Genomic DNA, 111,656 nt, shown 5'->3' with positions numbered 1-111,656 from the left:
GAAGGCGCGGACGCGGTGATGCTGTCGGCGGAATCGGCGGCCGGCGACTATCCCGAAGAGTCCGTCTCGATGATGAACCGCATCATCGAGCGGGTGGAGCGCGACCCGCGCTGGCCCGAGCTTATGCAGGCCGAGCAGGACCATGACGACGACAACGACGCCGACGTCTTGGTCGTCGCCGCCGCCGGCGCGGCCAAGGCGGGCTCGACCAAGTGCCTCGTGGCGTTCACGACCACTGGCGCCACCGCCCGCCGTCTGTCGCGCGAGCGCCCGCTGCAGCCCGTGCTCGCCCTGTCGCCCGAGATCAACGCCGTGCGTCGCCTGACCCTTGTCTGGGGCGTCGAGCCGCGCGTCAGCGCCCAGCCCGACAGCCTGGAGGTCGTCACGACCAACGCCTCAAGCAAGGCTCTGGAGCTGGGCCTTGTGGCGCCGGGCGAGCGTCTTCTGGTCGTGGCCGGCACGCCGTTCGGTGCGCCGGGCGCGGCCAACCTTCTGCGTCTGGCCCACGCCCCGGCGCCGGCTCGTCGGCGGTAGGCCGCGTCAGAAACCCATCAGTCGCGCATAGCGGTCGCGATGGAAGCTGGCGCCGCCAAAGAGCGCTTCGGTGACGCGCGCGCGCTTCATGTAGAGGCCGGCGTCGTGGGCGTCGGTCATGCCGATGCCGCCGTGCATCTGGACCATTTCGTTGCTGGCCAGGTGTACGAGCTCGCAGGCCTTGGCCTTGGCCAGTGAGGCGAGGGCGCGGGTGTCGGCGCCCGCATCGAACGCTTCCAGCGCCGCCTCGACGCACGAGCGGGTCGTCTCCAGATCGGTGAACCACTTGGCGGCGCGGTGTTGCAGCGCCTGGAACGAGCCGATCACCTGACCAAACTGGGTGCGGGTCTTCAGGTAGTCCAAAGTGATGTCGAAGGCCGCGCTGGCGCTGCCCAGCATCTCGGCGGCCAGGCCGGCATAGGCGCGGTCCAGCGTCGGCTCCAGCACCGCCCAGCCTTTGTCGACCTCGCCCAGGACGGCGTCGGCCGCGACCTCGACGGCGTCGAAGGCGATCTGGGTCGCCCCGCGGGAGTCGATCAAGGCTAGATGCCTGCGCTCTACGCCCGGCGCGTCGCTGGGAACCAGAAACAGGGTGAGGCCGTCGGTTTGGCCCGCCACGCCGCCCGTGCGGGCGACGACGATCAGCAGGTCGGCGGCCTCGCCGTCCAGTACGAAGCTCTTGGTCCCGTTCAGAGCGTAACCCGAACCGCTCCTGGTGGCGGTCAGCGCCGTGCGGGCTGGCGCGTGGTGCGAGCCTTCGTCGATGGCCAGTGTGGCGACGATCTCGCCGCTGGCGATGCGCGGCAGCCAGGCCTGCTTCTGCTCGTCGGAGCCGGCCAGTTGCAGGGCCGAAGCAGCGATCATGGCCGTGGAGAGCAGGGGCGAGGCCGCCAGGGTGCGCCCGGTCTCCTCCAGGATCAGGCCAAGGCCCAGATGGCCGAAGGCCGAGCCGTCATAGGCCTCGGGCACGATCACCCCGGCCCAACCCATCTGGCCCATCTCCGCCCAGGCGGCGGGATCGAAGCTGTAGCCGGTCTTGCCATCGCGCAGTTTGCGCAGGGCGCCGACGGGGGCGCTTTCGCTGGCCCAGCCCTTGGCGGCGTCGCGCAGCATCGTCTGTTCTTCGGTCAGGACGGCCATGTTCAGGCTCCTAGAAAGGTCTTGGTCTTGTCGCGCCGTGCGGACGGCGCGCGCGGCTTGCGGCGCGGAGGGCTATTGGTGGTCCAGCAGGCCTAGGACGCGCTTGGCGACGACGTTGAGGTTCACCTCGCTGGTGCCGCCCTCGATCGAGTTGCCCTTGGCGCGCAGCATGGCGCGCGGCGCGGCCAGCGCCTCGGCGCTGAAGCCTTCGCCCTCCCAGCCCAGGCCTTGGAGACCCAGCGCCTCGACCAGAAGCTCGGTGCGCTCCTGGTTCATCTTGGCGGCGGCGTACTTGATGATCGAGACGGCGGCGCTGGGGCCCGAGCCCTGCTTGGACTCCGCCTCGGCCCGGCGCACGGTCAGCATGAAGGCGTGGGCGTCCATTGAATGGGCCGCGAGGCGCGCGCGGAAGTCGCCGTCGGCGATCCGGCCCTCGGCGTCGACGCCGAGCTCCGCCTTGGCCGCCTCGACGGGCGACAGACCACCGCCGCCGCCGAAACCCGAGGCGCTGATGTTCTGACGCTCGTACTGGAGCAGGCGCTTGGCGATGTCCCAGCCGCCGTTAAGCTTGCCGACCAGCTGTTCCTTGGGGACCTTCACATTGTCGAAGAAGGTCTCGCAGAAGGGCGAGGAGCCGCTGATTAGCTTGATTGGGCGGGCCTCGACGCCGGGAGAGGTCATGTCGAACAGCACGAACGAGATGCCCTCGTGCTTCTTGGTCGTGTCCGTGCGAACCAGGCAGAAAATCCAGTCGGCCTGGTCGGCATAGCTGGTCCAGACCTTCTGGCCGTTGATCAGATAGTGGTCGCCCTTATCTTCGCACTTGGTCTGAAGGGAGGCCAGGTCCGAGCCCGCGCCGGGCTCGCTGTAGCCCTGGCACCAGCGGATTTCGCCGCGCACGATCTGGGGCAGGAAGCGCTGCTTCTGTTCCTCGGTTGCGTATTCGAGAAGGACCGGGCCCAGCATCCAGACGCCGAAGCTCATCAGGGCCGGGCGAGCCTTGAGGCGACGCAGCTCTTGCTCCAGCACCTTGTTCTGGGTCTTGGAGAGCCCGCCGCCGCCATATTCCCTGGGCCACATGGGCGCGGTCCAGCCGCGCTCGGCCATGCGCTCCAGCCAAAGCTTGGCGTCGGGGTTCTGCCAGACCATCTTGCGGCCGCCCCACGGCGCCTCGTCCTCGGCCATCGGCGCGCTCAGGGACTTGGGATAGTTGGCTTCCAGCCAGGCGCGGGTCTCGGCGCGGAAGGCGTCGAGTTCGGTTCCCCGAAATCGGCCATCGTCTCATCTCCCTAAGCGAACATTCTTCGTCGGGCGCGTCTCGTGGCGCGCCACCACCCACACTACGCCTCGCTTCGGCTTGGGCAAGTCGATTCAAACGTTCGTTCGCTTCAAGAGCCACGACCGCTTCAAACTTGCAGGCTATATGAGGACACTGCTGGATCCCGTCAGGGATTCGTCCTTCCGGGATCTGGATGTCCTCGACAGTTTTCAGGCCCGCGGCCCTGGCGATCGCCCCCACCCTGGCGGCGATCCTGACCGCGTCGGCCGGGGTCATGCTTCTGGCCTCGGGGGCCACGCCTTCCGAGCCTACCCGCTTTCTGCTGCTTCTCGCCTTCGCGCCTGACCTGCTGATTGAGATCAGCCACTTCTTTTCTTCGATCCTGGGGTTGGTGCTGCTGCTTCTGGCCTTCGGCCTGCGCTCACGCCTGGGCGCGGCGTGGTGGGCGGCCCTGATCGTGCTGGCCTCGGCAGCGGTGCTTGCGATCTTCAAGGGGCTGAACTGGGAAGAGACGGCGATGCTGCTGCTGTGCTTCCTGGCCATCCTGCCGTTCCGAGAGGCTTTCCCGCGGAAGGCGGCGCTGTCCAAGATGGAGATCACCCCCGGGTGGCTTCTCTCGGCCGCCGCGGCGATCGGAGGAGCGGGGCTGCTGGGCTGGTGGTCGTTCCAGCATACGGAGTTCGCCGACAAGTCCTGGATCCGCATCCTTCAGGACCACAATGAGGCCGCCCGCGCCATCCGCTCGTCGGTGGCCGCCGCCATCGTGCTCCTGGCGGTGGGGATCTGGCGGTTGATCTCGACCGCCGCGACGCCCGCCGTGGTCGATGACACCGATCCGGAGTTCGATCGGGTGCGGGCTATCCTCGCCAAGGCCGAGGATGCCGAGCCCAGCGCAAATCTCGCTCTGCTGGGCGACAAGCGTTTCTTATTCTCAGCGTCGGGCGAAAGCTTCCTGATGTTCGGCGTGCGCGGGCGTTCGTGGATCGCGCTGGGCGCGCCGGTGGGCAAGAGCGACGAACGGATGGAGCTCTTCTGGCGCTTCCGTGAGTTGGCTGACGCCCACGCCGCGCGGGCGGGCTTCTACGGCCTGGGGCCTGACGATTTGCCCGACACCGTGGACCTTGGCCTCGCCATCCAGAAGACTGGCGAGAGCGCTGCCGTGCCGCTGGAGGCGTTCAGCCTGGTCGGCCGCCGTCGCGAGGTCCTGCGCCGCAACTGGCGCAAGGCCGGGGAGGGCGGCGCCGCCTTCGAGGTCCTGCCGGTGGGCGCGGCCAATGCGATCATGGATGAGCTGAAGGCGATCTCCGACTCCTGGCTGGGGCATCACGCCGGCGGCGAGAAGAGCTTCTCGATGGGCGGGTTCGACCCGCGCTATGTCGCCGAGTTCCCCGTGGCCGTGGTGCGTGGTGAGGAAGGCAAGATCGTCGCCTTCGCCACCTTGTGGCTGACGGCCTCGAAGACCGCCTTCTCGATGGACCTGATGCGCTATTCCGACGAAGCGCCCAAGAACGTCATGGACTACCTGTTCGTCGAGTTGCTTCAGTGGGGCAAGGACGAGGGCTATCAGGCGTTCGAGTTCGGCGTGGCGCCGCTAGCCGGGCTGGAGGACCGCCGCTTGGCGCCGATCATGTCCCGGGTCGGCCGGCTGCTCTACGAGCGCGGCGAGGAAATCTACAATTTCCAGGGTGTTCGACGGTACAAAGATAAATATGACCCTGTCTGGCAGCCGCGTTACATTGCCGCGCCCCAGAAATGGGCCATCCCATTCCTGCTCGCCGATATCGGTTTGCTGTCGTCCGGAGGGGTCTCGGGCCTGACAAAGCGCCCGAAGAAGGCCGCGACCTAGTAGCGCGGTGGGTTACCGGTCTGGAACCCCAGAAGGTTGGCCAGATGCACCAACATCAGCATCAGGGCGACGACGCAGATCATCATCAGCGGCCGCCAGGGGATCAGGCGCGGGCCCTTTAGAATATTGATCGGACGCGCGCCGCGCCAGCCGCAGACGATGGCGAGGACAAGGAAGAGGGCACAGGCCACAAGGGTCAGGGTCAGGTCCATGGCGGCTTCTAGGCCTGCGACAATATGCCTGGCAAATGGTTAAGTCGCGTTAACCCTCTTGCTTTTGAACCACGCTACAGAACTACGGACCCGTGTCCCGATTCCTCCACAGTGAATTCTTGGCACGCTATATCTAGCGTTTAGGTCGCGTTTACACTCTAGGAATCGCTGACTAGCGTTTTCCCCAGATGCGGGGAGATAGATTCGCATGACGGCGGCTTCGCCATGGAGCGTTAAGGGGATAGACCCCAAGGCACGGGAGGTCGCAAAGGACCTCGCGCGTCGCTCCGGCATGACCTTGGGCGAATGGCTGAACCGGATGATCATCGAGGGCGATGGTCAGGCCGACTATCGCGCTGCCCAAGACGATGCGCACAGCCGCGATCATCTGGAAGTCGTTCGGGACGGGCCGTCGCGCGCCGAGATCGCCGAACAGACCGATCAAGTCGGCCGCGTCGCCGTGGCGCTGGACCGCCTGACCCGCCGGATCGAAGTGGCCGAGGGGCGTAGCGCCGCCGCCATCTCTGGCATCGACCATTCCGTCCGTGACGCCATCGCGCGCCTTGGCCGCACCGAGCGCGAGCACATCGCTGTCGCCGCCCGCTTCGAAGGCGCGGTGGACGACCTTAAGACCGAACAGCTTCGCACCGCCGAGCGCGTGCGTCGGATCGAGGCCGAGGCGGCGGGGCCGCGCTCGGTAGAAGCCCTGCGCGCGCTGGAAGGCGCCTTGGGCAAGGTCGCGGGCCACCTCTATGACGGCGAGGCCCGCACCCGCGAAGCCATCGCCGCCCTCGAGGCTCGACTGGACGCCCAGGCCGCGCCGCAACCGCAAGACCCAAACGAGCTGGTCGAGGCCGTCGTGGCCCGGCTGGGCGAGCGGCTCGAGGCCGCCGAGACCCGCACGAGTGAAGCCCTGCGTGAACTCAGCACGTCGTTCGCCACGCTGGACGAGCGACTGGGCGTCGTCGAGAACGCCAACCCGGCCGCTGGCATGCAAGAGCGCCTGGACAGCCTGGCCGCCACACTCAGCGAAAAGATGGACGCCGCGCGCCTGGAGATGGCCGAAAGGCTGCGCGATAGCGCCGACGGCCGCTTTGACCGGATGGAGCGCAAGCTGGGCGAGATGGCCGCCCACGTCGAGGCCGCCGAGCAGCGCTCGGCTCAGGCGATCGAGCGCATGGGGCGTGAAGTCGTCAACGTCGCCGACGCCTTCAACCGCCGCGTCCAGACTGCGGAAAGCCGCAGCGCCGCCGCGATCGAGCAGGTCGGCGGCGAAGTCGCTCGCATCGCCGCCAGCGTCGAGACCCGCCTGAACCGCGCCGACAGCGTTCAGGGTCAAGCGCTTGAAAAGCTTGGCGCGGAGATCGCGCGCATCACCGAACGGCTGACTGAACGCATTGGCAGCGCAGAGCGCCGGAACGCCTTGGCGATCGACGATGTCGGCGAACAGGTCGCGCGAGTCACCGAGCGCCTGAACCAGCGTCACGAGCGCTCCAGCCAGGAGCTCCTCGACCGCATCCGTCAAAGCGAAGAGCGCACGCTTCGCATGCTGGAGGAAGCGCGCGACAAGATCGACAATCGCCTGCTGGAGGCCCAGCGCAAGCAGGAGCCCGTCGCGCCGCCGCCGCCGGGACCCGAGCCAGAACCCGTCACCGAGTTCACGCCCCCGCCCGCCGCGCCCTTCGAAGATGACATGGTCCTTGGCGAGGCCTCGCCCTTCACCGGTGACGACGTCTTCGACGCACCGCCGCCGGCCGACCGCGACATCGACGCGGCGGAGTTCCCCCTCGACGAGCCTGAGGACGATGGGTTCGACAAACAGGACTTCGCCTTTGAGGAGGCGATAGACGACGAGGACGAGCTGGCCGAGGCTTCCATAGCCGCGCCGGTCGAGCCGGAGCGTCCGCTGTCGACCCGCGAGATCATCGAGCAAGCCCGCGCGGCCGCCCGCGCCGCCGCCGCAGAGGACGCCAAGGGTCTTGGCGCTGGCCGCAAGGCCAAGAGCGAGAAGACCGGCGGCGGGTCGCTTTTTGGCGGCTTTGGCGCCTTCTCGGCCAACAAGCCCAAGCGCCGCATCGGGACGACGGTCGCCAGCGTGGCGGTCGCGATCGGCAGCGCCGCCGTCGTCGGCGCTTGCGTCGGCGGCCTGCTGCTGCTGGGCGATCAGAACGCTAGCGCCAGCGCCAGCGAGATCCGCGCCGCGAAAGCCCTCGTGACCGAAAAGTCGGTCCAGGCCGGCGCTCCGCACAGCAGCTCGCGCGCCTCGGTGGCCCTAACGGCCACCCCCGCCGCGCCGGCCCTTTCTGAGATCGCTGCGACCCCGTCGGACGACTCCAAGGCGTTGTTCGCCGAATCCATCCGTAAGATCGAGACGGGCGATCGGAGCGGCCTTGAAGGTCTCAAGCGGGCCGCGAACGATGGCTATCCGCCCGCGCAATTCTATCTGTCCAAGCTGCTCGAAAGCGGCAAGGGCGGCCTCAAGCGCGATATGGTCGAGGCCCGTCGCTGGAGCGAGCGAGCGGCCAACGGCGGCGATCCCCGCGCCATGCACAACCTGGCGCTCTACTATTTCAAGGGCGAGGGCGGCTCGCGCAATTCCACCCAGGCGGCCCTTTGGTTCCGTAAGGCCGCAGAGACTGGTCTCGTCGACAGCCAGTTTAATCTGGCCCAGCTCTACGAGAGCGGTCTTGGCGTCAGCCAGAACGCGGCCGAGGCCTACAAGTGGTACGTGATCGCAGGCCGGGCCGGCGACTCGACGGCTCGCAGCCGCTCCAACGCTTTGCGCCCGCAACTGACCGCCGAAGCCCTCCAGACGGCGGATCGCTCGGCTCAGGCCTTCCGCGCCCAATCGCCTATTCAGACTGCGGCCCTGGCTAAGCCGGCCAGTGTGGCCCGCGACGGTCTCGTGACGGCGCAGCAGGCCCTGTCGAAGCTTGGCTACTATCAGGGTCCTCGGGACGGCCTGGCGTCGCCCGCGCTGCGGATGGCGATCGCCGCCTACCAGCGCGACCAGGGGCTTCTGGCCTCCGGCGAGGTCGAGGGTGAAACCCTGAGCCGCCTGGCGACCGCCGCCCACTAATTGGCGGCGCCCTTTGCCCCCTGACCGTGCGCGCGCCGCGTTCTTTCCCCAAAGATCGTCCGTGGACCTATCGCTTCGTGTCGGTAATAGTCGCGCCGGGGCAGGGAAGGCGGCTTCGCTTGCCTTCCGAAGGAGCAGATCATGAACGAGTCCGTGGGCGGGCGGACGCCGGTTCCTCCGGCGGTATGGGTCTTTGGTTTATCGACCCTCATCCCATTCTTCGTCTCGTCGGCCTTTTTCTGCTACGGCCCAGCCGACGCCAAGGGCCCCGCGCTCGTAGCGCTTCTGGCCTATTCGACCGCGATGGTGTCCTATTTTGGCGGCGTGCGGACGGGCCTGGAGATCGAAAATCCCAGTCCCCGCTGGTCGGTCCTTGGCCTCTCGCTGCTCTTCCCGCTGGCCGGCTTCGGCCTTCTGCTGGGTGAGTTGAGATTCGAGCCGGCCTGGCAGCTTTCGGGCTTCCTGCTGGTCCTGCTGCTGCAATGGGTTTGGGACGTGACCAATCACGAGGGCCCGACCTGGCGTCCCCGCATGCGAACCCTGCTGACCGCCGGCGCGGCCGTCTCGCTGGCCTTCTCCCTGGAGCAGGCGCTTCACATGTAGCGCCTACGGCCTAGTCAGGCCGCAGGGACTTCATCCCCACCGCGTGGACCCGCTTGGGGCCCAACGCGCCAGCCAGCATCGGTCCGCCGAACAGGTTGGAGAACGCTTCGTCCAGGATGTTCAGTCCGCCCGTGAAGGCGCCGAACGCGGGCAGCACCAGCCGCTGGCCGTCCGTGACGAAGCACCGCCGCCGAACCGTTGCGCGGCCGCTGGAAACCTTGGCCGCCGGGTGCAGGTGGCCGGCCACTTCGCCTAATTGTACGCCAGGCTGAGGCTCGTGACGTAGGGTGAGGCCCATCAAGGCCGCTTCGTCGATGACGTCGCCTGGCAAGGCCTTCGGGCCATCGGCGTCGTGGTTGCCGACCGCCCAGACGAGCTCGCGGCCCAGCGCCAAACCTTCCAGCCGTCGATAGTCGTCCGCCGCCAAACGCGCTTCGCCAGCGCCGTCGTGGAAGCTGTCGCCCAGGAAGATCAGGCGCTCGGGCGAGAGAAGGGCGATCTCGCGGTCCAGTCGGTCCAAGGTTTCGCGCGTGTCGTAGGGCGGCAGCATCTGGCCAAAGCGCGCGGCGTAGCTGCTGCCCTTCTCGAAGTGCAGATCGGCGACCACCAGGGTGCGCTCGGTCTCCAGCCACAAGGCGCCCGACCAGCGCAGCATGACCTCGACGTTGGAAAGCGCGATCCGCAGGCCGCCGCAGGGGGAGGGGGAAAAGCGCGTCACGACATGGCCTCGGCGATCAGGTCTTCCTCGGCCTCGGCCAGGATCGCCTCTCCGGCGGCGTCGCCCGGCGCGCGCTCGCGGCCGATCTCCAGCATGATCGGCACGGCGAAGGGCGAGACGCGGTCCAGCGCCATGTGACGGATCTTGCCCTTCACGCGCGAGAGCATGTCGCCCAGCCGAGCGATGTCCAGCATGCCGGTGGCCGCGTCGTGGCGGGCGCAGCGCAGCATCAGGTGGTCGGGTTGGTGTTTGCGTAGCACGTCGTAGATCAGGTCGGTCGAGAAGGTCACTTGGCGCCCGGACTTCTCCGCGCCCGGGTGGCGGCGCTCAATCAGGCCAGCGATCAGGGCGCAGTGTTTGAAGGCCCGCTTCATCATGAAGCTCTCGTCCAGCCAAGCCTCCAGATCGTCGCCCAGCATGTCCTGAGCGAACAGCGCGTCGAGGTCGAGGCCGTCCATCGGCCGCAGGGACCAGATGTTCAAAGCGTAGTCGTTGCAGACAAAGCCCAGCGGTCCGACGTCCAGCCGGTCCAGCCGCCGGGTCAGCAGCATGGCCAAGGTGGTGTGAGCCAGGCGCCCATCGAACGGATAGCAGACAAGATGGTGACGCTTCCCGCGCGGGAAGGTCTCCAGCAGCATCTCGCCCTCGCCCGGGATTGCCGAGCGAATCTTCTGCCAGGCCAGCCACTCCTGGACGTCGCCGGGCAGGGCGGTCCACTCGGCCTCGTCGTGCATCATCTGGCGAACGCGGCTGGCCAGATAGGTCGACAGCGGAAACTTCGAGCCGCCCCAGCTGGGCATCTTCGGGTCGTCGTTCGGGGCGGGCGTGACGAAGGCGTCGGCCCCGACCAGGCTGTTGTAGCGCCAGACCTGTCCCGCGAAGACGAATGTGTCGCCGGGCGTCAGCTGTTCGAAATAGCCTTCCTCGGCCTCGCCGATCTTGCGCCCGCCGCGCGCGCGGTCAGCAAAAGTGGAAGCCGGTTTTGCGGCTGATTGCGCGCCACTATGAGTAGGCGCGCCTCCCAGGCGCGACGGACGACGCCCGCCGCCGATGCGGATGTTGATCATGCCCGGCGAGATGATCGCGCCGACGTTCATCCGGTGCTGCTGCCGGGCCTGGGCGTTGCGTGCGGTCCAGAGGCCGTCGGCGTTCTTCACGATCCGCCGGAACTTGTCGTAGGTGCGAAGCGCGTAGCCGCCGGTCGAGACGAAGTCGACGACGGTCTCGAAGTCTTCCCAGGTGAGCTCCGCGTAGGGGCCGGCCGAGCGAACCTCCTCGTAGAGCGCGGTCATCGCGAAGGGCTCGGAGCACGCGCAGCCCATGATGTGCTGGGCCAGGGTGTCCAGCGTGCCAATCCGAGGCGGATCGCCGTCCAGATGGTTCTCCAGAATGGCGTCGGCGGCGGCGCGGCATTCTAGCATCTCGAAGCGGCTGGCGGGCACGAACAGAGCCCGGCTGGGCTCGTCCAGGCGGTGGTTGGCGCGGCCGATCCGCTGGACCATCCGCGAGGCCCCCTTGGGCGCGGCCAGCTGGATGACGAGGTCGACGTCGCCCCAGTCGATGCCCATGTCCAGCGTCGAGGTGCAGACCACGGCCCGCAGCGCGCCGCGCGCCATGGCGGCTTCCACCTTGCGGCGCTGCTCGGCCGAAAGGCTGCCGTGGTGTAGCGCTATCGGCAGGTCGTCCTCGTTCAGCTCCCACAGGCGCTGGAACGCGAACTCGGCCTGGAAGCGGGTGTTGACGAAGACCAGCGCCGTCTTCGACGCCTTGATGATCTCGTAGACCTCGGCCATCGCGTGCTCGGCCGTGTGGCCGGCCCAGGGTACCTGGCCGCCGGAGATGAGCACTTCCACCACCGGCTGCGCGCCGCCCGAGCCGAGGACGAGGTCTATATTCGAGCCCCTTCCTCCTTGCGGGGAAGGGGTTGGGGATGGGGGTGTTTTCTCCGAGGCGGCGGTGCTGACACCTCCACCCCCTGCCCCCTCCCCGCAAGGGGGAGGGGAGTTCCATCCCAGCCACCGCCTTACCAAGTCCGGATCGTCGACCGTCGCCGACAGACCCACGCGCCGCATGCGCGGCGCGAACTGCTGCAGGCGCGCCAGACCCAGCGCCAGGAGGTCGCCCCGCTTGGACGGCCAGATCGCGTGGGCCTCGTCGATGATCACGCAGGAGAGGTCGGCGAAATACTCCCGCGCGCCCTCCCAGGCGCAGAATAGGGCCAGCTGCTCGGGCGTGGTCAGCAGGATGTCCGGCGGACGGACGCGCTGGCGCGCCTTGCGGCTCTCGCCGGTGTCACCGGTACGGCTCTCGGCCACGATCGGCAGGCCCATCTCGCGGATGGGAGTAAGCAGGTTGCGCTCGACGTCCACGGCCAGCGCCTTCAGCGGCGAGATGTAGAGGGTGTGGACGCCGGCGGGCGTGTTGCGCGGCGGGCGCTCCGTCAGGTCGATCAGGCTAGGCAGGAAGCCGGCCAGGGTCTTGCCCCCGCCCGTCGGCGCGATCAGCAGGGCGCCGCGCCCCTGCCGCGCCTTCTCCAGCATGGCCAACTGGTGGGCGCGCGGGCTCCAGCCGCGATCGGCGAACCATTGCTGGAAGCGAGGGGGGAGGGAAGTCTCCGCGGACATTGACACGGCTATAACATGTTCCCCTTCTGTTTCATTCAGAATCCGACGCATCCTATGGCCTCGCGCAGCTTGGTCGTGGGGAGGAGGCGGCCTATGGTCCGGCCGCCTGACTTGGAGTCGTTATGTCCGTTCGCGCCGCCCTGCTGTTCACCGCCGCCCTCGCCATGCCCGCCCTTGCTTGGGCGCAGGGACCGTCCGTCGATCCGGCGCGGCTGTCCGAGATCACCCGCGTGCTGGCTTCGGACGAATTCCAGGGGCGCGCGCCCGGCGGCCCGGCCGAACAGAAGACCACCGACTACATCGCCGACCAGTTCAAGGCCCTGGGCTTGCAGCCGGCCGGCGACAACGGCGGCTGGACCCAGACCGTCAACCTGATCCGCACGCGGGTGACGGGAACGCCCGTGCTGGGCTTCTCCACGTCGGCCGGCGCCCTGCCACTGCGCCAGGGCGAGGACGTTCAGGTGATGACCCTGCGCCCGGTTAGCGAGGCCAGGATCGCCGCCGCGCCGGTGGTGTTCGTCGGCTATGGCGTCCATGCGCCCGAGCGCGGCTGGGACGACTTCAAGGGCGTCGACTTGAAGGGAAAGGTCGCGGTCTTCTTGATCGGCGATCCGGACCTGGAGGCAAAGCCTGGCGAGCCGGCCTATGGCAAGTTCGGGGGCGCGGCGGCGACCTACTACGCCCGCTGGACCTACAAGTACGAGGAAGCCGCCAAGCGCGGCGCGATCGCGGCGCTGATCGTTCACGAGACCCTCGGGGCCGGCTATGGCTGGTCGACGGTCAAGGCCTCGAACGGCGAGGGTTACGACATCGTCCGCGCCGATCCGGCCAAGGACAAGCTTCTGGTGCAGGGCTGGATGCAACGTCCCGTCGCCGAGGACCTGTTTCGCCGGGCGGGTCTCGACTTCGAGATTCTGAAGACCGCCGCCCGCTCGCCAGCCTTCAAGCCCGTCGCGCTGAAGGACACGCGGTTCGACGCTCAGTACGGCTTGCAGACTGAACGCCTGGTCAGCCGCAACGTGGTCGCCCGCCTGCCGGGCGCGACCCATCCGGACGAGTCGATCCTCTACGCCGCCCACTGGGACGCCTATGGTGTGGGCGCGCCCGACGCCCAAGGGCGGACGATCCGCGCGGGCGCGGCCGACGACGCGATCGGCGTCGCCGCCGTGATCGAGGCTGCCCGTGTCTTCAAGGCCGGCCCGCCGCCCGCGCGCTCGATCCTGTTCGCCGCCTGGACCGCTGAGGAGCGCGGCCTTCTGGGCTCGGAGGCCTATGCAGAGGCCGCCGGTCCGGAAAAGCTGGGCAAGATGGTCGCCAACTTCACCTTCGACGTTCTGCAGACCAAGGGACCGTCACGCGACATCGTGCTGGTCGGCTCGGGACAGAACGAATTGGAAGACGCCCTGGCGGCGGCTGCGGCCAAGTACGGCCGCGTCGTGACGCCCGACGCCAAGCCCGAGCGGGCGCTGTTTTATCGCGCAGACCACTTCTCCCTGGCCAAGCGCGGCGTGCCCGTCATGCTGCTGATGGGCCTGGGCGGCGGCGCCGATCTCGTGGATGGAGGCCGCGCTGCGGGCGAGGCCTGGGTCGCCGACTACACCGCCCGCTGTTACCACCAGCCTTGCGACGCCTGGCGCTCGGACTGGGACCTGCGCGGCGCGGCCGCCGACGTCGCCCTGACGGTCGAGATCGGAAGCGATCTCGCCAACAGCCGCGCCTGGCCGGACTGGAAGGCCAGCTCGGAGTTCAAGCCGATCAGGGCCCGCACCGCCGGAGCCCGCGAACACCCGTGAGCGCGTCCCCGCAGACCCTGGACCTAGCTCCGGCTCTGGTCGTCCTGCCCGGACCCCGCGCTGGCGTGGCCGATGGTAGCGGTGAGGGACGGATGCTACGCGCGCCTGACGCTCGCGAGCTGTTCGAACATGGGCCGATCCTGGTCGCGCATGGGGCGATGACCGCCCGGCGACTGAATCTGTCACCGCCGCCGCGATCGCCGCGACTGTTCGACGTGCTGGAGCTTCACGCCTTCGTCCGCCCCGGCGCCTTCTGCGCGCCGTCGGCGGTTGGCTTGGCCATGGCGCTCGGCTTGGCTGAACCGCATGGCGCGGCCCAGCAGGCCCAAAGCCTGCGCGAAAGCGCCGACGCTCTGCTGCGCGAACTGGCGCTGACGCCGACGCCCTCGCGGGAGGAGGCTCTGGCGGTCGCCGAGACCCTGGCCAAGGCCGGCTGGTCGTGGGGAGCGGCGGTCATTGGGGCGCTGCGTTCGGTCCCGGTTGGCAATCAGTTCCGGGGCTCGGGTCTCGACGTCTGGGCGCGGCTTGCCGAGTGGGAGGACCAGGCCCCGCCGGGCGAGGCCGGATCGCGACCGATCGACCCCGAACGCGTCGGCCAACGCCTGACCGAACTGTTGCAACGCTCTGGCCTGACGGAGATCCGTGAGGCGCAGGCGACCTTCGCCAAGGAGGCGTCCTACGCCTTCCAGCCGCGCGAGCGGGAAGGCGAGCCGCGCATGATGCTGGCCGAGGCCGGCACGGGCGTCGGCAAGACCTTGGGCTATCTGGCGCCGGCTTCGCTGTGGGCCGAGGCCAACGGGCCGTCCGTCTGGGTCAGCACATACACCCGCGCCCTGCAGCGCCAGATCGAGCGCGAGAGCCGCTCGATCTATCCCGATCCCAAGGAGCGGGCGAAGAAGGCGGTGGTCCGCAAGGGTCGTGAAAACTACCTGTGCCTGCTGAACTTTCAGGAGCAGATCAACGGCGCCCAGCTGGGCAATGGCGACCTCATCGGCCTGGCCTTGACCGCGCGCTGGGCGCGGGCGACGCGCGACGGCGACATGACCGGCGGCGACTTTCCCGCCTGGCTGCCCACCCTATCGGCCGTGCCGCCCTCCGCCCAGGCCAGCCCCGCCAACCTGGTCGACCGCCGCGGCGAGTGCATCCACGCCGGCTGCCAGCACTATCGCATCTGCTTCATCGAAAAGGCTGTACGGGCCTCCAAGCGCGCCGACATCGTTATCGCCAACCACGCCCTGGTCCTGACCCAAGCCGCCTTTGATGGCGCGCGGACGGCGCGGGGCCTGAAGGGCGACAATGAGACCACCAGCCTCAAGCGCATCGTCTTCGACGAGGGGCACCACCTGTTTGAGGCCGCCGACAGCGCCTTTTCGGCCGCCCTGTCGGGCGCCGAGGCGGCCGAACTGCGACGCTGGATCCGAGGGCCGGAGGGGCGCGGCCGGCGGGGCAGGGGGCTGGAGGCCCGTCTGCTCGATATCCTGGGCGACCGCGAGGGCGCGCGGCAGGCGATGAGCCAGGCCATCCATGCCGCCGCGGCCTTGCCGGGCGAAGGTTGGTCCGGGCGGGTCGCGCCCCCCGATGGCCAGATCAACCCGATCGGGCCGATCGAGAACTTCCTGGTCGCGGTGATCGAGCAGCTACGCGCCCGCACCAGCGAGCGGGGCGGCGCCGATCTTGGGCTGCAGTGCGATGCTCGCCCGCCCATCGACCTCGTTCGCGAGCGCGCGCCGGAAGCCGCTAAGGCCCTGGCCTCGATCGAGGCGCCGCTGCTGGCGCTGGCCCGCGCGCTGGAGGACGTGCTCGACGAGGAGGCCGAGCATCTGGCCCCGTCCGAACGCGCCCGCATCGAGGGCGCGCTGCGGGGCCTTGATCGCCGCGCCCGCATGACCTTGCCGGCTTGGCGCTCGATCCTGAAGGCGCTTGAGGAGGACGACGTCGACCCCAGCGAAACGGACCCCGACTTCGTCGACTGGTTCGAGGCCACCTTCCTGTACGGCCGCGTGGTCGACGCCGCCTGTCGCCGCCACTGGGTGGACCCGACCGAGCCGCTGCGCGCGGCGGTGCTGTCACCGGCCCATGGCGTGCTGGTGACCAGCGCCACCCTGGTCGACCCCGCTCTGGAGGACCCGTTCGCCCTGGCCGAGATGCGCACGGGCGCGGCGCGGCTGCCATCCGCGCCCAAGGTGCTGCGGCTGGTCTCGCCGTTCGACTATGCCAACAACGCCAAGGCCTTCGTGGTCACCGACGTCAACAAGGAGGACCCGCGCCAGGTCTCGGCGGCTATGCGGGAACTTTTCCTGGCGGCTGGTGGCGGGGGGCTTGGCCTGTTCACAGCCATCCGCCGCCTGAAGGCCGTGCACGAGCGGATCGCTGCGCCGCTGGCTGACCAGGGCCTGGCGCTCTACGCCCAGCATGTCGATCCGCTGGAGGTCGGGGCGCTGGTCGACATCTTCCGGGCAGAGGAGGACGCGTGCCTGCTCGGCACCGACGCCATCCGCGACGGCGTGGATGTGCCGGGACGGTCGTTGCGCCTGCTGGTCTTCGATCGGGTGCCCTGGCCGCGTCCCGACGTGCTGCACAAGGCGCGACGCCTGCGTTTCGGGGGCAAGGGCTATGACGACGCCGTGGCGCGCGCCCGGATCAGCCAGGCCTTCGGGCGCCTGATCCGGCGAGCCGACGACCGCGGGGTCTTCGTGATGCTGGACGCCGCCGCGCCGACGCGCCTCTTCTCCAGCCTGCCGGAGGGCGTCCAGATCGAACGGCTCGGGCTGGTCGAGGCCATCGAAGCGACCACCGCCTTTCTCGCCAAACCGGATCGTGGCGGGCCCGTCGGTGATTCGGCGGCTTCCTGACTCAAAGCCGTCCAATTTCTGCAATGGGGATGTCCTAGAAGTCCGCCATGGGGGAGGGCCAGTTCAGGAGCGTACCCATGACCCGACATGCCGACCCCGCGATCGACGAAGCCGCGACCCCCGCCCGGGCCCGTTCTGCGCGCGCCCTGGTTCAGGCTGTCCGATGGCGCACCGGACTCTCGCAAGCCGATTTCGCGGCTGTGTTCCACATCGACCTCAGTCTGCTGCAGGACCTGGAGCACGGCGAAGCGCGGCTGGATCCAGCGCTGGCGGCCTACCTGCGCGTCATCGACCATGCCCCTGACGTCGTCCGCGCCGCTCTGGGGCGTGCCTCCTAGCTGAGCGGATCGCCACCCATCCGTTCCTCCGGTCAGAACGTATCGCTCCGGAAGTGGAGTGGCTTAATGCGCCGTTTAGTCTCATTTGTCCTGGCGATCTGGGCCATCTCGGCCTTCGGCGCCAACGCGTTCGACCTGACGCCGAAGGCCAGTGCGGCGCTCAAGCGCGGTGAAGCGTATGCGGAGGTCACGCCCGACGCCGATGGCGTCTCCGGCCACGTGAAGGCGGTCATCGACATCGACGCCCCCATCCAGCGTGTCTGGCGCACCATGACCGACTGCGCGGCCGCCAAGGCCATGATCTCAACCTTGACCGGCTGCCGGGTGGTGGAGGGCGATCAGGCGCGGGGCTGGGACATCCGCGAGCACATCACCCGTCGGAACTTGGTTTTCCCCGGCATGCGGATCGTATTCCGCTCCGACTACGAGCCCTACGGCCTGATCCGGTTCCGGCTGGTCGAAGGCGACCTGAAAGTCCAGCAGGGCGAATGGCGATTGCAGGCCCTGGATGGCGGTCGTCGCACCCGTGTGTTCTACGAGAACCGGCTGGCCGTGGACTGGCCCGTCCCGAAGGCCCTGATGCGAGAAGCGCTTCGCCGCGATACGCCGAAGGTCCTGATGAACCTTCGGCGCGTCTGCCAGTAGAAGCCGCTTGCGATTGGCGTAAGCCGCTCCGGCCGAGCAACGCCTGATCGCCTAGGCCAGCAGGGCGTCCACGTATTTGATCAGCGTCGCCATGTTGGCGATGAAGTCGCCTGTCGAAATGCCGATCTTGGGGTTCGGATCAGGGTAGGGCGAGGTGTCGGTTTTGTCTCCGACCTTGGTCTCAGAGAAGTCGCCCGGCGCGGGGGTGGGCGAGCCGTCGCCCGCGTACGGGTTGCTGGTCGTTGTCAGAGGCGTCGGCCACCAGCCTTCGGCGTTCAGTTCGGCGGTCAGCTTGGCGACCCTGGCCGGATCGGCGGTGACACCCTGGGGCGCGGAGCTGCTGAGATCGCCGCCGACGCTCAGGTCCTCGACCGAGAGATCCTTGACCATGAAGTACTTGGGCAGCGCGCGGCGCCCCTTCAGAGGCGAATGCTTGCTGGCCTCCTCGGGCGAGGTCGCTTTCAGCTTCTCGTAGCGGGCCCGCAGGCCGGCGACATTGATGTTCCGGAACGACGAGTAGTGGGTGACCGTGTTGTTGGGGTTCTCGTCGGTGAAGTAGCGGCCGTTGACCACGTTGGAGCCCGTGCGATGCACGAACAGCGCCTTGCCGGAGCCCACCTCGATGAACGTCGGGTAGCGCGGCTTTCCAGGGGCCACGGTGTCGGGCAGGCGAACCGAGTCCAGCCACTCCAGAGCCTCGGGGACCCGCGCCAGATACTTCGGATCGCCTGTCAGTTGGTAGAAGGTCATCAGCTGCGAAAGGCAGCTGGCGGTCGCGTGGGTGGCGAAGGCCTTGGGCTCGTAGGTGCGCGCGGCCGCGGGTTTGAGGTCGCCCACGGTGTGCTGCAGTCCCCAGGCCGGCTGCGGCTGGGGTTGCTGGCAGGCGACATAGCAGTTCATGGCGCGGCGGATCGGCTCCAGCACGCTTTCGTCACCCAGGGCCTGGTAGACCATGATCAGGAACTCGACGTTCTCGCCGACCACGTCGTCATTGAAGGTGATGTAGCTGGTGTAGTCGGCATTGCCGTGGTGGTGGAACTCGTCCTTCAGCGGATAGCGCTGGGGCCAGCCGCCGACCGGGTACTGGCTGTCGAGGACGAACTTCAGCGCCTTCTCGAAGGCGGCCTTGTACTTGGGGTCCTTCTTCTCGACATACATGCGCAGCATGAACTTGCAGCACTCGGCAGTGCCTTCGTCGTCGAAGGTGGCGTTGCCGTAGTAGTGCTGGAATTCCTCCAGCCGCCAGCCGTTCTTGCCGATGGTGTCGTACCACCGCTTCAGCGACGCCTCGCCGGCCAGGTCGCCCAGATAGTTCCAGCCGCCGGCCGGGTTCTGGATGGCGATCAGGGCGTCGGCGGCCTTGCAGGCCGCGTCGTAGTAATAGGTGTCGCCGGTGGCGTGATAGGCGTCCAGGAACAGGTGGCCCACCGTGCCGGTGCCGGGGGGCTGCACCCAGATCATGGTCGGGAACGCTTCCATCTCGCCCCATCGGCGCGAGAAGTCGGGCAGGTAGCTCCAGACATAGCCGCCCTTATAGGCGACCTTCTCGACCATGAACCGCGTGGCCTTCTTCATGGTGTCCAGCGCCTGAGCCTTGGTCGGCGCGGCCAGGGCTTTCAGCGGCGCCAGCGCGCCGGCGGCGGCGAAGGCGGCGGCCGAGTTGGCCATCAGGCGGCGGCGGGAAATAGGGCTGAGCGGCATGCGGAACTCCAGATGAAGGCAAGCCGCGCACGACGGAAGGCGATCCCTTGAGGGTCGCGGTTTCCTCCCGGCCGTAGGCTGGCCCGCCGCCTTATGGTGACGACTTCAGGTCATTTTGCTACCGGTGTCATGAATTGACCATCCCTTTTTCCGTCAGGACTTCACCCAAGCGCCTTATGCCGCGACAGCAGGTCGCGTCAGGCGGCTTTTCTTTTTAAAGACAATGGCTTGATGGGCGTGGTGGGGCGCGCGCGGGACGACTGCGACAGGGCGACGCGTTGCTGCCCATCGCTATTCGGGCCAATACCGCCGTAGTCTTGAGGCGAGACCGCGCCCGGAGCGGCGGCGATCGACGCCGTCCTGTTGGGGAACAGGACGACGCCCCCGGGTCCCTTGGATCTGGGGGCGTTTTCATGTCCGGCTCATCGCGTTGACGTCTAGCCCGATCGCCGCGCCTCCCTTCAGCAATCCCCCATTTTGGGGCGCCTGAGCACGATCCCGGGTCTCCCGCGCGGGCGGCGTCGTAGTGATGGCGGCAGAACGGTGTTATGACAACCTATGGCTTTATCGCCATAAAAAACCACAAAAAGGTGTGTCATGAGCGACGCCACTCTCACAGAGAAGACCACGATCACATACAATGACATCTTGGCACCGGGCGACTTCGTCACCGGCGTGCGTCAGGCGAGCGGAGCGAACAATCCCGTCGTCCTGACCGGCAATCATCCCGACAAGAACGGGGCCTTGCAGGCGCTCACCTATCAGGGGCCTCTGTTCCCCTCTTCGAATGATGGCTACGCCTTCCTGACGCCCGTGTTCGCTGGGCAGACTGTCACGACCTCGACGTTCTATGGACCGAACACGCCACTGTTCAATCCGGACATCGGCAAGAACAACATCCGCGCCGTCGGCAGCTACAAATACGCCGAGGCCTCGAACCCCCAAGCAGACCACGGCATGATGTATGAGGGCGCGCTGGACGGCGCCGGGGCCTGGACCGTCCTGGACGTTCCGAAGGACGTCGCCGGCGGCGCTGTGTTCTCGACCATTCCGCACAGCACGATGGGCGACCTGGTGGTCGGAAACTTCGATCTTTCCGACGATCCGGGCTCGGCCAGCGCCTTCATCTACGACCTGCGCACCCAGAAGTTCACCAAGCTCAGCCTGGGGCCGCTCACGACCGCCTACGGCATCTGGCAGAATGGCGGGGACGGCAGCGAGGCCTATACCATCGTGGGCGGCTATCTGGGGCAGGGGGCGATCAATGTCGGCTTTATGCTCGACTACGACGCGGCGACGCAGGCGATCACCAACGTCACCCCCTACAACTACAACGGCGACCCGAAAACGATCACGCACTTCGAAGGGGTCAGCGCCATCCCGAACGGCTATAGCCTGGCGGCCACCACCGAGGCGGGCGCGGCCTACGCCGTTGTCGAGCGGTCTCCCAAGGGCGGCTTCGGGTCGGCCAAATGGGTTCCCGTCCTGTACCCCGGCGCTACGGGCCCCTGCACTGGCAATACCGTCATCGACAATAACCTGATGGGCATCGTGGCCAGCAAGGGCGGCGTTCAGGCCTATCTGGCGACCATCGACTGACGCGATCCGGATCCGAAACCCGGATGACGCCCTTGGGTCCGCTCAAAGACCCGAGGGCGTCTCTTCCTGGCCCAGGCAGACCGCCACGCAACGCCGAGCCAGCGCTTCGGTGGCGTCCAGGAATGGAACCGACAGGTCGTCAGCGGACAAAACGAGCGGTACTTCCGTGCAGCCGGCCACCACGCTCTGAGCGCCCTTGCCGACTAGGCGATGGGCCAGCGCGGCCATGGTCTCGCGCGAGGCTGTACCGACATCGCCGTGTTTGATGCGATAGAGCAGCGCCATGAACTCGACCTGCTCGTGGTCGTCCAGCGTGACGACCTCCAAGCCCATGGGGAAGAGTCGGTCGCGATAGAGACCCAAGGCCAGGCTGGTGCCCAAAACGCCGACCGTGGTCGCGCCTTGCGCCCTTGCGGCCAAGCCAGCCGTCTCCAGCATGTCGACCAAGGGCAGGCCGCTGGAGCGCACCGCATCGGCATAGGCGTGGGCGGTGTTACAGGCGATCGCCAGGACCTGCGCGCCCGCGTCTCTCAGGCCCGTCGCCATGGCGGCCAAGACAGGGCCGGGATCGGAGTCGTTCAGGTTCCGGTCGGGGACCTTGGGGTTGATGTCGACCAAGACCCGCAGGTGATCCTGTTCGCGCTGGACCGGCGTGGCCGCCTGCAGTTTGGCGAGGAAATCCAGGGTGGCGGCGGGACCCATGCCGCCCAGGACGCCGAGCACCTTGCTCATCCGATAGCTCCCTAGGCCAGCGCCGGCTCCAGCACGCTCTGATAGCCGAACAGGCCCTGCGCGCCGCCGGTGTGTAGGAAGACGACGCGCTCACCCTTGAACGCGCCCTTGCGCGCCTGGTCGATCAGGCCCTTCATCGCCTTGCCGGAATAGACGGGGTCCAGCAGCAGGCCCTCGGTGCGCGCCGCCAGCGTCAGAGCGTCGATCACGCCCTGGTCGACCAGGCCATAGCCTTCGCCGACATAGTCGCAATCAGCCACGACGGCCTCGCGCCTGACCCGGCCCGCCGCGCCGATCGTCTCGGCGGTGGCGACGGCGAGGTTGAAGACATTCTCTTCCTGCTTGGGCTTCGGCGCGCGGACGCCGAAGCCCAGGATCGGGATATCCACCGAAAGGGCCGTGAAGCCCGCGACTAGGCCGGCATGGGTGCCGGCGCTGCCGGTGGCCGTGACCAACCGGTCGATCTTGAGATCCATCTGGTCGGCCTGGACGATCAGCTCGCGCGCGCAATCGACGTAGCCGAGCGCCCCGATCGTGTTCGAGCCGCCGCCCGGAATGACGTACGGCTTGCCGCCGCGCTGGCGGACGCTCTCGGCCGTCGCCTCTAGCTCGGCGATCATGTCGCTGCCGCCGGGAACGAAACGGATCGCCGCGCCCATCAGCTTGTCGAGCAGAACATTGCCATTGCCGACATAGTCGTCGGCCTTGGAGCCGGTGCGCTCTTCCAAGATCACCTCGGTCTTGAGGCCAAAGCGCGCGCCCGCCGCGATGGTCTGGCGGACGTGGTTGGACTGGACCGCGCCCTGGGTGACCAAGGTGTCGGCGCCCTGCGCCAGCGCTTCGCCCAGCAGGAACTCCAGCTTGCGGGTCTTGTTGCCGCCGCCCGCAAGGCCCGTGCAATCGTCACGCTTGACCCAGAGGTCGATACCGAGCGCCGCGCTCAGACGGGGCAGGGGCTCGAGGGGCGTCGGCAGGTGAGCGAAACGCGCACGGGGAAAACGGGCGAGATGCATGGGGCGCGGTTCCTTTTGGGGCTCTTCGTCTCTGCTAGCATGCTTGACGCCAAGGGCGCGCTAGGGCCTTGGATCCTTAATCTCCCGCGGAGCGCGGGGCTGAGCGGCTTTGCGGGCGTATTGCTCCTGTATAGCCGTGATCAGCTCGGTGGGAGGGATCGTCTCAGCGGGGCCTTCCCGGTAGCCCACCGCAGCCTGAAACCTGTACCAACCCGCCAGCGTGGAGCATTCAAAGCGCTGGATACGAGATCCGGTTGGCTTGCGCAGAAGGCATATCGTTCGATTGGGTTCGCGCTTGAGCAGATCGTTCAGTTGGGCCGTGATTTCGTCGGTTGTCGGGATTCTTCGGCCCTCGATGATCAGCGGATCGACGACATTCGCGTCGGTGGCCGGCGAGGCGTCTTGGGCTCCCAGGAGTGCTGTGAGGGCGAAGAGCAAAATCACGACATTCTCCCGAGATCGTCCGATCGTGAACGCAGGCTCGGGTTTCTGCAATCTGGGATTTTGAAGGCCGCGATCACTATTCTCAAGCTGTGAGAGCTTGGGCTGGCAAGGCGGAGAAAGGCGACGGATTTGGACCTGGTCTTACTCGCGCGCCCGGCGACTGGTGCGACGATAAGGTGCGGCCTAAAGGCGCCTTTGGTGGTATCATCGGCCTTGAGAACCGGCGCTCCAACGACCGGCTCCCATGGAGGAAGACATGACCCGGATGATCCCGTTCATCGCGCTGGGCGCGGCGGCTTTCCTGTTTGCCGGCGCGGCCGGCGCCTCGACGATCGTCATAGGCGGAGCCTCGGCCAACGAATGCTCCGATGCGGCCCTCAAAGGACGCTCCGACGACCGCGCCGTGCTGGCCTGCACCACGGCTCTCGAACTTGAGAACCTTAACTTCCGCGATCGCGCGAAGACCTATGTAAACCGAGGCGTTCTGCAGATGCGCCAGCATCAATTCGAGGCCGCGCGCGCCGATTTCGATCAGGCTTCGAGTCTGGATCCCAACCTCGGCGAAGCCTATGTGAATCGTGGGGCGACCCTGGTCGGCCAGGCGCGTTACCACGAAGGCGTGGCCCAGATCGACAAGGGCCTCTCGATGGGCGTCAAGGATCCCGAACGCGCGCTATATAACCGCGCCCTGGCCCATGAGGGTCTCGGCGACCTGCGCGCGGCCTATCTGGACTACGCCAAGGCCGCAGAGCTTAACCCCGACTGGACGGCGCCGAAGACCGAGCTCGCGCGTTTCACCGTCAAGCGGCCCTGATCCTCGCCTGACCGGCGCGGCGGGCTGTCCAACCAGGAGCGGCCCGTCGCATGCGCAAGGCCCTTTGCATATCGGTTTGTCTCGCGGCTCTGGGCGGCAATGTCCATGCCCAGAGCCTGCGCGAGATCGAGGCCCGCAACGCCGCCGCCCATGCGCTGGAGGATACCCGGCGCGATCTGCTGTCCAGCCAGATCGAAGCCTCCAACGCCCAGGAGCGCGCCAGGACCGACGGCTTGCTGCGCGGTCTTGAGCAACAGAGGACGGGCGCCGTCCTGGCCCCGCCATCTATGACCGTTCCGCCCGCGCGGGTCTTAGACGATCCGTCGCGCCGCGAGGTCGAACGTGTCAACGCCATGAGCCGGATCGACCAGCTGACCCAAGAGGCTCTGACGCGCAGCAACGCCCGCATGCGGGCGATCCGCCCGGCGAGCGAACCGAAACGCTGATCGTCGGCATGCGGCGCCTTCTCAGCCGCGAACCGTTGATCTCTATCAACGCGCGATCATCGCGCGGGTGAGAGGCTTCAACCATGTCCATGACCTTCACAGGCGAAGACCGCATTCTGCTGGACCGCTATATCGAGAGCGTCCTGCTGCGCTTTGGCGATGGCCGTTATAGCCTGCATGACGCCACCCAGGCGCTGGCCGAGACCTTCACCCAGGTTGGGCGAGGCCTACCGGACGTCCTGACGCATCTGCGCGGCGTGGTCGAGGCTGGCGACGACGCCTGACAGGCTTGACCGGCATCAACGCTTGACCTCCGCGTCAGCGGGCCTAGTTTCGGACCCTTGTTCACCGGGGGGCCGCGCGCGCGGCTGAGATTGGGCTTTGGCCCTGACCCGTAGAACCTGATCCGGGTCATGCCGGCGAAGGGAGGGAACGCGGACGTAGCTTCTTGGCGTCCGTCAGACCGACTCAAGCACGCACGTCCGGGTCTCCTTGGAAGCTTGAGGAGCGCCCGAAATGAACATCCAGACGACCATCAAGGCCGTGGCCGAGACAATCTCGACCGGCCCGATCCCCGGCTCGCGCAAGGTCTATCAGGCCGGCGAGCTGTTCCCCGATCTGCGCGTGCCGTTCCGCGAGGTGGCCGTCCACCCGTCGGCCAACGAGCCACCGGTCACGGTCTACGACCCTTCGGGCCCCTATACCGATCCCACGGTGGCGATCGACATCGAAAAGGGCCTGCCGCGTTCGCGCGAGGCCATTGTCGTGGCGCGCGGCGACGTCGAGGTCGTCACCGATCCCCGCCAGGTCAAGCCCGAGGACAACGGCTTCGCCCAGGGCAAGCACCTGGCCCCCGAGTTCCCGAACCAAGGCCGCAAGATCTACCGGGCCAAGCCGGGCAAGCTGGTCACCCAGCTGGAATACGCCCGCGCCGGGATCATCACGGCCGAGATGGAATATGTCGCCATCCGCGAGAACCTGCGCCGCGAGCAGAACGGCCCGTGCGTGCGCGACGGCGACGATTTCGGCGCCTCGATCCCCGACTTCGTGACGCCCGAGTTCGTGCGCCAGGAAATCGCCCGCGGCCGCGCCATCATCCCGGCCAACATCAACCACGGCGAGCTGGAGCCGATGGCGATCGGCCGCAACTTCCTAGTCAAGATCAACGCCAACATCGGCAATTCCGCGGTGCTCAGCACCGTCGCCGACGAGGTCGACAAGCTGGTCTGGGCCACCCGCTGGGGCGCCGACACGGTCATGGACCTGTCGACCGGCCGCAACATCCACAACATCCGCGACTGGATCATCCGCAATTCCAGCGTGCCGATCGGCACGGTGCCGATCTATCAGGCGCTGGAGAAGGTCAACGGCGTCGCCGAGGACCTGAATTGGGAGGTCTTCCGTGACACCCTGATCGAGCAGTGCGAGCAGGGCGTCGACTACTTCACGATCCACGCCGGCGTGCGCCTGCCGTTCGTGCCGCTGACCGCCAAGCGTGTCACCGGCATCGTTTCGCGCGGCGGCTCGATCATGGCCAAGTGGTGCCTGGCGCACCACAAGGAGAACTTCCTCTACGAGCGCTTCGAAGACATCTGCGAGATCATGCGCGCCTACGACGTGTCGTTCTCGCTGGGCGATGGCCTGCGTCCGGGCTCGACCGCCGACGCCAATGACGAGGCCCAGTTCGCCGAGCTGCGCACCCTGGGCGAGCTGACCAAGGTGGCGTGGAAGCACGGCGTTCAGGTGATGATCGAAGGGCCGGGCCACGTGGCCATGCACAAGATCAAGGCCAACATGGATGAGCAGCTCAAGCACTGCCACGAGGCCCCCTTCTACACCTTGGGCCCGTTGACCACGGACATCGCGCCTGGCTACGACCACATCACCTCGGCCATCGGGGCGGCGATGATCGGCTGGTTCGGCACGGCGATGCTCTGCTACGTCACGCCCAAGGAGCACCTGGGTCTGCCGGACCGCGACGACGTCAAGACCGGCGTCATCACCTACAAGCTGGCCGCCCACGCCGCCGACCTCGCCAAGGGCCATCCGGGCGCTGCGATGTGGGACGACGCCATCAGCCGCGCGCGGTTCGAGTTCCGCTGGGAGGACCAGTTCAACCTGGCGCTCGATCCGGAAACCGCCCGCAAGTTCCACGACGAGACCCTGCCCAAGGAGGCGCACAAGACCGCCCACTTCTGCTCGATGTGCGGTCCCAAGTTCTGCTCGATGAAGATTAGCCAGGAAGTCCGTGAATTCGCGGCCGCCCAGGCCCCGAACGAAGCCGAACTCGGCATGGCCGCCATGAGCGAGAAGTTCAAGGAACAGGGCTCGGAGATCTACCTGAAGTCCGAGTAGGGCCTCAGTTGCGGTGATTTCACTGGCGCGGCGGCGGGGAGCCCTTCACCGTCGCGCCATGAAACGTCTGAGTCTCCTGGCTGCGGCTGCTGTTCTGACCTTGGCAGTTCCTGCCTTAGCGGAAAGTCCCTTCTGGCCGGTGCAGGCCAAGGGCGCCGTCGCTTCGGAACTGAGGGGCGCCTGGAAATCCCGGGGCTATGGCTGGATCGTCGAGTTTGGTCCCGATGGCGGCAAGCTGTTCCAGACGGCCGGCGGCGCCTGCTATGCCGACCCCCGCAGGGAGCCCGACCCGGACAGGATCATGGCCGTCTGGCGCGCGGAGGGGCAGGGTGCGATCACGCTCGCGGGCGACCCCGCCAGCGCGCGCTATCTGTTCGACCGCCTTCCCAGCCTGCCAGCCGTTTGCGCTTCGACGGCGCCCTGGACGCCTGACCGGACCACGGCCTTCGTCGCCGACACCTTCGCCGAGGTCTATCCGCGCTCGGCTGAGCGTGGCTTGGACTGGTCCGCGCGGAAAGCCGCCGCCCAAGCCAAGCTGAGTCCTCAAGCCACGGATGCACAGCTCTGGGCGGCTCTCTCGGACATGCTCGCTGGCGTGGATGATCCCCATGTCGAGCTGCACGGCGTCGTCGGCGGCGATCAGCGCGATCTGGAGCCGGGCGTGTCACCGACCCTCGCGCGCGTTTACGCCGCCGATCCCGAAGGCGGCGAAAAGGCCTGGCTGCAGGCCTATCGGGAAGGAATCTTGACCCGGGTTCTGGCGGGCAAAGGGCGTCAGGCCGCCAACAACCGGATCTTCTGGGGGCGGGCCGACGACATCGGCTACCTGAACATCGTGACCATGGGCGCCTTCGCCCGCAACGCCGCGCCCGATGATCCGCGTCCGCTGGACGCTGTGCTGGACGAGGCCTTGAGCGCCTTCGCTGGAGCCAAGGCCGTGGTCGTTGACGTCAGCAACAATCGCGGCGGCTATGACACGATCAGCCGCGTGATCGCCGCCCGCTTCACCGACCAGCCGCGTCAGGCCTATTCCAAGGTCGCGGTCGGCGCCAAGGCGGCGTCGCAGGCGGTGACGGTGGAGCCGGCGAACGGCCCGCGCTTCACTGGCCCGGTCTATCTGGTCACAAGCGACATCACCGTCAGCGCGGGAGAGACCTTCGGCCTGATGATGAAGGCGCTTCCGAACGTCAAGCACGTCGGCGGCGTCACGCGCGGCGCCTATTCCGATCAGCTGCTCAAACCGCTACCGAACGGCTGGGCCTTTGCGCTTCCGGCCGAGCTCTACAAGGCGCCGGACGGCGGCGATCAGGAGGGTAGGGGGCTGGCGCCGGATACGCCCATGGTCATCTTCCCGTCGCAGGACCTCTCCGGAGGGCACGCCAAGGCGATCGAGGACCTGATGGTCGAGATTCGGCGAAGCGTCCGCTGAGGTAGGCGCGGTCCTTTCAGTCTGTAATTTGTTTCTATCCTGAAACATCATTGCTGAGGCTGAGGGTTGTCCGCTGGGAATGTGACCGGGTTTCAAAGCTTCACCCGAAGGGAGGCGCGCCAAGGACACACTGGTGCGCGCTTTATCACACATACTCCCTTCATAACGCTGGGCGGCGTTGCGACGCGGGACGCTGGCCCGTAAGCAGCGGCAACCCAAGTCTCTTCTTGCTTTCACCCTATGTTCCGTGGGCCGAATGACCCTTTCCGTACTTCTCTACGGGCTGGCCGCCGCCGCGCTCGATCCCGCTAACGCCGCCGCGACAGCTCCGTTGTCTTCCGCGTCGCCGGTGATCGAGCAGCAGAAGCAATCCGCCGCCAAAGACGACGCTCCAAACGAGGTCGAAGGACTGGTCATCCAGGCCGATCCTCGGGGCAAGGTCGAAGGCGACATCAAGCCGGACCTCGAGCTGAACGAGGAGGAGATCCAAAGCTTCGGCGCGACCAGCATCAGCGAGTTGCTGAGCCTGCTCTCGGCGCAAACCACGAGCACGCGCGGTCGCGACTCCAGCAGCGGTCCCGTGCTGCTGGTGAATGGGCGACGCATCTCAGGCATGCAAGAGATTCAGGGCGTACCGCCGGAAGCCATCGAGCGCTTCCAGATCCTGCCCGAAGAGGTCGCGCTCAGCTACGGCTACAAGGCCGATCAGCGGGTCGTGAACATCATCCTCAAGAAGAACTACAACGCGCTGCAGACCCAAGTCTCGGCCACCGTGGCCACCGATGGCGGCCGGACTGTTCCCAGCGCGGGCGGCAACCGGGTCCATATCGACGGCGACAAGCGCTGGAACGTGGACGTCCAGCTCTCCCACGAGCCCTATCTGCTTGAGACCGACCGGAACATTGTCCGCGCGGCCAACGGTCAGCCCTATGATCTGACGGGCAATATCGCGGGCGTGAACGGCGCCAGCATCGCCGACCTGTCCGGGCTGACGGGAAGCGCGGTGACCTATGCCGGCGTTCCAAGTTCGGCCCTGATCGGAAAGGCGAGCCTCTCGGACTACGCCCGCCTGGCCAACAGCTACAACACCGGCGACCTTACCCGCGACCGGTCGCTGATCTCGCAGTCCGACAAGGCCACGCTGCGCGGCTCCTATAGCCGGGACATCAATAAGCAGACCCAGCTGACCATCAGCGGCAATCTGGAAGACACAAGCAGCCACGCGCTGCTGGGCCTGCCGGGGGTGACGTTCACCCTGCCGGCGGGCAGTCCGTTCTCGCCGTTCTCGCAGGCCGTGACGGGCTATCGCTATATCGACGCGCCGGGGTCCCTGGCCCGCGACGTCGACACCTTGCGCACCCAGATCAGCGCGGCCGCCAACGGCCGGGTGAAGGACTGGCGCTGGGCCTTCACAGGCGACTTCGACCGTACCGCGACGGACACGACCACGGGACGGGGTCTGGACGCCTCGGCTTTCCAGGCGGCGGTCGCGGCCGGCGATCCGACCGTCAATCCGTTCGGCGTGATCCCCACCAACCTCTACAAGACGCTGGCGGCCGATACCGCAAAATCGGTCTCGACCTCGGCAAGCGCTGACCTAGTTCTGAATGGCAACCTGTTCCAACTGCCCGCTGGCCCCTTGCAGACGACGCTGAAGGTGGGGGTCAACAGCAAGGGGCTGGACTCCAAGACCGTGCGATCAGGCGTGACGACGACGCGGGACATCACCCGCACCACCGAGAGCTTCCAAAGCAGTTTCAATCTGCCGCTGACCAGCACCCGCCAGGACTTTCTGGCCAAGGCCGGGGACCTCTCGGTGAACTTCAATCTTGGTTATGACGACCTGTCTGATCTTGGAGGCCTGACGACGCTGGGTGGCGGCCTGAACTGGTCGCCGATCAAGAAGATCAGCTTCATCGCCAGCTACACCGACGAACAGGGCGCGCCGACCACCAACCAGATCAACGATCCGGTGGTCGTGACCCCGAATGTCTCGGTTTTCGACTTCACGACCGGTCAGACGGTTTTGGTCACCCGAACCGATGGCGGCAACGCCAGTCTGCGCAATGACAATCGGCAGGTGCAGCGGCTGGCCGTGAACTTCAAGCCGTTCGACAAGACCGAGCTGACGTTCAACGCGACCTATACCCGCGCCGAGACCAAGAACATGATCGCCTCGTTCCCGGCCATCACGCCGGATCTGGAGGCCGCGTTCCCGGAGCGCTTCACGCGCGACGCGACGGGGACGCTCGTGGCGATCGACGCGCGACCGGTGAACTTCGCCAGCGCCGAGAGCGAGAACGTCCGGTGGGGCTTCAACCTCTTCAAGCCGATCGGTCAGCCGACCGGCGGTGCGGCGGGTGGTCCTGGGGGCTTCGGCGGCCCGGGAGGCGGTGGGATGCGGATGGGCGGTCCTCCCGGCGGTGGTCCTGGTGGTGGCCCAGGCGGTCCTGGCGGCGGGTTTGGCCCGCCCGCGGGCATGATGCGCCCCGGTCAGGGCATGTTCCAGCTGTCCGTCTATCACACGTGGCGCCTCACCGATGAGGTCACGATCCGCGATGGTTTGCCCGCATTGGACCAGTTGAATGGTTCGGCCATCACGTCGCGAACCGGCCAGGCGCGGCACGAGGTCCAGGTGCAGGGCGGCTACTTCAGGAACGGCCTGGGTATGCGCTTCAATGGGACCTGGAAGGACTCGACCTGGGTCGACGGCGGCGCCACCGGCGGACAGACGCTGTACTTCTCGGACATCGCCACGGTGGGCGTGAACTTCTTCGCCAACTTCAGCGTCCCGGCGCGGAAGAAGGCCGTGGACCGCTTCCCGATCCTGAAGGGCGCGCAGGTGTCGTTGAACTTCGACAACATCCTGGACGCCAAGCAGACGGTGCGAGACCAGGACGGCAAAACGCCGCAGGCCTACCAGCGCGATTACTTGGATCCGCTGGGCCGCACGGTGCGTATCGGCTTCCGAAAACTGCTCTAGAGGCCGTGTACGATAGATCAGCGGGCTCTCAACACGTCCTTAAGCTGTCTGTCGTACGCTGTTTTCCTAGGCAGCCAATTTGGCTGGGTCGGAGGTCGTCATGTCGATCATGACATCCGGTACGCGTCGCGCAGGCGACCACTTCGAACCTACGGACACGGACCCGCAGGTTCAGCGCCGCATGCGCGGCTATCTCGAACAGATCGACTACACCGCCTTCGCTTCGAACAAGGCGGTTCTGTCCGTTAGTCTCCCTCGTGTGGAGGGGGACCAGTTCCAGCATCTGGCCGTCGCGGCCTCGACCGCGCGGGCGCGCTGGGTGACGGAAGCGGTGGCGATGGCCGACGCCGGGCACTCGCTGTCCGAGGCTCAGGTGGCCAGGTTGCGGCATTTGCGCTCCACCTACGAGGAGCTGACCTCGGTTTACGAGGCCATGCGCCGCATGGTCGAGCGCGGCTACATCGCCTATCGCCCCATCTCGGCGTAATTTATCCCGGATAATATTGACTCGGATTATCGTCCGGGTAAAAATGCGTCCAGGAGGCGATCATGTCCGGACGCAAGGCGCTGTTGCGCGCATACAAGGAACGAAAAGTGGAGGCGGGAGTCTACGCCGTCCGCTGTCAGGCGAGCGGCGAGGTGTGGGTCGGCTCGACCCCGGACCTCTCCACGCGACAAAGCGGTGTATGGTTCACTCTGCGACTGGGCTCGCATCGCGAGCCGAGCTTGCAGGCGGCCTGGAATGCCTATGGCGCTGACGCCTTCGTCTTCGAGCCGGTCGAAACCATCGACGCCGAGGGGCTGGACGCCTTTGGCCGCGCGAGCCGTCTGAAGGACCGCCGTGATCACTGGGTCGGCACGCTGAACGCGCGGGGGCTGAATTGATGGAAGAGCGCTATGTCGTCTTCCACGGCCACGACCGCGTTGCCGTTGGAACACACTTGGAGGTGGCTCTCGCCACCCGGGCGCTGGCCTCGCAGGCGGGCGTGCTCGTCTTCGGGCCAGATGGTCGCGTCATCGACCTCGATCTGAGCGGAAGCCCCGAGGATATCGCCGCGCGTCTGACGCCAGCCCAGTCTGCGCGTGGGCGAGGGCGTCCGAAGCTCGGCGTCGTCGCTCGCGAGGTGACCCTGCTCCCGCGTCATTGGGATTGGCTGGCCAGTCAGCCCGGCGGGGCGTCGGTGGCGCTACGCAAGCTGGTCGAGGCGGCAAGCCGCGCCGCCGAGGGGCCAGATCGCATCCGCTCCGCTCGCGAGGCGGCGTATCGGTTCGCTTCAGCCATAGGCGGAGACCTGCCGGGCTTCGAGGAGGCGATGCGCGCCCTGTTCGCGGGTCACGATGCGGCGTTCGAGGCGCGGATCGAAGCCTGGCCGACCGATATCGCCGCGCAAATGCGAACCTATGCGGCGGAGGCGTTCGGGTTCGATCAGGGCGCGGACTTGGCCAGCACGTCGGCCAGCAGCGCCGAATAGGCCGCCTCGAACGGCGCGCGGTCGCTTTCGGGCTTGGTCGGCCAGAGCGGGCGCAGCGCCGCCGTGCGCGCCGCCGCGTCCAGGAGCCACGTGGGGTCGGCCTTGACGAGGCGGGCGGTCCGTTGCTCCACCTCCGCCGTCGGGCGTCCGCTGTAGGCGAGCAGAGAGCGCAGGGCCCAGGCCGCCTGTTCCTGGGGATTGGGCTTCGCCGCGCCCGGCAAGCGGCCCGCGCTCCAGCGCACGGCGTCGACGATCTGCCGACGATAGCGCGGATCATCCCAGGTGCTCGGGGTGTGACCCAGGTTAGTGTAGAACAGCCGGCCCTTGCCGATCTGGCGGGTCCAGGTGACGGGCACGAACCAGGGCCGTTTCAGCGCCATGTCGCCGAAATCCAGCGCCTGCAGCACGCGGACGCGGGTCGGATCATAGTCCTCGTACTGGTAGATCTCTTCGGCATAGGCGAAGCGGCGCGGCCAGGCCTGGTTCATCGGCTCGCCGGGGCTGCCCAGCGCCTGCACGCTGATCGGCGTGCCTTGCGTCCAGGGATGACCCGCGAACTTGCCATTGATGAAGGCGGTATAGGTCTCGCCGGGGCCGTCATAGGGCCAGCCAGTGTCGGTGGCGCTGTGCAGACCGACGAAACCGCCCCGGCCGCTCTTGATCCAGTCCTGGATGGCGGCCCAGGTCGCGGGCGCGATCGGCAGGGCGCCGGTGGTGTAGAAGACCAGGACGTCGATCTCCTTCAGCGTTTCCGGCGTGATCGTGCGGGCGTCGCGGGTCGAGCGGACGCTGAAGGCGCCCGAGCGCGCGCCGATCTCGGCCATGGCGATCTCCGACAAGGTCGGGCCGTTGCTGGCTTTTGGAGGCGCGACGGGCGCATGCACCCAGCCCACCGACTGGTCGAGATAGAGAACGCGGACCTGATCTGTCTTGGGCGCGGCCGTGGTGGGGACCGCGAGTGCGAGGAATGTCGCGACGAGAATGAGCAGGCGCGTCATGGCGGTCTTTAAGCCCCGGGCTGGAGAAGGTCCCAACGGTTTCCGTAGAGATCCTCGAACACCGCCACCGCACCGTAGGCTTCGTGGCGAGGTTCTTCCAAGAACTTCACACTGGCGGCGCTCATCCGCGCATGGTCGCCAGCGAAGTCGTCCGTATGCAGGAACAGCCACACCCGGCCGCCGCCTTGGCGGCCGATCGCCTCGGCCTGATCGCCGCTGGCCCGGGCGAGTAGGAAGTTCGTTCCGTCGGTTCCAGGCGACACGACGACCCAGCGTTTGCCGCCGCCCATGTCGGTGTCCTCGACCAGGTCGAAACCCAGCTTGCCGACATAGAAGGCGATCGCCTCGTCATAGTCGGCGACAAGCAGGGAGACGAGGGCGACGCGGCGGGCCATTTGCGGTTCCTTGGACTGGCCCATTGCATATCACGCGTCGGCGGCCTGTCAGGGGGGGCGTCCGCAGACTTTGTTTCCTTCGGGCGGCTGGCGCCGTTAGGGTTCGGGCGTCCGCTTTCTCGGAGATCGTCATGAGCTCACATGTCCTCTGCGCCCTGGCCCTGGCTCTAGCGGCCTTCGCCGAAACCAAGGTCACGCCCGTCGCCGCCAAGGATCTTCCAGTCGCCGTGGTCGCGGCCATCAAGGCCGTCGCGCCGGCCATGGTCATTCAGGAAGCCGAGCTGAAAGAGCGGGAAGGGCGCCGCTACTACGACGTCGAGGGCGTCATGCCGGACGGCTCGGAGATTGAGTTTGACCTGCTGGAGGAGAACAGCCGCTGGCGGATTGTCGAGACCCAACGCGACATCGCCTGGCGTGACGCCCCCAAGCCCGTGCGCGACGCGGCGGCGGCGTCCGGCAAGGCGATAACGCCGGTGCGGGTGATCGAGAGCACCCAGTCGGACGGCATGGTGATCTACGAGCTGTTCGCGGCCGGCAAGCCCAAAGAACCGTCGATGGAGGTCAGCCTCAAGGACGGCCGCGCCAAGGTGTTGGCCGAGGTCTGGCCCCACTAGAGCGGCCAATCCCAATCCGCGTGTTCTTAAGTCGCCGCCAAATACGGGTTGCTGGGCGACGGGGCATGGGCCACTTTGCGCGCCTTCTTTGAAATCGGTGACTCTCCATGCCGCGCGACGCGGCCGGAACGGCGCTTCTTCCGGAGCGGCCGCGCGGCCCCATCCTCACTGACCTGATCGAGCTGCTCCGTCTGGCGGGGCCGGTCGTGCTGTCGCGTCTGGGTATCATGGTCATGGGCCTGACCGACGCGATCGTGGTCGGCCACTACTCGGCCCAGCAACTGGGCTTCCACGCCATGGCCTGGGCGCCGTCCTCGATCTTCGTGACCATGAACGTTGGCTTGCTGGTCGGGGTGCAGGTGATGACCGCGCGCGCGATCGGCGCTGGCAAGCGGCACGAAACCGGCGCGGTGCTGCGCCGGGGGCTGACCTATAGTCTCTGGCTGGGGCTGGGCGGCATGGCGCTGCAGGCGCTACTGGGACCGTTGTTCCTGCACAGTCTGGGCTTGAAGGATGGCCTGGCCGAAGGCGCGACCTCGCCGCTCATTGTGTTCGCGCTATCCCTGCCGATCTATTCGGTTTCGGTCGTCCTGACCTTCTGGCTGGAGGGGCTGGCGCGGCCGACGCCGGGCGCGGTGATGATGTGGCTGGCCAATCTGGTGAACCTGGCGGCCAACCTGCTCCTGGTTCCTGGAACCTTCGGCCTGCCGGCGCTGGGCGCTACGGGCGGGGCTTGGTCGACCTTCGCCGCGCGTGTGGCGCTGGTCGTCGCCCTGGCGATCTATGTGCTGCGCATGAAAGAGGCCCGCGAACTGGGCGTCTTCGACAAGCCCGCCCGAGATCGGCCGGCCGAGATCGAGCAGCGCCGGATCGGCTATGGCGCCGGCGCGTCGAACTTCTTCGAGGTGTCGGCCTTCGCCGGCATGAACCTCGTCGCGGGCTGGATCGGCGCCTTGGCGGTCGCGGCCTGGGCGGTGGTGCTGAACGTGGCGGCGATCATCTTCATGATCCCTCTGGGCGTGGCTTCGGCGACGGCGGTGCAGGTCGGGCGGGCCTATGGCGCGCGCGACCCGGCGGGCATGACCCGCGCCGGCTGGATCGCCTTCGCGGTGATCGCGGTCATCGGCGTGGTCGCGGCCCTGATCCTCTATCCGACGAAGCACTGGGTGGCCCTGGCCTATACGACCGATCCGGCCGCGCTGCAGCTGATCCTGCCAGCCCTGGTCCTGACCTGCTTCTTCCTGGCGCCGGACGCCGTTCAGGTGGTCGCGGCCCAGGCGCTGCGGGCGCGGGGCGAGGTCTGGGTCCCGACCATCACCCACCTGATCAGCTATGCGCTGGTCATGGGGCCTCTGGCCTGGTGGCTGGCGATCCCGCGCGGCATGGGCCTCAACGGCGTGGTGCTGTCGGTGATCGCCACCAGTTTCCTGTCGGCGGGCTTCCTGCTGGCGCGGTTCAGGATTCTGGACTTGCGGGACAAGCGTCTGTCATCCCGGCCGTAGCGAAGCGGAGAGCCGGGACCTCGGCAGACTCTTGAGTTTCCGTCGGTCCCGGCTCGGCGCGCTGCGCGCTTGGCCGGGATGACAGTTCACTAGGCCCCCAGGATCCAGCCTTCCTCGGTCTCGGCGACCTCCAGGGCGTCCTCGTCCAGGCCCTTGGGCGCGGCGAAGGCGGCGGCCAGCTTGCCGGCTTCGTCCAGCTTGGCGAAGTGTTCGGCCAGCTCGCGCACCTGCGCCAGGTCCTTGACCTCGCCAGGCGCTGGGACGACCTTCAGCAGCGACGGATAGACCTCGGCCGCGACGACGGCGACGCCCTCGAGATCGGCCTCGGTCAGGGTCTTGAAGCCCGTCTCGAACGGCCAGATGCGGACGGCCTCGCCGCGCGCGTCCTTCAGGCGGCGCACCGCCGGGATGCCGACGATCGCCTGACCGCCGACCGAGCCGTTGTAATAGAGCTTCCAGATCGAATGCGCGCCTTTCGCGGCCTTATCGGCCTGGCGGAACTCGGGAAGGTCGTCGGGACCGTGCTCACGGACGCGCTTGGGCTGCAGCGTCGTCAGGGCGTCCTTGGGCGGGCACCCCCAGAACGGGAAGGGCCCGCCGGTCAGGCGTCGGTTGATCTCCGAGCCGACGCCGAAGCGATTGTTGGTGTTGTCGACCTTGTCCTTGACCATCTTGGCCAGCTGGTCCCAGACCGCGCGCCAGGGCTTTTCGCCGGGCAGGGCCAGGGCCTTGGCCAGGCCGCGCGGGAAGCCCAGCGGGAAGTCAAAGCCCACCAGGGCCCGCTCGCCGCGCTTCTTCAGGTCGTCGAGGATGGCGGCCAGACGGGTCTCGGCCTCGGCCCGGGTCGCGGGATTATAGCTTTCGAACGTCAGGCGAAAGCGCACGTCGCGCTTGAGCACGCCGATCCAGATGGAGTCCGCGCCCGTGCTCGGCTTGGCCGCAGCGCTCCAATCTACGATCACATAGGCGCTGAACAGACGCGACACGGGCCAGGGCTCCGAAAGAGAAACGAAGTGGCGCTTCTACTCTTCCGAGAGCCTCGCGGCCAGATCATCAAAGCGCTTGACGCGCCGATATCAGGCCGCGTCGCGGATCTTGGTGGTCGGGCCGATCGGCCGGCCGTTGCGGGCGAACCAGCGGATCGGCGGCTCGCACGACGGGCCCAAGGCGGCGCGGACGATCGCCGGGGGACGGCGCTCTTCCGGGGTCATGAACAGGCCGTTCGTCTTCAGCTTCAGGCCTGCGACCTTGTGAGCGCCCAGCATGGTCAGCGGCACGGCCAGAACCAGGCCCAGCAGGATCGGCGCGGTCGAGGTGAAAAGGTCCGGCGTGAACCAGAAAGCGCTGGCCAGGACGAGGCCGGCGGCGCTGATCCAGCCCATGGCGGCCGAGGCCTCCTTGAAGCTGACCTTGTCGGCGTCGCGGCGCTGAGTGGCCCAGCCGCCGACCTTGCCGGCCAGGATTTCGACGATGGCGCGGGTCTGGGTGAACATCAGCATCGGCGCGACGAGAGCCGACAGCAGCATCTCGACGGCCAGGCCAGCGGCCATGCGCCGCTTGCCGCCGAAGCCCTTGACCTCGGCCTTGCGGCTGAGAACCAGGATCGCGCCCAGGATCTTGGGTCCAAACAGCAGCACGAAGGTGATGATCATCGCCCAGGCTGTGGCCTGGATCTCGCGCCAGTCGATCAGGGCGTGGGCCGCAGCCTGCAGATCGGCCATGGTGAAGGCCGCCTTCTTCAGCTCGGGCATCAGGGCGCGCGAGGTGATGCCGGCCGTCAGGGCGATGAACCACAGCGGCGAAAGGGCGTAGCTCAGCACGCCGATAATGAGGTGCAGGCGGCTCATCCAGTGCAGGCCCGGTAGGCCAACCAGCGGCACGTGCTGGATGTTGCCCCGGCACCAGCGGCGGTCGCGGGTGGCGAAGTCCAGCAGGTTCGACGGGCTCTCCTCGTAAGAGCCCTCCAGATATGGGGCCAGGTGCACGCTCCAGCCGCCGCGGCGCAGCAGGGCGCTTTCCAGGGCGTCGTGGCTCATCACTTCGCCGCCGAAGGGCTTGGGCCCGTTGAGGTGCGGCAGGCCGCAGGTCTCGGCGAAGGCGCGAGTGCGGACGATGGCGTTATGGCCCCAGAACGAGCTCTCCGCGCCCGACCACCAGGCCAGGCCCGTCCAGGCGACGCGGCCATACAGGCGCGTGGCGAATTGTAGGGTGCGGGCGAAGATCGTCTGGCCGTTGATGATCATCGGCATGGTCTGGATCAGGCCAGCGCCCGGATGACGCTCCATGGCGTCGGCGAGGCGGACCATGGCGTCGCCCGTCATCAGGCTGTCGGCGTCCAGGACCAGCATGTGCTCATAGGCGCCGCCCCAGCGGCTGACCCAGTCGGCGATGTTGCCGGCCTTGCGGCCCGTATTTTCCTTGCGGACGCGGTAGTAGACGTTGCTATGGGCCTCGCGCCGGAAGCGGGCGAAGCAGGCCTGTTCGGCCAGCGCCACCTGCGCGTCGCGGGTGTCGCTGAGCACGAAGATGTCGAACTGGCGGCTCAGGCCCGTCTCGGCCAGCGAGGCGTCCATGGCGCGCAGGCGAGCGAAGACGGCGGCGGCGTCCTCGTTGTGCACCGGCATCAGGATGGCGGTGCGGGTGTGCAGCTTGGGTGTCGGCTTTTCGCTGTCGATGCCGAGCGGATCCTTGGGCTTGCCCAGCAGAATCACGAAGCCGGCCACGGCCGTGCAGAACCAAAGCGACAGGGCCAGGAACAACGGGGCCAGAAGAGTCAGGACGATGGCTTCCAGCCGGGTCACGCCGCCCAGCGCGATTGTGTCGAACGTAGCTTTCCAGCCGGCCACGCCCATCACGAGGGTCGCCAGCGCGACGAGCCACCGGCGCATCGTCATGCTCGCGACGATCGCGGCGGCGCGGCGCGGGCCGCCTTGCCAGAAGCCCAGCGGCTGGACTGGCATGGCCAGCGGCGCCTCGGCGGGGATCTCGACGGTGTCCCGCCGCTGCACGACCTGATCGAGGGACACGCTCGTGGAGGTGCGCACGTCGAAGAGGGCGGAACGATCGCTCATATCGTCAGATCTCGGACTTTCTTCCGGCGAACCGGGCTCTCTCCGCGTGTTTCGCCGTCTCGGGCCCTTTCCGCGTCGTCTCGGGTTCGCTAGGGAACCGTGCGGGCGCGCGTGATGGATGCATGACGGCGAAAACCGGCGTGGAGAAGCACCGGCGACGCACACAGTAAAACCTCGATCACAAATTCGCTACCAGAAATCACGCTTGTTTCGCAGTTGCGAGAAAATACACCAGCCGCGCGCCAGGCGAGCAAAGCTCGCCTTCTGATGGAATTTAGCTAACATGATGAATTTCCGGCGTTTCTTCATTTTGGCCGGCGTTCTGGCGCTTACGGCCTGCGGCGATGCGTCCAAGATATCGCGCACTCAGCCCGCTTCGGTTGAGGCCGTCGCCTCGACCGAAGCGCTGCCGACCTATGAGGCGCGGGGCGTGATCTCCAGCTTGGAGGGGCAGATTCTCACGCTCGATCACGACGGCGCGAGCGGTGCCGGACTGAAGGCCGGGCGCGACACTTTCAAGGTCTATGCCGACGTGCTGGCCGAGGCGCCGCTTGCGCCTGGGGCCCGCGTGAAGTTTCAGTTCAAGAAGACGCCGACAGGGCTCGAACTGTCGAAGCTCGAGCCCCGTGACTAGGTCCTAGCTCAGCTTCACCAGCATCTTGCCCAGGTTCTCGCCGGTGAAGAGCTTCACGAACGCGTCGGGGGCGCGCTCGACGCCATTCTCTACCGTCTCCTTCCAGGTGACTTTCCCGGCCTTGATCCACTCGGCCATGTCCTTGGCGAATTGCGGGAACATGTCGACGTGGTTCGAGACGATAAAGCCTTCCAACCGCAGGCTCTTGCCAACGGCCTGGATGATGTTCGACGGGCCTTCGGGCTTACCGGTCTCGTTGTACTGCGAGATCATTCCGCATAGGGCGAAGCGGGCGAACGGACGGGCCGAGTTGATCGCGGCCTCCAGGTGCACGCCGCCGACATTCTCGAAATAGACGTCGATCCCCTTGGGGGCGACCTTGGCTAGCTCGGCGACGACGTCGGGCGTGGCCTTGTAGTCAATCACGTGATCAACGCCGATCGACTTCAGGAAGGCGACCTTCTCGGGACCGCCGGCCGAGCCGATCACGGTGTGGCCCTTCAGCTTGGCGATCTGGCAGACGACCGAGCCCACGGCGCCGGCGGCGGCCGAGACGAAGACGACGTCGCCGTCCTTCAGAGCCGCCACGCGCAGCAGGCCGACATAGGCGGTCAGGCCGGGCATGCCGACCACGCCCAGGAAGGCCTGGGGCGGGATGCCGTGGGTGTCTAGCTTGGTGATAGCGCCCAGGCCGCCGGCCGCCAGCGCCTTGGGCGAGGCGTTGTAGGCCTCGCGCCAGCCGAACATCGAGCTGACGATGTCGCCCGGCTTGAAGTCAGGATCGTTTGAGGCGACGACCTCGCCGACCGCGCCGCCTTGCAGCGGCTCGCCGATCTGGAAGGGCGGCACATAGCTGGGGCGGTCGTACATGCGGCCGCGCATATAGGGGTCGACCGACATCCACAGGTTCCGCACCTGGATCTCGCCGGCGCCCGGCGCGGGCAGATCGACCGTGGCCAGGTCGAAGTCCGAAGCCTTGGGCAGGCCGACGGGACGGCTCTTCAGGCGGATCTCGCGGGACGTGATCATGATCTTCCTCCCCTTGGCCGAGCCAAGTGTTGTGAATTTAAACGACTGTTTATCGCGTCCGTGACGAAGGCTCCAGTGCTTCTATGCGGTCGCGAAGCGGAGTAGAGAGCGCGCCATGACCCAGACTCTGAAAGCGGGCGTCGTCGGCGCCGGTGTGTTCGGCGGCTATCACGCCAAGAAGTACGCGGAACTGCCGGATGTGGTTCTGGCGGCCGTGTTCGATGTCGACCTGGCGCGCGCCAAGGCGCTGGCCGAACCGCTCGGAGCGCGGGCCTTCGACGACATGGACGCCTTCCTGGCCGCCGTCGATGTGGTCACCGTGGCCACGCCGGCCGTGCATCACGCCGGCGCGGCGCTGGCGGCGCTGAAGGCGGGCAAGCCGGTCTATTCGGAAAAGCCCCTGGCCGTGTCACCGGAGGACGCTGACAAGATGGTCGCCGCGGCCGCCAAGGCCGGCGTGCCGCTGGCCTGCGGCCACCAGGAGCGGGTCGTGTTCCTGGCCATGGGCCTGCTGGACATCCCTGAACAGCCGCTGCGGTTGGAAGCCGTGCGGCGCGGCACGCCCTCGGACCGAAACCTCGACGTCTCGGTGGTGCTGGACCTGATGATCCACGACATCGACCTGGCCCTGGCGCTCTGCGACGGTGAGCCCGTGGCGGTGGACGGCGAGGGCGCGATTACCCGCTCGACCTCCCTTGATTGGGTCAAGACCGAAGCCACCTTCGACAACGGCTTCACCGCCGTGTTCGACAGCTCCCGCGTCGCCGAGGCGCGCGAGCGGACCATGAAGGTGGTCTACCCCTCCGGTGAGGTCGAGATCGACTTCCTGACCCGGGCCTTCCGTAACACCACGCCTTACCCATTGATCGAGAACTTCACCGAGACGCCGGCCGGCAAGGACCCTCTGGGCCTGTCGGTCGCTGGCTTTCTGGCCGCCGTGCGCGGCGAGGCGCCGCGTCCGGTCGTGACCGGCGTCGAGGCCGCCCGGGCGCTGGACCTGGCGCTGGCGGTCGAGCAGGCGGTCGGCGGTTAGTCGTCCAGATCGAACGGAAGCTCGTTCTGGTCGCTGGGCGTCTCGCGGCGCGCCTTAGAGACCGGCTTGAAGATCGGCTCTGGCGGCGGAGGCGGCGGATCGTCGTCCCACGGCGGATCATCGAACATGTCCGGCTCGGCTGAACGGGCTGGTGGGGCGGCGGGGCGCGCCACTTGGTCGAAGGTCGAGTGGCGGGACGTCGCCGACGCCACGGGCGCTGGCGGAGGTGGATCGAACATCGCCTCGTCGTCCTCGTAGGGGGCGTCCTCATACGGATCGTCGTCGAACGGTTCTGGCGGCGGCGCGACAGGCCTTGTCGGCGCGGCTTGCCGAGGCGACGGGGGGGAGGCGGCTGCGATGGAGCCTCGACGGTCACCGGCGCGGCCTTTTCCGGTCTGGGCGGCAGCGGACGGCGGACGATCGCCTCGCAGCGCGCCAGCCAGCGATTGGCCTCCTGCACCAGTTCGCCGGCGGAGCGGCTTTCGCGGCGCTGCTCGTCGCCCGGCGCCCAGAGGTCCAGCGTGAAGTCCGGATGACGCGGGTCGTCGAAGACCAGGCGCAGGGTGACGTTGTCGGCCTGGGGTGACATGTGGTCGATCGCGCGGCGGCCTTCGCCGCGGAAGACGCGGCCCATGACCTGGTTGTCGACCAGAAGCTCGGCGCCGGTCAGCTCATCCAGGCGATAGACCAGGCACCAGCCGCCACGATCCCAGGCGACGGCCAACAGATTGGTGGAGAAGGAGAAACCCGCGCCCCGGCCGCGACCGCGCGCGACGATCACGCCCTCGGGCTCGCTCTTGAGCACGTTGCGCAAGGCCCGGCGGATGCGCCGGTCCTCGTCGCCGTACCAGATGGCGAAGCTTCCCATGAACGTCACCGCCGTGCCGGCGATGGCCACGAACAGCAAAAGACGCGCGAGTTCGCTCATGGGGCGCAGACTAGCGGCGCTTGCGATTCCCGCCCAGAGGGGCGGCCAAAGGGGCGAGCGGTCGCATCAGATCCGGAAATGACCGACGACCGGGACGTGGTCGGACGGCTTTTCCTTGTCGCGCTCGTCGCGGTGGATGACCACGGTCTCCAGGCGGTCGGCGGCCTGCGGCGAGAGCAGAAGGTGGTCGATCCGGATGCCCAGGTTCCGCTGCCAGGCGCCAGCCTGGTAGTCCCAGAAGGTGTAGCCGCCCGGCGCGCCGTCGGCCTGCATATAGGCGTCGGTGAGGCCCAGGTTCTTCAGGGCGCGGAAGGCGGCGCGGCTTTCGGGGCGGAACAGGGCGTCGCCCAGCCAGGCTTCGGGGTTGGCCACGTCCTGAGCTTCGGGAATGACATTGTAGTCGCCGGCGATGACCAGCGGTTCCTCGAAGGCCAGCAGGCCCTGGGCGTGGGCGTGCAGACGGCGCATCCAGGAAAGCTTGTAGTCGAACTTCTCGGTCCCGATCGGATTGCCGTTGGGCAGGTAGATGCCGACCACGCGGAACGGCGTCGGCGCGCCGATCACCGCCTCGACATAGCGGGCCTGCTCGTCGACCTCGTCCTCGGCCAGGAAGGGCAGGCCCTTGCGGACGTCCTCGACCGGGAACTTCGAGAGCAGGGCGACGCCGTTATAGGTCTTCTGGCCGTGGACGACGACGTTGTACCCCAGGCGCTCGAAGGCCTCGCTGGGGAACTTCTCGTCGACGCACTTGATCTCCTGCAGCACCGCGACGTCGGGCGCCTCGGTCTCGAACCACTCCAGGACGCGTTCGAGGCGGGCGTTGACCGAATTGACGTTCCAGGTGGCGATGCGCATCGAGGACTCCAGACTTGGGTGCGGAAGCTAGGGCCCAAGGCGGAGCGGCTCAAGCCGCTGTATCGCGGTTAGATCGAGAAGCTGACGCCGCAGCCGCAGCTGGACTTGGCGTTCGGGTTGCGGACGCGGAACTCCGCCCCGGCCAGTTCGTCGACGAAGTCGATCTCCGAGCCTTTCAGCAGGGCCAGGGAGACCACGTCCACGAGCGCCGCGGCGCCGTCGCGCTCGATCTTCAGGTCGTCGTCCTCGACGGAATCGACCAAGTCGAAGCGGTACTGGAAGCCCGAGCAGCCGCCGCCGTCCACCGCGACGCGCAGCATCAGCGGGCGGCCCTCGCTGGCGGCGATGGCCTTGATCCGGCGGGCGGCGTTTTCGGAAAGCGTTAAGTCTGTTTGGGTCATGGCTGTGGAAAAGTTACCTTCGCCCTATATGAGGGTGTCGCGGCCTCTTCGGAAGGGGCCAAATGACCAACGCGATAAAGGCGGTTTATGTCTCAGGCTCCGTACTTCGTCCCGCGCGCGCCCTACGCCGAAGATCCGTTCAAGTCGAAGGGCCGTCGATTCAAGGAAGACGAGAGTCGCACCCGGACGCCGTTCGCCCGCGATCGCGACCGCATCATCCACACCTCGGCTTTCCGCCGCCTGAAGGAAAAGACCCAGGTCTTCGTGGCGCACGAGGGCGACAATTTCCGCACGCGCCTGACGCACTCTCTGGAAGTCGCGCAGGTGGCGCGCTCGCTGGCGACGGCTCTGGGTCTCGACAGCGACCTGGCCGAGACGATCGCCCTGGGCCACGATCTGGGCCATCCGCCGTTCGGTCACGCCGGCGAGGACGAGCTCGAAATCCAGATGCGCGATTACGGCGGCTTCGACCACAACGTCCAGACGTTCCGGGTCGTGACCGAGCTGGAGCACCGCTATCCGGACTTTTTGGGCCTGAACCTGACCTGGGAAACCCTGGAAGGCATCATCAAGCACAACGGCCCGGTCACCAATAAGCTGGGCAAGCCGTCCTGGAAGGCCATCTCCAAATACGACAACGAGTACGAGCTGGGCCTGGACAGCTGGGCCTCGGCCGAGGCCCAGGTCGCGGCCCTGGCCGACGACATCGCCTACAACAACCACGACGTGGACGATGGCGTCACCGCCGGCCTGTTCACGCTGGACGAACTGATGGACGTGCCGCTGATCGGCCCGATCCTGTTTGCGGTGAAGAGCGAGCGCCCGGACCTCGACCCGCGCCTGACCCATCTGGAAGCCATCCGTCGCATGATCGGCGCCATGATCGACGACGTGATGGGCGAGACCCTGCAGCGCGCCGCCGCCACTGGCGTTCAGTCGGCCGATGACGTGCGTGGGCTGGACCACGCCCTGGTCGCCTTCTCGCCGGACATGGCCGAGGACTTGGCCCGCCTGCGCTCGTTTCTCTACGAGCGGATGTATCGCCACTGGCGCGTCAATCGCACGCGCAGCCAGGCTCGCCGTATTCTCGGCGAAATGTTCGCGCTATTCCTGAAGGAGCCGGAGGTCCTTCCGACCTACTGGTTCGCCAAGTCGCAGAACCGCGACGAAGCGGGCAGGGCGCGCGTGGTGTGCGACTACATCGCGGGCATGACCGACCGTTTCGCGATAGAAGAGCATCGCAAGCTGTTTCATCTCGACGTCTGGAACTAGGCTTCCGAGCGCCGGGGCGAAGCGGCTAGGACGTGTGAGGCACGTCCGCCGTCTTAGCGGCGCGAATGCTTCTGGGACGGCGCGGGCTTGGGGTAACCTGAAACCGGCGCGTCCGATTCGAGGCTTTCGATCCGCGCCCCGAGTTTTTGGAGCTTAGCTTAAGATGTCCGATCCGCACCGCGGGGCCTATACGCCGCCCACCGACGCGCCTCTGTCGTTCGACGCGCGTCAGCCCGTGCGCGGCGCCCGCCCGCTGCCCATGACCTTGATCATCAGCGCGGTGGTGCTGGTCACGCTGGTTGTCGGCGTGGCGCTGGTCTATCGCGGCGGCATCCGCGATCCCAACGCGCCGCCGCCCGCCGTGGGCAATCAGGTCGCCGAGATGAAGGCGCCGCCGCCGGCGGGCAGCCAGCCCCAGGATCCGGCCTCCGGTCTGCAAATCTATCATAGCGAGGAGCCGCAGCCGTCGGCGACCTTCGCCGCGCCGCCCGAGACGCCGCAGCCGCGTCCGGCCGTTCCGCTGCCCACGGCTCCGGTGCAGACCGCCGCCCTGCCGCCGGCCAAGCCCGCCGCCGCGCCGACCATCGAGTCCCTGGCCACCGACGCCGTGGCCCCCAAGCCCGCGCCGAAGCCGGTTCAAGTCGCCGCCGCGACGCCGCCAGCGCCCAAGCCCGCCGCTGCGGCTCCGGCGCCGGCCGCCGCCGCGCCCAAGCCTGTCGCGACCGCCACTGGTCCCGCGTCGGTGCAGATCGGCGCGCTGTCCTCGCCCGCCCTAGCCGACAAGGCCTGGACCGAGGCCGTGCGTCTGGCTCCCGGCCTTGCCGCCGGCAAGGGCAAGAAGGTCGAGGCTGTCGATCGGAACGGAACCACCCTCTACCGCACCTCGGTCACCGGCTTCCCGACCCGTGAAGCGGCCAAGGCCTTCTGCGAGGCGATCGCCGCCTCGGGCAAGTCCTGCTTCGTCAAATGAGCCTGCTGATGGGCGCCTCTTCCGCCGCCATCCTGGGCTGCGCCGGGACCACGCTGACGGCGGAAGAAGCCGCCTTCTTTAAGGATGTGAAGCCCTGGGGCTTCATCCTGTTCAAGCGCAACATCGCCGACCCCAACCAGGTGCGCGCCTTGACCGCCGCCCTGCGCGAGACGGTCGGGCGTCCCGACGCGCCGATCCTGATCGACCAGGAGGGCGGCCGCGTCGCCCGTCTGCAGCCGCCACACTGGCGGACCTATCCCCCGGGCCGGGCCTATGGCGAGCTGGTCGCCAATGATCCGCTGGTCGCCCGCGAGATCACGCGCCTAGGCGCGCGGCTGATCGCCCACGACCTTCATTCGCTGGGGATCAACGTCGACTGCGTGCCGGTGCTGGACGTGCCGGACCCGCAAGGCCACGAGATCATCGGCGACCGCGCCTATGGCGACACGCCCGAGCAGGTGGCGACCCTGGGCCGCGCGGCGGCCGAGGGTCTGCTGGCCGGCGGCGTTCTGCCGATCATCAAGCATATCCCCGGCCACGGCCGCGCCATGGCCGACAGCCACCTGGAGCTGCCGGTTGTCAAGGCCAAGCTGGCCGAGCTGGACGCCCGCGACTTCGCGCCGTTCCGGGTGCTGTCCGACATGCCGATGGCGATGACCGCCCACGTCGTCTACACGGCCATTGACCGCAAGAACCCGGCGACCACCTCGAAGAAGCTGATCAAGAAAATCATCCGCGAATCCATGGGCTTCGACGGGCTTCTGATGAGCGATGATCTGTCGATGAAGGCGCTGAGCGGCGACTTCAAGCAGCGCGCCAAGGACAGTCTGTCGGCCGGCTGCGACGTCGTCCTGCACTGCAACGGCGATATGGCCGAGATGAAGGCCGTGATGTCGGGCGTCGGTCGGATGTCCAAAGAGGCCCGCCGCCGCGCCCAGGCGGTGATGAACCGGCTGGTCAAGGTTCCCGAGCCCCTCGATGTCGCCGAGGCCCGCGCCCGCTTCGACGCGGCGTTTGACGGAAAGTACGCTTGAGCACGGGCTTTCAGCCCACATTCGACTTCGAGGCCGCTCAGGAAGCGGCCGAAGACGGCGCCGCGCTCGTCATCGACATCGACGGCTACGAAGGCCCGCTGCACGTTCTGCTGGCGCTGGCCCGTAGCCAGAAGGTCGACCTGCTGCAGCTGTCGATCACGCGGCTGGCCGAGCAGTACCTGGCCTTCGTGCAGCAGGCCCGCCGCGTGCGCTTCTCCCTGGCGGCCGACTATCTCGTCATGGCCGCGTGGCTGGCCTATCTGAAGTCCCGCCTGCTGCTGCCAAAGCCCGAACAGCCCAAGGCCGAGGAGCCGCCGGCCGAGGAAATGGCCGCGCAACTGGCTTTCCGCCTCGCCAAGCTGGACGTCATGCGCAAGGCCGTCGAGGCCCTGAAGGAGCGGCCGATCCTGGGGCAAGAGGTCTTCATGCGCGGCGACCCGGAGGCCGTGAAGATCGTCTCCTCGACGCGGCTGGAAGGCGACCTCTATAGCCTGATGAGCGCCTATATCGAGCAGCGCAAACGCGAGCACAGCCGCCACTACGCCCCACGTCCGCCGACCGCCTATCCGCTGGAAGACGCCCGCGACCGCCTCCGCAGCCTGTTGCCGAAAATGGAGGACTGGACGGTCCTGTCCTCCGTCGCGCCAATCGAGCGGGCGCTGGAGGATGACGACGGGCCCACGCCCGCCTCGTATCTGGCCTCAACGCTCTCGGCGTCACTGGAGCTCGTCAAGGAAGGCGTGCTGGAGGCGCGGCAGCTGGAGGCCTTCCAAGACATCTACTTGCGGACCAGGGCGGAGCCGCTGGAGGTTGAGGCGTGAGATCGTTCTCATCTCCGACCTCCCCGGCGAATGCCGGGGCCCAGATCGAGCGCGTTGTCGTCCGACGAACCGACAGAGCGCTTTTCGCATCACCCCAAACCGCTCAGACTGAAACTGGGCCCCGGCATTCGCCGGGGAAATCGGCTATGGGGTGGGCATGACCACCGAGCTGGATCCTCTCTTCGTCGAGCGCTGCATCGAGGCGCTGCTGTTCGCGGCCGCCGAGCCGCTGAGCGACGTCGACCTGGCCAAGCGCCTGCCGGAAGGGGCCGACATCGCCGCCGCGATCGCTAGCCTGCGGGCGCGCTATGCGGGCAGGGGAATCGAACTGGTCGAGGTGGCGGGGCGTTGGCGATTCCAGACGGCCCATGATCTGGCTTTCCTGATGACCGAGGAGCGCGAGGAGCCGCGCCGTCTGTCCAAGGCCGCCCAGGAGACCCTGGCCATCGTCGCCTATCACCAGCCGGTGACCCGCGCCGAGATCGAAGCGGTGCGTGGCGTGCAGGCCAGCCGGGGCACGTTGGACGTGCTGCTGGAGCTGGGGCTGATCCGGATGCGAGGTCGCCGCCGCACGCCGGGCCGGCCGGTGACCTTCGGCACCACCGACGCCTTCCTGGAGCACTATGGTCTGGCTTCTCTGGCTGATCTGCCAGGGATCGCCGAGATGAAGGCCGCAGGCCTGCTGGAGATGAATCTGCCGCCGGGCTTCAACGTGCCGGATCCCTTGGGCCTGCGCGCTGCGGGCGACGAGGAGGACCCGCTGGACCTGGAGGACGGCGAGACGCCCGAGTTCGCGCAAGACTTTTTGGGCGAACCCGAGAAGGCCTGACCCGCTGGCGGGGCCTCATTATCGCGGCCGGGCTGTTGCGCTTGGCTCAGCGCCACGCGAACGCCTATATTGATACAGAGATTGTAACGGCGCGGCTCACGGTCTAAAGCGCCGCTGTCGCAAGGAGCACCGACGCTATGGGTAGCATGAGTTGGATTCACTGGGTGATCGTCATCGGGATCGTCGCCCTGTTGTTTGGTGGTCGCGGCAAGCTCTCGAGCGTCATGGGTGACGCTGCCAAGGGCATCCGGGCGTTCAAGGACGGCCTGAAAGACGACACCAGCAGCGAAGCCGCCGACAACAAGGCCAAGGGCGCGCTGCCGCGCACCGAGGCCGAGGCGGAAGAGCTTCGCAAGTCGTAAGATTTAAGGCGCGCGGAGACGGTCTTCGCGCGTTTTGGTCCACTCTTCCCTCGGGGGGTCTTAAAGCCCCGCCGTTCTAAGGCGCGTCCATGCTTCCTGATATCGGCGGCACAGAACTCCTCGTCATCGCCGCCGTCGCCCTGATCGTGGTGGGTCCCAAGGATCTACCCGCGCTGCTGCGAAAGCTTGGCCAGTTCGTCGGCAAGATGCGAGGCATGGCCTCGGAATTCCGGGCCAGCTTCGACGAGATGGCTCGTCAATCCGAGCTCGACGAGCTGCGTCGCGAGGTCCAGGCCATGCGCACAGGTCAGTTCACCAATCCCGTGCAAGCCGCCGCCGACGCGGTGCGCGAGGGCGGGGCCGATCAGGTGTTCGCCGAGATCGACGCCTCGCTCAGCAGTGGCGCGACCTCGATGCATCCGTACGCGGGGGGGCAGGCGCACGATCCCGCGCCGGCGACCGATCACTCCATCCTGCCGCCGCCAACCGCCGAGATCGTCGAAAAGCCCAAGCGCGCCTCGCGCAAGAAGGCGGACGCCGAGCCCGTGATCGTCGAGCCGGCCAAGGCCCCTCGCAAGCGCGCGGCCGCCAAGAGCGACGCCACCCTCGAGGTTCCAAAGGCCGCTTCCGCGCCGCGTAAGCGTTCGGCCAAGGCCGGCGGCTCCAAAGCTTCGGACATCGTCTCGTGAACGACAAAGCCATCGGAAACGACCACGAGGACGACATCGAGGCCTCGCGCGCGCCTCTGCTGGATCACTTGATCGAGCTGCGCATGCGGCTGATCATCTGCGTGGCCTCGATCGCCGTGGCGTTCGGGGTCTGCTTCGCCTTCGTCAAGCCGATCTTCCTGTTCCTGGTCAGGCCGTTCACGGTGGCCGAGGGGCTGAAAGCCATGGAGGATGCGGGCGGCAAGCATGGGTCGTTCGACCTGCTGCTGGCCCTGGTGGGCCTGAAGACCGTTCCGGCCAGCGCCATGGCGGGGATCACCCTGCAGGCGACCGCGCCGCTGGAGCAGTTCTTCACCAACATCAAGCTTTCGGCGTTCGGGGCGATCATCATCGCGTTTCCGATCATCGCCTGGCAGCTGTATCGCTTCGTCGCGCCGGGTCTCTATAAGAAGGAGCGCAATGCGTTCCTGCCGTTCCTGATCGCCTCGCCGGTTCTGTTTCTGGTCGGCGCGTCGCTGGTCTACTACGTGATGCTGCCGTTCGTGCTGTGGTTCTCGCTAAGCCAGCAGATCGTCGGCGACGGCGTGAAGGTCGTGCTGCAGACGCGGGTCTCTGAGTACCTGACCCTGGTCACCACCCTGCTTCTGGCGTTCGGTCTCAGCTTCCAGCTTCCGGTGGTGCTGTCTCTGGCGGGGCTCGCCGGATTGATCAATTCAGAGATGCTGCGGACAGGGCGTCGCTACGCCATCGTCGCGGTTTTCGTTCTCGCGGCGATCGTCACCCCGCCCGACCCCATCAGCCAGATCACCTTGGCCGTGCCCTTGTGCCTGCTTTACGAGGTCTCGATCTGGTGCGTGTGGCTGATCGAGCGGCGCCGCAAGCGCGAAGACGAAGAGGCCGAAGGCGCCTCGACTTAAGATCGCTTCTCGTCCCCCTGATGGGGATGGGGCAAAGAAAAAGGCCCCGCGACCGAAGTCGCGGGGCCTCTTCATATCGTCTGTCTTGTGTACAGGCTTAGGCGGCGACGCCGGCGCGGGCCTGTTGTTCCGGCTTCGCGATGCGCGCTTGCAGCTGGGCCTTGGCCGAGCGGACGGTGTCGCTGACGCAGGTTTGGTACGACACGACGCTGAAGTTCGGCTGAGCCTTGCACACCGTCTGAGCGGCGGTGCGGATTTCGGCGTGCAGTTGGTCGCGGGTCTTGCCCTTCAGCGAGATACGGACGACCGAGACGCTTTCAGAGGCTTGGGTCTTGCCGGCTTCGCGAGCGCGCAGGATCGAGGCCAGTTGGCGGTTAGCGCTGATGACGGCGCCTTCGATGCAGTCGTCGATTTGCGACTTGGCGGCGGTCGAGCAGACGGTGGCGGCGGCGGTCTTGATTTCGGTTTCCAGTTGGACCGAAGTCTTGTTGCTGACCGAGACGCGAACTTCGTTGGTGGCGGCGCTGGCCGGAGCGGCGACGGCGGCGGCGATGGCGAGGGCGGCGAAAGCGGCGAAGGTCTTCATGGTTCAAAATCCTCTGAATGATCGAGATGGCCGGGGAGGGCCGTAAAGGTCAAAAACGCGTACTGAATTGGTCGCGGCTTTTCGGCGATTGCGATTAAGTCTGGGTGTGGAAGGACGCCTAATTCCCGTTAACAGGTAGGAATTAGGTGCGACGTGCGGTCGCAGGCCCTTTAGGCCTCCCGCTTTCGGAGAGTGCATCGTCTTGAGCCCATAGGGGCGTCGCGGCGCTTGGCGCCCCCGCCGACGCGCCTTAGAGAGGGCGTTTCTCCTACCTCTCCCGAGCTAGCGTTCGATGCACGACATCAAGGCCATCCGCGAAAACACCGAAGCCTTCGAAGCCGCCTGGTCGGCCAAGGGGCGGTCAGGCGCGGCCGCCGAGGCCGTGAAGCTCGACGCCCAGCTGCGCGCGGCCCAGACCACGCTGCAAGAGGCTCAGGCCAAGCGTAACGAAAGCTCCAAGCTGATCGGCATGGCCAAGGCCAAGAAGGACGAGGCCGAGGCCCAGCGCCTGATGGCCGAGGTCGAGACGCTGAAGGGCGTCATGGCCACCGCGGCGGAAGAAGAGGCGAAGGTCGGCGGCCAGTTGAAGGACCTCCTGGCGTCCTTGCCCAACATCCCCGCGCCCGAGGTTCCGGTCGGCGAGGACGAGGCGGGTAACAAGGAGCAGCGCCGCTGGGGCGACGCGTCCAAGCTGCCGGCCGGCAAGCTGAACAAGCCCAAGGACCACGTCGACCTGGGCGCGGCCCTCGGCGGCATGGACTTCGAGGCCGCGGCCCGCATGAGCGGCGCGCGCTTCGTGGTGCTGAAGAAGGAGATCGCCCGCCTGGAGCGTGCGATCGGCCAGTTCATGCTGGACCTGCAGACGGTCGAGCACGGCTACACCGAGGTCAGCCCGCCGCTTCTGGTGAAGGACCATGCTCTATACGGCACGGGTCAGTTGCCCAAGTTCAAGGATGACCTCTTCCGGATTGGGACAGACTGGAATGAAGTAGCGGAGTTGATCGCTGATCACCCCGTTGATGTTCCGAGAACCGCTTTTCCCGATCCTCCAACCTCTCTGGAGCATATGCTCTTAGTCGGCCGACTGGGCGGTGAAGGTCACCACTGGCTGATCCCGACCGCAGAAGTCTCCCTCACCAACATCGTCCGCGAGCAGCTCGTCGCCGAGGAAGAGCTGCCGATGCGGCTGACGGCCCTGACGCCGTCGTTCCGCGCCGAAGCGGGCTCGGCCGGTCGCGACACGCGCGGCATGATCCGTCAGCACCAGTTCTACAAGGTCGAGCTGGTCTCGATCACCACGCCCGACCAGTCCGAGGCCGAGCACCAGCGCATGGTCGAATGCGCCGAGACGGTGCTCAAGAAGCTGGAGCTGCCGTTCCGCACCATGCTGCTCTGCACCGGCGACATGGGTTTTGGCGCCAAGAAGACCTACGACCTCGAGGTCTGGCTGCCGTCGCAGGACATGTACCGCGAGATCAGCTCGTGCTCGAACTGCGGCGACTTCCAGGCCCGCCGCATGGACGCCCGCTATCGCAAGACCGGCGAAAAGGGCGGCCACTTCGTCCATACCCTGAACGGCTCGGGCCTGGCCGTGGGCCGCACGTTGGTGGCGGTGATGGAGAACTACCAGGACGAGGGCGGTCGCATCCATATCCCGGCCGTGCTGCAGCCCTATATGGGCGGGATCACGCACATCGGGGGCGCGGCGTGAGGATTCTCCTCACCAACGATGACGGTATCCACGCGCCGGGCCTGACGGCGCTTGAGACCATCGCCCGCGCACTCAGCGACGATGTCTGGATCTGCGCGCCCGAATACGAGCAGTCGGGCGCCAGCCGTGCGCTGACCCTGGCGGACCCGCTGCGCGTCCGCCGGTTGGACCCGCGCCGCTTCGCCGTCGAGGGCACGCCGACCGACTGCGTGATGATGGGCGTGCAGGAACTGGTCGAGGGGCAAAAGCCCGATCTGGTGCTGTCGGGCGTTAATCGCGGCCAGAACCTCGCCGAGGACGTCACCTTGTCGGGCACCGTGGCCGGCGCGATCGAGGGCATGGCCCTGGGCATCCCGTCGATCGCCCTGTCGCAGTCGATGACCTATTTCCACGACGAGATTGTCGCCCATTGGGAGACGGCCGAAACCTTCGGCCCTGGCATCGTCCAGCGTCTGCTGGAGGTGGGCTGGCCGTCGGACGTGGTGATGAACGTCAACTTCCCGGCCTTGCCGCCAGAGAAGGTCACGACGGTCGAGGTGACTCGCCAGGGCTTCCGCGACGGCCACCTGCGCCATATGGAAAAGCGCACCGATCCGCGCGGCCGCGACTACTACTGGATGGGTTTTACGGCCAAGGCCTCCAGCCCGGCCGAGGGCACCGACCTGCGCGCGGTCTATGATGGCCGAATCTCCGTGACCCCGCTGCACATCGACCTGACGCACTACGAGACCGCTCACGCGCTGAAGGGCGTGCTGGGCGGGGCTCCGCCCAAGCTGAAGGTGGCGGAATGAGCGGACGGACGACCAAGGCGGCCGAAAACGCCAAGGCCGACCTGCCGCGCCTGATGCAGGCCCTGCGCGACCAGGGGGTCACCGACCCCCAGGTGTTGAAGGCTATCGAAACGACGCCGCGCGACCTGTTTACGCCGGACCTGTTCAAGGACCGTTCGTGGGAGGACTCGGCCCTGCCGATCGCCTGCGGCCAGACGATCAGCCAGCCGTTTATCGTGGGCCTGATGACCCAGGCGCTCACGGTCGAGCCGCGCGCAAGAGTGCTGGAGATTGGCACTGGCTCAGGCTACCAGACCACGATCCTCAGCAAGGTCTCGCGCCTCGTCTACACGATCGAGCGCTACCGGACCCTGATGAAGGAAGCCGAGGGCCGCTTCCAGAAGCTGGGCCTGACCAATGTCATCACCAAGTTTGGCGATGGCGGCGAGGGATGGGCCGAACAGGCGCCGTTTGACCGCATTATGGTCACGGCTGCGGCCGAAGATGATCCCAAGAGGCTGCTTTCGCAGCTGAAACCCAATGGCGTGCTGGTCGCGCCGGTGGGGAAGGGGCCTGTTCAGAGCCTTCGCCGCTATGCGGGCGACGGCAAGGGCGGTTTCCGGGTCGAAATCCTGTGCGACGTGCGGTTCGTGCCGCTGCTGGCCGGCGTCGCCAAGGATCAGTGAGTTTGGGGCGTCGGGCGAGGTCCGGCGGCCTTGGTGTTAAGACTTGATTCACCCTGGCGGCGCCTTTTGAAGGCCCGACGGGAAAGGAGACGTCATGAGGCAGTTGTGGACGCAAGCGGCGGTGATCGCCCTGTCGGCTGGAACGCTCTCCGCCTGTGCGACCGCCCCGCAGTATTCAACGCGCGAGGGCCAGGCCCCCGCGTCCGCGATGCGGATGCCCACGCCGAACTTCCCGATCACCCAGCCGCCCGCAAGCGCGCCTCAAGCGGCTGCGCCCCAGGCCGCCGCGCCAGAGACGGGCGCCGAAAGCGACGCCGTGGCGACAGCGCCGATGGTGGCCGCCGCGCCGGCTCCCGCGCCGGTCCAGTCCCAGCCGCTGGCGCCGGTGACCCAGTCCGAACTGCCGCCGCCCGCGCCGGCTCGCGCCGCGCCGCAGCCGGCTCTGCGCGCCATTCCGCCCAAGACCGTCGTCACCACCTCGGTCACCGGCCCCGTGGTCGAGGTCGACGGTAAGGCCCAAGTCCACGTCGTGAAGTCGGGCGACACCCTGACCTCGATCGCCAAGAAGTTCGGCGTCAACGTCAACGACCTGGCCAAGGACAACGACATCAAGAAGGGCCAGACTCTGCGTCTTGGCCAGAAGATCAACGGCCCGGCCAGCGAGCAGAAGGCCTATGTCGTCCAGACGGGCGACACGATGTTCGCGATCGCCAAGCGCTTCAGCGTCACCGCCTCGGCCCTGGCCGAGGAGAATGACCTGTCCACGGGCGCCTCGATCCGGAAGGGGCAGAGGCTCAAGCTGCCCGACGGCTACAAGGACAAGGGCCCGATCAAGACGACCTCGGTGGTTCCGGGAACCGCCGCTGCTCAGACCGAAGTCGCCGAGGAAGAGGCCGCCCCGACCCCGGCGTCGACCCGCGCCAATGCCTCCGCGCGACCTTCGCGCCAATCCGCCGTCGAGCCCACGACCGTCAGCACGACCTCGCTGAGCGTCACCGGCGCCGTGGTCGAGGTGGCCGGCAAGCGCCAGGTCCACACGGTGAAGTCGGGCGACACCCTGACCTCGATCGCCAAGAAGTTCGACGTCAACGTCAACGACCTGGCCGAGGACAACAAGATCAAGAAGGGCCAGACCCTGCGTCTGGGCCAGAAGATCAAGGGGCCGGCCAGCGAGCAGAAGGCCTATGTCGCCCAGTCCGGCGACACCCTGGCCGAGATCGGCAAGCGTTTTGGCGTCACCGCCAGGGCCCTGGCCGCCGAGAACGGCCTGCGGGCTGCCGCCACGATCAAGAAGGGTCAGAAGATCCGACTGCCGGACGGCTTCCGGGACAAGGGGCCGTTGAAGACCACGACCACGGTCGCCAAGCCGTCGCCGACGGAGTCTTCGAACACCTACAACCGCGTGGAGACCCCGACGCCGTCGGCTCCGGCTCCCTACACGCCCAGCGCTCCGCGCCCCAGCGCGCCGGTCGCCGCCCAACCGATCACGCCGCCGGCCTCGTCGCGTCCGATCATCGAGAGCAGCGCCGCCCCGACCGAGGCCGAGATCATCGCCTCGGGGAAGGGCAAGTTCGACTGGCCGTTGCGCGGCGAGGTCATCTCCGACTTCGGCGTGAAGGGCACGGGCCAGCGCAACGATGGCCTGAACATCCGCGCCCCGCAGGGAACGCCGGTCCTGTCCGCCGCCGACGGCGAGATCGCCTATGCCGGCAACCAGGTCCCGACCTTTGGCAACTTGGTGCTGGTCAAACACGCCGACGGCTGGGTGACGGCCTACGCCCATCTCTCCAGCACTGCGGTCAAGATGCGTCAGCAGGTCAAGCAGGGCGAGCAGATTGGCGCGGTCGGCGCCACCGGCGGGGTCAACGAGCCCCAGCTGCACTTCGAGATGCGCTATGCGCCGACGGTCAAGGACAAGGCCAAGCCGGTTGATCCGGCGCTGCTGCTGCCGCGCTAAAAAGAAAGGCCCGCTTCGAAAGAGGCGGGCCTTTTGCTTTTCCGGGCGGCTAGAGGCCTCGCGTCATGAAGACGCTGTTGGGATCGGGCTTGTAGTCGCCAAAAGGCTCGCAGGGTTGGAACCCGTTGCGGGCGTACATGGCGTGCGCGGGAACGAAGAAATCGCTGGCCCCGGTTTCCAGGCTCAAGCGCTGGAGCCCCAGGGCGCGCGCATGGGTCATCAGGTGGTTGAGCACCGCCTGGCCAACGCCCTGGCCTCGGAAGGCCGCCGCCGTATGCATCGACTTGATCTCGCCGTGGGTGGCGTCCAGCCGCTTGAGCGCGCCCACGCCGGCCAGCGTCTCGCCCTCCCAGGCGGCGAAGAAGTCGAGATCGGCCGCGCGCATGGCGTCCAGCGGCATGACGTGGCAGCTCTCCTCCGGGGCGGTGGAGCGCATGGCGGCGAAGTGGTGCGCCAGGAGAGCGATGACCTGGGCGTCCTCGAAGTCTCCGGCGACGATGTGAAGATGCGGCATGACGAGTGTCCTAGATCGCCGTGGTGTTGATGATGAGGTAGCGGGCGACCGACGCGCCGGGATTGCCGATCCGCCGGGCGTCGACGCCGTGGTGGCGCAGGCAGTCGCCCGGAGCCAGGCGATAGGTCTCGGCCTCGATGTCCAGGCTCAGCTCGCCCTCGATCACATAGAAGAACTGTTCGCGGCCGGACGGCGCGTAGCCGTCGCGTCTTGGCCGGTCCAGTTCGTAGCGAATCTCGGCGCCAGGAGGTAGTTCGCCCAACGCCAGCTCGGTGGCGTAGCCCTCGGTGGGCGGAGCGATCAGAGCGCGCACGAAGCCGCTCTCGGGATCGCGCCAGCGCGCGGCCTCGCCTCCGCGTAGCAGTCGGGGCGCATGGGTCTCGACCGCCGCCAGCAGCCGCGACATCGTCAGGCCGTAGGCATTGCAGAGCCGCCCCAGGGCGTTCGCGGTCGGGCTGGTCTCGCCGCGCTCGATCCTGGAAATCGTCGCGCGGCTGAGACCCGTCAAGGCCGCCGCTGCGTCCAGCGACAGGTCGCGCTCGCGGCGAAGGGCCTCCAGACGCGCGGCCAGAGCCTGATCGGCGGTAGTCTCGGGATCGGACGGTGGCACGAAGGAAGCAGGCCTCGACTGGGGTTCTCTAAAACGAGAGAATTTCCCAAATTCGATCGAATTGCAATCGCGCTGTCGCCGCGCGCTTAGCTGGGCAGATTCACGCCAAGCTCGCCCGCCAGGTCGCGCACGAACTGCCAGGCCACGCGGCCTGAGCGGCCGCCGCGTTGGGTCGACCACTGCAAGGCGCGGCGATCCAGGTCGGGCGTCTCCAGGCCGAACCGGTCGCAATAGGCGTGGATGGCGGCCAGATAGGTGTCTTGGTCCATCGGCGGGAAGCCGATCCACAGGCCAAAGCGGTCGGAGACGCTCATCTCCTCCTCGGCGTTCTCGGCGGCGGCGATGGCGCCTTGGCTCTCGACGTGATCGCGCGGCATCAGGTGGCGGCGGTTGGAGGTCGCCACGAACAGCACGTTCTCCGGTGGGCCCGAGACGCCGCCCTCCAGCGCCGACTTCAGGGCCTTGGCGGCCGCCGCGCCGTCCTCGAACGAAAGATCGTCGCACAGGACCACGAAGCGCTCGGACCGGGCGCGCAGCAGATCAAACAGCGGTGGCAGGGCGACGACCTCGTCGCGATCCACCTCGATCAGCTTCAGATCCGGATAGGTGTCGGCCAGGGCCACGAAGGCGGCCTTGGTCACTGAGCTCTTGCCCGTGCCCCGCACGCCCCAGAGCAACACGTGGTTGCTGGGCAGCCCCACAGCGAAGCGGCGCAGATTCTCGACGAACCGCGCCTTTTGTCGGTCGATGCCGACCAGCAGGTCCAGCGACAGCGGATAGTCCGGCGCGGGGACGAAGGCGCCATTGGCGGGCTCATGTCGGAACAGACGCGCGCCCGAGAAGTCCGGCTTGGCCGGAAGGGGCGGGGCCAGGCGCTCCAAGGCGTCGGCGATGCGGGCGAGCAGGGGCGTGGCCGGGTCAGTCATGGTCCGTTCCATACCCTCGCCGGCTCGCATTGCAAAAGGGAAGGCGAACGCATAGCTTCCGCCGACTTGGCGCGACCCTATGTAAGGCGGCGCGCCTTATCGGATTTATTTGGAGTCTCCATGAACAGCCTGAACGCCCAAATCCTGCAGCTCGCCCCCATCCTTCTGATGGTCGTGCTGTTCTATTTCATGCTGATCCGTCCGCAGCAAAAGCGCGCCAAGGAGCATCAGAACATGCTCGCCAACCTGAAGCGCGGCGACAGCGTCGTCCTGTCTTCGGGTGTGCTGGGCAAGATCGTGCGCGTCGAAGACAAGGAAGTGGGCGTCGAGATCGCCCAGGGCGTCACCGTGAAGGTCGTTAAGGGCATGATCACGGAAGTCCGCGCCAAGGGCGAGCCGGCTGCCGCCAACGACGCCAAGACCTGATCCAAGCGGTCTTGTCGCAAGAGGGTCTCTCGGTTCGGAACGATCACCGGCCGAGGGGCTCCGACTACCGATTTGAAGCCTCGCGTCATGCAAGTTTCGCTGATGCGGGCTCCAGCGCCAAACTCCGGGCGTCGAAAGGCGTCGTTCCGAGCTCGTATCCATGCTGACACTGTCCCGCTGGAAGATTGTCCTGGTCACCTTGTCGGTGATCTTCGGCATTCTGTTCACCCTGCCCAATCTCTTGCCGCAGAAGACGCTGGACGGCTTTCCGGGCTGGCTTCCCAAGCAGAAGCTGAACCTGGGTCTCGACCTGCAGGGCGGCTCGTACCTGATGTACGAGGTCGACACGACGGCGCTGCGCCAGGAACGGCTGAAGAATCTGGTCGAGGACGTCCGCACGGTTCTGCGGGGCGAGCAGATCGCCTTCGCCGAACTGGCCGAGGTCGATGGGACGGTTCGCCTGCGGATCACTGACGCGGGCAGGGTGGATGACGCCGCGAACCTTCTGCGCCGTTCGGTCGGCTCGCCGTTCGCCGGCTCGGTGAGCGGACGCGACGTGTCCGTCGCCAAGCGCGACGATCAGCGTCTGGAAGTCTCTTTCGTCCCCGAAGCGGCCGCCAATGACGCGGCCATGGCCGTCGAGCAGAGCATCGAGACCATCCGCCGCCGGATCGACAGCCTGGGCACCAAGGAACCGAACATCACCCGTCAGGGGACCGACCGCATCGTCATCCAGGCGGCGGGCGAGAGCGATCCAGAACGTCTGAAGGCGGTCGTCGGCAAGACCGCCAAGCTGACCTTCCAGATGGTCGATGACAGCGTTACGCCCGGGGATATCGCGGCTGGCCGGATTCCTCCGGGCTCCGAGGTGCTGCCTGGCGACGACTTGCAGCCCGTCTATGTCGTGCGGAAGCGGGCGCTGGTCTCGGGTGACGAACTGGTTGATTCTCGTCAGAGCTTCGACGAGCGGGGCGCTCCGGCCGTCTCGTTCAAGTTCAATGGCTCTGGATCGCGCAAGTTCGGCGACGCCACGGCTCGCAACGTCGGCAAGCGCTTCGCGATCGTTCTGGACGGTCGCGTGATCTCGGCGCCGGTGATCAACGGCGCTATCCCTGGCGGCTCGGGCATCATCACCGGATCCTTCACGGTTCAGAGCGCGTCCGACCTTGCGCTGTTGCTGCGCTCGGGCGCGCTTCCCGCGCCGCTTAAGGTGGAGCAACAGAACACCGTCGGCGCCGAGCTGGGCGCGGACGCCGTGCGCGCTGGTGCCGTCTCCACGCTCGTCGCCTTCATCACCATCGTCGTTTTCATGATCCTCAGCTACGGGCTGCTGTTCGGCGGGATTTCGGTCATCGCGCTGGTGATCAACGGCATGCTGATCGTGGCGGCGATGTCGCTGACCCAGGCGACCCTTACGCTGCCGGGTATCGCCGGTCTGATCCTGACCCTCGCCGTGGCCGTCGACGCCAACGTCCTGATCTATGAGCGGATGCGCGACGAGGCCCGAGCCGGCAAATCGCCGATCATGGCGGCCGATGCGGGTTTCTCGCGCGCCATGACCACGATCGTCGACGCCAACATCACCACTCTGGTGGCGGCGGGCATCATGTTCGCGTTCGGCGCCGGTCCTGTTCGGGGCTTTGCCTGGACCCTGTCGATCGGCGTGTTCACCTCGGTGTTCACCGCCGTGCTGGTCAGCCAGCTTCTCATCGGCTGGTGGTTCCGCGCCGCCCGCCCCAAAAAACTTCCGATCTGAGTGAGCGCACCTATGGCCTGGCCCCTAATCAAGCTGCTCCCGCAGAAGACCAACCTCACCTTCGTCAAGTTCGCCCGCGTCATGGCGGTGATCAGCGCTACCCTGGTGGTCGCTTCGCTGATCGGCGTGTTCAAGCCTGGGCTGAACCTCGGCATCGACTTCAAGGGCGGCTCCGTCATGGAAGTCTCGACCGCCCCGCGCGCGGTCGATCTGGCCAAGGTTCGCACTACGCTCGAAGCTCAAGGTCTGGGTGATGTGCAGGTGCAAGCCTTCGGCGGCCCTGATCGCGCCCTTGTGCGGTTCCAGACGCCTGCCGGCGGCGACCCTGGCGTCACCCTGACGAACGTCAAGAACGCCCTGAAGCAGTCCCTGGGCGACCCCGTGCAGTTCATCAACCCTTCGGCGGTCGGCCCCAAGATTTCGGGCGAGTTGTTCCGCAGCGGCATCATCGCCCTGGCGCTCGCTGTGGGCCTGATGTTTCTCTACATCTGGTTCCGCTTCGAGCCGCAGTTTGGCCTGGGCGCCGTCGCAGGCCTTTTGCACGACCTGATCCTGACCTTCGGCTTCATCGTGCTGTTCAAGATCGAGTTCAGCCTCAACACCGTGGCCGCGCTGCTGACGGTGATCGGCTATTCAATGAACGACACCGTCGTCGTGTTCGACCGCCTGCGCGAGAACCTGCGCAAGTACAAGAAGATGCCTCTGAAGGACGTGATCGACCTGTCGATCAACGAGATTGTCTCGCGCACGATCATCACCGGCGTCACGGCGATCATGGCCTTGACGGGTTTGGCGGTCTTCGGCGGCGAGGCGCTGTTTGGCTTCTCAGTCGTCATGATCTTCGGCATCGCGGTCGGCACCTATTCGTCGATCTATGTCGGCGCGCCGATCATCCTGCTGTGGGGCGTCAAGCGCGGCGACGACGACGCTTCGCCGGTCAAGTTCGGCGCGGCCTCGCAGCCCTGATGCGCCAGCCGCCGTCTATCGACGCCTGGGGCGGCGGGGGCTTTCGAGTCTCCGGCGTCTGGCGTCCCGGCTCGCTGCTGGTCCTGGACGACCAGCCGCGCGACTGGGCCGTCGGGGCCCTGGCTGACCTGACCCCCGAGTCGTTCGCCGAGGTCTTCGCCGCCGGCGGGGCGGTGGAGTTCGTGCTTTTGGGCGTTGGTCTTGCGAACGCCTTGCCGCCGCGTCCCGTCCGTGACGCCCTGAAGGCGGCCGGCATCGGTCTCGAGTTCATGAGCACCGAGGCCGCCGCGCGAACCTATAATGTGCTGGCCAGCGAGGGCCGGCGGCTGGCGGCGGCCCTGATCGCGGTCTGAGTTTCCCAGAGCGCCGGTCTCCGGCTTTGCCCGACTCCCAAAACACCCCTATGGTCCCTCCAAGCAAAAGGGATCCGAGGGGGAAACCGATGTCTGGACTGCTTTCCAACTTCCGCAACACAATCATCGTCAGCTTCGTGCTGGCGCTGGTCATTGTCATTGGTTACGGCCACAGCCCGCAGGGCTATGGCGAGGCCTATTTCCAGGCCATCTTCCGCTGGCTGCACGTGCTGTTCGGCATCCTGTGGATCGGGCTGCTGTACTACTTCAACTTCGTGCAGATCCGGATGATGCCGCAGATCCCGGCCGAGCTGAAGCCGGCGGTCAGCAAGTACATCGCGCCCGAGGCTTTGTTCTGGTTCCGCTGGGCCGCCCTGGCGACCTGGGTCATGGGCGTCGTCCTGGCCTATAGCCGCGGCTATCTGCTGGAAGCCTTCACCCTGGGCCTGGCCGGCGGCTACACGCCCGGCGCGGACATGGGCTTTACCTTCATCGGCACCGGCATGTGGCTGGCCACGGTGATGTTCTTCAACGTTTGGGTCTTCATCTGGCCGAACCAGAAGATCGCGCTGGGCATCGTCGAGGCCGACGCGGACGCCAAAGCCAAGGCGGCCAAGACCGCCATGCTGTTCTCGCGCACCAACACCCTGCTCAGCATCCCGATGCTGGCGACCATGGCGATGAACCAGACGCTGTTTGGCTAAACACACACCACAAATCGTGTAAGGGGAGGGCCCGTCATCTCGACGGGCCCTTTCTTTTTGAGCTCATGGCCGACACTGAAACCCTCGACGACCTCGTCCGCCGCGTCGATCCGGACCGCTGGCTGACGACCCGCTTCATCGCAGACCCCGCCGCGCGCGCCGACGTGATCGCGCTGTATGGCCTGAACTACGAGCTGGCCCGCGTCGCCGGCGGCGTCTCCAACGCCCTGATGGGCGAGATTCGCATCACCTGGTGGCGCGAGGCCATGGAAGAGATCGCGGCCGGCAAGACGCCGCGCAAGCATCCCAATGTCGAGGTCCTGGCCGCGTCGGACTTCGATCCGAACGCCCTGGCCGCCTTGGCCGACGCCCGCTTTACCGACCTGGATGAAGGCCCGCTGAAGGACGAGGCGGCGGTGATGGCCTATGTCGACGGCACCGCCGGGGCGCTGGCGGTGCTGGCTGCGCGGCGGCTTGATGCGAACGCCGACCCGCACGCCGTGAAGGGCGCGGCGAGAGCTTGGGGCCTGGCGGGGCTTTGGCGGCTGAAGTCGGCGGGGCGCTCGCGTCTGCCTGAGGATTGGACGCAAGACCAGGTGAAGCAGCGGGTCGAGGCGCAGCTGAAGGCGGCGCGCGGCGAGGTGAGGGGACTCTCGGTGGCGGCGTTCCCCGCCGTGGCGCCGGCCGCCCTGGCGCGCGCCTATGTGTCGGGCCGCGAGATGGGCGAGCTCGAGAAGAAGGCGCGGCTGACCTTCGCTGTGGCGACGGGGCGGCTGTAGCGCCCCCTCCGTCGCGCTGCGTATCCGCAGCGCGCCACCTCCCCCGCGATGCGGGTGAGGAGGAGGCGTCATCCTCCCCCGTGGAACGGTGGAGGGGGACCGCGAAGCGGTGGAGGGGGCGCTAAGAGGCGATCACTTCCCCGGCCGCGTGTTCCCCGTCCACTGGTCCAGCCAGTCCAGCACTTCCTTGTGCCACTGGACCGAGTTCTGGGCCTTCAGTACCCAGTGGTTTTCGTTGGGGAAATACAGCAGCTTGCTGGGCACGCCCTTGCGCTGCAGGGCCGTGAAGGTCGCCAGGCCCTGTTCGACCGGGACGCGGTAGTCGAGCTGGCCCTGGATCACCAGTTGCGGCTTGACCCACTTGTCCACGTGAAGGGCGGGATTGAAGGTCTCGTAGGTCGTGCCCGGGCTCCAGGGCGTGCCGCCGTTCTCCCACTCGGTGAACCACAGCTCTTCGGTCGAGTAGCCCATGGCGCGGGTGTCGAAAATCCCGTCGTGATTGACCAGGCACTTCCAGGGCGCATTCCACTTCCCGGCGATCCAGTTGATCATGTAGCCGCCGTATGAGGCGCCCAGAGCGCAGGCGCGGTCGGCGTCCAGGAAGGCGTACTTCTGGGTCGTGAAAGCCCAGCCCTTCTGCAGATCTTCCAGCGGGCGGTCGCCCCAGTGCTGGCTGATCGAGTCGGTGAAGGCCTGGCCATATCCAGTCGAGCCGTGGAAGTCGATCATCACCACGGCGTAGCCGGCGTTGGCGTAGACCTGCGGGTTCCAGCGATAGGACCAGGCGTTGCTGAACGAGCCCTGCGGCCCGCCGTGGATCAGGAAGGCCACGGGGTACTTCTTGGCGGGGTCGAAATTGGCGGGTTTCACGAGGAAGCCGTGGACCGTCTCGTCGTTCCAGCCCTTGAAGCTGAACTGCTCGGGTTCGCCCCAGGCGACGGTCTTCAAGGCGTCACTGGATACGCTGGCCACCTTCGTCGCCGGGCCCTTCGCCGGCAGAACGAACAGCTCGGAAGGGCTCTTCAGCGAGTCGGAGGCGTAGACGAGGCCGCTGGGGCCAACGTCGAAGGCGCTGACGTGGCCCTCGCCGGTCAGGGCCGTGACCTTGCCGGTCTTGACGTCGATCGCGAACAGCTTGCCTTGGCCGACGTCGAGGGCGGTGGCGTAGATCGTCTTGCCATCGCGGCTCCAGGCGATCGCGTCGGCCGAGCGGTCCCAGGTCGGCGCCAGTTCACGCTCTTGGCTCGTGGCCATGTCGCGAATGACGACGCCGAAGCGGTCGGCCTCGAAGCCTGGGCGCTTCATGGCGCGGTACGCGGCGAACTTGCCGTCAGGCGAGAACACCGGCGCTGCGTCCCAGGCCTTGTTGCCGGCGGTGAGGTTCTGGAGGCGCTCGGAACCGTCCAGCGGCGCGCTCCAGACGTCGAAGTTTGTGGTCCAGGCCTCGTCCTTGCCGGCGACCTTGGCGGAGAAGGCGACCGTCTTGCCGTCGGGCGTGATCGTGAAGTCCTCGTCGCCGCCGAAGGGCTTGGTGGGGCTGTCGCCGTCGAAGCCCTTCATCAGGTTGATCGGCTGCCCGGTCGCTACGCCGACGGTGTCCAAGGCGTAGGCGAACAGATGGTTGCGCGTGCCGTCCGCCCAGGTGTCCCAATGGCGGACGAACAGGCGATCATAGACGACGCCGGTGGCCTTGGTCGCGGTCTTGGCGGCCAGACGCGCCTCGGTGCAGGCGAAGTCGGCGCAGTCGGGGAACACGGCCAGGGCCACGACGATCGTTTTGCCATCCGAAGCGACCCTATAGGCCTGGACGTCGAACGGCGTCGCGGTGACCTGCGTTGCGGTCTCGCCCGTGACGTCGGTCTTGAAGACCTGATCGGTTCCGCCCGAGCGGCCCGACACGAAGTAGATCGACTTGCCGTCGGCGCTCCAGCGTCCGCCGCTGGCGCCGCCATCCGAAACCTTCAGACGGCGCGGCGCGATCTTGGCCTTCAGGTCGGCGATCCACAGGGACATCGAGGCCTTATTGGCCGGGTAGTCCATGGTCCGCACCGAATAGAGAACGTAACGGCCGTCGGGCGAGACACGCGGGTCGCTCAGGCGATCCAGGCTCGCCATGTCCTTGGCCGTGAAGACTTGAGGCTTTGATGGCGGGGTCTGGGCGTGGGCAGTTCCGACCAAGGCCATGGACAGCGCAGCGGCGGAGGCGGCGAAACGCAAGCTCTTGATCATGAAACCGAAAATCCCGGAAGCGGTTATGCCTTTGGCGGCGGAGCCTAGTCCCGCTTTTCGCCCGCCGCTAGAGCGTGACTTCAAGACTTCACCGCGTGCGGATCATCGACCGATGTTCTGTTTCTCTGTGCGCGCGCCCGTAATAAAAGTGAAACAAAGTCATAGCCTTAGGGCGTAACAATCCGAAACAGGACTTGCTTTGCCGCGACGCAGCATCACTCCTACATGCTAACTCGGGGCGAAAACGGCGGGTCTAGGCCTGTCCGTCTAGCAGTAAGGGTCTCTAGTGTCGGCTTCGGGTTATTTTCAGCACACGGTCGCAGGACCGGTGATCTTCGCGGGGATTGGCCTGCATACCGGCGCGCACGTTCGCGTCGTGGTGCGTCCGGCGGCTCCCGAAGCGGGGATCGTCTTCGTGCGGACCGACGTGCATGACCGGGACAATCGCGTTCCCGTCACCGCCGAGGCGGTGTGCCAGACGCAACTGGGCACGGTGATCGGCAACGGCGCCGACGTTCGCGTCTCGACCATCGAGCACCTGATGGCGGCTCTCGCTGCCCTGTCGATCGACAACTGCGTCGTCGAGCTGGACGGCCCGGAAGTGCCGATCATGGACGGCTCGTCCGAGCCCTTCGTCCAGATTCTGGACCGCGCCGGCCGCCGCAAGCAGGAAGCTGTCCGCCAGTACATCGAGATCCTGTCGCCGATCACGGTCGAAGACGGCGACAAGCGCGCCGCGCTTCTGCCGGCCGACCGATTCGAAGTCGCCTTCGAGATCGCCTTCGGCAGCAAGGCCATTGGTTGCCAGGTCGTCGACTTGGCCATCGACGAAGAATCGTTCCGTGCGGAGCTGTCCAACTGCCGCACCTTCGGCTTCCTGCGGGACGTCGAAGCCCTGCGCGCGATGGGCCTGGCTCGCGGTGGCTCGATGGAAAACGCCGTCGTGATCGACGGTGACCGCGTGCTCAATCCCGAAGGCCTGCGCCGCAAGGACGAGTTCGTTCGCCACAAGGCGTTGGACGCCATCGGCGATCTTTATGTGCTGGGTAAGCCGATCCTCGGCCGCTTCGAAGGCGTTCTGGCCGGTCATGGCCTCAATAACGCCGTGGTTCGGGCGTTGCTGTCCCAGCCGCGCGCTTGGCGCCTGCGCGCCCTCGCGTCGGAACTGGCTGAAGCGGTTTAAGAGCGACTCCTCAAGTCGAGGCTCGGCCTTCGCATTTGCGCCTTCCGTGGCGTGGTGTAGAAGCCTTGCACGGCGCAGGGGCGCATGTTTGCTTCGAGGGTGAGAGACTCCGTGCTTCGTAATTTCTCGGGACGTTCGGCCGTCACTATCGCCGCTGTTCTCGTCGCCGTGTCGGTGGCGGGCTGCGCCGGCAAAGCCAAGAAGCCGACCCTGGCCTACGAAGAGCGCCCCGTCGAACTGCTTTATGCGACCGGCGCCAATCGGCTGGATCGCGGTGCGTGGAACGAGGCTGTCGACTATTTCCGCGAGGTCGAGCGCCAGCACCCCTATTCGGAATGGTCGCGCCGCTCGATCCTGATGACGGGCTACGCCCACTACATGGGCAACAACTATAATGACGCCATCGGCGACGCCGACCGGTTCATCTCGCTGTACCCGGGCAACCCGTCGGCCAGCTACGCCTACTATCTGAAGGCCGTCTGCTACTTCGAGCAGATCGTCGACGTGAACCGCGATCAGGCCGCCACCGAACAGGCGCTCGCAGCCCTGCGCGACGTCGTCCAGCGCTATCCCAACAGCGAGTACGCGACGGACGCCCGCCTGAAGATCGACATGGTCAACGACCAGTTGGCCGGCAAGGAAATGGCCATTGGTCGCTACTACCTGAAGAACGGCCAGACACTGGCCGCGATCGGTCGTTTCAAGGCGGTCATCGAACGGCACCAGACCACGTCGCACACGCCCGAGGCGCTCTACCGCCTGGTCGAGGCCTACATGACCCTGGGCCTGCTCGATGAGGCCAAGCGCAATGGCGCGGTGCTGGGCTACAACTTTCCGGGCGAGCGTTGGTACGCCGACGCCTACAAGTTGCTCAATGACAACGGCCTGAGACCCGCTGTCGAGCCGCTGAAGGCCGGCGCTAAGCGCAACGCGCTAGAGCGCATCCTGTCCAAGGACAAGGACACGACCCTGGCCCCCCCGGCGAGAAGAAGTCCAAGAAGGGCGGCTTGATGGGCGTGTTGGGCATGTAACGGCGACGGGATCGGGCCTCGATCCTGTTTCGTTCTACCTTGGCGCTTTCAAAAACTGTGATTCCCGGCGATCCTGCGCCCATGCTGATCGGCCTTTCCATCCGTGACGTCGTGCTCATCGAGAGCCTGGACCTCGCCATCGGCGAGGGCCTGACCGCGCTCACGGGTGAAACCGGCGCCGGCAAGTCGATCATTCTCGACGCCCTGGGCCTGGCGACGGGCGCGCGCGCCGACGCGGGCCTCGTTAGGCGAGGGGCCGCTGGCCACGCCTCGTCCACCGCGATCTTCGCCCTGCCGGCCGATCATCCAGCCTTCGCCTATCTCGACGACAAGGGTCTCGACTACGTCCGCGATGAGGACCTTGTCCTGCGCCGCCAGTTGTCCCCCGACGGCCGCAGCCGAGCCTTCGTCAACGACCAGGCCACCAGCGTCGGCGTACTCAAGGACCTGGGCGGCCTGCTGCTGGAAGTGCACGGCCAGCACGAAACGGTCGGCCTGCTGGATCCCAAGACCCATCGCAGCCTGCTGGACGCCTTTGGCGGCGTGTCGGTTTCGGCCGTCGCCTCGGCCTGGAGCGCTTGGCGCGCCGCGCGTGAGAAGGCCGACGCCCTGCGCGATCTCGCCGGCCGCGCCGCCGCCGAGACCGAGGAACTGACGCTCCGCCTGTCCGAACTGGATCGCCTCGACCCGCGTGAGGGTGAGGAGACAGCCTTGGCCGAGGAGCGGGCGCTGCTCAGCTCGGCGGAAAAGGCCATCACCGACATCGCCGCGGCCCAGGACGCGCTGGGCGGCGACAGCTTGTCGGGCAAGCTGGCCCAGGCCTATCGCGCCCTGGAGCGGGCCCGTGACCGCGCGCTGCAGGCTGGCGCGCCGGCCGACGGGGGCGCCATGACCCGGCTTTCGGCCGCCTGTGAGGCTGTCGATCGCGCCATCGTCGAGGCCCAGGAGGCCAGCGCCGCTATCGACGCCGTCGCCGAGTCCTTCGAGTTCGAACCCGACCGGCTGGAAAAGGCCGAGGAGCGCCTGTTCGCTCTGCGTGGCATGGCCCGCAAGCTGAACGTCCTCGTCGAGGACCTCCCGGCCACGCGCGCCGAGTTCGCCGCCCGCTTGCAGGCGATCGAGACGTCCGAGGACGCCCTGAAGGCTGCTGACAGCGACGCCGCCGAGGCCCGCGAGGCCTATCTCTACGCCGCCGAGGCCCTGTCGGCCGAGCGCCGCGCTGCGGGCGACGCCCTGGCCGTGGCGGTCGAGGCGGAACTGGCGCCGCTGAAGCTGGAGAAGGCCAGGTTCCGCGTGGCGCTGGAGCCGCTGTCGGAAGATCGCGCCGGTCCGACCGGCATCGACCGCGTCGCCTTCGAGATCTCGACCAATCCCGGCGCGCCGTTCGGGCCGATGGAGGCCATCGCGTCGGGCGGCGAGCTGGCGCGCTTCGCCCTGGCGCTGAAGGCCGCCCTGGCCGGACGCGGCGGCGGTCCGCAGCCTCTGATGATCTTCGATGAGGTCGACCAGGGCGTTGGCGGGGCCGTGGCCGACGCGGTGGGCCTGCGCCTCAAGCGCCTGGCCCAGAACGCTCAGGTGCTGGTCGTCACCCACTCAGCCCAGGTCGCCGCGCGCGCTGACGCGCACTGGTGGATCTCCAAATCCGGGGACGAAACCTCGACCCGCACCAAGGTCGAGCCGTTGACCCCCGCCCAGCGCGAGGAAGAGATCGCCCGCATGCTGTCGGGCGCCGAGGTGACCGAGGCGGCGAGGGCGGCCGCCCGGGCGTTGATGGCTTAAGGCGGATCGACCCTCAGCCCTTCCCTCTATCCGTCATTCCCGCCCTTGTGGCGGGAACCCCTGGTTCAGCTGATACGTGCGATGCAAGCGGACCGCGGGCGGTCCGCCTCTCGTGCACATGCGGCGGATAGAGAGGTTCCCGCCACAAGGGCGGGAATGACGGATGAATTGGGCGTGGGCGATCGAATGTCCATTCGCCCCGAGCCCATCGCTGACTCCCACCGTCAGGGGGAGGTTGCTAACGTCCCGCCTCGTTCCCGCCCTTCCGGATTCGCAGCCGTGTCCCTGATCCCCCTCGCAGACCTCACCGAAACCCAGGCTGTCGAGGAACTGGAACGCTTGGCCGATGAGCTGGCGCGGCATGACATCGCCTACCACCAGCAGGACAACCCGACGATCAGCGACGCTGAGTACGACGCGCTGAAGCGCCGCAACCTCGACATCGAGACCCGCTTTCCGCACCTGGTGCGCGACAACTCGCCGTCCATGCGGGTCGGCGCGGCGCGAGCCGAGCAGTTTTCGCCGGTGCGGCACGGCGCGCCGATGCTCAGCCTCGACAACGCCTTCTCCAACGACGAGGCCGAGGAGTTCGACGCGCGCGTCCGCCGCTTCTTGCGCCTGTCGCCCGGCGAGGTCCTGGCCTACACGGCCGAGCCCAAGATTGACGGCCTGTCGGCCTCGCTGCGTTACGAGAAGGGCGTGCTGGTCCAGGGCGCGACGCGCGGCGACGGCCAGACCGGCGAGGACGTCACCGCCAACCTGCGCACCATCACCGACATTCCGCACCGCCTGAAGGGCTCTGGCTGGCCTGACGTGATCGAGGTGCGGGGCGAGGTCTATGTCGAGCTGGAGGCCTTCGCGGCCTTCAACAAGGCCGCCGAGGACGCTGGCCAGCGGACCTACGCCAACCCCCGCAACTTCGCCGCCGGTTCGCTGCGCCAGATCGACCCCACGATCAGCGCCCAGAGGCCGCTAAGGTTCTTTGGCTATGCCTGGGGCCTGGTGTCGGAGCCCTTCGCGGATGGCCAGTGGGCGGCGCTGGAAGCGCTGCGTTCCTGGGGTTTCGTGACGACGGCGCCGCCAGCCCGCCGCGTCGAGAACGCTCAAGGCCTGCTGGACGTCTACGCCGAATTCGAGGCGCTGCGGCCGACCCTGAATTTCGACATCGACGGCGTGGTTTACAAGGTCGATGACCTGGAACTGCAGCGCCGCTTGGGCTTTGTCTCGCGCTCGCCCCGCTGGGCCATCGCCCGCAAGTTCCCGGCTCAGAAGGCCCGAACGGTCCTCGAAGCCATTGACCTGCAGGTCGGCCGTACCGGGGCGATCACGCCGGTGGCGCGGCTTAAGCCGGTGACCGTCGGCGGGGTGGTGGTGACCAACGCCACCTTGCACAATGGCGACGAGATCGAGCGCCTGGACGCCCGGATCGGCGATACGGTCGTTGTCCAGCGGGCCGGCGATGTGATCCCGCAGATTGTCGAGGTGGCGCTGGAGGCGCGGTCCGATCCCGCGCCGGAGCCCTATGTCTTCCCACATGTGTGCCCGTGCCCGTTGGAAACCCCGCTGGCCCGTGAGGTCAACGCCTCGGGTCAGGAATCGGTGGTGCGTCGCTGCACGGGCGAGTTCGCCTGTCCGTTTCAGCGGGTCGAGCACCTGCGCCACTTCGTCTCCCGCCGCGCCTTCGACATCGAGGGCCTGGGCGAAAAGCAGCTGCAGGCCTTCTTCGACGAGGGTTGGATCACCGAGCCCGCCGACATCTTCAAGCTGGCGCGGGACGAGGCGAAGCTGGCCGCTCTGCGCGAGCGCGAGGGTTATGGGGAGACGTCGGTCGCCAATCTGGTGCGGGGCATCGAGGCCCGGCGCACGATCAGCATGGATCGGATGATCTACGGCCTGGGCGCGCGCGACATCGGCGAGACCACCTCGACCGTTCTGGCCCGCAACTTCGACCGCTTCGAAGACCTGCAAGCCGCCGCCGAGGCCGCCGCCAAGGGGCTGCCGGGCGAGACTTATCTGGAGCTGTCCACGGCGCCGGGCGTCGGGCCCAAGGCCTTGGACACCCTGGTCGAGGCGGGGCGGGGCGGTCTCAAGGCCGATCCCTGGCCGCAAACCGACGACCTGGAGATCAAGGTCGGTCACGCGGTTCCCAAGCTGACCAAGCCCGCCCGCGCGGCCCTGGCCCAGCGCTATGGGACCTGGGACGCCTTCGCCGAGGGCCTCGCGGCCGCCGCCAGCGGCGCGCCGGGCGACGACTATCTGCATCTGGCCGCGATCGACGGCGTCGGTCCGGTCGCGGCCCAGTCGCTAGCGCGCTTCTTTGCCGAGGACCACAATCGTCAGAAGGTCGCCAACCTCGTCGCCGAACTCGACGTCCAGCCGGTTGAGAAGCCCAAGACCGACACGGCCGTCGCCGGCAAGACCATCGTCTTCACCGGCGCGCTGGAGAAGATGACCCGCGATGAAGCCAAGGCCCAGGCCGAGGGGCTGGGCGCCAAGGTCGCTTCGTCGGTGTCCAAGAAGACCGACCTCGTCGTCGCCGGCCCGGGCGCCGGCTCGAAGCTGAAGACCGCGACCGAGCTGGGCATTCAGGTCATGACCGAGGACGAGTGGCTAGAAATGGTCGGAAGCTGATCGCTTTTCGAAATCCCGCCGCCTTTTCGTGTCAGCTCTTGTCCGGGGGGAGGAGATCGCGCAACCAAGCGGTCAAACGCGCATTTGAAGCGCGACCCAGGGAGTTTTTGATGTTCCGCACCACCATGATCGCCGCCGCCGCGGCCCTAGGCTTTCTGGCCACGCCGGCCTTCGCCGCCGACGTCACGGGTGTCTGGCAGACCCCCACCAATGGCGGTCAGGTCGAGATCGCCCGCTGCGGCAACAGCCTGTGCGGCAAGCTGGTGAGCTCCAACCACATTCGCGAGAACCCGACGCTGAAGGATGTCCGGAACAAGGACGAATCCCAGCGCGTCCGCACGCTGAAGAACCTGCAGATGCTGTACGACTTTACCGGCGGCCCGGCCAAGTGGACCGGCGGCAAGGTCTATAACCCCGACGACGGCGGCACCTATGCCGGCACGATCGAACTGATCGGTGATAACCAGCTGAAGCTGAAAGGCTGCATCGTCGCGCCGCTCTGCAAGACGCAGGTCTGGACGCGGTTGCGGTAGGGCGTCCGACTTGCCCCCTCCGCGCTTCGCGCTCCTCCCCCATAGGGGGAAGAAGGAGCGCGTGCGCCTTCTGCCCCCTATGGGGGCGGACGACCGCGAAGCGGTCAGGTGGGGGCAAGTAATCGCCTAAAGCGGCGCGCAGACCTGTTCCATCCACGCCCGAACCTCCGGTTCCACGCGCGGACCGATCTCCCGCAACACCCGCGCGTGATAGACGTCGAACTGGGTGATCTCTTCGGTCGTCAGCAGCGCCTTGTCGATCAGGCGGCGGTCGATGGGGGCTAGGGTCAGGGCCTCGAAGCGGTGCATGGGGCGCTCGCCGCCGGGCACGTCCTGCGCCGGCATGACGACCTCGAGGTTCTCGATCCGGATGCCGTATTCGCCGTCCTTGTAGTAGCCGGGCTCGTTCGAGACGATCATGCCGGGCTGCAGGGCGATGGTGTTCGGGGCCTTGGAGATCCGCTGCGGTCCTTCGTGAACGCCCAGATAGACGCCGACGCCGTGGCCGGTGCCGTGGTCGTAGTCCAGGCCGTGGGCCCACAGCGCCGCGCGGGCGAAGGCGTCGATCGCCGAACCGGTGGTGCCGGCCGGGAAGCGCAGACGGGCGATGGCCAGGTGGCCCTTCAGGACGAGCGTGTTGCGCTGGACCATCTCGGCCGTGGGCTCGCCGATCGCCACAGTGCGGGTGACGTCGGTGGTGCCATCCAGGTACTGGCCGCCGCTGTCGACCAGCAGCAGCGAGCCCAGCTTGGCCCGCTCGTTGGACCGCTCGGTCGGACGGTAGTGGGGCAGGGCGCCGTGGCCGTTGGCCGCGCCGATGGTGTCGAAGCTGAGATCCTTGAGCACGCCTGTGGCCTCGCGGAAAGCTTCCAGCTTAGCGACGGCTTCCTTCTCGTCGGGCGGATTGACCTGCCCCTCGGTGGCCAGCCAATGCAGGAAGCGCGTCAGGGCCGCGCCGTCGCGGCGGTGGGCCTCGCGCGTGCCGTCCAGCTCGACGGCGTTCTTGCAGGCGCGGGGCAGGGTGCAGGGGTCCATGGCCCGCACGATCTTGGCGCCGGCGGCGGCCAGGGTGTCGAAGTACCAGGCCGAGGACTGGGCCGGATCGACGACGACGCTCTTGCCGGAAAGGTCGCCCAGCGCTTCGGCCAGCTTGTCTGGCGTTTCCAGAGAGACCTGATTGCCGAGCCAAGCCGGCAGGTCGGCGGACACCTTGGCCGGCTCGATGAACAGGCGGGCCGTGCCGTCGGCGTTCAGGATCGCCTGCGACAGGGGCAGAGGCGTGCGGATAACGTCGCCGCCGCGCACGTTGAACAGCCAAGCGATCGAGGCCGGCGCGGTGATCACCGCCGCCTCGGCGCCCAGGGCGGCGACCGACGCGCCGACGCGGGCGCGCTTGGCGCTGGAACCCTCACCGGCGTAGTCGATCGGCTGCGGGACGATCGGCGCCATCGGCTGGGCCGGGCGGGCCTGGCCCCAGGCCTGGTCGACCGGGTTGGCGGCGACAGGCTTCAGCGTGGCGCCAGCGCGGGCGGTGGCGGCCTTTAAGCTCTCCAGCGCGGCGGGGCTGTGCAGGCGGGCGTCATAGCCGATCACCGCGCCCTTTTGGACGGTCTCGAGATAGGCGGGCACGCCGCCCTCGACGAGGTCGCGGATCTCGAACACGCCCTGGTCGACCTGCTCGCGGACTTGGAGGGTATAGCGGCCGTCGACGAACACGGCGGCGCGATCGGTCAGGATCACCCCAGCCCCGGCCGAGCCGGTGAAGCCGCTGGCCCAGGCCAGCCGGTCATTGGCGGCGGGCAGGTATTCGTTCTGGTGCTCGTCCTCGTGCGGCACCAAAAAGCCGTCCAACCCCTGCGCCGCCATGGCTTGGCGGATCAGGGGGACGTGCTTGGGGCCGAAGGAGGGGGCGGTGGATTCGTCGAAGGTCTGGCGCATGGGTCAGGATTTAGAGTCTGGGTGATCGAACGCCAAGTGGCGGCGACTTCCGAAAGCTCGGTTTGATGCGTCGTGACGTCGCATGGTCATGTTCGCGGAAAGGTGGAAGCGTGCCGAAATTCTCTCGCGGAGCGATCGCCATGAAAGACTGCTGTTCCCACCGGATCAACGGATTGTCGCGCCGAGAGGCGTTCGGCCTGATCGCTCTAGGCGGCGGCGTCAGCCTGCTGTCCACCTTCGCGCCTAGCGTCGCCCGAGCGCGCGGTCACACAGATATGCTGCTGCTGACCTGCATGGACTATCGCCTGGTCGACGACACCGTCACCTACATGGATGGGCGAGGGCTGCGCGACAAATACGATCACGTCATCCTGGCCGGCGCTTCGCTGGGCGCTCTGAACGACAAATTTCCCAGCTGGGCCCCGACCTTCTGGAGCCACCTGGAGGTCGCCATCACCCTGCACGCTATCCACAAGGTCATGGTGATCGATCACCGCGACTGCGGGGCCTACAAGGTGATCCTCGGACCGGAGTCGGTCGACACGCCCGAGAAGGAGCTGGCGACCCACACCAAGGAACTTCAGACCCTACGCGCCGAAATCAAGCGCCGCCACGAGCACCTCGAGGTCGAGCTTGGCCTGATGTCGCTGGACGGCCGGGTGCAAGATATCGCCTGACCCGGCGTCCTTACGGCCGCTGCAACACCAGCGTCGCCCAGGCGTCGCGGTGGATGCGAGTCACGACCTTGAAGCCGCGCGACAGGTAGGCGGCCTTGACCATCCGCTCCTGGGTGCGCAGCAGGCCTGACAGGATGACCGTGCCGCCAGGAACGAGGGCGCGCTTGATGTCCTGAGCCAGGCTGATCAGCGGGCGGGCCAGGATGTTGGCGAAGACCAGATCGTAGGGCGCATTCTCGGCGACCAGCATGTTCGACAGGCCCGAGGCGTGGACGAATCGAGCGTTCGCCCGATTGACCTCGGCGTTTTCCTTGGCGATGCGCACGGACGGCTTGTCGATATCGGTGCCGACGGCGAGCTTCGCGCCCGTGCGGGCGGCGGCGATGGCCAAGAGGCCCGTGCCAGCCCCGACGTCGAGCACCTTGTTGAACTTCCGCGCCTTGATCAGGCGGTCATAGGCCTGCAGGCAGCCGACGGTGGTGCCATGGTGGCCGGTGCCGAAGGCCGCGCCAGCCTCGATGCGCAGGTTGACGGTGCTGGCCGGCAGGCGGCCACGATCGTGCATGCCGTAGACGAAGAAGCGGCCGGCGCGCACTGGCGGCAGACCCGACAGCGCCATGGCCAGCCAGTCAGCGTCGGCCAGGGTGTCGCGCGTGACCTTCAGGTCGTAGTCGGCCAGCAGGGCCATAAGGCTTTCGTCTTCTTCCTCCGTGGTGGGGAAGGCGTCGATGCGCCAGACGTTCTTGTCCTCGTCCTCTTCCAGGATCGAGTAGGTCGCGCCTTCCAGGCCGGGATGGTTGTCGATGGCGTCGGCGGCGGTCTCGGCGTCGGCGCGCGCGCCGCGGGCGACGATCTGCTGGGGCGTATAGTCGGTCATGCCGCTCCGTTAGCGGCAAAGACGGCGAAAAGCGAGCCTTGAGCGCTACTGTGTGATGCCGGCGAGGATCGTCGGGGGCGCCGCGCGCGCGCCGTCCTCGGGCAAGGACACATCCAGAATGTCGCCCCGCGCCGAGGCCCATCGCATCTCGTCCGGTGAGGGCGGCGGCGTGGCGGGGCCATGTTCGGCGGGGATATAAGGTGGAATGTCCGGAGCGGGCGGAGGCTCGTACTCCACGTACTGGATCGCCGGCGGTGGCGTGCGGGCGGCCTTCAGGGCGTCAGCGCCGATCACATAGTCCGGAACCTTGCCCGACGGCCAGGCGATCGGCTCGGCCTCGGCCATGGCCAGGCGCTCCACTCGCTCCATCTCGGGCACATAGGGACCATCCAGCGGCCCCGTTCTCAGCGCCAGGCCCGCCAGTGCGCCGGCGACCGCGCAAGCGGGGGCTCCATAGGCCACCGGGCGGGTAAGGGCGAAGGCCTTCAGGCGGTCGAGGATCTGGTCCAGGCGTTCCATGTCGCTAGAGCGCGCGAAACGGCTATTGGTTCGCGCGGCTGCGGGACTGGTCTCGTCGCCTTGACTGTGGTCAACCAAGACATGGCTACGACCAAGACGCCGCTGCTCCGTGAGCGCAAGGACGCCGAACATGCCCGCGTGACCTATGCCGAGCTGTTCTTCGATCTGGTGTTCGTGTTCGCGGTCACCCAGATCTCGCACGCGGTGCTGCGTCACCCTGACGGGCCGGGCCTGATCCACGCCACGGTGCTGCTGCTGGCGGTGTGGTGGTCTTGGATCTACACGGCTTGGGCGACGAACTGGCTGGATCCCGAGCGCTCACCGGTCAGGCTGATGCTGTTCGTGATGATGGCCGCGGCTCTGGTGCTGGCCGCCGCCATTCCCGACGCGTTCGGCGAGCGGGGTCTGGCCTTCGCCGCCGGGCACGTGATCATCCAGGTCGGGCGAACCGCCTTCTTCCTGTGGAGCGCCTGGCGCGCGCCGCAGCATCGCGCCAATTTCGCGCGCATCCTGGCCTGGCTGGCGTTCGCGGCGGTGTTCTGGATCGCGGGGGCCTTCGTCCAGGGCGAGGCGCGCCTTGCGATCTGGGCTCTGGCGCTGGGGATCGAATACCTCTCGCCGGCCGTGGGCTTCTGGACGCCCGGGCTAGGCCGCACCAAGAGCTCGGAATGGAAGGTCGAGGGCGGCCACATGGCCGAGCGCTGCGCCCTGTTCACGATCATCGCCCTGGGCGAGTCGATCATCGTCAGCGGCAACACCGTGGTGGGCATGCCGTGGGACGCGCCGGTGATGGCCGCGTTCGCCAGCGCCTTCGCGTGCAGCTTGGCGATGTGGTGGATCTACTTCTCGTCGACCGCCGAAGCCGCCAGCCGCGCCATCGAGGAGTCGAAGGATCCCGGCGCGATCGCCCGCGTCGCCTATACCTACGTCCACATCCTGCCGGTGGCGGGGATCATCGTGGCGGCGGTCGGGGACGAGTGGGTGATCCACCATCCCCTGGGCCACGCTGACGTCAAGATCGCGGCGGCGGTGATCGGCGGGCCGTTCTTGTTCCTGCTGGGCACGCTGCTGTTCAAGCTGGCCGTCTTCCGTCGCTGGTCGCGGGCGCGGATCACGGGCCTTCTTGCGCTGGCGGCCCTGGTCCCCATGGCGCTGAGCCTGAGCCCGCTGATGCTTTCCATCTTGTCGACGCTGGTCCTGGTGGCTGTCGGCGCGTGGGAGAGCCTGACGCCGCATCCGTCCGAGGACCCGCCCGAGTACGACGGGATCAAGCCGGGGCTCAAGGCCGAGGCTGAAGCCTAAGAACGGCTGATCAGGCCTTCTCGACGAAGCTGTCGATGACCTTCTTGTCGCCGGCCTTGTCGAAGGCGACGGTCAGCTTGTTGCCCTCGACGCCGGTGACCTTGCCGTAGCCGAATTTGACGTGGAACACGCGGTCGCCGCGCGAATAGGCGCTGTTGGTCGGGGCCGAAACGGCGACCAGCCGGCCTTCGCCCTCGATCGGGGCCGAGCGGGCGGACGAGCCCGACCGAACGCCTTGGGCGCCGCGCCACGATCCGCCACGCTCGCCAAAGCCAGAGGTCCGCTCCTGCGCCCGTTTCCAGCCGGGGCTGTCGTAGCTACCAGCCTGGAAGGCCGACGTCCCCGGGTCGTCCCAGCGCGAGGCGGCCGTTGACTGCATGCCCGGACCGCCGCCGTAATAGCCGGTCTCGGACGCCGCATCGACGTGGGCGATCGGCAGCTCGTCGACGAAGCGGCTGGGCAGCTGGCTGGTCCAGCGGCCATAGACCTGCCGGTTGGCCACGAAGCTGATGCGAGCCTCCTCGCGGGCGCGGGTGATGCCGACATAGGCCAGGCGGCGCTCTTCCTCGAGGCCCTTTTCGCCCTTGTCGTCCATGCTGCGCTGGCTGGGGAAGACGCCTTCCTCCCAGCCGGGCAGGAAGACCAGCGGGAACTCCAGGCCCTTGGCCGAGTGCAGGGTCATGATCCAGACCGCGTCGCCGGTCGCCTCGCGATCCAGGTCCATCACCAGCGACACGTGCTCCAGATAGGCCTCCAGCGTGTCGAACGAGCCCATCGACTGAACGAGTTCCTTCAGGTTCTCCAGTCGCGTCTGGCTGGTCGGACCCTTGTCCAGGCGCAGGGCGTCGGTATAGCCGCTCTCCTCCAGCACGGTCTCCAGCAGGCGCTGGTGATGCACCGTCCCGACCAGCGAGCGCCAGCGGTCCAGGTCGCGGATGAAGTTGCTGAGCGCCGTGCGGGTGCGGGCCGGAAGCTCGTCGCTGGCGATGATCTGCCGCGCGGCCTCGACGGTCGAGATCCCGCCCAGGCGGGCGATCTGCAGCAGCTTCTGCACCGAGGTGTCGCCGATGCCGCGCTTGGGCGTGTTGACGATCCGCTCGAAGGCCAAATCATCGTCCGGCGACTGGATCAGCCGCAGATAGGCGTGGGCGTCGCGGATCTCGGCGCGCTCGAAGAAGCGCGGGCCGCCGACCACCTTGTAGGGGATCTGCAGCAGCACGAAGCGCTCTTCGAAGGCGCGCATCTGGAAGCTGGCGCGGACCAGGATGGCCATCTGGCTGTACTTGCGGCCGGCCTTCTTGGCGCGCTCGATCTCGTCGGCGATCAGGCGGCTTTCAGCCTCGCCGTCCCAGACGCCTGACACCTTGACCTTCTCGCCGCCCTTGGACGGGGTCCACAGGGTCTTGCCCAGGCGCCCCTTGTTGGCGGTGATCAAGCCCGAGGCGGCCGCCAGAATGTGCTCGGTCGAGCGGTAGTTGCATTCCAGGCGCACGACCTTCGCGCCCGGGAAATCGCGTTCGAAGCGCAGGATGTTGTCGACCTCGGCCCCGCGCCAGCCATAGATCGACTGGTCGTCATCGCCGACGCAGCAGACATTCTGGCGGCCTTGGGCCAGCAGGCGCAGCCACAGATACTGGGCGACGTTGGTGTCCTGATACTCGTCGACCATCACGTATTTGAAGCGGCGCTGGAACTCGTCCAGCACGTCGGGATGGCCGGTGAACAGGCTGATATTGTGCAGCAAGAGGTCGCCGAAGTCGCAGGCGTTCAGGATGCGCAGGCGCTCCTGATACTGGCGATAGAGGGTTATGCCCTTGCCGCCCGCGAACTCGCCGGCCTCGCTGGTCGGGACGCGGTCGGGCGTCCAGCCGCGGTTTTTCCAGCCGTCGATGATCTGCGACAGGATACGGGGCGTCCACCGCTTGGCGTCGATGTTCTCGGCCTCGATCAGCTGCTTGAGCAGCCGCTCGTTATCGTCGGTGTCGATGATCGTGTAGTTGGACTTCAGCCCGATCAGCTCGGCGTGGCGGCGCAGGATCTGGGCGGCCACCGAGTGGAAGGTGCCCAGCCACCGCAGACCCTCGGCCTCCGGGCCGATGATGTGGGTGATCCGCTCGCGCATCTCGCGCGCGGCCTTGTTGGTGAAGGTGACGGCCAGCAGCTCCCACGGCTTGGCGCGGCCGGTGGCCAGGATGTGCGCCAGGCGCGTGGTCAGCACGCGGGTCTTGCCGGTGCCGGCGCCGGCCAGAACGAGCAGGGGGCCCTCGGTGGTCTCGACCGCCTCGCGCTGCTCGGGGTTCAAGCCGTCCAGATAGGCGGGCGCCATGCCAGCCGGAGGTCTCGCCCGGGCCAGGTCGGAAATACGCGGAGCGGGATGATCGCCCGGAAAGTCTCCCGGGAAATCGAATGAATCGGCGTCGGGGTGCATGGGAACATATGTAGCACACGCAGCGCCCGGCTTAACCCCCAACCGCAGGAAGCGGAACCGGGGTGGCTTTGGCGCCGTTGATCCGTTGAAGCGTCCGGTAACGGGGAGATCGCCATGCCCACCAGAAGCGAACGCGACCGGACCCACCACGGCCAGACCCCGTGGGCGGCCCTGCTGGTGCTGGCGCTGCTGGCCGCGCTGGTGTTTGGCGCCTGGCGCTTGGGTGTCATCGTCGGAAGCGGAGCCGATTGGCCGCCGCCCTTGCCACGATGGTCGGCCCTAAAGGATGTTCCCAAACCGCCGGCGGTTCCGACGCAGCGCCGTCCGGCCGTCCGGCCGTTCAGCCAGGCTAGGTCCCGTCGCTCGCGACGTGGGAAAGGGCGAAGACGCGGCAAGCTGAGGCCAGCGGGCGATCGCCTCGTTCGGTGTCGATCCTCTGTATCAGCGCCGCCAGGCTAGAGCCATGCATCGCGGCCGCGCTGTCTAGAACGGCCCAGAATTCCGGCTCGAGCGCGAGAGACGTGGCGTGACCAGCCAAGTTCACGGATCGCTTCTTCAATCCTGCCATGCGCGCTCAGATCCTTCTGCATCTGGCCCATGCCATTACGGCCCCCGTCAGGGCGAGAAGATTCTCACGGTTCCTCCGTTGGTTGGCCATTGGGGGAGGCTCTATTGTGCGTTGATCTCGCACTGGCCAGCGTCTAGCGTTTTGCGCCTGTGGAGTTCGCGCGCGATGCTATTTCAATTTAGCCGTCGACGGCAGCCAGCCGCGATAGAGCCAGCCGCGATAGAGCCGGTGGCTGCGGGTATCCTTCGATCCCTGAAAGCCTTTCAGGATGGCGCCAAAGGCCTGGCCGCGCCGGGGGGCTGGGTGTTCCTGATCAACGACACCAATGATTTCCTGAGCTGGCAGTTCGGCCTCAAGCGCTGGAGCCCCGAGGAGCGGGAGACTGTCGAAGCGTTGCTGGCCGATAGAATGACCCTCTTGGGCGATCGGCACTATCAGATGGTCATCTGTCCCGAGAAAAGCGTTGTCTACAGCGAGTGGCTGCCGAGCGGCTTGGCGGATATCGCGGCCAACGACGAGCGGCCGGCGACCGTGATGGCTAGCGCCGCGTCGGGGCGTATCCTTTATCTGGCGGATCGCTTCGAACAGCTCAAACGCTTTGGGCTGCTGTTCTTCCGCGGCGACACCCACGTCAATTTCCTGGGCGCCTATCACCTTTACCGCGAAGCGATCCTGGCGCTGAAGGCTGGCGGCGCGCCCGTGGGTGATCCCATAGCCTTTGGCCAACTGCAGCACTTCGTGGCCGGGATGGAAGGGGACATCTTCATCCAGCTCCCGGAGGCCGCGAAGGATGACTTCGAGATCGACGCATCGCTCGGCCGTGTCGGCAACATGCTGGAGGTGTTGATGTCCCACACGCTGCCCGAGGCGCGAAAGCGAACCCGGCGCGTCGAGACGCCAGAGGGCTATATCCCCGGCGGCGGCGGGCGCGAGACGGTGATCATGGAGCATGAGGACCCAAGCCTGCCCAAGGCTCTGGTGTTCCGAGACTCGACCGCCACGCTGAGTATCGACCTGCTGGCGCAGCATTTTTCGCGCTCAGTCTATGTTTGGCACGAAGGCGACGTGATCGGCGAGCTGATCGACCGGGAGCAGCCCGACGTGATCCTGCACTTCGTGGCCGAGCGGTTCCTGGCCACCTATCCGCGCGCCGTGGCCATCAACCGACACGTCGGCTGATCAGTCCTCGCGCTTGGCGCCGTCCAGCTCGCGCCGCAGCTTCTCGGCGCGAGCGGCCTCTTGCGACTTCTCCGCCTTGGTGCGGCCAAAGCGGACGCGGTTCTCGGCGGCGCGGGCCTTGTCGTCAGCCTTGGCCTTGGCCTTGCGGGCTTGGTTCAGATTGACGACGTCGGCCATGGCGGTATCCGGACCTGTGAGCTTCTCGCGCTTTGAAGGTCATCGGACGAACACGCGCGGGATGCAAGTCCAGGACGCGCCTCGCCTTAGGCGTCGTCCTTGGCCAGGGCCCGGGCGAGGGCAGGGCGAGCGTTGGCGCGCGCCAGCCATTCGTCATAGGCCTTGTGCGGCGGCAGCATCTGGCGCGCGAACTGCAGCAGGCTGACGAACAGGATGTCGGCGGCCGAGAAGCGCTCGCCCAACAGCCAGGGCGAGGCCTCCAGCGTGGCGCGCAACCGTTCGTCCATCGTCTGATACTGCGCCTTGTCCTGGTCATCCTGCCTCTGCTTCCAGAGGTTGGTGACGGCTGGCTCCAGAACGCCGGCGTAGTAGGCCAGCCAGGAGAGGTAAGGGCCGCGCAAAGGATCACCGACCGTCGGACCCAGGCCCGCAGCGGGGAACTTGTCCGTCAGGTAGAGGGCGATCGCCGCGGACTCGGTGATCAGCACGCCGTCGTCCGTCAGCGCGGGAACCTGACCGTGCGGATGCGGATTGGCCGGGTCGCGCGCGCCGGTGTTGCTGACGGCGCGATAGACGTCGACCTTACGGATTTCGCACGGCGCGCCGAGCTCCTCCAGCAACCATATGAAACGGGTCGAGCGTGAGCGCGGCGCGTGGAAGAGGGTCAGCATGGCGGCTTCATCCGTCTGTTTAGAGTATCGGAGCGTGCCTTGGCTCCGGACATTAGGGTCGCCGTCTTCGGTCCCGTATGTGGCAGCATGACCACTCATATTGACGGTTCGCCAGAAGCACCCGCCTATCCGTCGCGACAGCGCGGAGGTCCGAAAATGTACACACTCTATGGTTCGCCCAGCACGGCCGGCACGGCCATCCATTGGATGCTGCTGGAGCTCGGCGTCCCGTTCGATCTGAAGCTGCTGGATTTCGAAAAGGGCGAGCACAAGACGCCCGAGTATCTGGCGCTCAATCCGGACGGGGTGGTCCCGACCCTGATCGTCGATAGCAAGCCGCTGACGCAGATGGCCGCTCTGGCGACCCTGCTGGCGGAACGGCATCCCGAGGCGGGCTTCGCGCCTCCCGTTGGTTCGCTCGAGCGGGCGGAATATCTGAGCTGGAGCTTCTGGCTGGCCAACAGCTTCCAACCGCATTTCCGCGCCTGGTTCTATTCGCACGAGCCAGCCGGCGGCGAAGCTCAAGATGCGGTGCAGGCCGCCGCCCGGGCGCGGATAGAGGCCGGTCTGGCGCGGCTGGACGCGCATCTCGCCGATCGCGACTACATCGTCGGTGACCGCTTTACGAGCGTCGACCTGTTGGCCACGATCTTGTGTCGCTGGTCGCGCAACATGCCCAAGCCCGCGACCGAATGGCCGAACCTCAAGCGCTACCTCGATCGCATCCGCCAGCGCCCGGCGCTGCGCGAGGTCCATGCTCGCGAGGGCCTGACCGACTGGATTGATGGGTAGGCGTTAAATCCTCCCCCCAAGGGGGAGGCGGCCGAAGGCAGGAGGGGGAAGTTCGGGCTATCCGGCTTCTTCCCCCTCCGTCGTCTCTTCGAGCCGACACCTCCCCCGCTGGGGGAGGATTTGAGTCTTACTTCACCGCCGCGCAGAAGCGCTGGATGCGCGAGCAGGCGTCTTCCAGGACTTCGTTGCTGGTGGCGTAGCTGATGCGGAAGAACGGCGAGAGACCGAACGCCGCGCCGTGCACGACGGCCACGCCTTCGGACTCCAGCAGTTCGGTGGCGAAGTCTTCGTCACTCGCGATGACCTTGCCCGAGGGCGCGGTCTTACCGATCAGGCCGGCGCACGAGGGATAGACATAGAACGCGCCTTCCGGGGTCGGGCAGTGCAGGCCGGTGGCCTGGTTCAGCATCGACACCACCAGATCGCGGCGCTCCTGAAACAGCTTGGCGTTCGGCTTGATGAAGTCCTGCGTGCCGTTCAGCGCCTCAAGCGCGGCCCACTGCGAGATCGAGCAGGGGTTCGAGGTCGTCTGGCTGATCATCTTGCCCATGGCCTTGATCAGCGGCTCGGGACCGGCGGCGTAGCCGATGCGCCAGCCGGTCATCGAATAGCCCTTGGAGACGCCGTTCATCGTCAGGGTGCGGTCATAGAGCTTGGGCTCGACCTGGGCGATGGTGGTGAACTCGAAGTCGTCGAACACCAGGTGCTCGTACATGTCGTCGGTCAGCACCCAGACCTGCGGATGGCGCAGCAGCACGTCCGCGATCGCCTGCAGCTCGGCGCGCGTATAGGCGCCGCCCGACGGGTTCGAGGGGCTGTTGATGATCAGCCACTTGGTCTTGGGCGTGATCGCCGCTTCCAGGGCCGCCGGCGTGATCTTGAAGCCGCTCTCGGCGGTGGTCTCGACCGAGATGGGCGTACCGCCGGCCAGCAGGGTCATGTCGGGATACGACACCCAGTACGGCGCGGGGATGATCACCTCGTCGCCGGGGTTCAGGGTGGCGACCAGGGCGTTATAGATCACGGGCTTGCCGCCCGGGGCGACGTGGACCTGGCTGGGCTTATACTCCAGGCCGTTCTCGCGCTTGAACTTGGCGCAGATGGCGACCTTCAGTTCGGGCATGCCGTCCGGGTCGGTATACTTGGTCTTGCCGGCCTTGATCGCCTCGATCGCGGCGTTCTTGATATTGTCCGGCGTGTCGAAGTCCGGTTCGCCCGCCGAGAGGGCGATCACGTCACGACCGGCGGCTTTCAGCGCGCGCGCCTTGGCGCTGATGGCGATGGTGGCCGACGGTGCGATACGCCGCAGTGCGGCGGACTCAAGCGACATCTTGCAGGACTCCCCTGTGCTTGCATGGCCCTTCAGGCGGGCCGGATCAGGATTGCGGCGGTCTTTACGCCCCCGAACGTCCCGGCGCAACGCGGGCGGACCTGTTTCCCAACCCTTTTTATGGCGCTTGCGCTCGCGCGGCTTCTTGCCTGCCTTCGGATCTCAAGATAGCGGTACCAGGTGAGGCGAGGGCGCGAAGACGACCGCCGCCTTAGGGGAAACGCAAGGCCGAGGAATCGCTCGGCGAGGGAAGGGGAGCGCCCATGAACAAGCGAGTCCTGTGCGCCGCCATGGCGGCGATGGCTCTGTCGCTCGGCGCGCCGGCGATGGCGCGCCAGTCTGGCGATGGCGATATTCTGCAGAAGGCGATCAACAAGCCTTCCGCCAACTGGCACGTCCACGGCGCCAATCAGAAGACGACGCCGGTCAAGGACAAGGCGATCGCCGGGGGCGGCGCGATGAAGGTCGAGGTGCTGGCTGGTGGCGACAAGCCCTGGAGCGTTGGGGCGCAACAGAGCCTGAGCGGCAAGATCACCAAGGGCGACGTGATGCTGGTCGCCTTCTGGGCCAAGGCCGAGAGCGTGGACGGCGGTCCCGCCGAGGCGACGATCTCGGCGGTGCGCGTTCAGCAAGCGGCCTCGCCTTACGACGCCGCGATGCAGGGACCGGTGAAGGTCGCCGGGGACTGGAAGATGTACACCGTGCCCGGTCGGGCCAGCATCGACATTCCGGCTGGCGCGAGCGCTGTCGCCCTGCACTTGGGATCGGCCAAGCAGACCGTGCAGCTGGGGCCTGTTTTCGTCCTCGACTTTGGGCCCGACTACGACCTGAGCAAGCTGGCCCAGTAGGACGGCGACGCCGTCCGATCGGGGGCGAGGCGAAGCTCTCCGGGTGATCCGCGATCGCTGGGCGAGCCGGTGCGCGGATCGTCCTGACGCGGCTTGACCCAGCGTCGCGCATGAGCGAGGCAGGGCGCGTGATCCGCCGCTTCATCGACTTCGTGACCAATATGGACGCCCGCGCCTGGCGCATGGTGGGGGTCTCGTTCGTGCTGTTTGGCGGCGTCGGGGTCGTCTTCCTGTTCGGCGCGCAGCTTTTGGGCGTGAACGGCGAGGCGGCGGTCGAGCACTGGCTGGGCGCGGCCACGGGGCCCTGGGCCTTGCCGGCGGCGGTGGCGGCCTTCGCGGTCATGGCCTTCCTGGGCGTGCCGCAGTTCGTGCTGATCGCCGCGGCGGTGGTGGCGTTCGGGCCCTGGACCGGCTTCGCCTACAGCTGGATCGGGACCCTGGTCTCGTCGCTGGTGGGGTTCTGGCTGGGGCGGGCCTATGGCGCGAAGATCCTGCGCGAGTTCGCCACCGAGGGCGTGAACAAGTTCATGCGGATGATCGGCAAGAACGGCTTCATGGCCAGCCTGATCGTGCGCCTGGTGCCCTCGGCGCCGTTCATCGTCGTCAACATGGCCGCCGGGGTGACTCCCATGCGCCTGCGCGACTTCACGGCCGGCACGGCCATCGGCATCGTGCCGAAGATCGCCCTAACCGCCTTCGCCGGCAATTCGATCGTCCAGGCGATGAGGGGCGGCGGCAAGCAGCACATCGTCATGATCGTGCTGGCCATCGTCATCTGGCTGGGCATGGGTCTCGTCAGCCGCGCTTGGCTGAAGAAACGCGAGGCGGCCGAGGACGGCGCGCCGGAGTAGGGCGCTTCTCCGACCGCTGTACTGGGATTTGGCAAGAACCGTGCGGGCGAGGGCGTTATGGCGTGCGGGCTTGGCTCGGCTTTGCATCCTGGCGAGATATCCGTTCTCTGTCGCTCGGCGTCGCGCAAGGATATTGCTCTGTGTGCGACGGATTGCGCCCGGGGCGCAAATTGCTTGCTCGATTCAAGGTGTCTGTGTAGAAAGTCGCTCATGACTGTCGCGCGCGACCTGCTTTCGCTTCGGCTTACCAGCCCCTGGGCGCTCTAGGGGCCGCGCATCGTCGTGGCCGGGCGCACAGGGGACATTTGACCCGCAGCCCGCACGCCACACACCCCATTCGACGAGTACTCCCATGACCCCCGATATTTCTGGCGTATCCGCCAGCGCCGCCGACAAGCGCGACAACGTCGTCATTTTCGACACCACCATGCGCGACGGCGAGCAGTCGCCCGGCGCTTCGATGTCGCTGGAAGAGAAGCTGGAACTGGCCAAGATCCTCGAGGAGATGGGGGTCGATATCATCGAGGCCGGCTTCCCGATCGCCTCGAACGGCGACTTCGAAGCCGTCCGCGAAGTGGCCAAGATCGTCAAGAACTCGACCATCGCCGGCCTGTGCCGCGCCCACCAGGTCGACATCGACCGCTGCGCCGAGGCCCTGAAGCCCACACAGCGCGGCCGGATCCACGTGGTCATCGCCACGTCCGACCTGCACATGAAGCACAAGCTGCAGATGGAGCCGGACGCCGTCATCGACGTGATCGCCCGCTCGGTGGCCCACGCCCGCAACCTGCGCGACGATATCGAGTGGTCGGCCGAGGACGCCACCCGCAGCGACCGCCAGTTCCTGCGCCGCGCGGTCGAGACCGCCATCAAGGCCGGCGCCACGACGATCAACCTGCCTGACACCGTCGGCTACACCTATCCGTCGGAATATGCCGACCTGTTCAACTGGATGGTCAACAATGTCGAGGGCGCCGACAAGGTGATCTTCTCGACCCACTGCCACAACGATCTGGGCCTGGCCGTGGCCAACAGCCTGGCCGGCGTGCAGGGCGGGGCCCGTCAGGTCGAGTGCGCGATCAACGGCCTGGGCGAGCGCGCCGGCAACGCCGCGCTGGAAGAGATCGTCATGGCCCTGAAGGTGCGCGGCGACCGCCTGCCTTACCGCACCGGCATCGACACCACCCACATCACCCGCGCCAGCCGCTACGTCTCGGCCATCACCGGCTTCCCGGTGCAGTACAACAAGGCCATCGTCGGCAAGAACGCCTTCGCGCACGAGAGCGGCATCCACCAGGACGGCATGCTCAAGAACCGCGAGACCTACGAGATCATGACGCCGGAATCGGTGGGCCAAGCCCCGTCGAGCCTGGTCATGGGCAAGCACTCGGGCAGCCACGCCTTCCGCGCCAAGCTGAAGGACCTGGGCTACGAGCTGGGCGAGAACGCGCTGAAGGAAGCCTTCGGTCGCTTCAAGGACCTGGCCGACCGCAAGAAGCACGTTTACGACGACGACATCATCGCCCTGGTCGACGACGCCCTGGCGCGCGGTTCGGAAAAGATCCGCGTCTCGCGTCTGCGCGTGGTCGCCGGCACCGACGGCCAGTCGGCCGAGCTGACCCTGGACGTCGACGGCGTCTCCAGCACGGCCGAGGCGACCGGCGACGGTCCCGTCGACGCGGTGTTCAACGCCATCCACAAGATCGTGCCGCACAGCGCCGCCCTGCGCCTCTTCCAGGTGCACGCGGTGACCGAAGGCACGGACGCCCAGGCTCAGGTCTCGGTGCGTCTGGAAGAGGATGGCCGCATCGCCACCGGCGCGGCCGCCGACACCGACACCCTGACGGCTTCGGCCAAGGCGTACGTCAACGCCCTCAACAACCTCTTCGCCCGCAAGGAGAAGAGCCGGCCCGAGGCGGCGATCGCCAGCGGGTTCTAAGGCTTAGGCGTTCCGGCTTCGTCGGAACGCCGCCTTCACCGCCACCCCATCGCTTGAACCTGCCGGTAAGGCGGGTTCGCGTGCGCCCGGCTTCCAGCGGAAAGCCGGTCGATGGCGCATGCCTGCACCCATGAAGAGGGCCGCCATGACCTTTGGCGACAACACGGCCGCAGCGCCGGCCGCCTGGGCGGATATCCAGGCGCGGACCGTGGCGCTGGGCTTCGACATGCCGTCGGAGGCGAACACCGGCGCGATGCTCCGACTTCTGGCCGCTTCCAAGCCCGGCGGGCTGTTTCTGGAGCTAGGAACGGGCACGGGCCTGGCCACGGCCTGGCTTCTGAGCGGAATGGATGGCGCCGCGCGTCTGGTCAGCCTGGATGTGGACCCCGTCGTTCAAGGCGTCGCGCGGGACCTCTTGCAGGATGACCGCGTGTGCTTCGTGCTAGGCGATGGCCTGGACTACGTGCGTAGCCAACAGGCGAGTTCATTCGACATGATTTTCGCCGACGCCTGGCCGGGCAAGTACGAGGGGCTGGATGAGACCTTGGCGTTGCTCAAGCGGGGAGGGCTGTACGTGATCGACGACATGACGCCTCAGCTCAATTGGCCGGAGGGGCATCAGGCTAACGTCGACGACCTCGTCGCCCGCCTAGAGAGCCGCGCCGATCTCGTCGTGACCCAGCTGGCTTGGGCGTCTGGCTTAGTTTTAGCGGCGGTGCGTTGACGACATGATCTGGATCCCCATCACCGTCGCCGCCGCCGCCCTGCAGGTGGCGCGCAACGCCGCGCAGCGCTCGATCATGGGCGGGGCGGGCCCCTGGGGGGCGACCCTGGTGCGGTTCCTGTTCGGACTGCCATTCGCCACGGCATTCGCCGCCGTGGGGTGGCTGCTGACGCCGGGCGCCGCCGCCCATCCGACCCTGGTCTTCTGGCTGGCCTGTTTCGCTGGAGCGGGCTTGCAGATCGCGGCCACGGCGGCGCTGTTGACCGCCATGCAGCGCTCGACCTTCGCCCTGGGCACGGCCATGCAGCAGAGCGGCCTGCCGTTCGCCCTGGTCTGGGGCGCGTTGTTCTTCGGCGACCATGTGGGCGCTGTCACCTGGGCCGGCGGCCTGATCGCCAGCATCGGCCTGGCCGCCCTGACCTGGCCACGCGGCGAGGTGGTGATGCGCAAGGGCGCGGCCTTGGCCGGCCTGGGCTCTGGGGCGGTGTTCGCGCTCAGCGCCAATTGCTTTCGGCAGGCGAGTCTGGCTTTCGAACCAGCCCATCCGGCCGCATCGGCCTTGGTGACCGTGATGGTGGTGCAGGCGATCCAGACCGTAGGCCTGACGGGCTATCTGGCCTGGCGCGATCCGGGCGCCTTGAGAGCGGTGATCGCCGCCTGGCGCCAGTCACTGGGCGCGGGCTTCTGCGGCGCCGCCGCTTCGGGGCTGTGGTTCACGGCCATGGCGCTGTCGCCGGTTGGGCCGGTGAGGGCGGTCGGGGTGGTCGAAATGCCGATCGCCGCGATCGCCGGACGTCGTCTGTTCAAGGAGCGTCTGACGACGGCGCAAATCGTCGGTGGGGTGGTGACGGCCGTCGGTGTCGTGATGGCGGCTCTGGGCTAGATTTCGCCACGATCCGGTGATCGGACGACTTAACCGGAAAAGCCTTGAAACAGGCGCTGAATAGACCTTGAAATCAACGCTTTCGCAGGGCAAACGGGCTGGCGTCGAAGCGTTTTGGCGATCAAGACGATGGCGCGGCCAGGGGGCGGCGCTTCCGTCTGACGTTTACGCGCGCCGACCCGGTCGAAGTCCCCTAGTTGCGGGAATCATGTTGTCCTCGCATTGATTTGAAGTAGGAGCCGTTTCCCTTCGTCGCCTCTTCTGCCGGATGTCCGGACGGAATGGGTTCCGCTTCTCCGATCTGCCCCGCCTATCTCGACCTGCCCGTCCCTTAAGCCCCTCCTACCCCTCAGTCAGGGCCTTCAATGTTCTCTTCCCTCTTCGGCGTGATCTCGAACGACATCGCCATCGACCTCGGCACGGCCAACACCCTCATCTACATGAAGGGCAAGGGGATCGTTCTGAACGAGCCGTCGGTGGTGGCGCTGCGCAATGTCGGCGGCCGCAAGATCGTCCACGCCGTGGGCATTGAGGCCAAGCAGATGCTGGGCCGCACGCCGGGGCACATGGAAGCCATTCGCCCGATGCGCGACGGCGTGATCGCCGACTTCGAAGTCGCCGAGGAGATGATCAAGTACTTCATCCGCAAGGTTCACAACCGCAAGGGCTTCGTGAACCCCAAGGTGATCGTGTGCGTGCCGTCGGGCGCCACCGCCGTGGAACGCCGCGCCATCAACGACAGCTGCCTGAACGCCTCGGCGCGTCGCGTGGGCCTGATCGACGAGCCGATGGCCGCCGCGATCGGCGCCGGCCTGCCGATCCACGAGCCGACCGGCTCCATGGTCGTCGACATTGGCGGCGGCACCACCGAGGTGGCTGTGCTGTCGCTGTCGGGCATCGTCTATTCGCGCTCGGTCCGCGTCGGCGGCGACAAGATGGACGAGGCGATCATCAGCTATATGCGTCGCCACCATAACCTGCTGATCGGCGAGACCACCGCCGAGCGCATCAAGAAGGAAATCGGCACCGCCCGCGCGCCGGCCGACGGCGAGGGGCTGTCGATCGACGTCAAGGGGCGCGACCTGATGCAGGGCGTGCCGCGCGAAGTGCGCATCAGCGAAAAGCAGGCCGCCGACGCCCTGGCCGAACCGGTCGGGCAGATCGTCGAGGCCGTGAAGGTCGCCCTGGAAGCCACGCCGCCGGAGCTGGCCAGCGACATCGCCGACAAGGGCATCATGCTGACGGGCGGTGGCGCGCTGCTGCGCGGCCTGGACGCCGAGATCCGCGACCACACCGGCCTGCCGGTCACCGTGGCCGACGACCCCCTGTCGTGCGTCGCCCTGGGCTGCGGCAAGGTGCTGGAGCATCCGAAGTGGATGAAGGGCGTCCTGGAATCGACTCTGGCCTAGTCTTAAAGCTCCTCTAGAGGCGCCGGGGGGCGCCAGGAGAACAGTTCGTGCCCTTTCGCGAAGGTCCCCTCGGCGACCTGAAAGTGCCGCTTACCTGGACGGCCGCCGTGGCCCTGGTGGTGGCGGCCGTTATCGCCGTGGCTTTCCTGCTGGCGGACCGGCGCGAGACCCTCCAGGAGCAGGCCTACGGCGTGACCCGCCAGACGATGGACACCGTGGCCAAGCCGGTCAGCGGGGCCATCGCCGCGCCGGGCCGCTGGACGGGCCTTGGCGTCGATTATGTGCGCAGCTACTTCTTCACGGCCTCGGAGAACCGTCGCCTGAAGGCCGAGATGGCCGAGATGCGCCAGTGGCGCGATCGCGCCCTGGCGCTGCAGGACCAGAACGATCGCTTCCGCTCGCTGCTGGGCCTGCGCACCGATCCGCCGATCCCGATGACCGCCGCGCGCGTTGTCAGCGACAGCCGCGGGCCGTTCGCCAACACGCGTCTGGCCGATGCGGGTTCGGAGCGAGGCGTCGAGGTCGGCAATCCCGTTCTCAACGAACGGGGCCTGGTCGGTCGTGTGGTCGGCGTCGCCAACGGCGCCAGCCGCGTGCTGCTGCTGACCGACATCGCCTCGCGCACGCCGGTGATGATCGACCGCACCAACGCTCGCGCCATCCTGACCGGCGATGGCGGACCCAATCCGAAGCTCGACTATCTGCGCGGTGTTGATCCGATCCAGCAGGGCGACCGGGTGGTGACCTCCGGCGACGGCGGCGTCGTGCCGCGCGGCCTGCCGGTGGGCGCTGCGGTCAAGGGTCTGGACGGTCGCTGGCGCGTGGTGCTGTTCGCCGACCAGGCGTCGATCGACTATGTCCGCATCCTGCTGTTCAAGGACTTCGCTCAGCTCGCCGACCAGAAGCAGCTGGAGACCCACAGCCTGCCGCCGGTGACGACCGAGGACCCGCAGGCCTCGATCCTGTCGACCCCGACGCCGCCGCCTTCGGCGCCCACGACAACGCCGTCGCCCGCGCCCAAGCCCCCTGCTGCCGCGACGACGGCGCCGGCTTCGGCCCGGCCTGTCGCGGCGACGGAACCCCCGCGATGAGCGGCGCGCGCTCTCTGAACCCGACGGTGTGGCTGGGCGTGCCGATGCTGGTCTGCGTCGGGGTCACCGTTCTGTTCTCGGCGCCGATCCGCCTCTGGGGCCTGCAGCTACCCGAGCCGGTCTTCGCCATGGTTCCGGCCTTCGCCTGGGCCTTGATCCGACCCTCGATCCTGGCCCCGTTCGCGATCCTGCTTCTGGGCCTGTTCCTGGACATGTTCTGGGGCGGGCCGACGGGCCTCTGGGGCCTGTCGTTGCTGCTGGGCTATGCGGTCGTTCTGCTGTTTCGCAACATGATGACGGGCCAGAGCCAGCCGATCCTGTGGGGCTGGTTCGCGGCGATCACCGCGCTCAGCATGGCGGCGGGCTACATCTTCACCATGCTCGACAGCGTGGCCATCCCGAGCCTGCTGGCCGTGTTCTGGCAGTTCCTGGCCACGGCGCTGCTGTTCCCGTTCGCCTATCGCCTGATCGACCATTTCGAGGACGCCGACGTGCGTTTCCGGTGAGGTCATGAGCGAACCCTCAATCTTCTTTTCCGAGGTCAACGAGCGCCAGGGTGTTTTCCATCGGCGCGCCTTCCTGCTGGGCGGCCTGACGGGCGCGGGCTTGCTGGCCCTGGGCGGCCGCCTAGCGCAGCTGCAGCTGGTCGAGGCCCAACGCTACCAGAAGCTCTCGGCCGGCAACCAGTTCAACTACCGCCTGGTGCCGCCGCCGCGCGGCCTGATCCTAGACCGCAATGGCGTCTCCCTAGCCTCGAACCGGCCGAACTTCCGGCTGATGATCAACAAGGACAAGGACCTGAACGCCGAGGCCGTGCTGGACGACCTGTCCAAGCTGGTCCCGATTGACGGCTCGCGCCGCGCGCGGGTGCTTCGGGAGCTGGACCGCGCGCCCCGCCGCGCGCCGGTGGTGGTGATGGAAGACCTGTCGTGGGAGGAGTTCTCCCGCGTCAATATCCGCGCGCCCGAACTGCCCAACGTCACCGCCGACATGGGCGAGGTGCGGGTCTATCCATTCGGCGGCGCCTTCGCCCACGTGATCGGTTATGTCGCCAAGGTCTCGGATCGCGATCTGAAGGCCGCCGAGGGCGATGCGACCCAGGACCAGGAGTTGCTGCACCATCCCGGCTTCCGGATCGGCAAGCAGGGGGTCGAGAAGGCCTTCGATCAGCCGCTGCGCGGCCGCGCCGGCGCGACCAAGACCGAGGTCGACGCCCAGGGGCGCGTCGTGCGGCTGGATCCGGAGGGCGACATCCCGGCCACGCCGGGCAAGGCGATCCGCCTAACCCTCGACGCCGATATCCAGAACCGCGCGCTGGAGGTGATGGGCGACGAGAGCGGCGCCATCGTCGTGATGGACATCCGGAACGGCGACCTCCTGACGATGGTCTCCGCGCCTAGTTTCGACGCCAATCGCTTCGTGAAGGGGCTGTCTGGCCCCGAATACAAGGCGCTGGCCGAGTACGAGCGCAAGCCGCTGCTGGACAAGTCGATGACCGGCCTGTTCCCGCCCGGCTCGACCTTCAAGCCGACGGTGGGCTTGGCGGCTCTGGCGGCCGGCATTGATCCGGAGATCCGGATCAACTGTCCCGGCAGCTGGTACTATGGCGGTCGCGTCTGGCGGTGCTGGGAGAAGGGCGGCCACGGGCCGCAGAACCTGCACGACGCCATCAAGAATTCCTGCGACATCTATTTCTACCAGACGTCGCTGAAGATCGGCCCGGACGCCATCGCCAAAGCGGCGCGCGCGATGGGCTTTGGTCAGCTGTTCGACATCGGTATTCCTGGTCAGAAAAAAGGGCTCGTGCCCGACCGCGAGTGGAAGAAGCGGGCCTTCAAGAAGAATCCCGCCAACCAGATTTGGTTTCCCGGCGAGACTCCCAGCTACGGCATCGGGCAGGGGGCTCTGACCGTCAACGCCTTGCAGTTGGCGGTAATGACCGCGCGCCTGGCCAACGGCAAGAAGGCCCTGACGCCGCGCCTGATCAAGTCGGTGGGCGGTGTCGAACAGCCCAGCGGCGCCGAGGTGCCGGACCTGCCGTTCTCGCAAGAGCATCTCGACTATGTGCGCGGCGGCATGGCGGCCGTGGCCAATGACGTGCGCGGCACCGCCTATCGGCAGAGCCAGCTAGGCCTTGGCGACGTGCAGATGGCCGGCAAGACGGGCACCGCGCAGGTGCGCAGCTACGACAAGGGTGTTTCGCGCGACAGCAAGGACGTGCGCTGGCGCCTGAAGGACCACAACCTGTTCGTGGCCTTCGCGCCCTTTGACGATCCACGCTACGCGGTTTCGGTCATCATCGAACATGGCGGCCTGGGCGGCGCGACCGCCGGCGCGCCCCGCGCCCGCGAGGTGATGCGCGTGGCCCTGCTGAAGGATCCCGAGATCCGGGCCCGTATCGAGCGGCCAGCGCCGCTGCCCGAAGCCGCGCCCGAGGCGGTGATGGAAGGCGCGGCGCCGGCGGACCCGGTCGCAGGACCGGCGCCCGTGGCGGCGGGGCCGGACGGCGTTTCGGCGTCTCCCACCGCTGGTCCGCAAGGAGCTCCCCGATGACCTTGAGCGGCGGCCTCACCCGGCCCGGCGAGCGCGACCGGCCGATCATCAAGTTCATGGAGGTCGACTGGACCTTCTGCCTGGTGCTGGCGATGATCGCCGGGATCGGCAGCCTGATGCTGTTCTCGATCGCGGGCGCGTCTTGGGAGCCGTGGGCCGACAAGCATCTGCTGCGCTTTGGCATCTACTTCGTGATGATGATCATCCTGGCGATGATCGACCTGCGGGTCTGGTTCGCCATCGCCTATCCGCTGTACGCCGTCGGGCTGCTGCTGCTGGTGGCGGTCGAGCTGGTGGGGGATGTGTCGCTGGGCGCGCAACGCTGGCTCAGCATCGGGCCGCTGCGGTTCCAGCCGTCCGAGATCATGAAGATCGGCGTCGTCCTGGCGCTGGCGCGATACTATCACGGCCTCTCGGCCGATAGCGCGCGGCTGTCCTGGCGGCTTTTGATTCCCGCCTTCATGATCATCGCGCCGGTGCTTCTGGTCGCGCACCAACCCGACCTGGGCACCGCCATCCTGATCGCCGCGCCGGGCTTTGCGATCATGGTGCTGGCGGGGCTGTCCTGGCGCATCATCCTGGCGGGCGCCGGGGCGGTGCTGGTGGCCATCCCGCCCTTCGTGATGTTCGTGCTGCACGACTATCAGCGCAACCGCGTGCTGACCTTCCTCAATCCCGAGCAGGATCCGTCGGGCACCGGCTACCACATCCTGCAGTCCAAGATCGCCCTGGGCTCGGGCGGTCTTCTGGGCAAGGGCTTTGGGCTTGGTTCCCAGAGCCAGCTGAACTTCCTGCCCGAGAAGCAGACCGACTTCATCTTCGCCACCCTGGCCGAGGAGTTCGGCTTCGTCGGGTGCTTCGGGGTGCTGTTCCTGTATGGCGCGGTGATCTTCATGGCGCTGCGCATCGCTTCGATCAGCCACAGCCACTTCGGGCGCCTGGCCGCCGGGGGTGTGACGGCCACCTTCTCGATGTATGTTCTGATCAACGGGGCGATGGTCATGGGCATGGCCCCGGTCGTGGGCGTGCCGATGCCGATGCTGTCCTATGGCGGCACCGTCATGGGCACGGTGATGATCGGGTTCGGCCTGGTCCAAGCCGTGCGTGTGCACCGTTACACCGAGGTGACCAGCGGCAAGGGCTCGCTGGTCTAGACCGCCAGCGCCGCGTCCGTTGCCCGCACCAGGCCGTCGATGACGCCCGGCTCGGTGGAGGCATGGCCAGCGTCCCAGATGATGTCGAAGCGCGCTTCGGGCCAGGCCTTGTGCAGCGACCAGGCGCTGTCCAGCGGCGTGACCACGTCGAAGCGGCCTTGCACGATCCAGCCGGGGATATGCCGGATCTTGTCGATGTTCTTCAGGATCCAGCCGTCCTCGTCGAAGAACCCCTTGTGGGTGAAGAAGTGGCACTCGATCCGCGCGAAGGCGATCGCGAAGTCCTCTTCATTGAACTTCGGGGGACGGGCCTCCGGCCCTCGCAGCGAGATCGTGTCACCCTCCCACTGGCTCCAGGCGGCGGCGGCCTGGGCCTGCACGCGGCGGTCGGGAGAGGTGAGCCGGCGGTGATAGGCCGCCATTAGGTCGCCGCGCTCCTCGGCCGGGATGGGGGCCAGGAACCGCTCCCAGGCGTCGGGGAACAGCATCGAGGCCCCGTCCTGGTAGAACCAGCGCAGTTCCTTGTCGGTCAACAGGAAGATGCCGCGCAGAACCAGGCCGTCGACGCGGTCGGGGTGGATGATGGCGTAGGCCAGCGCCAGGGTCGAGCCCCACGAGCCTCCGAACACGGTCCACTTCTCGATTCCCAGATGCTCGCGCAGGCGCTCGATGTCGGCGATCAGGCTCCAGGTGGTGTTGTCGTCCAAGCTGGCGTTCGGGCGCGAGCGGCCGCAGCCACGCTGGTCGAACAGGGTCATGCGCCACTTGGATGGATCGAAGAACCGCCGCATGGTCGGATTGACCGCGCCGCCTGGACCGCCGTGCAGGATCACGCAGGGCTTGCCGCGCGGATTGCCGCATTCCTCGTAGTAGATTTCGTGCGGACCGCCCGTCGGCATCCAGCCGAACGAGAACGGCTCGACCTCACGATAGAGGCCGCGACGGCCGACTGAGCTCATGGCGGCGGCGGAAGCGTTACGATCCATGGCGCTAACCCTAACGTGGTTTTCGTTCGCCTGTGAACGGAGGAATGCGCCGGGGTCGCGACGTTTCGTCGAGTTCTGTATTGTGCGCGTATGATTCAGCCGGCCCCTGAAGACTACACCGACGAAGAACTGCTCGAGATGCTTAACCCTCGGCAGTTGGCGGAGCTTGACCGTCAAATCGGCCAGATGTTTGGCGCCGAGGGCGTCGATCGCGTCGAAGCCCTGTTCGCCATGGCCAATGTCTATTCCATCCGCGCGGCTGAGCGCGACGAGGTCACCGCCCTGGCCATGCTGCAACTGGCGGCGGCCATGCGCCGCCGCGCCGAGGCGCTGCTGAACGCCAGCTAGGCGCGAAGCCAGCTTCCAGCTTTTCGGATAGGCTCAAGGACCCGACAGTATTGGTCGCCGGCGTCTGGAAGCGCACATAGCGACCTGAACGTGTGCAGTCGTGTGGCGCGGGGCAACCGGCGATACGGCGGCGGCCCGGCTGATCGCCACTACGCCGCGAATAATCCCACACCGCGCGCTGGCGCACCTCAGGCAAAGCCTTGCCGCCTCCAGTATACAGTTCAGAATTTGCGACCTCTGATCGCTCGGAGCGTTCGTCTGAAACAGTATGTTTCCGCAGGTTTCGCTCGGGGAATACGCAGGCAATCTGCGCCGGCAAAGGTCCATGGAGTTGAAGCGATGGACTGATGAATATTGGGTAGCACCGGATTGAATGCGGGCCTGGCGCGGCTGTTTGGCTTAAGGCTCGTTAGCGATATTACCGAAAGACTGTGTGATATCGGCGCGCGGCCGATCCTGAACGCCAGGCGCCAGGATCGCCTTGAGAGAATCCGGAAAGCAGGCGTGCTCTTCGTCCACGTGCCCAAGAACGCGGGCATGTCGATTTCCGAGATGCTCTATGGCTGCCAAGTGAAGCATGCTTCGGTGCGCTACTACGCGCGAGTTGCACCCGATTTACTTCGCGACTTGGACAGCATCGCGGTCGTTCGAGATCCTGTTGATAGGTTTCTTTCGGCATACGACTATGCGCGCGCGGGCGGCAGTGCGGATAACCGCGTCTCCGCGCCATTTTACGATATCTACAAGGCGTTTCGCTCGGTTGAAGACGCATTGGACCATGTCGAGCGCGCCGCATCGCTCTACCATGTCGATCACATCTTCCGCCCTCAAACCTGGTATCTGGCCGACGCTGCGGGTGCGATCCGTGTTCGCCGCCTTGTGCGGTTCGAGCAGGTCGGCGAGCTCGCCAGCCAGTTCAGCAGCGGCCGACCGGTCCCGTCAATGAATCGGCGATCCAGGCCCGTGACCCATGTTACGCCGCAGCAAATTCAGCGTATCCGCCGGGTCTATGCCAGCGATGTCGCCTTGTTCAAGGGCTACAGTCGCCGGATCGAAACGGCAGCGCCGTGCATAACGGCGGGCGTAACGGAGGCGGCGCCCCTTCAAGGCTGAGTGACAGACGTATGTGAGCGAGGGGCGCCGCTTCCCTAGAGCATTTTCCGATAAGTGTGAAACGGTTATCGGATCGAAAAATGCTCTAAGCTTTTGAATTAGAGCCCTTTTTATCCGATCTGATTGATCCAATCAGATCGGAAAGGGCTCTAAGCCCCCAGCGGGAACTTCCGGTCCAGCCAGTCCAGCAAGGCGGCGTTGACCTCGGCGGGCTTCTCCTGCTGGGTCCAGTGTCCGCTTTCCTTGATCAGCACCTTCTCCAGGTCGCCGATCTGGTCGCCCATGCGGTCGGCCATGGAGGGCGGCAGCACCACGTCATGCTCGGCCATCAGCATCAGGCAGGGGACGCCGTCGATCCGCGTGGGCAGGTCCTCGGCCATGCGCCAGTTGCGGCTGAAGTTGCGGTACCAGTTGATACCGCCGGTGAAGCCCGTGCGCTTGAAGGCCTCGACGAAGACCGAAAGCTCCTCGGGCGACAGGAACTGGTTGTCGTCGATCGCTGGGTCGTAGTGGGCCAGGGCGTCCTGCAAGGCCAAGCTGCGCTGTTCGGTCGGGCGAGACTCGAAGTCCTGTAATGTGCCCTTGGGCAGGCGCATGAAGAAGCGGAGGGTTTTTTCCGCGTCCGCGCTCAGCTGCGCGTCGGCCACGCCAGGCTTCTGGAAGTGGACGATGTACATGTCCTCGCCATAGGCGGCGCGGAACATCTCGATCGGATCGAAGGGTAGGCGCGGGATGAAGGGCGTGTTGAGGCCCACGACGCCGGCGACGCGCTCAGGGTGCAGCAGCGGCATGGCCCAGACGACGATGCCGCCCCAGTCGTGGCCGACGAAGATCGCCTTCTTGGCGCCGAGGTGATCGAGCAGGCCGACCAGGTCGCCGGTCAGGTGCTCCATGTCATAGGCCTCGACCGCCTCTGGGCCGGGCGTCAGTCCATAGCCGCGCTGGTCGGGCGCGATCACCCACCGTCCGGCCGCCGCCAGGGCGGCGATCTGGTGACGCCAGGAGAAGGCCAGCTCTGGAAAGCCATGGCAGAAAACGATCGGGACGCCGCCGCGCGGCCCGGCCTCGTAGTAGGCCATTCGTATGCCGTTGACGTCGGCGAAATGTGGCGCGGGTAGGGGCGGGGCCGTCATCAGCAAGCGTCTCCCTTGAGCATTCTTATGTGATTGCTGTTCAGATTGGAGCGTTGATCGAAGGGGCGCAAGCCAGACGCGAGAATTCGCCATTAGGTGTTTATTCGGGTGCGAACGCGCGTAAAAAGCGCCGATGACCGAGACTGCTTCGCCGCCCGCCGCCGTTCCCTGGCGACTTGTTCTGCTTTTGGGCGCGCTGACGGCCTTCGCCCCCATGTCGATCGACATGTACCTGTCCAGCCTACCCGCCATCGGCCGGTCGCTGCAGGCGGGTCCGGAACAGACCCAGGCGACGCTGGCCGCCTTTTTCGCGGGCATGGCGATCGGGCAGGTGATCTATGGGCCCGCTTGCGATCGCTTTGGTCGTCGGCCGCCGCTCTTGTTCGGCGTCGCCATCTTCTTCACAGCCTCCGTGGTTTGCGCCTTGGCCCCGAATATCGAGACCTTGATCGCGGCGCGCTTCGTTCAGGCGCTCGGCGGCTGCGCCGGCGCGGTGGTGGCGCGGGCCGTGGTCCGCGACCGCTTCAGTCAGACCGACACCGCGCGCGTCCTGTCGCTGATGATGTTGATCATGGGCCTGGCGCCGGTGCTGGCCCCGCAGCTGGGCGGCGTGGTCCAGCTGGTCGCTGGCTGGCGCGGCGTGTTCTGGGTTTTGGTGCTCTTCGCCGTGATTATCGGGGTTTGGGTAATGCTTGGCCTGCCGGAGTCGCGCTCGGCCGAGACAGCCGCCCAAGCCCGTTCCGAGAACCCGCTTAGCGCCTATGTCGCGCTGTTCGGTATGCGACGACTGGTGGGGTACGCCCTGGCCGGCGCGCTGAACGGAGCGGTGTTGTTCACCTACATCTCGACCGCGCCGGATCTGGTGATGGGAACCTACGGCTACACGCCCATGGCCTTCAACCTGATCTTCGCTTTCAACGCCGTCGGGATCATTGGCGCCAGCCAGATCAATCGCTGGCTGCTGCGGCGCTCGACGCCCGACCAGGTGCTGCGCAAGGCCAGCGTCGGCTCGATCGTCGCGGCCCTGCTGCTGACCCTAGCGGCCTGGACCGGCTGGGGCGGGCAATGGACCGTGCTGCCGCTGCTGTTCGCGGCCTTATCCGTCTACGGACTGATGGGCGGCAACACCATGGCCGGGGCGCTCAGCGTCGACCCCCAGCGCGCGGGCTCGATCTCGGCCCTGATGGGCTCGGCCTCGTTCGCGGCCGGAGCCCTGGCCTCGTGGGCGGGCGGGGTGCTGCACGACGGCACGGCCAAGCCGGTCGCGGCGGTGATGTTCGCCTGTCTGATCGGCTCGTCGTTGGCGATCTTCTTCCTGGCCCTGCCGGGCGGGAAGAAGATTCAGGCTTGATCGCGCAAGGTGAAGGCGCGCCAGGCCAGCAGCGCCCAGCCGATCATGAACGATAGCCCGCCGATCGGCGTGATCGCGCCCAGGATGCGCGGCGCGCCCAGCGCCAGGGCGTAGAGCGAGCCGGCGAAGATCAGGCTTCCGAACAGGAAGAGGCCCGCGACCAGACCCATGCCGCGCGCGCCGGCGCGGTGCAGCCCGAACGCCGCGAGCACCGCCAGGGCATGGCTCATCTGGTACTGCGAGCCGGTATGCAGCCACTCAACCGCCTTGGGATCACGGACGCCATGCGCGGCGAAGGCGCCGAAGCCCACCGCCAGCAGCCCGCTGATCGCCGCCAGACCTGTCCAGGTCTTAGGGGGCCATGCCTTCATCACCTTGACGCTCCGGAAACATTGCAATCGTGGGGCGCGACCTTAACGTCGTTCATCTGGACGTAAAGCCGGTCCGTCAGAGACCCGGCGCGAACAGGGAGGGACGGCATGGCGCTCACCTGGGGCGACGACTATCCGATCCATCAGACACCCGAGCCGGTGGCCTACGCCGGCACGGATCGGAACTTCTACGACCGCTATTTCTTCAACGGCTACGCGCTGTCCGGAGACGGAGACGACCTGTTCTTCGCCGCAGCGTTCGGTGTCTATCCCCACCTGAACATCGCCGACGCCGCCTTCTGCGTGATGAAGGGCGGCAAGCAGGTGAACCTGCACGCCAGCCGCTGGCTGGAGATGGAGCGGATGGACCTGACGGTGGGGCCCATCGCCATCACCGTGATTGAGCCCCTCAAGCGCCTGAAGCTGACGGTGACCGCGCCCGAGCACGGGATCGCCGCCGAGATCGTCTTCGAGGGCCGGGCCTTTCCGATCGAGGAGCCGCGCTTTGTCCGGCGCAACGGCCCGCGCGCCTTCATGGACTACACCCGCCTGACCCAGAACGGCCGCTACTCGGGCTGGATCGAGGTCGACGGCGTGCGCTCCAGCGTCGACGGGTTCGTGGGCACACGCGATCGCTCGTGGGGCGTGCGCCCGGTCGGCGCCCGCGATCCGCAAGAGGTGGTCCCGCCGGTCCCGCCGCAGTTCTTCTGGCTGTGGGCGCCGTGCAATTTCGAGGACGGCGGGCTCTTCTTCCACACCAATGACGACGATCTGGGCCGGGCCTGGAACCGCCGAGCGCTGTGGCTGGGCGACGGCGAACGCGAGCTGGAGTTCGGCGGTTTCGCGCAGGCGTCCTACGCCATCCAGTGGAAGAGCGGCTCGCGGCACGCCCGCGCCGCCACGCTGGACTTTGGCGCGGATGGGACGATGAGCGTCGAGCCCCAGCGAGAGTTCTTCATGCTGGGCCTGGGCTATACCCACCCGACCTGGGGTCACGGCCTGAACCAGGGCAGGCTGAAGGTCGAGCGCGAGGATTTCGTCACCGCCGATCTCGACCGCGCCGTTCCTCAGCACCTGCATGTCCAGGCCCTCAGCGACGTGACCTATGTCGACGGGGCGGGGCGGACGCGGAAGGGGCGGGGGGTCTTCGAGCAACTGGCGATCGGACCGCACGCGCCGTCCGGCTTCGCCTCGATCCTGGATATGGCGCCATGAGCCTGGCCGAGCGCCTGGAGGCGTATCTGACGCGGGTCTGGGGCGAGGCTGTCGCTGTCGCCGATCTCTCGCGCATTCCCGGTGGCGCCAGCCGCGAAACCTACCGCTTCAGCGCGCGGACAGCCAAGGGCGAGCGCCCGTTGATCCTGCGCCGCGATCCGCCCGGCAGCCTGATCGAGACCGACCGCAGCCTGGAATATCTGGCGTTCGAGAGCTTCCACGACCGTCTGCCCGTGCCCCGACCGGTGGCGATGGAGCCCGACGGCGCAGAGCTGGAGCGGCCGTTCTTCATCATGGAGCGCGTCGAGGGCGGGACCGCCGCCTCGCCGTTCACGGTTGTCCCCTATGGCGAGCATGCGCGGGCGATCGGGGAGCAGTTCTTCTCGATCCTGGGGACCATCGCCGCCGCCGATCCAGCTGTCCTGCCGCTGGCCAAGGCCGCCGAGGCGCCCGCGCCCGACGCCTGCTGGAAGATCGCGCTCGACCAATGGGCTGGCGTGATCGAGGCCGATCAGCAGCATCCGCAGCCGATCGTGTGGGCGGCGATCCGCGCCCTGCGCCGCCGCCCGCCGCCGCCGGCCCAGGCGATCCGCGTGGTGCATGGCGACTACCGCACCGGCAACTTCCTGCACGATGGGACGGGGAGGATCATCGCCATCCTGGACTGGGAGATGGTCCACCTGGGCGATCCGCTGGAGGACCTGGGCTGGGCGCTCGATCCACTATGGGGTCACTTCGAGGCCGACAAGGTCTCGGGCATGTTGCCGCGCGATGAGGCCCTGGCGATCTGGCGGCGAACCAGCGGCCTTGAGGTCGACGAGACGGCCCTGGCCTGGTGGAGCCTGTTCAACGCTGTGAAGGGCCAGGCGATCTGGACCTCGGCGGCCAAGGAATATCGCGACGGCGGTTTCAAGGACCCGGTGCTGGCGATCTCGGGCTGGTACACCGCCCGTCGTCACGACGAGATCCTGGCGGCGGCCTTGCTCAAATGGGAGGGCCTGACCTTGGAGAAATTGGCATGACGCCCAGCTTGCCCGACATCCTGGTCGGCAACTTCATGTGCATGATCGACCCGCCGCCGCCCGAGCAGCAGGGCGAGTTCATGGCGGGCAAGGTGGCGGTGGTGGCGCTTTTATCGCTGTTGGCCGCTCAGGAGGCCGAGCGCGGCATCGCCGCGCGAGTCACCGAGAACGCGGCGATCCAGGCGTTGCTGAACGAGGCGGCGAGGGACTACGCGGTCGAGGCGCTGATGGGGACCGATGACTTGTCCCTGGCGGCGCTGGACGCGGCGAACGCGCGCCTGCGGCTGGCGCTGATCGGCCTGCACGAGGCGGTCGAGGCCCAGGGCGACACCGCGCGACATCACGCGATCCTGCGGCTCTATGCCCGGATGGCCGATCTGCGACGGCTGGACATGCCGCCGCTGCCAGGGCGCTGAGGCTCTGTTGCCTTGTTCTGGCTATCTATACCGGTTGTGCTTGGCCACTTCGTCTGGGCTGATGTCCAGCGGCGCGGGCGCAGCGGCGTTGTAGGCGCCGGTCTGGTTCAGGTCCATCACCACGCTGCGGTGGCCCTCCCAGATCATGTGGACGGCGACATAGAGCACGATCACCAGGCCGACGAAGCCAATCCAGCGATGCTTCTGCAGCAGGCCAGCGATGGCGGTGGCGGCCAGGCCCATCAGCACGATCGACAGCAGCAGACCAAAGATCAGGATCGCCGGATGCTCGCGCGCCGCGCCAGCCACGGCCAGCACGTTGTCGAGCGACATCGAGACGTCCGCGATCAGCACCTGGATGAAGGCTGACTTGAACGACTTTGCCTGACGCGCGCGGGGCTCGGTGGTGGGGTCGGAATCGATCATGGCCATGGCGTCGGCCTGGTCGTGCGAGGCCTGCTCGCGCAGCTCGCGCCACATCTTCCAACAGACCCACAGCAGCAGGAAGCCGCCGGCCAGCAAGAGGCCGATGACGCCCAACAGCCAGGTGGTGATCAGCGCGAAGCTGATCCGCAGAACGACAGCCGCGCCCAGGCCATACAGAATGACCTTCTTGCGCTCCTTGGGCGGCAGGCCGCCGGCGGCGAGGCCTACGGCCACGGCGTTGTCGCCGGCCAGGACGAGGTCGATCATCAGGACTTGCAGCAGGGCCATGAGGGGGCCCTGGAAGCTGTCCAGGTTAGCCATCAGCGTGTCGAACATGCGCCCTCAATGGGATGACGCGCGGGTCGATGCAAGACGCAAAACGGTCGCTCAGGGCCTAAACGCGCTTGGGTGTCGATTGGCGGCGCCGTGCAAACCATCGCACGACGGTGACGAGCGCCAGCAGGGCGACAAACAGCAGGATCGGCCCGGCTGGGCCTCGCGCCGTAGAGGCGCGCGCCGGGGCGGGCGTCTGATTCCGGGGCGGTGGAAGATCTGGCCTGGGCGCTTGAGCCAGGGCTTGCGGCGGCGCCGTAGGCTGTTCGGGGGCCACTGGCGGAGGAGGCGCGGCGACCGCCTGAGTCGCGACGGGACGCGCAGTCGCCAGCCGCGCCTGGGTCTGCGCCGTGGAGGCCCAGGCGTCGCCGCCTTGGACCGCGACGACGGCCGCCGCGATGATGGCCAGGAGCCTCCGCATCGGCAGAAAGCGCCTAGACCGCCGTCTTGCCGCGCGGCTTGGAGGCTTCATAGAGGGCGATCGCCGCAGCCGCCGAGACGTTGAGGCTCTCGAAGCCGCCCGGCATCGGGATCTTGCCCAGGGTGTCGCAATGCTCGGCCACCAACCGGCGCACGCCTTCGCCCTCTGAGCCCAGGACCAGCACGGTCGGGGCGCCGTCCAGAACCTCGTCCAGGGTCTGCTCGGCCTCGCCGGCCAGGGCCACCGCGCGCCAGCCCAGGTCGGCCAGTTCCTCGAGCGCGCGAGAGAGATTGACCACGCGCGCGTAGGGGACCTTGTCCACCGCGCCGACGGCGGTCTTGGCCAGCACGCCGGAGAGAACCGGCGCATGTCGATCCTGCAGGATGACGCCCTTGGCGCCGAACGCGGCGGCCGAGCGGAAGATCGCGCCAATGTTCTGCGGGTCGGTGATCTGGTCCAGCATCACCAGGAAGCCGTCGTTCGACGCGGCCAGTTCGGCGATCGACAGCGACTCGGGCTCGTCGATCTTCAGGGCCAGGCCCTGGTGCACCGCGCCCTGCGGAAGGTGCTTGGCGATCTCCTGGCCTTCCATCACCTGCAGGCAGGCAAGTTTCCTCAGGTCGGGGGCGAGTCGGCTGGCGCGATCCGGGGTCGCCAGAAGCCGCTTTGGGGTGGGCCGCTGAGGGTTGGAAAGCGCGGCCTCAACGGCGTGAGTCCCCCAAATCCAGTCCTTGGCGTCGCCTTGGCCTCTGGAAAAGTCTTTTTGTTTCCGGGGCTTGGAACGAAAATCGCCGCCTTGTGCAGAAGGGCGTTTCCGGTCGTTGCGTTCGGAATGAGAGGACACTATAAGACGCGCTCCGATTTGGGGCCCCGAGGGCTTCTCGGCCTGCCGGCGCTGCTCTTAGCATCGTCCGGCATCGGTCCAAGAAGCTTTTGTTTCGCATCGGCGTTTGACGGCTTGCCGTCGTTCGTCGAAGCGGATAAAGGCCGCCGGCTTCGGAACTCCATCGCGTGCTTGGGGGAATGTCCCGAGTGGCAAAGGGGGGGACTGTAAATCCCCTGGCGTAAGCCTTCGTAGGTTCGAGTCCTACTTCCCCCACCATGCGCGCGGTGAGTTTCGAGGGTAGGCGGCTTGAGCAAAAGATAGGGTGCTCCAGAGCCAGAGACCGGGAGCCGACGCGACCCCGCAAGCCCCATTTTTTGGGTGATGGGCGGGTATAGCACAATGGTAGTGCAGCAGCCTTCCAAGCTGAGGATGCGGGTTCGATTCCCGCTACCCGCTCCAGCTCCCTAAAGAGTTATTCCCAACAACCCAGCCGCCGGCGCGAAGGTAGAGACGATGGCCAAGGAAAAGTTCGAACGTACTAAGCCGCACTGCAACATCGGCACCATTGGTCACGTTGACCATGGCAAGACGACGCTGACGGCCGCGATCACGATCACGCTGGCGAAGTCGGGCGGCGCGACCGCCAAGAACTACGCCGACATCGACGCCGCGCCGGAAGAAAAGGCCCGCGGCATCACGATCAACACGGCTCACGTCGAGTACGAGACGGCCAACCGTCACTACGCGCACGTCGACTGCCCCGGCCACGCCGACTACGTGAAGAACATGATCACGGGCGCGGCCCAAATGGACGGCGCGATCCTGGTCGTGTCGGCCGCCGACGGCCCGATGCCGCAGACCCGCGAGCACATCCTGCTGGCCCGCCAGGTCGGCGTGCCCGCCCTGGTCGTGTTCATGAACAAGGTCGACATGGTCGACGACGAAGAGCTGCTCGAGCTCGTCGAAATGGAAGTGCGCGAGCTGCTCAGCTCGTACCAGTTCCCGGGCGACGACATTCCGATCACCAAGGGCTCGGCCCTGGCCGCCGTTGAAGGCCGCGACGCCAAGATCGGCGAAGAGGCGATCCTGGCGCTGATGGCTTCGGTCGACGCCTATATCCCGCAGCCGGAACGCCCCGTTGACCTGCCGTTCCTGATGCCGGTCGAAGACGTGTTCTCGATCTCGGGCCGCGGCACCGTGGTCACGGGCCGTATCGAAAAGGGCGTCGTGAAGGTCGGCGAAGAAGTCGAAATCGTCGGCATCCGTCCGGTCCAAAAGACCACCTGCACGGGCGTCGAAATGTTCCGCAAGCTGCTGGACCAAGGTCAAGCCGGCGACAACGTGGGCGTGCTGCTGCGCGGCACCAAGCGTGAAGACGTCGAGCGCGGCCAAGTGCTCTGCAAGCCGGGTTCGATCACCCCGCACACCAAGTTCGTGGCCGAAGCCTACATCCTGAACAAGGAAGAAGGCGGCCGTCACACCCCGTTCTTCACCAACTATCGTCCGCAGTTCTACTTCCGCACGACCGATGTCACCGGCATCATCAAGCTGAAAGAAGGCGTGGAAATGATCATGCCGGGCGACAACGCCGAGCTGGACGTCGAGCTGATCACCCCGATCGCCATGGACCAAGGCCTGCGCTTCGCCATCCGCGAAGGCGGCCGCACCGTCGGCGCCGGCGTGGTTGCGAAGATCGTCGAGTAATCTCGACCGTCTTAGCTTCGGCTGACAATGCGAAGGCCCCGGAGAGCAATCTCCGGGGCCTTTTGCTTTGGGGGGGCTGGGGCGGAATCCCTCTCCCGTTTGGGAGAGGGCGGGGCCCGCCGCGAAGCGGTGGGAGGGTGAGGGATTATTGAGTTAGCCGCGAATTCAGAGTCCTTCAGCTCTTCTTCAACGCCTTATCCGGTGAGCGCCTAGTCCCTCACCCTTGTTTGCCGATGGGATGTTAGGCGTGGGTGTCCGGAAGGTCCGCCCGGCGTTGGCGCGCCAGGCGGACGGTCGGAGAGAGGCCGTTTCACCCTGAGCCGTTAGGGGCTGCGTGGGAGCTGGGCCCTCGTCGACGTTTCAAGACCCGGATGGTTGCAGGGACGACAGGGTCCGCAAGCACAAGGACGGGACATGGAACGGTGTAAGCTTAACACGATCATCGCCGGGATTGATGTGGGGAAGGGTCGCCTCGACGTGGCGCTTTATGGCCGGAGCGAGACGTTGGTGATCAACAATAGCCCGGCCGGGATCGGAAGCTTGCTGGATTGGCTGAAGTCGCACGGCGTCACGCGCGTTGGGCTGGAAGCGACCGGAGGCTACGAACGGGCGGTGCGTGAGGCCATGGGCTTTGCGGGTCTAGAGGTGGTGATGCATCAGCCTCTGGAGGTTCGGCTGTTCGCGCGTCTCAAGCGCATGAAGGCTAAGAACGACCGTCTCGATGCGGCGCTGATCGCTGCGGCGACGGCGCAGGTCGACGCGGTCAGGGCCGCCAGCGATCCTCGCTTGAGCCAGCTAGCCGAGCGCCTGACGGCCTACGAGCAGATGAGCGATCAGGCCGCCCAGATGAAGACCTATCTGGAGCACGTGACGCTGAAGGACATCATCCGCAGCTATCAGGCTCGGATCCGTTCTCTGGAAAACCTGAAGGCTCGGCTGCTTAAGGACATCCTGGCCCTGGTGGCGGTTCATCCCGACTTGGCCCAACGTCTGGCGCTGCTGCGAAGCCTGCCGGGCTTTGGGCCGGTCGTGGCCGTCGCCGTCCTGATCCGCATGCCCGAGCTTGGCGCCCTGGAGCCAGGAAAGGCCGCCGCCCTGCTCGGCGTTGCGCCGTTCGACAGCGAAAGCGGCCAACACAAAGGCCAGCGCTTCATCCAGGGCGGGCGCTCTCGCCCCAGGCGTCTTGTCTACATCGCCGCACTGGCCGCAAAGCGCGTCGATACAGGCTTCAGGGCCTTCGCCGAACGACTGCGCTCAAAGGGCAAGCCTCCTAAGCTCGTCCTTGTCGCCATCATGCGAAAGCTCATAGAGGCGGCGAACCTAATCCTCCGTCAGCAACGCCCCTGGCGCACTCGACCCGCACAATGACATGGTTGCTCCCACGCTGCGCGTGGGCCCCGCCCTCTCCCGAGGGAGAGGGGTCTCAGTGCCCGTCCGCCCACGAGCGTTCACCATCCCCAAACCCAACAAACTCAACGCCCTACGCCTCCCACCCACGAGCGCCGCCAAAATCGACGCATCGCTCCCAAAACCGCCCCCATACTTGTCCTCGCCCCGTCGCGGGGGAGGGCGTTCAGCTGGCGACCGAACGAGCGGCGGGGGTGATCGAGCGGGAAGCGCTCGTCGGTGGGCCTTGGATGGCCGCCGCTCGCAACGGATCTCCACCGGGCTCCCTGAAAAACCGGGACGAAGGCGAGAAACCCGCGAGGGTTCCGACAGGCGCGGCAGGCGCGGGCTGAAATCGCCCGCGCGGTCCGGAGGGAACGCATCTTCCTCCGCCCGCCCGGGGCCTCTTTCGGAAGCGGGTTAAAACCCCGCGCGTCGAGGGCTCCGGAGCACAGGTCGCGCGGAGCGCTCCGGCCTCGGCCGAAACGGTGTTCCTCTACCCATTGATCCGGGCCCTGCCCGGACGCTCCGCCGCCTCCCCAAGCCCGCCGGCCGCACCGGCGGAAGGGCGCCGCCGTGCGCGCGCCTCCTTCACTCACCGTCCAAAGAAAAAGGCGGGCCCCGCGAAGGGCCCGCCCGTCAAGTTGGGTGGATGTTTCGAAAGACCTAGAACTTGGCCTTCACCGCCACGAAGAAGCGGCGGCCCAGCACGTCGTAGGTCGACGGATCAGTGTTGGCCTGGACGTAGGACGAGAAGTAGGGCGGCTGCTTGTTGGTCAGGTTGGTGACGCCGCCACGGATCGAGTAGGTGTCGGTGACGTTCCACGACGCGTTCAGGTCGTAGTAGTTGACCGCGCCGATCTTCTCGCTGGCGTCGGACGCGTCGACCATGTCGCCGATGTAGCGCCAGCGGGCGCCAACCTCGACCGGACCGATCACATAGCTGACCGAGGTGTTGTACTTCCACTCGGGGTGGGAGACGGCGGTCGAGCTGATCTGGGTGTTGCCGATGGTGCCCTTCAGCTCGGCGAAGCCCTCGCCCGGCAGGCTCTGGACCTTGAAGCTGTCGAGGTACGTGCCCATCACATTGACCTTGATCGCGCCGTAGCTGTCGTCGAGGCCCACGGCGCCCAGGCCAAAGCCCCAGTCGACCTGGAAGTCGACGCCCGAGGTCTTGTACTGCGCCAGGTTCAGGTTGGTCAGGGTCAGGGTGTCGATCTCACCCGTCTGGCTGTTCCGCTCGAACAGGCTGCAATAGTAGTTGCTGGTGGCGCCCGTCGGGTTGCCCTCGGCCGAGTAGCACTTGTCCAGCGCCGTGTTGGCGTCGATCGTGCCGATCGCGTTCTTGATGCTGATCGAATAGTAGTCGACCGACATCGACAGGCGCTCCAGCAACGGGTGGGCGATGCGCGGGGTCCAGACCGCGCCGATGCTGTAGGTGTCGGCGGTTTCTTCCCGCAGGTCCGGGTTGCCGCCGCTCAGCGCGTTCACCTGGCCGTTGGTGTAGGTGTAGCTGTCGATGATCGCCGACGGCACGCCCTGGGCCAGGCAGAGGGCGCGGACCGTCGAGGCGTTGGAGCC

Annotated in this window: 102 protein-coding genes, 2 tRNA genes, 3 pseudogenes and 1 riboswitch (2 of these 108 only partly in view); of the genes and pseudogenes, 70 read left to right on the top strand and 37 right to left on the bottom strand. The window is 67.0% G+C overall.

The genetic code is table 11. The annotated features are described in order from the left end of the window. Positions 1–534: the 3' end of a pyruvate kinase gene (pyk, locus tag CSW59_RS02290; RefSeq protein ID WP_099442503.1), read on the top strand. It extends 900 nt beyond the left edge of the window; 534 of the gene's 1,434 nt are visible here — the last part of the coding sequence; its start codon lies beyond the left edge, outside the window; it ends in the stop codon at positions 532–534. Positions 535–540: 6 nt separating this feature from the next. Here the strand turns inward: pyk and CSW59_RS02285 are convergent, their stop codons facing one another. Together CSW59_RS02285 and CSW59_RS02280 are read right to left on the bottom strand one after the other, a co-directional pair. Continuing rightward, on the bottom strand, positions 541–1,674 hold the full coding sequence (locus CSW59_RS02285; RefSeq protein WP_099442502.1) for an acyl-CoA dehydrogenase family protein: 1,134 nt from the start codon (positions 1,672–1,674) through the stop codon (positions 541–543). Between the two features lie 72 nt (positions 1,675–1,746). Next, positions 1,747–2,951: pseudogene (locus CSW59_RS02280) on the bottom strand (acyl-CoA dehydrogenase family protein). Positions 2,952–3,146: 195 nt separating this feature from the next. On the opposite strand from CSW59_RS02280, the gene CSW59_RS02275 reads away from it, so the two are divergent. After that, positions 3,147–4,799, top strand: coding sequence for a bifunctional lysylphosphatidylglycerol flippase/synthetase MprF (locus tag CSW59_RS02275; protein WP_099442500.1), 1,653 nt, complete (start codon positions 3,147–3,149; stop codon positions 4,797–4,799). On the opposite strand, the gene CSW59_RS02270 is transcribed toward CSW59_RS02275, so the two are convergent. Beyond that, on the bottom strand, positions 4,796–5,011 hold the full coding sequence (locus CSW59_RS02270) for a hypothetical protein (protein ID WP_099442499.1): 216 nt from the start codon (positions 5,009–5,011) through the stop codon (positions 4,796–4,798). The genes CSW59_RS02275 and CSW59_RS02270 overlap by 4 nt on opposite strands. A gap of 292 nt (positions 5,012–5,303) precedes the next feature. Between CSW59_RS02270 and CSW59_RS02265 the strand changes: the two genes are divergently transcribed. Then, a complete protein-coding gene (locus CSW59_RS02265) occupies positions 5,304–8,090 on the top strand; it encodes an SEL1-like repeat protein (protein ID WP_236632138.1) in 2,787 nt (928 codons plus the stop codon). A 141-nt stretch (positions 8,091–8,231) separates the two neighbouring features. Beyond that, a complete protein-coding gene (locus tag CSW59_RS02260) occupies positions 8,232–8,693 on the top strand; it encodes a DUF3429 domain-containing protein (RefSeq protein ID WP_099442497.1) in 462 nt (153 codons plus the stop codon). Positions 8,694–8,703: 10 nt separating this feature from the next. Here CSW59_RS02260 and pdeM read toward each other — a convergent pair whose 3' ends face one another. Next, positions 8,704–9,411 carry a ligase-associated DNA damage response endonuclease PdeM gene (gene pdeM / locus CSW59_RS02255; protein WP_099442496.1) on the bottom strand — a complete coding sequence of 236 codons (708 nt, stop codon included), beginning with the start codon at positions 9,409–9,411 and terminating at the stop codon, positions 8,704–8,706. Beyond that, on the bottom strand, positions 9,408–12,035 hold the full coding sequence (locus tag CSW59_RS02250; RefSeq protein ID WP_099442495.1) for a ligase-associated DNA damage response DEXH box helicase: 2,628 nt from the start codon (positions 12,033–12,035) through the stop codon (positions 9,408–9,410). Before CSW59_RS02250 ends, pdeM begins: the two co-directional genes overlap by 4 nt. A gap of 122 nt (positions 12,036–12,157) precedes the next feature. On the opposite strand from CSW59_RS02250, the gene CSW59_RS02245 reads away from it, so the two are divergent. The 4 genes from CSW59_RS02245 (at position 12,158) to CSW59_RS02230 (ending at position 17,663) form a co-directional block, all read left to right on the top strand. After that, positions 12,158–13,828: a M20/M25/M40 family metallo-hydrolase gene (locus CSW59_RS02245; RefSeq protein WP_099442494.1), complete on the top strand. Its 1,671-nt coding sequence runs from the start codon at positions 12,158–12,160 to the stop codon at positions 13,826–13,828. Then, positions 13,825–16,680, top strand: coding sequence for an ATP-dependent DNA helicase (locus CSW59_RS02240; RefSeq protein WP_099442493.1), 2,856 nt, complete (start codon positions 13,825–13,827; stop codon positions 16,678–16,680). Before CSW59_RS02245 ends, CSW59_RS02240 begins: the two co-directional genes overlap by 4 nt. Before the next feature lie 77 nt (positions 16,681–16,757). Then, entirely contained in the window at positions 16,758–17,018 is a 261-nt protein-coding gene (locus tag CSW59_RS02235; protein WP_099442492.1) for a DNA-binding transcriptional regulator, read from the top strand. A 66-nt stretch (positions 17,019–17,084) separates the two neighbouring features. Continuing rightward, entirely contained in the window at positions 17,085–17,663 is a 579-nt protein-coding gene (locus tag CSW59_RS02230) for an SRPBCC family protein (RefSeq protein WP_099442491.1), read from the top strand. Between the two features lie 51 nt (positions 17,664–17,714). Here CSW59_RS02230 and CSW59_RS02225 read toward each other — a convergent pair whose 3' ends face one another. Then, positions 17,715–19,364 (bottom strand): pectate lyase, encoded by a 1,650-nt coding sequence (locus CSW59_RS02225; RefSeq protein ID WP_099442490.1) that lies wholly within the window; start codon positions 19,362–19,364, stop codon positions 17,715–17,717. A gap of 597 nt (positions 19,365–19,961) precedes the next feature. Here CSW59_RS02225 and CSW59_RS02220 point away from each other — a divergent pair. Next, the gene (locus tag CSW59_RS02220) at positions 19,962–20,963 is read left to right on the top strand and encodes a hypothetical protein (protein ID WP_099442489.1); all 1,002 of its coding nucleotides are present in this window, start codon (positions 19,962–19,964) and stop codon (positions 20,961–20,963) included. Positions 20,964–21,005: 42 nt separating this feature from the next. On the opposite strand, the gene CSW59_RS02215 is transcribed toward CSW59_RS02220, so the two are convergent. The 3 genes from CSW59_RS02215 to CSW59_RS20495 are packed head-to-tail and all read right to left on the bottom strand — an operon-like array spanning position 21,006 to position 23,152. Then, the gene (locus CSW59_RS02215; RefSeq protein WP_099442488.1) at positions 21,006–21,695 is read right to left on the bottom strand and encodes an aspartate/glutamate racemase family protein; all 690 of its coding nucleotides are present in this window, start codon (positions 21,693–21,695) and stop codon (positions 21,006–21,008) included. Between the two features lie 11 nt (positions 21,696–21,706). Continuing rightward, positions 21,707–22,708: a D-cysteine desulfhydrase gene (locus tag CSW59_RS02210; RefSeq protein WP_099442487.1), complete on the bottom strand. Its 1,002-nt coding sequence runs from the start codon at positions 22,706–22,708 to the stop codon at positions 21,707–21,709. Positions 22,709–22,768: 60 nt separating this feature from the next. After that, positions 22,769–23,152 carry a hypothetical protein gene (locus tag CSW59_RS20495; protein WP_143754934.1) on the bottom strand — a complete coding sequence of 128 codons (384 nt, stop codon included), beginning with the start codon at positions 23,150–23,152 and terminating at the stop codon, positions 22,769–22,771. A 256-nt stretch (positions 23,153–23,408) separates the two neighbouring features. Between CSW59_RS20495 and CSW59_RS02200 the strand changes: the two genes are divergently transcribed. From CSW59_RS02200 to CSW59_RS02160, 9 genes are all read left to right on the top strand, one after another. After that, positions 23,409–23,966, top strand: a complete 558-nt coding sequence (locus CSW59_RS02200; RefSeq protein WP_099442677.1) for a tetratricopeptide repeat protein — start codon at positions 23,409–23,411, stop codon at positions 23,964–23,966. Positions 23,967–24,016: 50 nt separating this feature from the next. After that, positions 24,017–24,412: a hypothetical protein gene (locus tag CSW59_RS02195; protein ID WP_099442485.1), complete on the top strand. Its 396-nt coding sequence runs from the start codon at positions 24,017–24,019 to the stop codon at positions 24,410–24,412. A gap of 83 nt (positions 24,413–24,495) precedes the next feature. Further along, positions 24,496–24,696, top strand: coding sequence for a hypothetical protein (locus CSW59_RS02190; protein WP_099442484.1), 201 nt, complete (start codon positions 24,496–24,498; stop codon positions 24,694–24,696). Between the two features lie 55 nt (positions 24,697–24,751). Then, a riboswitch (TPP riboswitch) is annotated at positions 24,752–24,857 on the top strand. Positions 24,858–24,928: 71 nt separating this feature from the next. Continuing rightward, a complete protein-coding gene (gene thiC / locus CSW59_RS02185; protein ID WP_099442483.1) occupies positions 24,929–26,767 on the top strand; it encodes a phosphomethylpyrimidine synthase ThiC in 1,839 nt (612 codons plus the stop codon). Positions 26,768–26,906: 139 nt separating this feature from the next. After that, positions 26,907–28,196: a S41 family peptidase gene (locus tag CSW59_RS02180; protein WP_369825731.1), complete on the top strand. Its 1,290-nt coding sequence runs from the start codon at positions 26,907–26,909 to the stop codon at positions 28,194–28,196. 256 nt (positions 28,197–28,452) lie between these two features. Then, positions 28,453–31,179, top strand: a complete 2,727-nt coding sequence (locus CSW59_RS02175; protein WP_099442481.1) for a TonB-dependent receptor — start codon at positions 28,453–28,455, stop codon at positions 31,177–31,179. A 100-nt stretch (positions 31,180–31,279) separates the two neighbouring features. After that, complete coding sequence (locus tag CSW59_RS02170; protein ID WP_099442480.1) at positions 31,280–31,666, top strand: hypothetical protein; 387 nt, start codon at positions 31,280–31,282, stop codon at positions 31,664–31,666. A 62-nt stretch (positions 31,667–31,728) separates the two neighbouring features. Continuing rightward, positions 31,729–32,064, top strand: a complete 336-nt coding sequence (locus CSW59_RS02165; RefSeq protein ID WP_099442479.1) for a GIY-YIG nuclease family protein — start codon at positions 31,729–31,731, stop codon at positions 32,062–32,064. After that, positions 32,064–32,651 carry a DUF2239 family protein gene (locus tag CSW59_RS02160; RefSeq protein ID WP_099442478.1) on the top strand — a complete coding sequence of 196 codons (588 nt, stop codon included), beginning with the start codon at positions 32,064–32,066 and terminating at the stop codon, positions 32,649–32,651. The genes CSW59_RS02165 and CSW59_RS02160 overlap by 1 nt, the downstream gene beginning before the upstream one ends. Here CSW59_RS02160 and CSW59_RS02155 read toward each other — a convergent pair. Together CSW59_RS02155 and CSW59_RS02150 are read right to left on the bottom strand one after the other, a co-directional pair. Beyond that, a complete protein-coding gene (locus CSW59_RS02155) occupies positions 32,606–33,649 on the bottom strand; it encodes a ThuA domain-containing protein (protein ID WP_099442477.1) in 1,044 nt (347 codons plus the stop codon). The two genes, CSW59_RS02160 and CSW59_RS02155, sit on opposite strands and share 46 nt — an antisense overlap. 8 nt (positions 33,650–33,657) lie before the next feature. Further along, on the bottom strand, positions 33,658–34,044 hold the full coding sequence (locus CSW59_RS02150; protein WP_099442476.1) for a VOC family protein: 387 nt from the start codon (positions 34,042–34,044) through the stop codon (positions 33,658–33,660). A 131-nt stretch (positions 34,045–34,175) separates the two neighbouring features. On the opposite strand from CSW59_RS02150, the gene CSW59_RS02145 reads away from it, so the two are divergent. Both CSW59_RS02145 and CSW59_RS02140 read left to right on the top strand, forming a co-directional pair. Beyond that, positions 34,176–34,658, top strand: a complete 483-nt coding sequence (locus CSW59_RS02145; RefSeq protein WP_099442475.1) for a hypothetical protein — start codon at positions 34,176–34,178, stop codon at positions 34,656–34,658. Positions 34,659–34,765: 107 nt separating this feature from the next. Beyond that, positions 34,766–36,160, top strand: coding sequence for an MATE family efflux transporter (locus tag CSW59_RS02140; RefSeq protein WP_099442474.1), 1,395 nt, complete (start codon positions 34,766–34,768; stop codon positions 36,158–36,160). 89 nt (positions 36,161–36,249) lie between these two features. Here the strand turns inward: CSW59_RS02140 and CSW59_RS02135 are convergent, their stop codons facing one another. Together CSW59_RS02135 and mdoH are read right to left on the bottom strand one after the other, a co-directional pair. Beyond that, positions 36,250–37,146 carry a cobalamin biosynthesis protein CbiG gene (locus CSW59_RS02135; RefSeq protein WP_099442473.1) on the bottom strand — a complete coding sequence of 299 codons (897 nt, stop codon included), beginning with the start codon at positions 37,144–37,146 and terminating at the stop codon, positions 36,250–36,252. A gap of 90 nt (positions 37,147–37,236) precedes the next feature. Next, positions 37,237–39,231, bottom strand: a complete 1,995-nt coding sequence (mdoH, locus tag CSW59_RS02130) for a glucans biosynthesis glucosyltransferase MdoH (protein WP_099442472.1) — start codon at positions 39,229–39,231, stop codon at positions 37,237–37,239. Positions 39,232–39,514: 283 nt separating this feature from the next. On the opposite strand from mdoH, the gene CSW59_RS02125 reads away from it, so the two are divergent. Further along, entirely contained in the window at positions 39,515–39,865 is a 351-nt protein-coding gene (locus tag CSW59_RS02125; protein ID WP_099442471.1) for a copper-binding protein, read from the top strand. Between the two features lie 3 nt (positions 39,866–39,868). Here CSW59_RS02125 and CSW59_RS02120 read toward each other — a convergent pair whose 3' ends face one another. Continuing rightward, positions 39,869–40,894, bottom strand: coding sequence for an NADP-dependent oxidoreductase (locus CSW59_RS02120; protein WP_099442470.1), 1,026 nt, complete (start codon positions 40,892–40,894; stop codon positions 39,869–39,871). 115 nt (positions 40,895–41,009) lie between these two features. Between CSW59_RS02120 and CSW59_RS02115 the strand changes: the two genes are divergently transcribed. After that, entirely contained in the window at positions 41,010–41,927 is a 918-nt protein-coding gene (locus tag CSW59_RS02115) for a Gfo/Idh/MocA family protein (protein ID WP_099442469.1), read from the top strand. On the opposite strand, the pseudogene CSW59_RS02110 reads toward CSW59_RS02115, so the two are convergent. The 3 genes and pseudogenes from CSW59_RS02110 to erpA all read right to left on the bottom strand — a co-directional run bounded on the left by CSW59_RS02110 (position 41,924) and on the right by erpA (position 44,111). Next, positions 41,924–42,855: pseudogene (locus CSW59_RS02110) on the bottom strand (hypothetical protein). The gene CSW59_RS02115 and the pseudogene CSW59_RS02110 overlap by 4 nt on opposite strands. A 66-nt stretch (positions 42,856–42,921) precedes the next feature. Further along, positions 42,922–43,710, bottom strand: a complete 789-nt coding sequence (gene xth, locus CSW59_RS02105; protein ID WP_099442468.1) for an exodeoxyribonuclease III — start codon at positions 43,708–43,710, stop codon at positions 42,922–42,924. Between the two features lie 68 nt (positions 43,711–43,778). Next, a complete protein-coding gene (gene erpA / locus CSW59_RS02100; RefSeq protein WP_099442467.1) occupies positions 43,779–44,111 on the bottom strand; it encodes an iron-sulfur cluster insertion protein ErpA in 333 nt (110 codons plus the stop codon). Positions 44,112–44,198: 87 nt separating this feature from the next. Here erpA and CSW59_RS02095 point away from each other — a divergent pair, with 87 nt between their 5' ends. The 8 genes from CSW59_RS02095 to tatC all read left to right on the top strand — a co-directional run bounded on the left by CSW59_RS02095 (position 44,199) and on the right by tatC (position 50,984). Next, positions 44,199–45,383 (top strand): deoxyguanosinetriphosphate triphosphohydrolase, encoded by a 1,185-nt coding sequence (locus CSW59_RS02095; RefSeq protein ID WP_099442466.1) that lies wholly within the window; start codon positions 44,199–44,201, stop codon positions 45,381–45,383. A gap of 163 nt (positions 45,384–45,546) precedes the next feature. Beyond that, positions 45,547–46,353, top strand: coding sequence for an SPOR domain-containing protein (locus CSW59_RS02090; protein WP_099442465.1), 807 nt, complete (start codon positions 45,547–45,549; stop codon positions 46,351–46,353). Then, positions 46,350–47,387: a beta-N-acetylhexosaminidase gene (gene nagZ, locus CSW59_RS02085; RefSeq protein WP_201722696.1), complete on the top strand. Its 1,038-nt coding sequence runs from the start codon at positions 46,350–46,352 to the stop codon at positions 47,385–47,387. Before CSW59_RS02090 ends, nagZ begins: the two co-directional genes overlap by 4 nt. Beyond that, a complete protein-coding gene (locus CSW59_RS02080; RefSeq protein WP_099442464.1) occupies positions 47,384–48,208 on the top strand; it encodes a ScpA family protein in 825 nt (274 codons plus the stop codon). Before nagZ ends, CSW59_RS02080 begins: the two co-directional genes overlap by 4 nt. 157 nt (positions 48,209–48,365) lie before the next feature. Then, positions 48,366–49,037 (top strand): SMC-Scp complex subunit ScpB, encoded by a 672-nt coding sequence (scpB, locus tag CSW59_RS02075; protein WP_099442463.1) that lies wholly within the window; start codon positions 48,366–48,368, stop codon positions 49,035–49,037. Between the two features lie 137 nt (positions 49,038–49,174). After that, a complete protein-coding gene (gene tatA, locus CSW59_RS02070; protein WP_099442462.1) occupies positions 49,175–49,399 on the top strand; it encodes a twin-arginine translocase TatA/TatE family subunit in 225 nt (74 codons plus the stop codon). Positions 49,400–49,488: 89 nt separating this feature from the next. After that, positions 49,489–50,088 carry a Sec-independent protein translocase protein TatB gene (gene tatB / locus CSW59_RS02065; RefSeq protein WP_099442461.1) on the top strand — a complete coding sequence of 200 codons (600 nt, stop codon included), beginning with the start codon at positions 49,489–49,491 and terminating at the stop codon, positions 50,086–50,088. Then, on the top strand, positions 50,085–50,984 hold the full coding sequence (tatC, locus tag CSW59_RS02060; protein WP_099442460.1) for a twin-arginine translocase subunit TatC: 900 nt from the start codon (positions 50,085–50,087) through the stop codon (positions 50,982–50,984). Before tatB ends, tatC begins: the two co-directional genes overlap by 4 nt. Positions 50,985–51,081: 97 nt before the next feature. On the opposite strand, the gene CSW59_RS02055 is transcribed toward tatC, so the two are convergent. After that, positions 51,082–51,570 carry a UrcA family protein gene (locus tag CSW59_RS02055; protein WP_099442459.1) on the bottom strand — a complete coding sequence of 163 codons (489 nt, stop codon included), beginning with the start codon at positions 51,568–51,570 and terminating at the stop codon, positions 51,082–51,084. Between the two features lie 292 nt (positions 51,571–51,862). Between CSW59_RS02055 and serS the strand changes: the two genes are divergently transcribed. From serS to CSW59_RS02035, 4 genes are all read left to right on the top strand, one after another. Then, positions 51,863–53,281 carry a serine--tRNA ligase gene (serS, locus tag CSW59_RS02050; RefSeq protein WP_099442458.1) on the top strand — a complete coding sequence of 473 codons (1,419 nt, stop codon included), beginning with the start codon at positions 51,863–51,865 and terminating at the stop codon, positions 53,279–53,281. After that, a complete protein-coding gene (surE, locus tag CSW59_RS02045; protein ID WP_099442457.1) occupies positions 53,278–54,072 on the top strand; it encodes a 5'/3'-nucleotidase SurE in 795 nt (264 codons plus the stop codon). The genes serS and surE overlap by 4 nt, the downstream gene beginning before the upstream one ends. Then, complete coding sequence (locus CSW59_RS02040; protein WP_013078589.1) at positions 54,069–54,737, top strand: protein-L-isoaspartate(D-aspartate) O-methyltransferase; 669 nt, start codon at positions 54,069–54,071, stop codon at positions 54,735–54,737. Before surE ends, CSW59_RS02040 begins: the two co-directional genes overlap by 4 nt. 94 nt (positions 54,738–54,831) lie before the next feature. Next, positions 54,832–56,694 carry a LysM peptidoglycan-binding domain-containing protein gene (locus CSW59_RS02035; protein ID WP_099442456.1) on the top strand — a complete coding sequence of 621 codons (1,863 nt, stop codon included), beginning with the start codon at positions 54,832–54,834 and terminating at the stop codon, positions 56,692–56,694. Positions 56,695–56,743: 49 nt separating this feature from the next. Here CSW59_RS02035 and CSW59_RS02030 read toward each other — a convergent pair whose 3' ends face one another. The 3 genes from CSW59_RS02030 to CSW59_RS02020 form a co-directional block, all read right to left on the bottom strand. Beyond that, on the bottom strand, positions 56,744–57,208 hold the full coding sequence (locus tag CSW59_RS02030) for a GNAT family N-acetyltransferase (RefSeq protein WP_099442455.1): 465 nt from the start codon (positions 57,206–57,208) through the stop codon (positions 56,744–56,746). Between the two features lie 10 nt (positions 57,209–57,218). Next, positions 57,219–57,818: an XRE family transcriptional regulator gene (locus CSW59_RS02025; protein ID WP_099442454.1), complete on the bottom strand. Its 600-nt coding sequence runs from the start codon at positions 57,816–57,818 to the stop codon at positions 57,219–57,221. 86 nt (positions 57,819–57,904) lie between these two features. After that, positions 57,905–58,744: an ATP-binding protein gene (locus CSW59_RS02020; RefSeq protein WP_201722695.1), complete on the bottom strand. Its 840-nt coding sequence runs from the start codon at positions 58,742–58,744 to the stop codon at positions 57,905–57,907. Positions 58,745–58,864: 120 nt separating this feature from the next. Between CSW59_RS02020 and yajC the strand changes: the two genes are divergently transcribed. From yajC to CSW59_RS01990, 6 genes are all read left to right on the top strand, one after another. Further along, on the top strand, positions 58,865–59,170 hold the full coding sequence (gene yajC, locus CSW59_RS02015; protein WP_099442452.1) for a preprotein translocase subunit YajC: 306 nt from the start codon (positions 58,865–58,867) through the stop codon (positions 59,168–59,170). A gap of 160 nt (positions 59,171–59,330) precedes the next feature. Then, entirely contained in the window at positions 59,331–60,926 is a 1,596-nt protein-coding gene (secD, locus tag CSW59_RS02010; RefSeq protein WP_099442451.1) for a protein translocase subunit SecD, read from the top strand. Further along, entirely contained in the window at positions 60,927–61,892 is a 966-nt protein-coding gene (gene secF / locus CSW59_RS02005) for a protein translocase subunit SecF (protein WP_201722694.1), read from the top strand. After that, positions 61,892–62,245: an Mth938-like domain-containing protein gene (locus CSW59_RS02000; RefSeq protein ID WP_099442449.1), complete on the top strand. Its 354-nt coding sequence runs from the start codon at positions 61,892–61,894 to the stop codon at positions 62,243–62,245. The genes secF and CSW59_RS02000 overlap by 1 nt, the downstream gene beginning before the upstream one ends. A gap of 89 nt (positions 62,246–62,334) precedes the next feature. After that, complete coding sequence (locus tag CSW59_RS01995; protein WP_099442448.1) at positions 62,335–62,949, top strand: urate hydroxylase PuuD; 615 nt, start codon at positions 62,335–62,337, stop codon at positions 62,947–62,949. A 65-nt stretch (positions 62,950–63,014) separates the two neighbouring features. Continuing rightward, complete coding sequence (locus CSW59_RS01990; RefSeq protein ID WP_099442447.1) at positions 63,015–63,728, top strand: squalene/phytoene synthase family protein; 714 nt, start codon at positions 63,015–63,017, stop codon at positions 63,726–63,728. Between the two features lie 132 nt (positions 63,729–63,860). Here the strand turns inward: CSW59_RS01990 and CSW59_RS01985 are convergent, their stop codons facing one another. Next, the gene (locus CSW59_RS01985) at positions 63,861–65,957 is read right to left on the bottom strand and encodes a S9 family peptidase (RefSeq protein WP_099442446.1); all 2,097 of its coding nucleotides are present in this window, start codon (positions 65,955–65,957) and stop codon (positions 63,861–63,863) included. Positions 65,958–66,243: 286 nt separating this feature from the next. Between CSW59_RS01985 and lpxC the strand changes: the two genes are divergently transcribed. The 5 genes and pseudogenes from lpxC (at position 66,244) to CSW59_RS01955 (ending at position 73,114) form a co-directional block, all read left to right on the top strand. After that, positions 66,244–67,140, top strand: coding sequence for a UDP-3-O-acyl-N-acetylglucosamine deacetylase (lpxC, locus tag CSW59_RS01980; RefSeq protein WP_099442445.1), 897 nt, complete (start codon positions 66,244–66,246; stop codon positions 67,138–67,140). A gap of 99 nt (positions 67,141–67,239) precedes the next feature. After that, positions 67,240–68,171 (top strand): annotated as a pseudogene (locus CSW59_RS01975) (outer membrane protein assembly factor BamD). Positions 68,172–68,252: 81 nt separating this feature from the next. Beyond that, positions 68,253–69,950 carry a DNA repair protein RecN gene (recN, locus tag CSW59_RS01970; protein ID WP_099442444.1) on the top strand — a complete coding sequence of 566 codons (1,698 nt, stop codon included), beginning with the start codon at positions 68,253–68,255 and terminating at the stop codon, positions 69,948–69,950. 279 nt (positions 69,951–70,229) lie between these two features. After that, entirely contained in the window at positions 70,230–72,581 is a 2,352-nt protein-coding gene (gene ligA, locus CSW59_RS01960) for an NAD-dependent DNA ligase LigA (protein ID WP_099442443.1), read from the top strand. Positions 72,582–72,691: 110 nt separating this feature from the next. After that, positions 72,692–73,114: a DUF2147 domain-containing protein gene (locus CSW59_RS01955; RefSeq protein WP_099442442.1), complete on the top strand. Its 423-nt coding sequence runs from the start codon at positions 72,692–72,694 to the stop codon at positions 73,112–73,114. A gap of 126 nt (positions 73,115–73,240) precedes the next feature. On the opposite strand, the gene CSW59_RS01950 is transcribed toward CSW59_RS01955, so the two are convergent. Further along, positions 73,241–75,052, bottom strand: coding sequence for an aminopeptidase P family protein (locus CSW59_RS01950; RefSeq protein ID WP_099442441.1), 1,812 nt, complete (start codon positions 75,050–75,052; stop codon positions 73,241–73,243). Between the two features lie 140 nt (positions 75,053–75,192). Here CSW59_RS01950 and CSW59_RS01945 point away from each other — a divergent pair, with 140 nt between their 5' ends. Further along, positions 75,193–75,729: a carbonic anhydrase gene (locus tag CSW59_RS01945; RefSeq protein WP_099442440.1), complete on the top strand. Its 537-nt coding sequence runs from the start codon at positions 75,193–75,195 to the stop codon at positions 75,727–75,729. A gap of 10 nt (positions 75,730–75,739) precedes the next feature. Here the strand turns inward: CSW59_RS01945 and CSW59_RS01940 are convergent, their stop codons facing one another. Beyond that, positions 75,740–76,606, bottom strand: coding sequence for a 50S ribosomal protein L11 methyltransferase (locus tag CSW59_RS01940; RefSeq protein ID WP_099442439.1), 867 nt, complete (start codon positions 76,604–76,606; stop codon positions 75,740–75,742). Between the two features lie 45 nt (positions 76,607–76,651). Beyond that, entirely contained in the window at positions 76,652–77,125 is a 474-nt protein-coding gene (locus CSW59_RS01935; protein WP_099442438.1) for a hypothetical protein, read from the bottom strand. Positions 77,126–77,206: 81 nt separating this feature from the next. Between CSW59_RS01935 and CSW59_RS01930 the strand changes: the two genes are divergently transcribed. Then, positions 77,207–78,427 (top strand): low temperature requirement protein A, encoded by a 1,221-nt coding sequence (locus tag CSW59_RS01930; RefSeq protein ID WP_099442437.1) that lies wholly within the window; start codon positions 77,207–77,209, stop codon positions 78,425–78,427. Positions 78,428–78,437: 10 nt separating this feature from the next. Here the strand turns inward: CSW59_RS01930 and CSW59_RS01925 are convergent, their stop codons facing one another. Both CSW59_RS01925 and CSW59_RS01920 read right to left on the bottom strand, forming a co-directional pair. After that, the gene (locus CSW59_RS01925) at positions 78,438–80,855 is read right to left on the bottom strand and encodes an ATP-dependent helicase (protein ID WP_099442436.1); all 2,418 of its coding nucleotides are present in this window, start codon (positions 80,853–80,855) and stop codon (positions 78,438–78,440) included. 349 nt (positions 80,856–81,204) lie between these two features. Further along, positions 81,205–81,423, bottom strand: coding sequence for a ribbon-helix-helix domain-containing protein (locus CSW59_RS01920; RefSeq protein WP_099442435.1), 219 nt, complete (start codon positions 81,421–81,423; stop codon positions 81,205–81,207). A gap of 228 nt (positions 81,424–81,651) precedes the next feature. Here CSW59_RS01920 and CSW59_RS01915 point away from each other — a divergent pair, with 228 nt between their 5' ends. Next, positions 81,652–82,602 carry a hypothetical protein gene (locus tag CSW59_RS01915; protein ID WP_099442434.1) on the top strand — a complete coding sequence of 317 codons (951 nt, stop codon included), beginning with the start codon at positions 81,652–81,654 and terminating at the stop codon, positions 82,600–82,602. On the opposite strand, the gene CSW59_RS01910 is transcribed toward CSW59_RS01915, so the two are convergent. Further along, the gene (locus tag CSW59_RS01910) at positions 82,603–82,779 is read right to left on the bottom strand and encodes a DUF4169 family protein (protein WP_099442433.1); all 177 of its coding nucleotides are present in this window, start codon (positions 82,777–82,779) and stop codon (positions 82,603–82,605) included. It abuts the gene before it with no gap. Positions 82,780–82,865: 86 nt separating this feature from the next. Continuing rightward, a complete protein-coding gene (locus tag CSW59_RS01905; protein ID WP_099442432.1) occupies positions 82,866–83,450 on the bottom strand; it encodes a glutathione S-transferase family protein in 585 nt (194 codons plus the stop codon). A gap of 156 nt (positions 83,451–83,606) precedes the next feature. On the opposite strand from CSW59_RS01905, the gene CSW59_RS01900 reads away from it, so the two are divergent. Next, positions 83,607–84,242, top strand: coding sequence for a glutathione S-transferase family protein (locus CSW59_RS01900; RefSeq protein WP_099442431.1), 636 nt, complete (start codon positions 83,607–83,609; stop codon positions 84,240–84,242). Between the two features lie 127 nt (positions 84,243–84,369). Here CSW59_RS01900 and CSW59_RS01890 read toward each other — a convergent pair whose 3' ends face one another. Next, complete coding sequence (locus CSW59_RS01890) at positions 84,370–85,572, bottom strand: pyridoxal phosphate-dependent aminotransferase (protein ID WP_099442430.1); 1,203 nt, start codon at positions 85,570–85,572, stop codon at positions 84,370–84,372. A gap of 263 nt (positions 85,573–85,835) precedes the next feature. Here CSW59_RS01890 and CSW59_RS01885 point away from each other — a divergent pair, with 263 nt between their 5' ends. From CSW59_RS01885 to rodA, 11 genes are all read left to right on the top strand, one after another. After that, positions 85,836–86,420, top strand: coding sequence for a carbohydrate binding domain-containing protein (locus tag CSW59_RS01885; protein WP_099442429.1), 585 nt, complete (start codon positions 85,836–85,838; stop codon positions 86,418–86,420). Positions 86,421–86,548: 128 nt separating this feature from the next. Then, positions 86,549–87,271, top strand: coding sequence for a TVP38/TMEM64 family protein (locus CSW59_RS01880; RefSeq protein ID WP_099442428.1), 723 nt, complete (start codon positions 86,549–86,551; stop codon positions 87,269–87,271). Between the two features lie 210 nt (positions 87,272–87,481). Continuing rightward, positions 87,482–87,538, top strand: a complete 57-nt coding sequence (locus CSW59_RS20870; RefSeq protein WP_106907293.1) for a hypothetical protein — start codon at positions 87,482–87,484, stop codon at positions 87,536–87,538. A gap of 85 nt (positions 87,539–87,623) precedes the next feature. Then, positions 87,624–89,210: a 2-isopropylmalate synthase gene (locus CSW59_RS01875; RefSeq protein ID WP_369825729.1), complete on the top strand. Its 1,587-nt coding sequence runs from the start codon at positions 87,624–87,626 to the stop codon at positions 89,208–89,210. A 145-nt stretch (positions 89,211–89,355) separates the two neighbouring features. Beyond that, the gene (locus CSW59_RS01870) at positions 89,356–89,934 is read left to right on the top strand and encodes an O-methyltransferase (RefSeq protein ID WP_099442674.1); all 579 of its coding nucleotides are present in this window, start codon (positions 89,356–89,358) and stop codon (positions 89,932–89,934) included. A gap of 4 nt (positions 89,935–89,938) precedes the next feature. After that, positions 89,939–90,817, top strand: coding sequence for a multidrug transporter (locus CSW59_RS01865; RefSeq protein WP_099442427.1), 879 nt, complete (start codon positions 89,939–89,941; stop codon positions 90,815–90,817). Positions 90,818–91,182: 365 nt separating this feature from the next. After that, positions 91,183–92,226, top strand: a complete 1,044-nt coding sequence (locus CSW59_RS01860) for a rod shape-determining protein (RefSeq protein ID WP_004623009.1) — start codon at positions 91,183–91,185, stop codon at positions 92,224–92,226. Between the two features lie 47 nt (positions 92,227–92,273). Continuing rightward, a complete protein-coding gene (gene mreC, locus CSW59_RS01855; protein WP_099442426.1) occupies positions 92,274–93,317 on the top strand; it encodes a rod shape-determining protein MreC in 1,044 nt (347 codons plus the stop codon). Next, positions 93,314–93,823 carry a hypothetical protein gene (locus CSW59_RS01850; protein ID WP_099442425.1) on the top strand — a complete coding sequence of 170 codons (510 nt, stop codon included), beginning with the start codon at positions 93,314–93,316 and terminating at the stop codon, positions 93,821–93,823. The genes mreC and CSW59_RS01850 overlap by 4 nt, the downstream gene beginning before the upstream one ends. A gap of 4 nt (positions 93,824–93,827) precedes the next feature. Next, a complete protein-coding gene (gene mrdA / locus CSW59_RS01845; protein ID WP_236632137.1) occupies positions 93,828–95,870 on the top strand; it encodes a penicillin-binding protein 2 in 2,043 nt (680 codons plus the stop codon). Then, positions 95,867–97,024: a rod shape-determining protein RodA gene (gene rodA / locus CSW59_RS01840; protein ID WP_099442424.1), complete on the top strand. Its 1,158-nt coding sequence runs from the start codon at positions 95,867–95,869 to the stop codon at positions 97,022–97,024. Before mrdA ends, rodA begins: the two co-directional genes overlap by 4 nt. On the opposite strand, the gene pip is transcribed toward rodA, so the two are convergent. Next, positions 97,021–98,010, bottom strand: coding sequence for a prolyl aminopeptidase (gene pip, locus CSW59_RS01835; protein WP_099442423.1), 990 nt, complete (start codon positions 98,008–98,010; stop codon positions 97,021–97,023). The genes rodA and pip overlap by 4 nt on opposite strands. A 90-nt stretch (positions 98,011–98,100) precedes the next feature. On the opposite strand from pip, the gene CSW59_RS01830 reads away from it, so the two are divergent. Beyond that, positions 98,101–98,358, top strand: a complete 258-nt coding sequence (locus CSW59_RS01830; protein WP_099442422.1) for a low temperature requirement protein A — start codon at positions 98,101–98,103, stop codon at positions 98,356–98,358. A gap of 354 nt (positions 98,359–98,712) precedes the next feature. Next, complete coding sequence (locus CSW59_RS01825; protein WP_143754933.1) at positions 98,713–99,471, top strand: sulfotransferase family 2 domain-containing protein; 759 nt, start codon at positions 98,713–98,715, stop codon at positions 99,469–99,471. A 149-nt stretch (positions 99,472–99,620) separates the two neighbouring features. Here the strand turns inward: CSW59_RS01825 and CSW59_RS01820 are convergent, their stop codons facing one another. Next, the gene (locus CSW59_RS01820) at positions 99,621–100,604 is read right to left on the bottom strand and encodes an alpha/beta fold hydrolase (RefSeq protein WP_099442420.1); all 984 of its coding nucleotides are present in this window, start codon (positions 100,602–100,604) and stop codon (positions 99,621–99,623) included. A 133-nt stretch (positions 100,605–100,737) separates the two neighbouring features. Between CSW59_RS01820 and CSW59_RS01815 the strand changes: the two genes are divergently transcribed. Beyond that, positions 100,738–101,955, top strand: coding sequence for a multidrug effflux MFS transporter (locus tag CSW59_RS01815; protein ID WP_099442419.1), 1,218 nt, complete (start codon positions 100,738–100,740; stop codon positions 101,953–101,955). Here the strand turns inward: CSW59_RS01815 and CSW59_RS01810 are convergent. Then, positions 101,946–102,326 (bottom strand): DUF423 domain-containing protein, encoded by a 381-nt coding sequence (locus CSW59_RS01810; RefSeq protein WP_099442418.1) that lies wholly within the window; start codon positions 102,324–102,326, stop codon positions 101,946–101,948. The genes CSW59_RS01815 and CSW59_RS01810 overlap by 10 nt on opposite strands. A 108-nt stretch (positions 102,327–102,434) precedes the next feature. On the opposite strand from CSW59_RS01810, the gene CSW59_RS01805 reads away from it, so the two are divergent. From CSW59_RS01805 to CSW59_RS01795, 3 genes are read left to right on the top strand one after another with little or no spacing between them, the layout of a single operon-like run. Further along, on the top strand, positions 102,435–103,541 hold the full coding sequence (locus CSW59_RS01805) for a hypothetical protein (protein ID WP_099442417.1): 1,107 nt from the start codon (positions 102,435–102,437) through the stop codon (positions 103,539–103,541). Beyond that, positions 103,538–104,563, top strand: a complete 1,026-nt coding sequence (locus tag CSW59_RS01800; protein ID WP_099442416.1) for a phosphotransferase family protein — start codon at positions 103,538–103,540, stop codon at positions 104,561–104,563. Before CSW59_RS01805 ends, CSW59_RS01800 begins: the two co-directional genes overlap by 4 nt. Further along, on the top strand, positions 104,560–104,979 hold the full coding sequence (locus tag CSW59_RS01795) for a hypothetical protein (RefSeq protein ID WP_099442415.1): 420 nt from the start codon (positions 104,560–104,562) through the stop codon (positions 104,977–104,979). Before CSW59_RS01800 ends, CSW59_RS01795 begins: the two co-directional genes overlap by 4 nt. Positions 104,980–105,000: 21 nt before the next feature. Here CSW59_RS01795 and CSW59_RS01790 read toward each other — a convergent pair whose 3' ends face one another. Genes CSW59_RS01790 through rlmB form a run of 3 tightly spaced genes read right to left on the bottom strand, consistent with a single transcriptional unit; the run spans position 105,001 to position 107,003 of the window. Then, positions 105,001–105,741, bottom strand: coding sequence for a TerC family protein (locus tag CSW59_RS01790; RefSeq protein WP_099442414.1), 741 nt, complete (start codon positions 105,739–105,741; stop codon positions 105,001–105,003). A 58-nt stretch (positions 105,742–105,799) separates the two neighbouring features. Then, the gene (locus CSW59_RS20490; RefSeq protein WP_143754932.1) at positions 105,800–106,159 is read right to left on the bottom strand and encodes a hypothetical protein; all 360 of its coding nucleotides are present in this window, start codon (positions 106,157–106,159) and stop codon (positions 105,800–105,802) included. Between the two features lie 13 nt (positions 106,160–106,172). After that, positions 106,173–107,003, bottom strand: a complete 831-nt coding sequence (rlmB, locus tag CSW59_RS01785) for a 23S rRNA (guanosine(2251)-2'-O)-methyltransferase RlmB (RefSeq protein WP_099442413.1) — start codon at positions 107,001–107,003, stop codon at positions 106,173–106,175. A gap of 173 nt (positions 107,004–107,176) precedes the next feature. Here rlmB and CSW59_RS01780 point away from each other — a divergent pair. The 4 genes from CSW59_RS01780 to CSW59_RS01765 all read left to right on the top strand — a co-directional run bounded on the left by CSW59_RS01780 (position 107,177) and on the right by CSW59_RS01765 (position 110,057). Beyond that, positions 107,177–107,261: transfer RNA gene (locus CSW59_RS01780), tRNA-Tyr, on the top strand. A gap of 109 nt (positions 107,262–107,370) precedes the next feature. Beyond that, positions 107,371–107,444 (top strand) — tRNA-Gly (locus CSW59_RS01775). A 54-nt stretch (positions 107,445–107,498) separates the two neighbouring features. After that, the gene (gene tuf / locus CSW59_RS01770; RefSeq protein WP_099442412.1) at positions 107,499–108,689 is read left to right on the top strand and encodes an elongation factor Tu; all 1,191 of its coding nucleotides are present in this window, start codon (positions 107,499–107,501) and stop codon (positions 108,687–108,689) included. Between the two features lie 414 nt (positions 108,690–109,103). Further along, positions 109,104–110,057, top strand: coding sequence for a transposase (locus CSW59_RS01765; RefSeq protein WP_099442359.1), 954 nt, complete (start codon positions 109,104–109,106; stop codon positions 110,055–110,057). 684 nt (positions 110,058–110,741) lie between these two features. Here CSW59_RS01765 and CSW59_RS01760 read toward each other — a convergent pair. Beyond that, positions 110,742–111,656, bottom strand: partial view of a TonB-dependent receptor domain-containing protein gene (locus CSW59_RS01760; protein WP_099442411.1) — the 3' portion only. Its footprint extends 1,965 nt past the window's final position; 915 of the gene's 2,880 nt are visible here — the last part of the coding sequence; the start codon falls outside the window, past its right edge; the stop codon is at positions 110,742–110,744.

Source organism: Caulobacter sp. BP25 (assembly GCF_002737755.1).
In the GTDB taxonomy this organism is placed as follows: domain Bacteria; phylum Pseudomonadota; class Alphaproteobacteria; order Caulobacterales; family Caulobacteraceae; genus Caulobacter.
Note: the sequence above shows the minus strand (reverse complement) of the source record. Positions and strands in the feature narration are given on the sequence as shown.

What these genes read in the sequence shown, in the direction of transcription:
- CSW59_RS01805 (WP_099442417.1), top strand. Translation starts at nt 102,435, where the DNA reads ATGGCGCTCACCTGGGGCGACGACTATCCGATCCATCAGACACCCGAG.
- secD (WP_099442451.1), top strand. Translation starts at nt 59,331, where the DNA reads ATGCTGACACTGTCCCGCTGGAAGATTGTCCTGGTCACCTTGTCGGTG.
- CSW59_RS02260 (WP_099442497.1), top strand. Translation starts at nt 8,232, where the DNA reads ATGAACGAGTCCGTGGGCGGGCGGACGCCGGTTCCTCCGGCGGTATGG.
- CSW59_RS01940 (WP_099442439.1), bottom strand. Translation starts at nt 76,606, where the DNA reads ATGACCGACTATACGCCCCAGCAGATCGTCGCCCGCGGCGCGCGCGCC.
- CSW59_RS01815 (WP_099442419.1), top strand. Translation starts at nt 100,738, where the DNA reads ATGACCGAGACTGCTTCGCCGCCCGCCGCCGTTCCCTGGCGACTTGTT.
- CSW59_RS02165 (WP_099442479.1), top strand. Translation starts at nt 31,729, where the DNA reads ATGTCCGGACGCAAGGCGCTGTTGCGCGCATACAAGGAACGAAAAGTG.
- CSW59_RS02175 (WP_099442481.1), top strand. Translation starts at nt 28,453, where the DNA reads ATGACCCTTTCCGTACTTCTCTACGGGCTGGCCGCCGCCGCGCTCGAT.
- CSW59_RS01995 (WP_099442448.1), top strand. Translation starts at nt 62,335, where the DNA reads ATGTCTGGACTGCTTTCCAACTTCCGCAACACAATCATCGTCAGCTTC.
- CSW59_RS02125 (WP_099442471.1), top strand. Translation starts at nt 39,515, where the DNA reads ATGATGAATTTCCGGCGTTTCTTCATTTTGGCCGGCGTTCTGGCGCTT.
- mdoH (WP_099442472.1), bottom strand. Translation starts at nt 39,231, where the DNA reads ATGAGCGATCGTTCCGCCCTCTTCGACGTGCGCACCTCCACGAGCGTG.
- CSW59_RS02250 (WP_099442495.1), bottom strand. Translation starts at nt 12,035, where the DNA reads ATGTCCGCGGAGACTTCCCTCCCCCCTCGCTTCCAGCAATGGTTCGCC.
- CSW59_RS02235 (WP_099442492.1), top strand. Translation starts at nt 16,758, where the DNA reads ATGACCCGACATGCCGACCCCGCGATCGACGAAGCCGCGACCCCCGCC.
- CSW59_RS02225 (WP_099442490.1), bottom strand. Translation starts at nt 19,364, where the DNA reads ATGCCGCTCAGCCCTATTTCCCGCCGCCGCCTGATGGCCAACTCGGCC.
- CSW59_RS01910 (WP_099442433.1), bottom strand. Translation starts at nt 82,779, where the DNA reads ATGGCCGACGTCGTCAATCTGAACCAAGCCCGCAAGGCCAAGGCCAAG.
- thiC (WP_099442483.1), top strand. Translation starts at nt 24,929, where the DNA reads ATGAACATCCAGACGACCATCAAGGCCGTGGCCGAGACAATCTCGACC.
- tuf (WP_099442412.1), top strand. Translation starts at nt 107,499, where the DNA reads ATGGCCAAGGAAAAGTTCGAACGTACTAAGCCGCACTGCAACATCGGC.
- CSW59_RS01890 (WP_099442430.1), bottom strand. Translation starts at nt 85,572, where the DNA reads ATGTCGCTTGAGTCCGCCGCACTGCGGCGTATCGCACCGTCGGCCACC.
- CSW59_RS02000 (WP_099442449.1), top strand. Translation starts at nt 61,892, where the DNA reads ATGCGCCAGCCGCCGTCTATCGACGCCTGGGGCGGCGGGGGCTTTCGA.
- scpB (WP_099442463.1), top strand. Translation starts at nt 48,366, where the DNA reads ATGACCACCGAGCTGGATCCTCTCTTCGTCGAGCGCTGCATCGAGGCG.
- CSW59_RS02265 (WP_236632138.1), top strand. Translation starts at nt 5,304, where the DNA reads ATGACCTTGGGCGAATGGCTGAACCGGATGATCATCGAGGGCGATGGT.
- CSW59_RS01875 (WP_369825729.1), top strand. Translation starts at nt 87,624, where the DNA reads ATGACCCCCGATATTTCTGGCGTATCCGCCAGCGCCGCCGACAAGCGC.
- erpA (WP_099442467.1), bottom strand. Translation starts at nt 44,111, where the DNA reads ATGACCCAAACAGACTTAACGCTTTCCGAAAACGCCGCCCGCCGGATC.
- CSW59_RS01925 (WP_099442436.1), bottom strand. Translation starts at nt 80,855, where the DNA reads ATGCACCCCGACGCCGATTCATTCGATTTCCCGGGAGACTTTCCGGGC.
- CSW59_RS01945 (WP_099442440.1), top strand. Translation starts at nt 75,193, where the DNA reads ATGAAAGACTGCTGTTCCCACCGGATCAACGGATTGTCGCGCCGAGAG.
- rodA (WP_099442424.1), top strand. Translation starts at nt 95,867, where the DNA reads ATGACCTTGAGCGGCGGCCTCACCCGGCCCGGCGAGCGCGACCGGCCG.
- CSW59_RS02285 (WP_099442502.1), bottom strand. Translation starts at nt 1,674, where the DNA reads ATGGCCGTCCTGACCGAAGAACAGACGATGCTGCGCGACGCCGCCAAG.
- CSW59_RS02145 (WP_099442475.1), top strand. Translation starts at nt 34,176, where the DNA reads ATGAGCTCACATGTCCTCTGCGCCCTGGCCCTGGCTCTAGCGGCCTTC.
- yajC (WP_099442452.1), top strand. Translation starts at nt 58,865, where the DNA reads ATGAACAGCCTGAACGCCCAAATCCTGCAGCTCGCCCCCATCCTTCTG.
- CSW59_RS01920 (WP_099442435.1), bottom strand. Translation starts at nt 81,423, where the DNA reads ATGGCAGGATTGAAGAAGCGATCCGTGAACTTGGCTGGTCACGCCACG.
- mrdA (WP_236632137.1), top strand. Translation starts at nt 93,828, where the DNA reads ATGAGCGAACCCTCAATCTTCTTTTCCGAGGTCAACGAGCGCCAGGGT.
- CSW59_RS02220 (WP_099442489.1), top strand. Translation starts at nt 19,962, where the DNA reads ATGAGCGACGCCACTCTCACAGAGAAGACCACGATCACATACAATGAC.
- CSW59_RS02115 (WP_099442469.1), top strand. Translation starts at nt 41,010, where the DNA reads ATGACCCAGACTCTGAAAGCGGGCGTCGTCGGCGCCGGTGTGTTCGGC.
- CSW59_RS01935 (WP_099442438.1), bottom strand. Translation starts at nt 77,125, where the DNA reads ATGGAACGCCTGGACCAGATCCTCGACCGCCTGAAGGCCTTCGCCCTT.
- CSW59_RS02215 (WP_099442488.1), bottom strand. Translation starts at nt 21,695, where the DNA reads ATGAGCAAGGTGCTCGGCGTCCTGGGCGGCATGGGTCCCGCCGCCACC.
- CSW59_RS02210 (WP_099442487.1), bottom strand. Translation starts at nt 22,708, where the DNA reads ATGCATCTCGCCCGTTTTCCCCGTGCGCGTTTCGCTCACCTGCCGACG.
- CSW59_RS01885 (WP_099442429.1), top strand. Translation starts at nt 85,836, where the DNA reads ATGAACAAGCGAGTCCTGTGCGCCGCCATGGCGGCGATGGCTCTGTCG.
- CSW59_RS02275 (WP_099442500.1), top strand. Translation starts at nt 3,147, where the DNA reads ATGTCCTCGACAGTTTTCAGGCCCGCGGCCCTGGCGATCGCCCCCACC.
- pip (WP_099442423.1), bottom strand. Translation starts at nt 98,010, where the DNA reads ATGGATCGTAACGCTTCCGCCGCCGCCATGAGCTCAGTCGGCCGTCGC.
- serS (WP_099442458.1), top strand. Translation starts at nt 51,863, where the DNA reads ATGCACGACATCAAGGCCATCCGCGAAAACACCGAAGCCTTCGAAGCC.
- nagZ (WP_201722696.1), top strand. Translation starts at nt 46,350, where the DNA reads ATGAGCCTGCTGATGGGCGCCTCTTCCGCCGCCATCCTGGGCTGCGCC.
- CSW59_RS01820 (WP_099442420.1), bottom strand. Translation starts at nt 100,604, where the DNA reads ATGACGGCCCCGCCCCTACCCGCGCCACATTTCGCCGACGTCAACGGC.
- CSW59_RS01830 (WP_099442422.1), top strand. Translation starts at nt 98,101, where the DNA reads ATGATTCAGCCGGCCCCTGAAGACTACACCGACGAAGAACTGCTCGAG.
- CSW59_RS02120 (WP_099442470.1), bottom strand. Translation starts at nt 40,894, where the DNA reads ATGATCACGTCCCGCGAGATCCGCCTGAAGAGCCGTCCCGTCGGCCTG.
- CSW59_RS01905 (WP_099442432.1), bottom strand. Translation starts at nt 83,450, where the DNA reads ATGCTGACCCTCTTCCACGCGCCGCGCTCACGCTCGACCCGTTTCATA.
- CSW59_RS01795 (WP_099442415.1), top strand. Translation starts at nt 104,560, where the DNA reads ATGACGCCCAGCTTGCCCGACATCCTGGTCGGCAACTTCATGTGCATG.
- CSW59_RS02030 (WP_099442455.1), bottom strand. Translation starts at nt 57,208, where the DNA reads ATGCCGCATCTTCACATCGTCGCCGGAGACTTCGAGGACGCCCAGGTC.
- CSW59_RS02270 (WP_099442499.1), bottom strand. Translation starts at nt 5,011, where the DNA reads ATGGACCTGACCCTGACCCTTGTGGCCTGTGCCCTCTTCCTTGTCCTC.
- CSW59_RS01950 (WP_099442441.1), bottom strand. Translation starts at nt 75,052, where the DNA reads ATGCGCCAGACCTTCGACGAATCCACCGCCCCCTCCTTCGGCCCCAAG.
- CSW59_RS01865 (WP_099442427.1), top strand. Translation starts at nt 89,939, where the DNA reads ATGATCTGGATCCCCATCACCGTCGCCGCCGCCGCCCTGCAGGTGGCG.
- CSW59_RS01870 (WP_099442674.1), top strand. Translation starts at nt 89,356, where the DNA reads ATGACCTTTGGCGACAACACGGCCGCAGCGCCGGCCGCCTGGGCGGAT.
- CSW59_RS02095 (WP_099442466.1), top strand. Translation starts at nt 44,199, where the DNA reads ATGTCTCAGGCTCCGTACTTCGTCCCGCGCGCGCCCTACGCCGAAGAT.
- CSW59_RS02190 (WP_099442484.1), top strand. Translation starts at nt 24,496, where the DNA reads ATGTCCATGACCTTCACAGGCGAAGACCGCATTCTGCTGGACCGCTAT.
- CSW59_RS01800 (WP_099442416.1), top strand. Translation starts at nt 103,538, where the DNA reads ATGAGCCTGGCCGAGCGCCTGGAGGCGTATCTGACGCGGGTCTGGGGC.
- CSW59_RS02090 (WP_099442465.1), top strand. Translation starts at nt 45,547, where the DNA reads ATGTCCGATCCGCACCGCGGGGCCTATACGCCGCCCACCGACGCGCCT.
- CSW59_RS02150 (WP_099442476.1), bottom strand. Translation starts at nt 34,044, where the DNA reads ATGGCCCGCCGCGTCGCCCTCGTCTCCCTGCTTGTCGCCGACTATGAC.
- CSW59_RS02055 (WP_099442459.1), bottom strand. Translation starts at nt 51,570, where the DNA reads ATGAAGACCTTCGCCGCTTTCGCCGCCCTCGCCATCGCCGCCGCCGTC.
- CSW59_RS02035 (WP_099442456.1), top strand. Translation starts at nt 54,832, where the DNA reads ATGAGGCAGTTGTGGACGCAAGCGGCGGTGATCGCCCTGTCGGCTGGA.
- CSW59_RS01990 (WP_099442447.1), top strand. Translation starts at nt 63,015, where the DNA reads ATGGCCGACACTGAAACCCTCGACGACCTCGTCCGCCGCGTCGATCCG.
- CSW59_RS01955 (WP_099442442.1), top strand. Translation starts at nt 72,692, where the DNA reads ATGTTCCGCACCACCATGATCGCCGCCGCCGCGGCCCTAGGCTTTCTG.
- tatA (WP_099442462.1), top strand. Translation starts at nt 49,175, where the DNA reads ATGGGTAGCATGAGTTGGATTCACTGGGTGATCGTCATCGGGATCGTC.
- CSW59_RS01850 (WP_099442425.1), top strand. Translation starts at nt 93,314, where the DNA reads ATGAGCGGCGCGCGCTCTCTGAACCCGACGGTGTGGCTGGGCGTGCCG.
- CSW59_RS02200 (WP_099442677.1), top strand. Translation starts at nt 23,409, where the DNA reads ATGACCCGGATGATCCCGTTCATCGCGCTGGGCGCGGCGGCTTTCCTG.
- CSW59_RS20490 (WP_143754932.1), bottom strand. Translation starts at nt 106,159, where the DNA reads ATGCGGAGGCTCCTGGCCATCATCGCGGCGGCCGTCGTCGCGGTCCAA.
- CSW59_RS02170 (WP_099442480.1), top strand. Translation starts at nt 31,280, where the DNA reads ATGTCGATCATGACATCCGGTACGCGTCGCGCAGGCGACCACTTCGAA.
- recN (WP_099442444.1), top strand. Translation starts at nt 68,253, where the DNA reads ATGCTGATCGGCCTTTCCATCCGTGACGTCGTGCTCATCGAGAGCCTG.
- CSW59_RS02195 (WP_099442485.1), top strand. Translation starts at nt 24,017, where the DNA reads ATGCGCAAGGCCCTTTGCATATCGGTTTGTCTCGCGGCTCTGGGCGGC.
- CSW59_RS02040 (WP_013078589.1), top strand. Translation starts at nt 54,069, where the DNA reads ATGAGCGGACGGACGACCAAGGCGGCCGAAAACGCCAAGGCCGACCTG.
- tatB (WP_099442461.1), top strand. Translation starts at nt 49,489, where the DNA reads ATGCTTCCTGATATCGGCGGCACAGAACTCCTCGTCATCGCCGCCGTC.
- CSW59_RS01930 (WP_099442437.1), top strand. Translation starts at nt 77,207, where the DNA reads ATGGCTACGACCAAGACGCCGCTGCTCCGTGAGCGCAAGGACGCCGAA.
- CSW59_RS01860 (WP_004623009.1), top strand. Translation starts at nt 91,183, where the DNA reads ATGTTCTCTTCCCTCTTCGGCGTGATCTCGAACGACATCGCCATCGAC.
- CSW59_RS01810 (WP_099442418.1), bottom strand. Translation starts at nt 102,326, where the DNA reads ATGAAGGCATGGCCCCCTAAGACCTGGACAGGTCTGGCGGCGATCAGC.
- xth (WP_099442468.1), bottom strand. Translation starts at nt 43,710, where the DNA reads ATGCGCATCGCCACCTGGAACGTCAATTCGGTCAACGCCCGCCTCGAA.
- CSW59_RS01765 (WP_099442359.1), top strand. Translation starts at nt 109,104, where the DNA reads ATGGAACGGTGTAAGCTTAACACGATCATCGCCGGGATTGATGTGGGG.
- CSW59_RS01790 (WP_099442414.1), bottom strand. Translation starts at nt 105,741, where the DNA reads ATGTTCGACACGCTGATGGCTAACCTGGACAGCTTCCAGGGCCCCCTC.
- CSW59_RS02230 (WP_099442491.1), top strand. Translation starts at nt 17,085, where the DNA reads ATGCGCCGTTTAGTCTCATTTGTCCTGGCGATCTGGGCCATCTCGGCC.
- CSW59_RS02160 (WP_099442478.1), top strand. Translation starts at nt 32,064, where the DNA reads ATGGAAGAGCGCTATGTCGTCTTCCACGGCCACGACCGCGTTGCCGTT.
- CSW59_RS01900 (WP_099442431.1), top strand. Translation starts at nt 83,607, where the DNA reads ATGTACACACTCTATGGTTCGCCCAGCACGGCCGGCACGGCCATCCAT.
- CSW59_RS01985 (WP_099442446.1), bottom strand. Translation starts at nt 65,957, where the DNA reads ATGATCAAGAGCTTGCGTTTCGCCGCCTCCGCCGCTGCGCTGTCCATG.
- CSW59_RS02245 (WP_099442494.1), top strand. Translation starts at nt 12,158, where the DNA reads ATGTCCGTTCGCGCCGCCCTGCTGTTCACCGCCGCCCTCGCCATGCCC.
- CSW59_RS02155 (WP_099442477.1), bottom strand. Translation starts at nt 33,649, where the DNA reads ATGACGCGCCTGCTCATTCTCGTCGCGACATTCCTCGCACTCGCGGTC.
- CSW59_RS02140 (WP_099442474.1), top strand. Translation starts at nt 34,766, where the DNA reads ATGCCGCGCGACGCGGCCGGAACGGCGCTTCTTCCGGAGCGGCCGCGC.
- CSW59_RS02020 (WP_201722695.1), bottom strand. Translation starts at nt 58,744, where the DNA reads ATGACTGACCCGGCCACGCCCCTGCTCGCCCGCATCGCCGACGCCTTG.